Origin of the sequence: Microbacterium sp. ZOR0019 (assembly GCF_000800925.1) — a bacterium.
GTDB lineage: Bacteria > Actinomycetota > Actinomycetes > Actinomycetales > Microbacteriaceae > Microbacterium > Microbacterium aurugineum.
The window spans coordinates 1-115,343 of the sequence record NZ_JRKC01000017.1 but is presented as its reverse complement, the minus strand read 5'-3'; the positions used below and the strand labels follow the sequence as shown (position 1 = coordinate 115,343).

Annotated in this window: 103 protein-coding genes, 6 tRNA genes and 1 pseudogene (1 of these 110 running past the window's edge); 71 read left to right on the top strand and 39 right to left on the bottom strand. The window is 67.8% G+C overall.

The genetic code is table 11. The features are described from left to right. From L978_RS06105 to L978_RS18530, 4 genes are all read right to left on the bottom strand, one after another. Positions 1-829, bottom strand: partial view of a sugar nucleotide-binding protein gene (locus L978_RS06105; RefSeq protein ID WP_047521322.1) — the 5' portion only. It extends 584 nt beyond the left edge of the window; the window shows 829 of its 1,413 coding nt (coding positions 1-829); the start codon lies at positions 827-829; the stop codon falls past the left edge of the window. Continuing rightward, entirely contained in the window at positions 829-1,827 is a 999-nt protein-coding gene (gene rfbB, locus L978_RS06100; RefSeq protein WP_047521321.1) for a dTDP-glucose 4,6-dehydratase, read from the bottom strand. The genes L978_RS06105 and rfbB overlap by 1 nt, the downstream gene beginning before the upstream one ends. Then, a complete protein-coding gene (gene rfbA / locus L978_RS06095) occupies positions 1,824-2,696 on the bottom strand; it encodes a glucose-1-phosphate thymidylyltransferase RfbA (RefSeq protein WP_047521318.1) in 873 nt (290 codons plus the stop codon). The genes rfbB and rfbA overlap by 4 nt, the downstream gene beginning before the upstream one ends. A gap of 93 nt (positions 2,697-2,789) precedes the next feature. Next, positions 2,790-4,757: a glycosyltransferase gene (locus L978_RS18530; protein WP_197055620.1), complete on the bottom strand. Its 1,968-nt coding sequence runs from the start codon at positions 4,755-4,757 to the stop codon at positions 2,790-2,792. A gap of 239 nt (positions 4,758-4,996) precedes the next feature. Here L978_RS18530 and L978_RS06080 point away from each other — a divergent pair, with 239 nt between their 5' ends. The 7 genes from L978_RS06080 to L978_RS06050 all read left to right on the top strand — a co-directional run bounded on the left by L978_RS06080 (position 4,997) and on the right by L978_RS06050 (position 15,671). Next, the gene (locus L978_RS06080; RefSeq protein ID WP_231555002.1) at positions 4,997-5,950 is read left to right on the top strand and encodes a glycosyltransferase family 2 protein; all 954 of its coding nucleotides are present in this window, start codon (positions 4,997-4,999) and stop codon (positions 5,948-5,950) included. Beyond that, positions 5,941-6,660 (top strand): CDP-alcohol phosphatidyltransferase family protein, encoded by a 720-nt coding sequence (locus L978_RS06075; protein ID WP_047521317.1) that lies wholly within the window; start codon positions 5,941-5,943, stop codon positions 6,658-6,660. Before L978_RS06080 ends, L978_RS06075 begins: the two co-directional genes overlap by 10 nt. Further along, the gene (locus L978_RS18300; RefSeq protein WP_052193377.1) at positions 6,657-7,274 is read left to right on the top strand and encodes an arsenate reductase/protein-tyrosine-phosphatase family protein; all 618 of its coding nucleotides are present in this window, start codon (positions 6,657-6,659) and stop codon (positions 7,272-7,274) included. Before L978_RS06075 ends, L978_RS18300 begins: the two co-directional genes overlap by 4 nt. Positions 7,275-7,398: 124 nt before the next feature. Beyond that, on the top strand, positions 7,399-8,007 hold the full coding sequence (locus L978_RS06065) for a DUF4352 domain-containing protein (protein WP_231555001.1): 609 nt from the start codon (positions 7,399-7,401) through the stop codon (positions 8,005-8,007). Between the two features lie 62 nt (positions 8,008-8,069). After that, the gene (locus tag L978_RS06060; RefSeq protein ID WP_052193376.1) at positions 8,070-12,773 is read left to right on the top strand and encodes a PKD domain-containing protein; all 4,704 of its coding nucleotides are present in this window, start codon (positions 8,070-8,072) and stop codon (positions 12,771-12,773) included. A gap of 187 nt (positions 12,774-12,960) precedes the next feature. After that, complete coding sequence (locus L978_RS06055; RefSeq protein WP_156118237.1) at positions 12,961-14,256, top strand: hypothetical protein; 1,296 nt, start codon at positions 12,961-12,963, stop codon at positions 14,254-14,256. A gap of 62 nt (positions 14,257-14,318) precedes the next feature. Further along, a complete protein-coding gene (locus tag L978_RS06050) occupies positions 14,319-15,671 on the top strand; it encodes a polysaccharide biosynthesis tyrosine autokinase (RefSeq protein ID WP_052193374.1) in 1,353 nt (450 codons plus the stop codon). A gap of 44 nt (positions 15,672-15,715) precedes the next feature. Here the strand turns inward: L978_RS06050 and L978_RS06045 are convergent, their stop codons facing one another. The 3 genes from L978_RS06045 to L978_RS06035 are packed head-to-tail and all read right to left on the bottom strand — an operon-like array spanning position 15,716 to position 19,472. Further along, complete coding sequence (locus L978_RS06045) at positions 15,716-17,176, bottom strand: lipopolysaccharide biosynthesis protein (protein ID WP_047521315.1); 1,461 nt, start codon at positions 17,174-17,176, stop codon at positions 15,716-15,718. Next, entirely contained in the window at positions 17,176-18,384 is a 1,209-nt protein-coding gene (locus tag L978_RS06040; protein WP_047521313.1) for a Coenzyme F420 hydrogenase/dehydrogenase, beta subunit C-terminal domain, read from the bottom strand. Before L978_RS06040 ends, L978_RS06045 begins: the two co-directional genes overlap by 1 nt. Beyond that, positions 18,381-19,472 (bottom strand): polysaccharide pyruvyl transferase family protein, encoded by a 1,092-nt coding sequence (locus tag L978_RS06035; RefSeq protein WP_047521310.1) that lies wholly within the window; start codon positions 19,470-19,472, stop codon positions 18,381-18,383. Before L978_RS06035 ends, L978_RS06040 begins: the two co-directional genes overlap by 4 nt. A gap of 300 nt (positions 19,473-19,772) precedes the next feature. Between L978_RS06035 and L978_RS06030 the strand changes: the two genes are divergently transcribed. After that, a complete protein-coding gene (locus tag L978_RS06030; RefSeq protein ID WP_052193373.1) occupies positions 19,773-23,120 on the top strand; it encodes a right-handed parallel beta-helix repeat-containing protein in 3,348 nt (1,115 codons plus the stop codon). Between the two features lie 76 nt (positions 23,121-23,196). Here L978_RS06030 and L978_RS06025 read toward each other — a convergent pair whose 3' ends face one another. From L978_RS06025 to L978_RS06015, 3 genes and pseudogenes are all read right to left on the bottom strand, one after another. After that, on the bottom strand, positions 23,197-24,366 hold the full coding sequence (locus tag L978_RS06025; protein WP_052193372.1) for a glycosyltransferase: 1,170 nt from the start codon (positions 24,364-24,366) through the stop codon (positions 23,197-23,199). Continuing rightward, positions 24,363-25,560: pseudogene (locus tag L978_RS06020) on the bottom strand (glycosyltransferase). Before L978_RS06020 ends, L978_RS06025 begins: the two are co-directional and overlap by 4 nt. 4 nt (positions 25,561-25,564) lie before the next feature. Next, entirely contained in the window at positions 25,565-27,091 is a 1,527-nt protein-coding gene (locus L978_RS06015) for a sugar transferase (RefSeq protein WP_047521308.1), read from the bottom strand. A gap of 350 nt (positions 27,092-27,441) precedes the next feature. On the opposite strand from L978_RS06015, the gene L978_RS06010 reads away from it, so the two are divergent. The 3 genes from L978_RS06010 (at position 27,442) to L978_RS06000 (ending at position 30,348) form a co-directional block, all read left to right on the top strand. Beyond that, positions 27,442-28,584 carry a low temperature requirement protein A gene (locus tag L978_RS06010; RefSeq protein ID WP_047521374.1) on the top strand — a complete coding sequence of 381 codons (1,143 nt, stop codon included), beginning with the start codon at positions 27,442-27,444 and terminating at the stop codon, positions 28,582-28,584. A gap of 213 nt (positions 28,585-28,797) precedes the next feature. Continuing rightward, entirely contained in the window at positions 28,798-29,073 is a 276-nt protein-coding gene (locus L978_RS06005; protein WP_134352921.1) for a hypothetical protein, read from the top strand. A gap of 102 nt (positions 29,074-29,175) precedes the next feature. Further along, positions 29,176-30,348, top strand: coding sequence for a fatty acid desaturase family protein (locus L978_RS06000; RefSeq protein WP_197055618.1), 1,173 nt, complete (start codon positions 29,176-29,178; stop codon positions 30,346-30,348). Between the two features lie 87 nt (positions 30,349-30,435). On the opposite strand, the gene L978_RS05995 is transcribed toward L978_RS06000, so the two are convergent. Next, positions 30,436-31,824, bottom strand: a complete 1,389-nt coding sequence (locus L978_RS05995) for a hypothetical protein (RefSeq protein ID WP_047521305.1) — start codon at positions 31,822-31,824, stop codon at positions 30,436-30,438. Positions 31,825-32,134: 310 nt separating this feature from the next. On the opposite strand from L978_RS05995, the gene L978_RS05990 reads away from it, so the two are divergent. From L978_RS05990 to L978_RS05980, 3 genes are all read left to right on the top strand, one after another. After that, positions 32,135-32,428 (top strand): hypothetical protein, encoded by a 294-nt coding sequence (locus L978_RS05990; RefSeq protein WP_231554993.1) that lies wholly within the window; start codon positions 32,135-32,137, stop codon positions 32,426-32,428. A 131-nt stretch (positions 32,429-32,559) separates the two neighbouring features. Further along, positions 32,560-33,885, top strand: coding sequence for a peptidoglycan DD-metalloendopeptidase family protein (locus tag L978_RS05985; protein ID WP_047521303.1), 1,326 nt, complete (start codon positions 32,560-32,562; stop codon positions 33,883-33,885). A gap of 55 nt (positions 33,886-33,940) precedes the next feature. Then, the gene (locus tag L978_RS05980) at positions 33,941-34,786 is read left to right on the top strand and encodes a hypothetical protein (RefSeq protein WP_047521301.1); all 846 of its coding nucleotides are present in this window, start codon (positions 33,941-33,943) and stop codon (positions 34,784-34,786) included. 33 nt (positions 34,787-34,819) lie between these two features. Here the strand turns inward: L978_RS05980 and L978_RS05975 are convergent, their stop codons facing one another. The 4 genes from L978_RS05975 to L978_RS05960 all read right to left on the bottom strand — a co-directional run bounded on the left by L978_RS05975 (position 34,820) and on the right by L978_RS05960 (position 35,569). Further along, entirely contained in the window at positions 34,820-35,137 is a 318-nt protein-coding gene (locus tag L978_RS05975; RefSeq protein WP_052193371.1) for a hypothetical protein, read from the bottom strand. Positions 35,138-35,251: 114 nt separating this feature from the next. After that, a tRNA-Phe gene (locus L978_RS05970) sits at positions 35,252-35,324 on the bottom strand. Positions 35,325-35,393: 69 nt separating this feature from the next. Continuing rightward, positions 35,394-35,467 (bottom strand) — tRNA-Asp (locus L978_RS05965). A gap of 29 nt (positions 35,468-35,496) precedes the next feature. Further along, positions 35,497-35,569 (bottom strand) — tRNA-Glu (locus tag L978_RS05960). A 211-nt stretch (positions 35,570-35,780) separates the two neighbouring features. Here L978_RS05960 and L978_RS05955 point away from each other — a divergent pair. After that, entirely contained in the window at positions 35,781-37,136 is a 1,356-nt protein-coding gene (locus tag L978_RS05955) for a M23 family metallopeptidase (protein WP_052193370.1), read from the top strand. A gap of 78 nt (positions 37,137-37,214) precedes the next feature. On the opposite strand, the gene L978_RS05950 is transcribed toward L978_RS05955, so the two are convergent. Further along, on the bottom strand, positions 37,215-37,706 hold the full coding sequence (locus L978_RS05950; RefSeq protein WP_021198726.1) for an inorganic diphosphatase: 492 nt from the start codon (positions 37,704-37,706) through the stop codon (positions 37,215-37,217). Between the two features lie 40 nt (positions 37,707-37,746). Then, complete coding sequence (locus tag L978_RS05945) at positions 37,747-38,409, bottom strand: TMEM175 family protein (protein WP_047521298.1); 663 nt, start codon at positions 38,407-38,409, stop codon at positions 37,747-37,749. 64 nt (positions 38,410-38,473) lie between these two features. Here L978_RS05945 and tilS point away from each other — a divergent pair, with 64 nt between their 5' ends. After that, positions 38,474-39,466: a tRNA lysidine(34) synthetase TilS gene (tilS, locus tag L978_RS05940; protein WP_047521296.1), complete on the top strand. Its 993-nt coding sequence runs from the start codon at positions 38,474-38,476 to the stop codon at positions 39,464-39,466. Positions 39,467-39,480: 14 nt separating this feature from the next. Here the strand turns inward: tilS and L978_RS05935 are convergent, their stop codons facing one another. Then, positions 39,481-40,080 (bottom strand): DUF937 domain-containing protein, encoded by a 600-nt coding sequence (locus L978_RS05935; RefSeq protein WP_047521295.1) that lies wholly within the window; start codon positions 40,078-40,080, stop codon positions 39,481-39,483. A 93-nt stretch (positions 40,081-40,173) separates the two neighbouring features. On the opposite strand from L978_RS05935, the gene hpt reads away from it, so the two are divergent. The 10 genes from hpt (at position 40,174) to L978_RS05885 (ending at position 48,688) form a co-directional block, all read left to right on the top strand. Continuing rightward, on the top strand, positions 40,174-40,725 hold the full coding sequence (hpt, locus tag L978_RS05930) for a hypoxanthine phosphoribosyltransferase (protein ID WP_047521293.1): 552 nt from the start codon (positions 40,174-40,176) through the stop codon (positions 40,723-40,725). Between the two features lie 89 nt (positions 40,726-40,814). Further along, on the top strand, positions 40,815-42,815 hold the full coding sequence (gene ftsH, locus L978_RS05925; protein ID WP_047521291.1) for an ATP-dependent zinc metalloprotease FtsH: 2,001 nt from the start codon (positions 40,815-40,817) through the stop codon (positions 42,813-42,815). A gap of 1 nt (position 42,816) precedes the next feature. Next, positions 42,817-43,419 carry a GTP cyclohydrolase I gene (gene folE, locus L978_RS05920; RefSeq protein ID WP_047521289.1) on the top strand — a complete coding sequence of 201 codons (603 nt, stop codon included), beginning with the start codon at positions 42,817-42,819 and terminating at the stop codon, positions 43,417-43,419. Beyond that, the gene (folP, locus tag L978_RS05915) at positions 43,419-44,228 is read left to right on the top strand and encodes a dihydropteroate synthase (protein ID WP_047521287.1); all 810 of its coding nucleotides are present in this window, start codon (positions 43,419-43,421) and stop codon (positions 44,226-44,228) included. Before folE ends, folP begins: the two co-directional genes overlap by 1 nt. 44 nt (positions 44,229-44,272) lie before the next feature. Continuing rightward, positions 44,273-44,668: a dihydroneopterin aldolase gene (gene folB / locus L978_RS05910; RefSeq protein WP_047521285.1), complete on the top strand. Its 396-nt coding sequence runs from the start codon at positions 44,273-44,275 to the stop codon at positions 44,666-44,668. Next, positions 44,665-45,204, top strand: a complete 540-nt coding sequence (folK, locus tag L978_RS05905) for a 2-amino-4-hydroxy-6-hydroxymethyldihydropteridine diphosphokinase (protein ID WP_047521283.1) — start codon at positions 44,665-44,667, stop codon at positions 45,202-45,204. Before folB ends, folK begins: the two co-directional genes overlap by 4 nt. After that, complete coding sequence (locus L978_RS05900) at positions 45,201-45,683, top strand: DUF3180 domain-containing protein (RefSeq protein ID WP_047521281.1); 483 nt, start codon at positions 45,201-45,203, stop codon at positions 45,681-45,683. Before folK ends, L978_RS05900 begins: the two co-directional genes overlap by 4 nt. After that, entirely contained in the window at positions 45,634-46,215 is a 582-nt protein-coding gene (locus tag L978_RS05895; RefSeq protein ID WP_047521280.1) for a PH domain-containing protein, read from the top strand. The genes L978_RS05900 and L978_RS05895 overlap by 50 nt, the downstream gene beginning before the upstream one ends. Beyond that, complete coding sequence (locus tag L978_RS05890) at positions 46,212-47,993, top strand: PH domain-containing protein (protein ID WP_047521277.1); 1,782 nt, start codon at positions 46,212-46,214, stop codon at positions 47,991-47,993. The genes L978_RS05895 and L978_RS05890 overlap by 4 nt, the downstream gene beginning before the upstream one ends. Then, entirely contained in the window at positions 47,990-48,688 is a 699-nt protein-coding gene (locus tag L978_RS05885) for a DUF2520 domain-containing protein (protein ID WP_047521275.1), read from the top strand. Before L978_RS05890 ends, L978_RS05885 begins: the two co-directional genes overlap by 4 nt. 17 nt (positions 48,689-48,705) lie before the next feature. Here the strand turns inward: L978_RS05885 and L978_RS05880 are convergent, their stop codons facing one another. Beyond that, positions 48,706-50,541, bottom strand: coding sequence for a DUF2207 domain-containing protein (locus L978_RS05880; RefSeq protein ID WP_047521273.1), 1,836 nt, complete (start codon positions 50,539-50,541; stop codon positions 48,706-48,708). A gap of 80 nt (positions 50,542-50,621) precedes the next feature. Between L978_RS05880 and lysS the strand changes: the two genes are divergently transcribed. Next, positions 50,622-52,154, top strand: coding sequence for a lysine--tRNA ligase (gene lysS, locus L978_RS05875; protein ID WP_047521272.1), 1,533 nt, complete (start codon positions 50,622-50,624; stop codon positions 52,152-52,154). Positions 52,155-52,171: 17 nt separating this feature from the next. Here the strand turns inward: lysS and L978_RS05870 are convergent, their stop codons facing one another. Beyond that, positions 52,172-53,299: a DUF4192 family protein gene (locus L978_RS05870; RefSeq protein ID WP_047521270.1), complete on the bottom strand. Its 1,128-nt coding sequence runs from the start codon at positions 53,297-53,299 to the stop codon at positions 52,172-52,174. 112 nt (positions 53,300-53,411) lie between these two features. On the opposite strand from L978_RS05870, the gene L978_RS18885 reads away from it, so the two are divergent. The 3 genes from L978_RS18885 (at position 53,412) to L978_RS05855 (ending at position 55,907) form a co-directional block, all read left to right on the top strand. Beyond that, complete coding sequence (locus L978_RS18885; protein ID WP_165875449.1) at positions 53,412-53,585, top strand: hypothetical protein; 174 nt, start codon at positions 53,412-53,414, stop codon at positions 53,583-53,585. A gap of 85 nt (positions 53,586-53,670) precedes the next feature. Then, entirely contained in the window at positions 53,671-55,131 is a 1,461-nt protein-coding gene (cls, locus tag L978_RS05860; protein WP_047521265.1) for a cardiolipin synthase, read from the top strand. Positions 55,132-55,178: 47 nt separating this feature from the next. Next, positions 55,179-55,907 (top strand): hypothetical protein, encoded by a 729-nt coding sequence (locus L978_RS05855; protein WP_047521263.1) that lies wholly within the window; start codon positions 55,179-55,181, stop codon positions 55,905-55,907. 14 nt (positions 55,908-55,921) lie between these two features. On the opposite strand, the gene L978_RS05850 is transcribed toward L978_RS05855, so the two are convergent. Beyond that, positions 55,922-56,920 carry a diacylglycerol/lipid kinase family protein gene (locus L978_RS05850; protein WP_047521261.1) on the bottom strand — a complete coding sequence of 333 codons (999 nt, stop codon included), beginning with the start codon at positions 56,918-56,920 and terminating at the stop codon, positions 55,922-55,924. A 91-nt stretch (positions 56,921-57,011) separates the two neighbouring features. Between L978_RS05850 and serS the strand changes: the two genes are divergently transcribed. From serS to L978_RS05830, 4 genes are all read left to right on the top strand, one after another. Then, positions 57,012-58,316, top strand: coding sequence for a serine--tRNA ligase (gene serS, locus L978_RS05845; RefSeq protein ID WP_047521259.1), 1,305 nt, complete (start codon positions 57,012-57,014; stop codon positions 58,314-58,316). Further along, entirely contained in the window at positions 58,313-59,134 is an 822-nt protein-coding gene (locus tag L978_RS05840) for an HAD family hydrolase (RefSeq protein ID WP_047521257.1), read from the top strand. Before serS ends, L978_RS05840 begins: the two co-directional genes overlap by 4 nt. 43 nt (positions 59,135-59,177) lie before the next feature. Continuing rightward, positions 59,178-59,262: transfer RNA gene (locus L978_RS05835), tRNA-Ser, on the top strand. Between the two features lie 49 nt (positions 59,263-59,311). Beyond that, a complete protein-coding gene (locus L978_RS05830) occupies positions 59,312-60,550 on the top strand; it encodes an LCP family protein (RefSeq protein WP_047521255.1) in 1,239 nt (412 codons plus the stop codon). A gap of 3 nt (positions 60,551-60,553) precedes the next feature. Here L978_RS05830 and L978_RS05825 read toward each other — a convergent pair whose 3' ends face one another. Further along, positions 60,554-61,138, bottom strand: a complete 585-nt coding sequence (locus tag L978_RS05825) for a TetR/AcrR family transcriptional regulator (protein ID WP_047521253.1) — start codon at positions 61,136-61,138, stop codon at positions 60,554-60,556. Between the two features lie 94 nt (positions 61,139-61,232). Here L978_RS05825 and L978_RS05820 point away from each other — a divergent pair, with 94 nt between their 5' ends. Further along, complete coding sequence (locus L978_RS05820; RefSeq protein WP_047521251.1) at positions 61,233-63,500, top strand: glycoside hydrolase family 3 C-terminal domain-containing protein; 2,268 nt, start codon at positions 61,233-61,235, stop codon at positions 63,498-63,500. Positions 63,501-63,532: 32 nt separating this feature from the next. Here L978_RS05820 and L978_RS05815 read toward each other — a convergent pair whose 3' ends face one another. Together L978_RS05815 and L978_RS05810 are read right to left on the bottom strand one after the other, a co-directional pair. Continuing rightward, the gene (locus tag L978_RS05815) at positions 63,533-65,143 is read right to left on the bottom strand and encodes an MFS transporter (RefSeq protein WP_047521249.1); all 1,611 of its coding nucleotides are present in this window, start codon (positions 65,141-65,143) and stop codon (positions 63,533-63,535) included. Then, positions 65,140-65,850 carry an ion channel gene (locus tag L978_RS05810; protein WP_231554991.1) on the bottom strand — a complete coding sequence of 237 codons (711 nt, stop codon included), beginning with the start codon at positions 65,848-65,850 and terminating at the stop codon, positions 65,140-65,142. Before L978_RS05810 ends, L978_RS05815 begins: the two co-directional genes overlap by 4 nt. Before the next feature lie 229 nt (positions 65,851-66,079). On the opposite strand from L978_RS05810, the gene L978_RS05805 reads away from it, so the two are divergent. Both L978_RS05805 and L978_RS05800 read left to right on the top strand, forming a co-directional pair. Then, a tRNA-Ser gene (locus tag L978_RS05805) sits at positions 66,080-66,168 on the top strand. Between the two features lie 79 nt (positions 66,169-66,247). After that, positions 66,248-67,555 carry a DUF2254 domain-containing protein gene (locus L978_RS05800; protein ID WP_052193368.1) on the top strand — a complete coding sequence of 436 codons (1,308 nt, stop codon included), beginning with the start codon at positions 66,248-66,250 and terminating at the stop codon, positions 67,553-67,555. Between the two features lie 21 nt (positions 67,556-67,576). Here the strand turns inward: L978_RS05800 and L978_RS05795 are convergent, their stop codons facing one another. Both L978_RS05795 and L978_RS05790 read right to left on the bottom strand, forming a co-directional pair. Then, a complete protein-coding gene (locus L978_RS05795) occupies positions 67,577-68,674 on the bottom strand; it encodes a YihY/virulence factor BrkB family protein (protein ID WP_052193367.1) in 1,098 nt (365 codons plus the stop codon). A 48-nt stretch (positions 68,675-68,722) separates the two neighbouring features. Beyond that, positions 68,723-69,232, bottom strand: coding sequence for a hypothetical protein (locus L978_RS05790; protein ID WP_047521247.1), 510 nt, complete (start codon positions 69,230-69,232; stop codon positions 68,723-68,725). A gap of 111 nt (positions 69,233-69,343) precedes the next feature. Between L978_RS05790 and L978_RS05785 the strand changes: the two genes are divergently transcribed. The 4 genes from L978_RS05785 (at position 69,344) to L978_RS05775 (ending at position 72,680) form a co-directional block, all read left to right on the top strand. Then, complete coding sequence (locus L978_RS05785; protein WP_047521245.1) at positions 69,344-70,966, top strand: sodium-dependent transporter; 1,623 nt, start codon at positions 69,344-69,346, stop codon at positions 70,964-70,966. Continuing rightward, positions 70,963-71,097, top strand: coding sequence for a methionine/alanine import family NSS transporter small subunit (locus tag L978_RS18525; RefSeq protein WP_081996931.1), 135 nt, complete (start codon positions 70,963-70,965; stop codon positions 71,095-71,097). The genes L978_RS05785 and L978_RS18525 overlap by 4 nt, the downstream gene beginning before the upstream one ends. 89 nt (positions 71,098-71,186) lie before the next feature. Next, a complete protein-coding gene (locus L978_RS05780; RefSeq protein ID WP_047521243.1) occupies positions 71,187-71,822 on the top strand; it encodes a GyrI-like domain-containing protein in 636 nt (211 codons plus the stop codon). 57 nt (positions 71,823-71,879) lie between these two features. Then, complete coding sequence (locus L978_RS05775) at positions 71,880-72,680, top strand: DUF1206 domain-containing protein (protein ID WP_047521241.1); 801 nt, start codon at positions 71,880-71,882, stop codon at positions 72,678-72,680. 24 nt (positions 72,681-72,704) lie between these two features. Here L978_RS05775 and L978_RS05770 read toward each other — a convergent pair whose 3' ends face one another. Beyond that, the gene (locus L978_RS05770) at positions 72,705-73,352 is read right to left on the bottom strand and encodes a LysE family translocator (protein WP_047521240.1); all 648 of its coding nucleotides are present in this window, start codon (positions 73,350-73,352) and stop codon (positions 72,705-72,707) included. 82 nt (positions 73,353-73,434) lie between these two features. Between L978_RS05770 and L978_RS05765 the strand changes: the two genes are divergently transcribed. The 6 genes from L978_RS05765 to L978_RS05740 all read left to right on the top strand — a co-directional run bounded on the left by L978_RS05765 (position 73,435) and on the right by L978_RS05740 (position 77,976). Beyond that, positions 73,435-74,742 carry a SufS family cysteine desulfurase gene (locus tag L978_RS05765; RefSeq protein ID WP_156118236.1) on the top strand — a complete coding sequence of 436 codons (1,308 nt, stop codon included), beginning with the start codon at positions 73,435-73,437 and terminating at the stop codon, positions 74,740-74,742. After that, the gene (gene sufU, locus L978_RS05760) at positions 74,739-75,173 is read left to right on the top strand and encodes a Fe-S cluster assembly sulfur transfer protein SufU (protein WP_047521238.1); all 435 of its coding nucleotides are present in this window, start codon (positions 74,739-74,741) and stop codon (positions 75,171-75,173) included. Before L978_RS05765 ends, sufU begins: the two co-directional genes overlap by 4 nt. A 16-nt stretch (positions 75,174-75,189) precedes the next feature. After that, entirely contained in the window at positions 75,190-76,131 is a 942-nt protein-coding gene (locus L978_RS18295) for a GNAT family N-acetyltransferase (RefSeq protein WP_052193366.1), read from the top strand. 58 nt (positions 76,132-76,189) lie between these two features. Next, entirely contained in the window at positions 76,190-76,831 is a 642-nt protein-coding gene (locus L978_RS05750) for an NADPH-dependent F420 reductase (protein WP_047521236.1), read from the top strand. 124 nt (positions 76,832-76,955) lie between these two features. Continuing rightward, entirely contained in the window at positions 76,956-77,621 is a 666-nt protein-coding gene (locus L978_RS05745; RefSeq protein ID WP_047521234.1) for a GntR family transcriptional regulator, read from the top strand. Between the two features lie 109 nt (positions 77,622-77,730). After that, positions 77,731-77,976, top strand: a complete 246-nt coding sequence (locus tag L978_RS05740; RefSeq protein WP_047521232.1) for a hypothetical protein — start codon at positions 77,731-77,733, stop codon at positions 77,974-77,976. A 766-nt stretch (positions 77,977-78,742) separates the two neighbouring features. On the opposite strand, the gene L978_RS05730 is transcribed toward L978_RS05740, so the two are convergent. Continuing rightward, a complete protein-coding gene (locus L978_RS05730; RefSeq protein ID WP_047521228.1) occupies positions 78,743-79,582 on the bottom strand; it encodes an SDR family NAD(P)-dependent oxidoreductase in 840 nt (279 codons plus the stop codon). 129 nt (positions 79,583-79,711) lie between these two features. Here L978_RS05730 and L978_RS05725 point away from each other — a divergent pair, with 129 nt between their 5' ends. Together L978_RS05725 and L978_RS05720 are read left to right on the top strand one after the other, a co-directional pair. Then, complete coding sequence (locus L978_RS05725) at positions 79,712-80,296, top strand: hypothetical protein (protein ID WP_047521226.1); 585 nt, start codon at positions 79,712-79,714, stop codon at positions 80,294-80,296. A gap of 64 nt (positions 80,297-80,360) precedes the next feature. After that, positions 80,361-80,433 (top strand) — tRNA-Arg (locus tag L978_RS05720). A gap of 77 nt (positions 80,434-80,510) precedes the next feature. Here L978_RS05720 and L978_RS05715 read toward each other — a convergent pair. Further along, positions 80,511-81,446, bottom strand: a complete 936-nt coding sequence (locus L978_RS05715) for a LysR family transcriptional regulator (protein ID WP_052193365.1) — start codon at positions 81,444-81,446, stop codon at positions 80,511-80,513. A gap of 71 nt (positions 81,447-81,517) precedes the next feature. On the opposite strand from L978_RS05715, the gene L978_RS05710 reads away from it, so the two are divergent. Further along, positions 81,518-83,248 carry an L-aspartate oxidase gene (locus L978_RS05710; RefSeq protein ID WP_047521224.1) on the top strand — a complete coding sequence of 577 codons (1,731 nt, stop codon included), beginning with the start codon at positions 81,518-81,520 and terminating at the stop codon, positions 83,246-83,248. A gap of 92 nt (positions 83,249-83,340) precedes the next feature. Here the strand turns inward: L978_RS05710 and L978_RS05705 are convergent, their stop codons facing one another. Then, on the bottom strand, positions 83,341-83,637 hold the full coding sequence (locus L978_RS05705) for a hypothetical protein (protein WP_047521222.1): 297 nt from the start codon (positions 83,635-83,637) through the stop codon (positions 83,341-83,343). Positions 83,638-83,763: 126 nt separating this feature from the next. Between L978_RS05705 and L978_RS05700 the strand changes: the two genes are divergently transcribed. From L978_RS05700 to L978_RS05680, 5 genes are all read left to right on the top strand, one after another. Beyond that, on the top strand, positions 83,764-85,260 hold the full coding sequence (locus L978_RS05700; protein WP_047521220.1) for an L-serine ammonia-lyase, iron-sulfur-dependent, subunit alpha: 1,497 nt from the start codon (positions 83,764-83,766) through the stop codon (positions 85,258-85,260). Between the two features lie 69 nt (positions 85,261-85,329). Continuing rightward, positions 85,330-86,082, top strand: coding sequence for an AAA family ATPase (locus tag L978_RS05695; protein ID WP_047521218.1), 753 nt, complete (start codon positions 85,330-85,332; stop codon positions 86,080-86,082). Between the two features lie 42 nt (positions 86,083-86,124). Then, complete coding sequence (locus L978_RS05690) at positions 86,125-86,721, top strand: TetR/AcrR family transcriptional regulator (protein ID WP_047521216.1); 597 nt, start codon at positions 86,125-86,127, stop codon at positions 86,719-86,721. Positions 86,722-86,787: 66 nt separating this feature from the next. After that, complete coding sequence (locus L978_RS05685; protein ID WP_131494523.1) at positions 86,788-87,573, top strand: ABC transporter ATP-binding protein; 786 nt, start codon at positions 86,788-86,790, stop codon at positions 87,571-87,573. Beyond that, entirely contained in the window at positions 87,570-88,304 is a 735-nt protein-coding gene (locus L978_RS05680; RefSeq protein WP_047521214.1) for an ABC transporter permease, read from the top strand. The genes L978_RS05685 and L978_RS05680 overlap by 4 nt, the downstream gene beginning before the upstream one ends. A 21-nt stretch (positions 88,305-88,325) precedes the next feature. Here L978_RS05680 and hrpB read toward each other — a convergent pair whose 3' ends face one another. The 3 genes from hrpB to L978_RS05665 form a co-directional block, all read right to left on the bottom strand. Then, complete coding sequence (hrpB, locus tag L978_RS05675) at positions 88,326-90,881, bottom strand: ATP-dependent helicase HrpB (RefSeq protein WP_047521212.1); 2,556 nt, start codon at positions 90,879-90,881, stop codon at positions 88,326-88,328. A gap of 201 nt (positions 90,882-91,082) precedes the next feature. Continuing rightward, positions 91,083-92,687, bottom strand: coding sequence for an SPFH domain-containing protein (locus L978_RS05670; RefSeq protein ID WP_047521210.1), 1,605 nt, complete (start codon positions 92,685-92,687; stop codon positions 91,083-91,085). 120 nt (positions 92,688-92,807) lie between these two features. After that, a complete protein-coding gene (locus L978_RS05665) occupies positions 92,808-93,236 on the bottom strand; it encodes a MarR family winged helix-turn-helix transcriptional regulator (RefSeq protein ID WP_047521208.1) in 429 nt (142 codons plus the stop codon). Between the two features lie 334 nt (positions 93,237-93,570). Between L978_RS05665 and L978_RS05660 the strand changes: the two genes are divergently transcribed. The 8 genes from L978_RS05660 (at position 93,571) to L978_RS05625 (ending at position 102,566) form a co-directional block, all read left to right on the top strand. Further along, positions 93,571-95,088, top strand: a complete 1,518-nt coding sequence (locus L978_RS05660) for a CotH kinase family protein (RefSeq protein WP_052193364.1) — start codon at positions 93,571-93,573, stop codon at positions 95,086-95,088. An 88-nt stretch (positions 95,089-95,176) separates the two neighbouring features. Continuing rightward, positions 95,177-95,908, top strand: a complete 732-nt coding sequence (locus L978_RS05655) for a response regulator transcription factor (RefSeq protein ID WP_047521351.1) — start codon at positions 95,177-95,179, stop codon at positions 95,906-95,908. A 369-nt stretch (positions 95,909-96,277) separates the two neighbouring features. After that, complete coding sequence (locus L978_RS05650) at positions 96,278-97,345, top strand: sensor histidine kinase (RefSeq protein WP_231554981.1); 1,068 nt, start codon at positions 96,278-96,280, stop codon at positions 97,343-97,345. 141 nt (positions 97,346-97,486) lie between these two features. Further along, on the top strand, positions 97,487-98,449 hold the full coding sequence (locus L978_RS05645; RefSeq protein ID WP_047521350.1) for a phosphodiester glycosidase family protein: 963 nt from the start codon (positions 97,487-97,489) through the stop codon (positions 98,447-98,449). A gap of 4 nt (positions 98,450-98,453) precedes the next feature. Then, positions 98,454-99,581 (top strand): bifunctional glycosyltransferase family 2/GtrA family protein, encoded by a 1,128-nt coding sequence (locus L978_RS05640; protein WP_047521206.1) that lies wholly within the window; start codon positions 98,454-98,456, stop codon positions 99,579-99,581. Next, entirely contained in the window at positions 99,578-100,180 is a 603-nt protein-coding gene (locus L978_RS05635; RefSeq protein WP_047521204.1) for a DUF4956 domain-containing protein, read from the top strand. Before L978_RS05640 ends, L978_RS05635 begins: the two co-directional genes overlap by 4 nt. Continuing rightward, positions 100,177-101,007, top strand: a complete 831-nt coding sequence (locus L978_RS05630) for a polyphosphate polymerase domain-containing protein (RefSeq protein ID WP_047521202.1) — start codon at positions 100,177-100,179, stop codon at positions 101,005-101,007. Before L978_RS05635 ends, L978_RS05630 begins: the two co-directional genes overlap by 4 nt. Then, the gene (locus L978_RS05625) at positions 100,989-102,566 is read left to right on the top strand and encodes a carbohydrate-binding domain-containing protein (protein ID WP_047521199.1); all 1,578 of its coding nucleotides are present in this window, start codon (positions 100,989-100,991) and stop codon (positions 102,564-102,566) included. The genes L978_RS05630 and L978_RS05625 overlap by 19 nt, the downstream gene beginning before the upstream one ends. 31 nt (positions 102,567-102,597) lie before the next feature. Here the strand turns inward: L978_RS05625 and L978_RS18705 are convergent, their stop codons facing one another. Together L978_RS18705 and L978_RS05620 are read right to left on the bottom strand one after the other, a co-directional pair. Continuing rightward, the gene (locus tag L978_RS18705; protein WP_156118234.1) at positions 102,598-102,753 is read right to left on the bottom strand and encodes a hypothetical protein; all 156 of its coding nucleotides are present in this window, start codon (positions 102,751-102,753) and stop codon (positions 102,598-102,600) included. A gap of 64 nt (positions 102,754-102,817) precedes the next feature. Beyond that, a complete protein-coding gene (locus tag L978_RS05620) occupies positions 102,818-103,918 on the bottom strand; it encodes a fatty acid desaturase family protein (RefSeq protein WP_047521197.1) in 1,101 nt (366 codons plus the stop codon). A gap of 330 nt (positions 103,919-104,248) precedes the next feature. On the opposite strand from L978_RS05620, the gene L978_RS05615 reads away from it, so the two are divergent. The 3 genes from L978_RS05615 (at position 104,249) to L978_RS05605 (ending at position 107,494) form a co-directional block, all read left to right on the top strand. Then, positions 104,249-104,899 carry a GntR family transcriptional regulator gene (locus L978_RS05615; RefSeq protein WP_052193363.1) on the top strand — a complete coding sequence of 217 codons (651 nt, stop codon included), beginning with the start codon at positions 104,249-104,251 and terminating at the stop codon, positions 104,897-104,899. A gap of 200 nt (positions 104,900-105,099) precedes the next feature. After that, a complete protein-coding gene (locus tag L978_RS05610) occupies positions 105,100-106,116 on the top strand; it encodes a TerC family protein (protein ID WP_047521193.1) in 1,017 nt (338 codons plus the stop codon). A 94-nt stretch (positions 106,117-106,210) separates the two neighbouring features. Further along, positions 106,211-107,494 (top strand): hemolysin family protein, encoded by a 1,284-nt coding sequence (locus tag L978_RS05605; protein ID WP_047521191.1) that lies wholly within the window; start codon positions 106,211-106,213, stop codon positions 107,492-107,494. Positions 107,495-107,516: 22 nt separating this feature from the next. Here L978_RS05605 and L978_RS05600 read toward each other — a convergent pair whose 3' ends face one another. The 4 genes from L978_RS05600 to L978_RS05585 all read right to left on the bottom strand — a co-directional run bounded on the left by L978_RS05600 (position 107,517) and on the right by L978_RS05585 (position 110,081). Further along, positions 107,517-108,419: an SDR family NAD(P)-dependent oxidoreductase gene (locus L978_RS05600; protein WP_047521189.1), complete on the bottom strand. Its 903-nt coding sequence runs from the start codon at positions 108,417-108,419 to the stop codon at positions 107,517-107,519. Between the two features lie 32 nt (positions 108,420-108,451). Further along, entirely contained in the window at positions 108,452-109,114 is a 663-nt protein-coding gene (locus tag L978_RS05595) for a cation diffusion facilitator family transporter (RefSeq protein WP_047521187.1), read from the bottom strand. Continuing rightward, a complete protein-coding gene (locus L978_RS05590) occupies positions 109,114-109,461 on the bottom strand; it encodes an ArsR/SmtB family transcription factor (protein ID WP_131494484.1) in 348 nt (115 codons plus the stop codon). The genes L978_RS05595 and L978_RS05590 overlap by 1 nt, the downstream gene beginning before the upstream one ends. 74 nt (positions 109,462-109,535) lie before the next feature. After that, a complete protein-coding gene (locus tag L978_RS05585) occupies positions 109,536-110,081 on the bottom strand; it encodes a hypothetical protein (RefSeq protein WP_047521185.1) in 546 nt (181 codons plus the stop codon). Positions 110,082-110,236: 155 nt separating this feature from the next. Here L978_RS05585 and L978_RS05580 point away from each other — a divergent pair, with 155 nt between their 5' ends. The 5 genes from L978_RS05580 to thrC all read left to right on the top strand — a co-directional run bounded on the left by L978_RS05580 (position 110,237) and on the right by thrC (position 115,074). Continuing rightward, on the top strand, positions 110,237-111,436 hold the full coding sequence (locus L978_RS05580) for a sensor histidine kinase (protein WP_047521183.1): 1,200 nt from the start codon (positions 110,237-110,239) through the stop codon (positions 111,434-111,436). Further along, positions 111,433-112,035 carry a response regulator transcription factor gene (locus L978_RS05575; protein WP_047521181.1) on the top strand — a complete coding sequence of 201 codons (603 nt, stop codon included), beginning with the start codon at positions 111,433-111,435 and terminating at the stop codon, positions 112,033-112,035. The genes L978_RS05580 and L978_RS05575 overlap by 4 nt, the downstream gene beginning before the upstream one ends. A gap of 225 nt (positions 112,036-112,260) precedes the next feature. After that, the gene (erm, locus tag L978_RS05570; RefSeq protein ID WP_047521179.1) at positions 112,261-113,025 is read left to right on the top strand and encodes a 23S ribosomal RNA methyltransferase Erm; all 765 of its coding nucleotides are present in this window, start codon (positions 112,261-112,263) and stop codon (positions 113,023-113,025) included. A gap of 49 nt (positions 113,026-113,074) precedes the next feature. After that, a complete protein-coding gene (locus tag L978_RS05565) occupies positions 113,075-113,581 on the top strand; it encodes a methylated-DNA--[protein]-cysteine S-methyltransferase (protein WP_047521177.1) in 507 nt (168 codons plus the stop codon). A gap of 89 nt (positions 113,582-113,670) precedes the next feature. Then, the gene (gene thrC, locus L978_RS05560) at positions 113,671-115,074 is read left to right on the top strand and encodes a threonine synthase (RefSeq protein ID WP_047521175.1); all 1,404 of its coding nucleotides are present in this window, start codon (positions 113,671-113,673) and stop codon (positions 115,072-115,074) included. The last annotated feature ends 269 nt before the right edge of the window (positions 115,075-115,343 follow it).

The window sequence follows — 115,343 nt, the reverse complement described above, 5'->3', positions numbered from 1 at the left end:
CCGTTGCGACGCGGGCCAGTGCCGATACCCCGGAGACGTTCGCGGCCCAGGCCTCCTCGCGCCCTTCCGGGGTCTCGGCGAGATCCACAGCGGTGTACGCGGCGGCGTTGACGATCACCCCGTAGTCGCGCCATCGGCGCGCCGTGGACAGATCATCCGCCCTGAGGTCGAGCATGCCCCGCGTCGTGTACTCCACGTGGCCGGCCTCGCCCCACACATCTCGCAGCGCGAGTCCGAGTTGGCCCGCACCGCCGAGGACCAGGATCTTCCGGGGGCCGATGGGCGTCACCTCAGCGAGGCGGGGATGTGCGAGGTCCTTCGCCGAGACCTCGGCATCGGTGAGCGGGATGGGCCAGGCGATGGCCGCCGTCTCATCGGCGAGGTTCAGGAACGAATACTCAGCGTCGGGAGACCAGTGGTCGTTGACGAGATAGGTGTAGGCCGTGTCTGCTTCGAGCGTCTGGTAGGCATTGCCGACGCCGCGAGGGACGAAGATCGCCGTCGACGGATCGATCTCGGTCGTGAAGACCATGCCGAACGTGTCGCCGGCGCGAAGGTCGACCCAGGCTCCGAAGATCTTCCCCGTGGCGACGGAAACCCACTTGTCCCAGGGCTCGGCATGGATGCCGCGTGTGGTCCCGACCGCATCGTTGAACGAGACGTTGTTCTGGACCGGCCCGAAGTCCGGCAGACCGACGGCGACCATCTTCTCGCGCTGCCAGTTCTCCTTGAACCATCCTCGTGAATCGCCGTGCACCGGTAGGTCGACCACGAGCAGGCCGGGAATCGAGGTCGTGCTGACCGCCAGAACCTTGCCGAAGTCGGTCATCACTGGCCCTTGGCCGTGTAGAAAGACTCGGTAGCGTCCTTGGTCGGTGCCCACCAGTCCTCGTTGGCGCGATACCAGTCGATGGTGGAGGCGAGGCCCGACTCGAAGTCGGAGAACTGGGGTGCCCAGCCCAGTTCCGTGCGGAGCTTGGTGGAGTCGATCGCGTAGCGCAGGTCGTGGCCCGCGCGGTCTGTCACATGATCGTAGGCGTCCGCTGGCTGCCCCATCTGCGTCAGGATCAGTTCGACGACCGATCTGTTGTCCTTCTCGCCGTCCGCCCCGATCAAATAGGTCTCGCCGATCTCGCCCTTCTCGAGGATAGTGAGCACGGCGGAGGAGTGGTCGTCGGCGTGGATCCAGTCGCGCACGTTCCGGCCCTCCCCGTAGAGCTTCGGTCGTATGCCGCGCAGGACGTTCGTGATCTGACGTGGGATGAACTTCTCCACGTGCTGGTAGGGCCCGTAGTTGTTGGAGCAGTTCGAGATCGTCGCCCGGACTCCGAAAGATCGCACCCAGGCGCGCACGAGCAGGTCACTGCCCGCCTTCGTCGATGAATACGGCGAAGAGGGGTTGTACGGTGTGTGCTCTGTGAAGCGCTCCGGGGCGTCGAGCTCGAGATCTCCGTACACCTCGTCCGTAGAGATGTGATGAAAGCGCCGCTCATGACGTCGGGCGGCCTCGAGCAGCGTGTAGGTCCCGATGATGTTCGTGTCGAGGAACGGCCGGGGGTCGTGCAGCGAATTGTCGTTGTGCGACTCGGCCGCGTAGTGCACGACGGCGTCCGCCTTCGCGAACAGGCTGTCGACGAGGGCGGCGTCAGCGATGTCGCCCTCGACGAACTCGACGCGGTCTTCCGGGAGACCCGCCAGTGAGGCGCGGTTGCCCGCGTAGGTCAGCTTGTCGAGCACGGTCACGAGAGCGTCCGTGTGCGCCACGACGTGGTGCACGAAGTTCGATCCGATGAATCCGGCACCACCGGTCACGAGCAGACGGGTCATCGTTTTCCTCGTTCCAGGAGTTCGAGCAGGTAGGAGCCGTATCCCGATTTCACGGTTGCTTCGGCACGGGCGCGGAGTCCGTCGTCGTCGAGGAAGCCCTGTCGCCAGGCGACCTCCTCCGGCACGCCGATCTTCATGCCGGTGCGGCGTTCCATCGTCCGTACATAGTCGGCGGCATCCGTCATCTGATCGAACGTCCCTGTATCGAGCCAGGCAGTGCCGCGGGGCAGAACCTCGACCTGCAGTTTTCCGCGCTTGAGGTATTCGCGGTTGACGTCGGTGATCTCATATTCACCGCGCGCGCTTGGTGCGAGTCCTCGAGCGATCTCGATCACGTCATTGTCGTAGAAGTACAGCCCCGGCACGGCGTAGTTGCTCTGCGGATTCTTCGGCTTCTCCTCGAGGGAAACAGCGTGTCCGTCGTCGTCGAAAGCGACGACACCGTAGGCCTCAGGCTCCGCAACCCAATACGCGAAGACGGCGCCGCCGTCGATCTCGGAGAAGCGTTTGAGCTGGGTGCCGAGTCCGGGGCCGTAGAGCAGATTGTCGCCGAGCACGAGCGCGACGCTGTCGTCACCGATGAAGCCCGCACCGATCGTGAACGCCTGAGCGAGACCGTCCGGCGACTCCTGCTGGGCGAACGTCAGGGAGACCCCGAACTGCGATCCATCTCCGAGCAGTCGCTCGAAATGCGCGGCGTCATGCGGGGTGGTGATGATGAGGATCTCGCGGATTCCTGCGAGCATCAGCGTCGACAGCGGATAGTAGACCATCGGCTTGTCGTAGACCGGGATCAACTGCTTCGATACGCCCAGAGTGATCGGGTGCAGTCGGGTTCCCGAACCGCCAGCCAGAATGATGCCCTTCATGATCCCCCTCGTAAACATCGGTGTCCGTGGCGGCGTCACAGGAGGGACGGCCATCCCCTGCCGTCCGCGACCCCCACAGTCGTACGCTCGACTTTACCGGTTCGCGGTGTTCGCGCCACCGCCTCGGCGTCGCTTCATTCGTATGGCCAGGAGGAACGCGTCCGCGTGCGCTCGGCCCGCGTCGGTCCAGTCGCGTCGCGAGAGGTCGGGCGAACCGGTCAGCGCCGTCGCCGCTCGCCATGCCTCGACGATGGTCGGTGCGTCGAGGTCACCGTCGTACATGAGAACCCACTCCTGACCGACCTCGCGTCCCAGAGCCTCATTCGCCTCGTTGCGGGGAACGAGCACCGGGCGATCCATGGACAGCGCGGCGAGCACGCTCCCCGAATTGTGCATGAACCGGTACGCCAGCACGATGAGCTCGGATGACGTGGCGAGTTGGACGAGCTCGGCGTCGCTGAGGAAGTCGAGGTGAAGGTCGACGCCGGGGAGATCGGCGGTTCGCGTTCGAAGGTCGTCACCGAGTTCGGGCGTCGAGGGACGTCCACCGATTCGTAGGCTCAACGCCGGCTCGGCGGCGACGGCCTCAGCATAGGCGTCGATGAATCCTTCGAGACCCTTGTACCGGCGGATTCCGCCGAAGGATCCGAGCTGTCCGCGCACGCGCTCGGCGAACGGGAACTCCGCGTACCAGCCGCGATAGTCCCCGTGCAGGATCAGACTGTGCGGGGTGCCGGGGGGGAGTGGGGTCGTCTCGTTGATCACGATCCGGTAGTCGGTGTGGCGGTCGATGAAGCGCAGCAGCCACAATCGCGGTGCGTTGTCGTCGGGCAGTTCGATGTTGTGAACGGTCCGAACCACTGCGATCCTCCGCGAGAGGCGGTGGCGGAGCACGAGCGCCGTCGTGAGGAGGAACTTTCCGGTGGACTTCCACCAGGTGGAGCCGTGCAGCTTCGCCTCTGGCCAGTGCCAGTGGAATGCGTCGTAGCGACCGAACAGCGCTGTCGCCCAAGAGAAGCGCAGATGCGTGAGGCCTTCGGTCGAGCCCAGCGCCTCATCGAGCATCTTGTTGTACGGGTTCGTCGTCGGTCGCGGTGCGCCGAGCGACTGCATCACGCGGATGTCCGATGGGGCTTCGGTCATGGTGGTGTCATCCTTCGATGGGCGACGATACTCGTCGTAGCGACGCCCGAAAACCGCCGCGATCGTGCCGCGGCCTCGATGGACGAGCCGAGTACCTCGGGCGTGGTGGGTGATGTTCGACGTCAGGGTGCCGAAAACGCGTCGCAGACCTCCCACGACGATCCGCGCGACGCCGCCCAGGAACGCCCGAGCACGGAGGACTCCACGGCTGCTTCTCCCCGTCGTCAGCTGCAGCTGGATTCGGGTGCCGGCGTTGGCCGAGCTGAAGGCGCGCTGCGCCGCCCAGGCGCGGCTGAGCCGCGCCGCGACCACGTGGTCCTCTGTCTCGGACTCGTTGCACCACACGATCAGCCCACCGCGCTGTACGAGTTGGCGGGAGAAGAGCGTGTCCTCGCCGCCGCCGAGTCCCAGCGCCGGGTCGAAACGGAGCCCGAGCCGGCGGACGGAGCGCAGGTCGAGCAGCAGGTTCCCCGCCGCAGCGACCGGGAGCACGGTGCCGGTCTGACGGGGCGGGCGACGGAAGGTCCCTGAAGCGAGCAACCACGGGTCGACGGTGTCATCGAACACGGAGATCACGCGCCCCATCACGGCGTCGGCGCCGTACTGCCGCCAGACTGTCAGAAGGGAGGAGAGCCACGATTCCCGAGGGACCTCGTCATCGTCGATGAAGGCGACCATGTCGCGATCGGCGCACTCGTCCAGTATCCGGTTGCGTGCGGCGACGATGCCCGGGGTCGGCTCGATCACGTATCGGACCGGTAGATCGGTGTTGGTCGACACCTCCCGCGCCGTGCCTTCCGGGTCGTTGTCCACGATCAGGACGTCGATCGAGACGTCGAGCTCGGAGCACTCGGCGATGCGCGCGTGCAGGGTGCGCAGGAGTGCGCCGAGGAGCTCGGGCCGACGATATGTGGGCACGCCGATCGTCACGGTCGTCGTACCGCTCGGTTGCGATCCCCTGGCCATTCGTCCAATCCCCATGCCGTCGTGCCCCTCGACTCCGGCGCGCGCTCATCGTATCGTGAACCGATGCCGGGTCTCCGAGGGGCGACTCTCGCGTATAGTCGTTCTTCTGGGAGTCGAGGCCGGTCGCGGCTCCGGGGAATCCGACCGGCGACCTGACGCGATCCGTGCCACGGGTCCGAGGGGAGGATCGCGTGTCAATCGCGCACGGACGGCTCGCCGTGGTGGTGGTGAATTACGCCTCGGCCCAGCTGCTGCGAGACAATCTGGTGATCGTCGAGCGAGAAGCGCGTGCGATCGCCGCAGATGCCCGCACGATCGTCGTCGACAACTGGTCGGGTGCCGACGAACGTCGGGCCGCGCGGGCTGTCGCGGATGAGCACGGATGGATGCTGATCGAACCGGATTCGAACTCCGGCTTCGGCGGCGGAGTCAACCTCGGCGTGACCCGGGCGCTTGCCGAGGGGGCAACGGACGTGCTCGTCATCAACCCCGATGCGCACATTGACCGGGAGTCGCTGGGTCTGCTCGCGGCCACCACGGCCGCCTCTCGCACGACTCTCGCGTCGCCGGTGATCGCCGATTCGGATGGGCGTACCTGGTTCGCCGGAATCGATCTGCTCCTCGACGACGGGACGATGCGCGCGCGACGCAAGCGCATCCCCGGAGACTCCCAGCCCTACGAGGCCTGGCTGAGTGGTGCGTGCCTGTGGATCACACGCGAGGTGTGGGAGCTTTCGGGCGGCTTCGATGACGACTACTTCCTCTATTGGGAGGACGTCGACTTCTCGCGTCGGGTGGTGGCAGCTGGCGGTACGCTCGCGCTCGTGGAAGACGCGCGGGCCGTGCACGATGAGGGTGGGACCCAGAGGGCGGCGCGGGAGATGGCCCGGGCGAAATCCGAAGGCTATTACTACTACAACATCCGCAACCGGATGCTCTTCGCCGTGCGGCATCTCGACGACGCGTCGGTGGAACGGTGGCGGCGGTCGATCCGCCGCACTGCGCGCGAAGTCATCCTCCGTGGCGGTCGTCGGCAGCTGCTGCAGTCGGTCGCGCCACTTCGCGCCTACTTCCGAGGCGTGCGTGAGGCACGTCGGATCGCCCGTAGCGGAGGCACGGACCGGAAGGGCAGGTCATGGTCGTAGACGCCTATCACCGCCTGGCGCGCGCGCAGAAGGGACATGCCCGCGGGGCGCCCGCCTACTCGGTGTACGTGAATCGTCGGATCGGAAGGGTCTTGGCTGCGGTCGCGTATCGCATCGGACTCACCCCGAACCAAGTCTCGATCATCAGCGCCGTGCACTCGTTCGTCGCAATCGGGCTCATCGCTTTCGGCCCGGTGAACGTTCCTATGGGGCTTCTGATCGCTCTGCTGCTGGTACTCGGTTACGCCTGGGACTCTGCCGACGGCCAGGTCGCTCGCCTGCGCGGCGGCGGGAGTCCGCAGGGCGAATGGCTCGACCACTTCATCGACACGCTGAAGATCGCCTCCCTGCATCTGGCAGTACTGATCGGTCTCTATCGGGTGGTGCCTGAGCCGCCGATCCTCCTGCTGATCCCGATCGTGTTCAGCATCGTCGCCTCTACGTCATTCTCAGGGATGCTCCTCAACGATCTACTCAAGGGCAAGCACGCCGTCGCGTCGACCCACGAGCGCGGAGGAGGCACGCTCCTGCGTTCCCTCGTGCTGCTGCCGACAGACTTCGGCGTCGTGTGCCTCGTGTTCGCCCTGTGGGGATGGACGTCGGCGTTCCTCGTCGGATACGGCGCGTTGTGCGCCGCGGCCGTGGCGTTCCTGGCGCTTGCCGCTGTGAAGTGGTTCCGTGAAATCGGAAGGCTCGGAGCGACGACATGAGCGGAGAGAACATCCTGGTCGTATGCGCCGCCAACGTCTGTCGCTCCTCACTGGCAGAACTGACGTTGCGACGAGGACTCGGTGAGGAGTCGGCGATCTCGGTCAGCAGCGCAGGGGTACGGGCGAATCCTGGAGATGCGATCTGTGCACTCGTCGCATCTGCCCATGATGATGAGGAGTGGCAGTCGCAGGCACAAGCACATCGCGCGCGGCAGGTGACGCCTGAACTCATAGAGCAGTCCAGCATCATCCTCGCCGCTTCTCGCGACATCCGCGGTGAATTGGTGCGACTCGCTCCGCGATCGCGCGATTGGATGTTCACGATCAAGGAGGCCGCTCATCTCGGTTCGGGGTTCTCGTCCACTGCGCCGGACAGGGTCGCGGAGTACGTCGCGCACCTGGATCGCGCGAGGTCTCGCGTCGTGCCGATGCCGGGTTCCGGTGGGGTGGGGAGTCGGCTCCGGCGCCTGTGGGGGGTGCGAGCATCGGGCGACCCCGCGAGCATCGCGGATCGCCACGGAAGCCGGGGGCACCGCGAGACGATAAGAGAAGTCGAGGAAGCGGTCGCCTCCGTTCTCGGCCAGCTCGGTGGACATCGTCGACGCGTCTCCTGAGCGGGGTCTTGTGGATTCGCGCTCCGCGATCTATCATTAGCCGATACCGCGCTCAACGCGGTTGAGGGGAAGTGCCGAAGCCGAGGGGGCTTCGGATGGGGAAGCTGGCTTGTGGGGAGCTAACGTGTTCAACGTTTCATCATGCCGCTCTGGGGGTGGCATCTCGCGTACTCGTGCGCCCATATTCATCGCACCGCTGATCGCGTTCGCGTTCCTGGCGGCCGGCTGCACCGCGGCACCCGATGTGGGGGATTCCCCTGCACCGGAAGGCACCAGCACGACCGACTGGACGGCGCCCGCCGACGCGGACGCCGAAGGGCCCACCGAGGCGCCGACGCTCACCGAGCAGAGCGGAGCGATCGAGGAGCCGATCACGCTCTCCACCGAGATGGTCGTCGCGGTCGATGACATCGCCATCACGACTGTCAAGCCCGAAACGCCTGGCGAGTACGCCGGGTCGGCGGTCGTCGTCACCATCTCCGTGACCAACGACTCGAAGCGTGCGCAGAGCATCGACTCGGCCGTGGTCAATCTCGTCACCGATGACGGCGATGTCGGCATCGGCACGACCGCCGGTCCGAACGAGCCTCTGCACGGAGAACTCGCTGCAGGTGCATCAGCCGAGGGCACGTACGTCTTCATGCTCGATCCTGCCAAGGGGCGTTCAGTGAAGATCAGCGTGAACTACGCCGCGGGGGAGCCACTCGCCGTTTTTGCCGGTCAGATCTCCTGACCGCGCCTCTACAGGTTTCGCCTGTTCACAATCGAAGGACTAACTGGGGCTGGGGAGTCACAATGAAGCACACGAATATCTCGAAGCGGGCGCGTTCTGCGCTCGCGTCCTTCGTGGCGGGCGCGTTGCTCGTCGCGGGGATGACGACACTGGGAGCGCAGGCGGCGACAGCCGCGGACGTGCCGCAGCCGCCTCCACTGCTGCAGCGAGATGACAACGTCGTCACCTCCGATCCGATCCCGACAGTGCAGATCGACAACGGCTACGTGTGGGCGCAGACGACCATCGGCTCGACGGTCTACGCGGTGGGCAAGTTCGACAACGCGCGTGCTCCGCTCGCGACCCCTGGGACGAGCCTGACCGCGCGGTCGAACGTGCTCGCCTACGACATCAACTCCGGTCAGCTGCTGCCGTTCGCCCCCCAGGTCAATGGAGTGATCAAGGCAGTCGCGGCATCCCCCGACGGCAGCCGTATCTACATCGGTGGCTCCTTCAATTCGGTCAACGGACAGGCGCGCTGGAACTTCGCTGCCCTCGACGCCACCACCGGCCAGCTCGTCGGAGGCTTCTCCCCCGCGATCGGAGGGACGGGTGTGTACGCGCTCGCGACTTCGGGCACGAGCGTCTTCGTCGGGGGTCTCTTCACGCAAGGCAATGGGACCGCTCGCAAGAATCTCGCGGCTTTCAGCTCCACCAACGGAGCGCTTCTGGCATGGGCTCCCCAGGCCGACCTCCAGGTCGACGCCATGGTGATGGACCCGGCCGGTCAGAACGTGATCGCTGCTGGACGATTCTCGCAGGTCAACGGCAACCTGGCGATGCGCGGTACCGTCGCGCTCGACAAGGACACCGGTGCGGTCGACGACTCGTGGGCCCTTCCACAGACGGTCAAGAATGGTGCGACCTCCGGCAAGGCCGGGATCTTCGGTCTGGCGGCCGACGCCAACGCCGTGTACGGAACCGGTTGGGTATATGCGAACGCGGCCACGGGCAACCTTGAGGGCACTTTCGCCGCGGAGGCTGGTTCCGGCCAGGTCCGCTGGATCTCGGACTGCCTCGGTGACCACTACGGGGTCTACTCGACCGGCAAGGTCGTCTACACGACAAGCCACACGCACGCTTGCAGCACCCAGGGGTTGCACCCTGAACAGAACCCGCGCACGCACCGCTATTCCGAGGCGTACACGGCAGATGCACGCGGCACGCTCGGCAACCAGCCAGCGGCCGGCAGCACCTACAAGAACTGGGTGGGCACGCCGGCGCCGTCGGCTTACGCCTGGACCCCCGACTGGGCGGTCGGAGTCACTACGGGCCTGGGTCAGGCCGGTCTCTCCATCACTGGAGCCGGCAACATGATCTCGATCGGTGGCGAGTTCCGCTCGGTCAACAACGGACGCTTCGAAGGACTGGTGCGCTTCTCGACGACCCCGCCGGGCGGCGCAAAGGACGGCCCGCGTCTCTCCGGGGAGAACTGGGTCCCGACAGCGCAGTCGTTCATCCCCGGTCGGGTTCGTGTCTCGATCCCGTTGAACTGGGACCGCGACGATCTGGCGTTGACCTACGAGCTTCGCCGCGCAGGCACGAGCACGGCGGTCGCGAGCAAGACGGTGGACAGCACCTGGTGGGACCGCTCGTCGGTGACGCTCGACGACACGTCCACGACACCGGGATCGCAGCAGCAGTACACGGTCGTCGCCAAGGACGGTGACGGGAACACGGCCAGCAGTCAGAGCGTCACCGTGGCCGTCGCCGATGGTGTGGTGTCGCCGTACGTCGATGCCGTCACGGCCGACGAGCCGCAACTGTACTACCCGCTCGGTACCGTCGCCCAGGACTGGGCGGGGTCTAACACTCCCGTCTTCGGGTCCGGAGTGAATTCGGTGTCGTCAGGCGTCCAGAACACCACGACAGGCGCTTCGTCGTTCAGCGGCTCGTCATCCGGTCGTGTCGCGACGAGCGCCCGCGTGGCTGCGCCGAAGTCGTTCTCGACCGAGCTCTGGTTCCGGACGAACACGAACTCTGGGGGGAAGCTCCTGGGCTACGGCTCGGCCGCATCGGGAGACTCGAGCAGCTACGATCGTCATCTCTACATGACGAACAGCGGACGTCTCGTGTTCGGCACCTACAACGGCAGTACGCAGACGGCGCAGAACAACACCGCGCTCAACGACAACACCTGGCATCACGCCGTGGCCACTCAGGACTCGAGCGGGATGAGACTGTACGTCGACGGCGAACTTGTCTCCTCCCTCGCGGGTGCGACAGACGCAGAGAACTACACGGGATACTGGCGAGTCGGTGGGGACAACCTCAACGGCTGGCCCTCAAGCCCGAGTTCGAAGTACTTCTCCGGCTCGCTGGATGAGGTGGCGGTGTATCCATACGCGCTGACCCCCGCGCAGATCCGCACGCACTACGGCGTCGGCAAGGGATTCCAGGCTCCGACGGCTTCGTTCACCGCGTCGGCGACGAACCTCGAAGTCGCGTTCGACGCGAGCGCTTCCGCACCTGCCGGGGTAGCCACGATCACTGGCTACCGCTGGGACTTCGGTGACGATTCGGCCTCAGCCACGGGCAAGACCGTGAACCACACCTACGAGGCGGGCGGAACGTACACGACGCGACTCACGGTCACAGACAGCAACGGGCTCACCTCGACGACCGAGCAGCAGGTCACGGTGCAGGGCGCCAACGTCGCGCCGACGGCCTCGTTCGAGCTCTCGGCCTCCGGCCTGGCAGTCTCGGCGGACGCCTCTGCCTCGACGGATCCGGATGGATCGATCACCTCTTACGCCTGGGACTGGGGCGACGGATCCACTTCCACTGGGCAGGTCGCCAGCCACACCTACGCATCGGCGGGTACTCGGACGGTGACGCTCACCGTCACCGACGACCGCAACGGTACCGGATCGACAACGCGTGAGGCCGTTACCACGCACGCGGACCCCGTGGCGATGTTCACATCGACGGCGTCGGGCCTCAAAGTGGATGTGTCTGCTGCGGGTTCGAGCGCATCCGACGGCGCTACCCTCGCCTACTCCTGGAACTGGGGCGATGGCACCCCCGCCGGTTCCGGCGCGACGGCCACGCACACCTATGCAGAAGCCGGTGCCAAGGACATCACCCTCACGGTGAGTGACAGCCTGGGGTCTTCGGCGAGCACGACCCAGTCGGTCACGGTCCAGTCAGAGGTCTTCGCCGCTGCCGACTCCTTCGGCCGATTGGTCTCGAGCGGTTGGGGCGCGGCGGACATCGGCGGCACTTGGGCTCCGATGGCGGGCTCCGCAGCCGTAACGTCCGTCGCAGACGGCGTGGGCACGGTGAACCTCGGACCGGGCGAGACGCGCGAGATGTTGCTGCAGGGGACCTCTCTGCGAGACACCGAGGCGCGGATCTCCTACACGCTCACCTCCGGACCGTCGACGGGAGTGGCGTATGAGGGCCTGGGTGCGCGTCGCTCCGGTTCCAATGGGTACCGCGCTCTCGTCTGGCACCGCGCGGACGGGTCGACGTGGCTCGTGATCCACCGCAACGGAACGGCGATCGCGAGTACCGCAGTCCCCGGTACCACCTGGGCAGCCGGCAGCACCTTCCACCTCGCGATGGAGACAGCAGGCTCTTCTCCGACGACAATCCGCGCCAAGATCTGGGCGGCCGGATCAACCGAGCCGGAGGACTGGCAGCTCACCACGACGGATGCAACACCCGCCCTGCAGGTCGCGGGCGCGACCACGGTGTTCTCTTATCGCGCCGGTTCCGCATCGGGAACGAATCCGATCAACTTCGACGACTTCGCGGTGAAGGACCTCGCAGCTCCGGCACCTGAGCCGGATCCGGAGCCCGACCCTGAGCCCGAGAACGCTGCTCCGACGGCGGCGTTCACGGCGGCGGTTTCCGACCTCACGGCCGACGTCAACGGTGGCGCGTCTGCGGACAGCGACGGCACTATCGCGTCGTACGCCTGGGAATTCGGTGATGGCTCCTCGGGAACCGGCGCGACCGCGTCGCACACGTACACAGCGGCCGGAACCTACACGGTTTCGCTCACGGTGACGGATGACAAGGGTGCGACGAACACCGCGACGCAGCAGGTGACGGTCACTGCGGCGCCGACGGATCCGGATCCGGACCCTGAACCGGAGCAGCCCGGAGCGCTCGCGAGCGACGAGTTCGACCGCACGGCGACTTCCGGATGGGGCACCGCCCCGACCGGCGGGGCGTGGACCATCGCCGGCGGCTCGGCGGCGGCTGCGACGGTCTCCGACGGCAACGGCCGGATGGCATTGGCGGCCGGAGGAACTCGGTATGCGACGCTCGATGGCACACCCCTTGGTGACGTCGTTATCGAGACAGCGTTCACTGTTGATCAGACGCCGACGACGGGCGGCTCCTACATCGGAGTGGTGGCTCGAGGGACGGCGGCAGGCAAGTACCTGGTCCGTGCCTGGTTGCGTCCGGACGGATCGCTGTGGCTTGTCGCCCATCGAGAGGGCACGGTACTTGCCACGCAGGCGGTCACCGGGTTCACCTGGGCAGCGGACACCTCGTATACCCTCAAGGTGTCGGTGACCGGGTCGTCGACCACTGCGCTCGCGGCAAAGATCTGGGCCACCGGATCCAGCGAGCCGGCGAACTGGCAGCTTAACGCGACCGACGCGACCCCGCTCGCGGCGACGGGTTCCGTGGGGCTGGCCGGGAACCGTTCTGGCTCCTCGACAGCCACGCTCGGACTGGCGTTCGACACATTCCGGGTCACCGCCCCATAGTCACACCCGAGAAGGCCGCTGCCGCGCTCCGCAAGCGCGGCAGCGGCCTTCGGCGCGGTGCATGAGAAAAAGGCGCCGAGAAACGAGAAGAGCAGTGCCGGAAGTGTGCAGAACGATGGGAGTGGTCGGGTTCGCCCACGGCTCCGATTCTGGCCCGCGTCAGCGCGCCGGAGTAAGATTCTGACGCATGGCCACTGCTGTTCCGATTGTGCTCCTCGCCGTCGGAGGGATCGCCGCACTGGCCCTCTTCATCCTCGGGCTCCGGATGCTCCCCCGCGCCGCCTTCGTGGTGTGGGCGGGAGTGCTCTTCTTCGTCCCGCTCTGGGTCGGCGTGAACCTCGGTTTCTACTGGGCCGCGATCAGCCTGCTCACGGCATTGCTGATCGTCGTGAACTGGTCGGTGGTCCCACTGCGAGCAGCAGATGCTTGGGTGGCTGTATTCGTCCTGCTGATCGTCGGTCTCTTCGGAGTCGGAGCCGTCGACCTTCCTTCGCTCGTCGCTGCCGTACTCGAGTGGTTGATCCCTTACATCTGGGGACGAGTGGTTCTCGCCCGCGTGCGAACCGATTGGGTGACGAACGTGATCGCGGCGGTTGCCGTGATCGCGGCGGCGTTGGCGATCCTCGAGTTCCTCACCGGAGTCAATCCATTCGTCTTGATCCCCGGCTCGGGGGTCGTGTACGACACGTGGAGCCCACTGCAGGAGCGAGCCGGGGTCTTCCGCGCCGAAGGAGCCTTCGGGCATTCGATCGCTCTCGGGGCCGCGCTGGCGATGTCTTCCGCCTTCGTGGTCGCCGTGCGGTGGGTGCTGGTCGCCAAGATCGCAGGCGTCGTGCTCATCGCCGTCGCCACGGTGCTGACGTTCAGCCGCACGGGCCTCATCACCTTGGTGATCACCCTCGCCCTCTCGACATTCCTCGTCCCGGGCGTCTCCAAGCGGTTCCGAGCGGCCGTCGCCGTGGCGGGAGTCGCTGGCGCCATGATCGTGATCCCGATCATGGACACTGTCTTCGGTGCGGCGGGGGACGAGGCGGGGGGCAGCGCCGACTACCGCACGGATCTGCTCGTGCTGCTCTCTCAGGTGCGGCTGTTCGGCAACCCGGGCGAGTGGCAGACGCTGGTCGCGGGCGACTACTACCTGGGGTACTTCGCTCGTTCGATCGACAACGCTCTCGTACTGACTCTTCTTCGATACGGCTACGTCCCCACCTTCGTGATCATGGCCGCTGTCGTGTGCGCTTCGATCATGGTTGCGCGGCCCTCGACACGCAGCCCCGCAGCGCTCGCCGTGGCGGGGCAACTGCCCAGCCTGGTGGTGGTCGCGCTGATCACGCAGTACAGCATGTTCTTCTGGTTCTGCGTGGGGCTCGCAATTACCTGGGCGCGGGATGCGGCCGGTGGTCCAACCCACGTCGACGATGCGGACAGGCGAGATGCCCTCACCGATCGTGTTCCTGGGCCATCGGTGATCGTGCCGCCGTAGCCGCGACAAGGCACCAGCGAGGGGACACTCTAGAATCGAAATCCGAGGGGGAATGGGGAATCATGGGCGAGAGCCGGATCAGTCTGCGTGTCATCCTGGGATCGGTACGCAAGTTCTGGTGGGTCATCATCGCCGCGGCGGTCCTCGGAGCGGTGGGATCATTCGGTTTCGCGTCGCTGCAGACGCCGCTATACCAGGCCACGACCTCGCTCTATTTCGCCCTCAACCAGGGGACGAGCGCGTCGGACCTCAACCAGGGCTCGGCATACACCCAGAGTCAGATGCTGTCATTCGCGCAGCTCGCCACCAGCTCGCGCGTGCTGGAGCCGGTCATCGACGAACTCGATCTCGACACGACCTCCCGAGAGCTCGCCCGATCGATCGAGGTCTCCATCCCGCAAAGCACCGTCATGCTCCGAGTCACCGGAATATCCGAGGACAGCGAGGGCGCCGCTGAACTTGCCAACGCAGTAGCGGCGCAACTCATCATCGCGGTGAAGGACGTTGCACCGAAGGATCCGGCAGGCGACTCGACCATCACCGCCGAGATCATCGACGACGCGGTGGCCCCCGAGTTCCAGTTCACCCCCAGCAAGATGCGCGATGCAGTACTCGGAGGGTTCCTCGGCGGCGTGTTGGGGTTGGCCGTCGCAGTGCTCATCGGGGTGCTCGACACCCGCGTCCGTAACGAAGAGACGCTGGCGCAGTCGGGGGGAGACCCCGTGCTCGGCGTCGTCTCGAAGGCACCGTTGCTGGCCGATCGTGGAATCGCCGTGGTGCAGGAGCCACTCGGTCACACCGCGGAGGAGTTCCGTCGTCTCCGGTCGGCACTCGCATACGCCAATGTGTCGTCGCGTGTGAAGGTTCTGCTGGTCACGTCGGGGATGCCCGCGGAGGGAAAGTCCACGATCTCCGTGAACCTGGCGATGACTCTCGCCGGACTGCGCAACTCTGTTCTGTTGATCGACGCCGATATGAGGCGCCCTCGCGCGCATGAGCACGCCGGCATCGACGGGTCGATCGGACTCACGAGTGTGCTGCTCGACGAGGTGGACTTCGAGGTTGCCAAGCACAGCGTGGCAGACAGCACCTTGGATATCCTTCCCGCCGGAACGGTGCCGCCGAACCCGGCAGAACTGCTCACCTCCGCGAGAATGGCGCAGCTTCTCGACTTCGCTGCCGCAGAGTACGACTACGTGGTGATCGACTCCCCACCGACGCTGAGTGTCGCGGACGCGAATCTCTTCGCGACGCAGACGGACGGAGTGATCCTCGTGGTCGACGCTACCAAGACGCGGCGTGCAGCGCTGGCGAAGAGCATCAAGTCTCTCGAGTCCGGCGGCGCGCGCATTCTCGGCACGGTCCTCAACAGGGCGCGTCCCGATCGACACCGCAGCGAATACTACAGCGACTGACGCGATGGCCTCGCGTCAGCTGAGGATCGGCCCGGCGTGGGTCTTCACTGAGGCTGCCGCTTCACCATGAGCCGGACGAAGGCGAGCAGGCTGGATGCATCGCGACGATAGACCGGAAGTACCAGGAAGGCCGCGGCGATGACGACGCCGCCGCCCAGACCGAGCAGGAGCTGCACCCCATCGGGGGCGGAGGCGGTCAGGTGGGCGATGCCCAGACTCGCCAGGCCCGACGCGAGCGTGGTCGCGATGATGCGACCTGCGCCCTGGTAGAGCTTGCGGTGGGGAATCGGAGTGACGCGGGACAACCACGCGAGCGAGATCGGCCAAGCGATCGCCGGATGGACGGCGAAGGCGACGGCGACCCCGAAGAGTCCGAAGAACGAGCCCACCACGATGCAGACGATCTTGATCACCGTGGTGACGATCGTATAGCGCAGAAGCTCGGCACCGAGGCCTCGCGCGAGGTAGATCCAGTAGCCGACGAAGGACACCGTCGTCAGGAGACCTGCGATCGCGAACATGCTGATCAGCGGTGCCGTCTCGGCCCACCTCGCACCTAGCATGATGCCGACGACGGGATCGGCAAGTCCCGCGACGATCGCCAACGGAATCCCTATCGTGTACCCCAGTGCCAGCTGAGCCGCGATGACGTAGGTGTCGAAGCGCCGCTGGTCCGCCTGCACTCGGGAGAGAACAGGCAGGGCGACGGACTGGAGGGGGGAGCGTACCTGTCCCAACGGCGTCATGATCAGTTGGAAGCCGCGGTTGTAGAGACCGAGTGGTTGCGTTCCGAAGCGGATGGCGATCGTGACCGTGTCGATCTGCCGCCCCACGTACGCCAGCAGGTTCGCCCCGACCAGATGGCTGCCGAAGGTGAGGAACGCGCGGATGGGGACGGCGCGCGAGTACCAACGCGGGAACCACCGGCCGGCGATGAGAACGCCGACGAGGATGGCCGTCCCTGTCGTCAGCTGCTGGACGACAAGGGCCCAGAATCCGGCCCCGAGAAGCGCAGCGGCGACGGCCGCCGCGAGGGCGATGGCGGATGATGTGACATCGACGATTGCAAGCGCTCGCAGCTTGAGGTCGCGCATGAGATTCGCGCGGTGTTGCGTCGCTACTCCATTGAGGAGAAAGATCAGGGACAGCCACTGGACGATGCCCTGGAGGTCACCCTGTTGGGAGATCGCCGCGACCGGCCAGGCGAGGACGAAGGTGATGGCCGTGAGAACGACGCCGATCGCCGCATTGACCCAGAACAGGTTGTCGCGCTCGCCGGTCGAGAGTTCCGGGGCTTGGATCGACGCAGAGGTGAGACCGAAGTCACGGAAGATCTCGCCCAGGCCGACGACCACGAGCGCGATCGCGAGAAGGCCGTAATCGTGCGGCGAGAGCAGTCGCGACAGTATCACGACGGAGAGCAGCTGTAGCACGATCCGCGCTGCCTGCGCACTCAGGGTGAAGAAGGCGCCTCGAGCCGCCGAATGCGCGAGTGCCGAGGCCATCATCGCCTCCGCTGTGCGCGGACTCGACGATACGTGCCGCGGAATGTGCGGATCGCCTCACGCGGGTACGCGAGCGAGAGGCGCGCGAGACCGAACCCTCGGTAGCGAGGCGGACGGCGTCCGGCGAAGCGGGAACCGAGCAGGCGCGCGAACAGGAAGCGCTTGCGCGTGACCTGTAGCGGTTGGGCGGCGGCGAGTTGCGACATCGGCAGCTCGCCGAGGACGATCACCCCCGCCTCGGCGGCGGCACGGATGGTCTCCAGGCCACGCGGTGTCCGGGCGATGAGCGCGCTCACACCGTCTCCCTCAACGAAGACGGGGTACCCACGCTCGTCGGTCGCCCACGAGTCGGCGCACACGATGTCGGCGGATTCGCCGACGCCGTCGACGCACACCTTGCACCGCCACTGCGTCGTCGGTCCGAGCACACGGCCCCAGGAGTCGTCGTAGTCCGCGCTCACTTCGCGGTCGGGGGTGCGGGCGATGAACCGGCCGGGCCAGCCGTCGCCGCGGTAGCGGAGCGCGGTGACCGGCTCCGCGGGGGTCACGCCGAGGTCCTGCAGCAGGTCGTCAGTCGCGTGCTGGCTGGGCGTGCCCGCGCAGAAGAAGGAGAGCATCAGCGGCGCCTCCCCGTCCACGAGGTCCGGGGCGGCGCGGCGCAGGGCGGCGATCTCGCACGGCTTTCCGGTCACGGCTGCCCCCCGAGCCAAGACGTCCGGGTTCGCCAGCGTCGATATCGGTGCGTATCTGGATCCTGCCGCACCCAGGGCCTGTTCCCTCGTCATGATGGTGACGGGGACAGTCCGTCGGACATCCTCTGCGGATCCGGCGGCGCCGGTGATACGTGTGGCGCGGCCCGTGGACACAAGCCAGGTGTGCAGCGCCGTGAGCGCCCCGCCGCTGCTGCCTGCGCGACGCACCTCAGGGTCGGCGGCCCATGCCTGCCACGCTTCCAGATACGTGCCCAGTTCGGGATGGCGCTTCGCGCCGGGCGGAAGTGCCGGCGCGGCCACGACGACGCCGGGACAGCTGCGGGCGAAGATCTGCTCCGCGCGCGCGATGGGCCGCGATTCGCCAACAAGGCAGGGACGGCTGTACCCATGCTCATCCACGTGCATCTCGAGCCCGGGGTCCAGTCGCACGCACAGTCCGCACCCACTACAGGCGTCGCGTTGCAGGACGCCCTCGACGGCGGCGAGGAGCGTCATGCGAGCTCGGCCAGCCGGATCGTGGCCGGAGCGAGAAGCTCGGTGCCGCGCTGCTTCGCCTTCGCCGCCTCATCCCTGAGGCTCTCTGAGGATGCGTCTTCCAGAACGGCCTGCGCGATCTCCGCGGCGGTTCCGGCCGCGGGCGCGGTGAGGGGGACGATGTGCTCCCAGCCAACCGAATTGAGCAGAGGGGCGAACTTGCGCGAGTAGGACATCGCGACGGCAGGTGTGCCTACCGACAGTGCGTTGAGGCACGCATGCATTCGCGCGCCGATGACCAGCTGTGCGCCGGCGATCGCCGAGCGCGCATCGTGCAGATCGGACGGCGTGAAGACGTCGATCTCACGGTGGAACGTCTCGGCGAGTTCGGCGCATGCCGGAGCATCATTGTCGGCGTTCGGAGACGCCAGGACATGAGGCATGAGAGTGACCTCGCGCCCCTCGGCTCTGAGGCCCGTGATCAGACGGACGATGGCTTCCCGGTAAGTCGACGCATCCACGTGCGGATTCTCCCGCCACAGCAGGCCGGAGACATTGAGGAGGACGTCGCGACTTCGTCCGATGGAGGGCTGATTGATGCCGAACACGAGATCGCTGGTGACGGCGTCGACGGGACGACCGAGCTGAGCCGCTGCTGCGGCGCTGATCGGGTCGCGCGCGAAGGCGAGTGCACTACGTCTCAGCGAGCGGCGCGCCAGCGCCCGTCCGCGTCGCGTCTGGAAGGGGCCGATCGTCTGCGGCGCGAGGACGACGGGGACTCCCGCCTGTGCGGCGAACTCGTGCACCAGGGACATGGTCGTGTGCCGGTGAAGCCCGTAGATGTCGGCGAAGCTGTCTCCCGAACGGGTGTCCCACACGAGGTCGAACTGTCGGAACCAGTCCATCATCCCCAGGCGGCCGGTCGCGCGCTCGCGCAGAAGGGAGCGCGGCTGACCCCACGGTAGTTCTTTAGGTCGCTGCCCGTAGTTGGCGAAGACGACCTCCGCATCGGGCCACACGCGATGGAGAAGGTCGGCAGAGCCCTGCGCGAGTGCGCGGACGCCGAGATTCGAAGTCGTGTCGTTGGCCCACATCACAAGAATGCGCATGCTACCCCTCCCGATCGTCGGACTCCCCAGTGCCGAATACCGATCGCCGTCGACCACCGCAGCACGAGGCGGCGGCGGACAGATGTTCCCCAATCTCCGTGTCGCCGATCAAGAGGATCGCGCGGACACCCTCAGAACATTATCAGTACAACCCTTGCCGCGCAGCGGCCGCGTTGGTGCAGGCTGGATTTCTCAGGCCTCCCTGCTATCATCGCGGGTGGCAGGGGGCCTCGCTGATCGTCGCGCCTCCGGAGCTGCGTCGACGGGCGAGGAAGAAGCCCGACGATAGACAGAATCGACGTGAACTCCGTGCCCCTCTCGAATCGCCCCGCATCGACCTCCCATCCGGCACTACGTCGGCTCACCCGCGTGACCATCGCCGTCGCGGTGGTGTTCGGGACGACGCTGACTGCGCTCACCCCCGCCTTCGCGGATGCACCCGCTCTGTCCACGGAGCAGGTGACGTCGGTGCTGCTGCACGATTCCATGGAGAGGACGACGAGCGCCGGATGGGGCGCAGATCCGTCCGGCACGCCATACGAGGTAACACCTTCCGCGCAAGCCGCGGTCAACGACGGGGAGGGCTCCCTGGTGCCGCCCGCACCGGGTCGCACTGCCGCCGTCAGTTGGAAGAGCGAGGTGCCGGCGGATGTCGATGTGACGACGGCGCTGAAGATCGCTCGGAACGAGTCGGAACGTGGAGGCGCGTACGTCGGAGCCCATGTGCGTCAACAGGGCGACCGATCCTACGCGGTGCGCATCCGTGCGACGGAGACGGGAGCGACGGAGCTGAGCCTCGCCTCTTTCGTGGGGTACGTCGCGACGCCCTTCGCCCAGCGGACGGTGGATGTCGACGGTGCTCTCGCCACCGGCATCAACCTCGAGATCCAGGCGGTCGGAACCGACCCTGTTGTGCTGCGCGCCCGCGTGTGGGCGCAGAACGAGGAGAAGCCGGACTGGCAGCTCGAGTATCGCGATGCCGAGGCGGGTCGACTGACGCAGGGCGGAGGACTGGGGTGGAGCCACTACGCGTCTTCCGGCGGCGTCGTTCTCCCGGTCCAGGTCGGGGAGATCACCGCAACCACGGTCGCGCGGAGCGACGAGGAGCCTGGGACCGATCAGGGCACGCAGCCCGGTGCGGATCCGGAGGATCAGCCGGGAACGGATCCGGAGGATCAGCCGGGAACGGATCCGGGCGCGCAGCCCGGTACGGATCCCGAAACCGAACCGGGAACGGATCCGGAAAAGGGAACAGGCATCGGTCCTTGCTCCGCTGAGGACATTGTCTGCGACACGCTTGAGCGATCTGTCACCGGGGGGTGGGGATCCGCAGACACGGGAGAGGCATGGGTCCCGTCCCGCGGGGCGATCCTCGACGTCGCCGACGGTGTCGGTTCGATCACCAGTCCCTCCAGCGGACGTACGGCCATCCTCGAGCTCCGCGATGTTCGCGCCGCGGACGTTTCGGGCTCCTTCAGCTTCGGGATCCGCGAACTCCCGTCGTCCGGATCCGGCGTCTACGTCTCCGGGGCCGTGCGAGTGACTCCGGATGGTGCCTATGGGATCCGCGTCCGCGTGCAGCCGAACGGTGTCGCTCACCTCAGCATCGTGCGTCTCTCTGATCTGACCACCGCGAAGACCCTGGCCGAGTACCGCTGGGATCAGCGCGTCGCGACCGACACGGACCTTCGCATCGCCTATCAGGTGACGGGCACGGACGAAGTGCACCTCGCCGCGAAGATGTGGGCCGCGAACGGGGTCGAGCCTGGAGCATGGCAGGTGGCAGCCGAGGATTCCTCTCAGGACCGCATCAGTCAGCCGGGCGGTTCGGGGTTGACGGTTTACTCATCGACCGGTGGAAGCGTTCGAACCGTGGACATCGACGACTTCCGGATGCAGAAGGTCGGAGACGGTGCGCCGGGCCCCGGTGCGCCGGACCCCGGTGCGCCGGACCCCGATGATCAAGATCAGGTGCGAGGTGAACCCGGGGCGCGAGAAGTCGCGGACTTCGACGATGTCGCGCCCGCCGATGCGATCTACGTCTCTCCGAACGGAGTCGACAGCGCCTCCGGATCGCGGGGCGCCCCGCGGCGGACGGTCACCGCGGCTCTGCGGATGGTTCCCAACGGCGGAACCATCGTGCTCCGCGCCGGCAGTTACCACGAAGAGGTGCTCGTTCCGCCGCAGAAGCGGGTCACGATTCAGGCCGCGCCTCGGGAAGAGGTGTGGTTCGATGGGGCGGCTCCCGTCTCGGGATGGCGGTCGGAAGGCGCCGTCTGGATCAAGGACGGCTGGGACACGCGTCTCGACTCGAGTCCGACCTACACAAAGGGTGCGCCCGACAACACCACTCCAGGCTGGCAGTTCGTCAACCCGGCCAAGCCGATGGCCGCACATCCGGACCAGGTCTGGATCGAGGGGACGCAGTTGACCGAGGTCGCGCGCCGGGACCAGGTCGGCGCGGGGACGTTCTTCGTCGACGACTCGAGACGTCAGCTCGTGATCGGCTCAGATCCGACCGGGGCGGATGTCGCGGCCAGCACACTCACGCAGGCGTTGTCGGTCCGATCCGTTGGCAGCGAGATCCGAGGTATCGGGGTCCGTCGCTATGCAACGAGCGTCCCGCAGATGGGAACAGTGATCGTCGCCGCGAACGATGTGTCTCTCACGGACGTGGTCATCCGCGACAACTCGACCACCGGCGTGTACTCCTGGGGTCTGCGAACCAGCCTCACGCGGGTTTCGCTCATCAACAATGGGTTGCTCGGAGGAGGCGCGGCGACGGCCGATGGCCTCACCCTGCACCGTGTGCTGTCCCGCGGCAACAACGCCGAGGGATTCAACCGCGCTCCCGTCTCGGGGGCGTTCAAGGTGACCCGCTCGCGCGGTGTCACGGTCACGGACAGCGCCTTCATCGAAAACACCGGTCAGGGGCCGTGGTTCGATGAGTCGGTCTACGACATCACCTTCACCGGCAACGACGTGATTGGCAACACCGGGAACGGGCTGGTCCTCGAGCTGTCCGAGCGCGCGGTCGTCGCCGACAACATCGTGGCGGACAACGATCTCTCTGGAATCTACGTGATCAACACAGGGAACGTCGCCATCTGGAACAACACGGTGGTGGGCAACCAGCGCAACGTCAACATCACTCAGGACTCACGCCGTGCGTCCGACACGAAAGCGGCTGGCCATGACCCTCGGCAACCGCTGCCGGATCCCACTGTCAGCTGGATCATCGCGAAGACGGTCGTTTCCAACAACATCATTGGTGATGCCTCGGGCAACTGCCTCGTCTGTGTGGAAGACCGTTCCAAGGAGTTCACGGCAGCGCAGATGGTCTCGTCGATGAACGGCAACCTCTATTCGCGTCCGTCCAATTCTCAGCCGGCGTGGTTCGGGGTGTGGTCTCGTGGGGCGGCGGGCAATCCTTCCGTCTCGTCGACTCTTGCAGAGTTCACGGCGGCGACAGGCCAGGAGCGCCGCTCGGTTCTGATCGAGGGAGCATCCGTCGTGACCGATCTCCGCACCCTGCGGCCGACCTACCTGGTTCGGCAGGGCGAGATTGCTGTCCCGGTACCGGGTGCCGTGAGTAACGTCTCGCACCTGCCATCTGGGGCCTCCGTGCTCGGAGCCCAGGACAGGTGAGAGCGAACGAACTGAAGCTGACCGAGCCGGGTATCGAGAGCCTGAGGCCTCGATACCCGGCCGATCGGGGGTGGCTCTATCGGTCGTCTTCGTCGACCGTCGTGCGACGCCGATCCAGGACATGCGTCGCAATGCTCGACCGGTACACCGACGGTGCGTGCCGGCGGAGCGCCTCGGCTCGGCTGTCGGCGACGGTCGACACCATCTCATCCCAGTTTGCATCGATGTCCGCCAGCGCGTTCGCGATCGCATCCGGACTTCCGGCACTCACGAGCTGGGCGGTCGCATAGCCGCCGGCGGCTTCACGCAATCCGCTGCTGTCGCTCGCGATCACGGGGCGCAGGGCAAGGATGCCTTCGACCGCTGTGTTTCCGAACGGCTCGTCGGCGCGCGAGGGGACGACCAGTACGTCTGCCTCGGCGAGAAATGGCCAGATGTCCGAATGGAACCCGGCGAACTCGACGGCCACATCGGCAGCGGCAGCCTTCTGGCGCAGGTCGCGCTCGAACCACTCGTATCCTTCGAAGACAGCTCCCACAAGGGTCACGTCGACGAGGCGGCCCTCCGCCTGTAGGCGGTGCGCGGCATCGATCACGAGATCCGGTCCCTTCCGCGGCGACAGCCGGCCGACGTAGAGCACACGGAGCGCGTGCTCGGTGCGTGGCCGGGGAGCAACCGGGTGGGGTGGTGAGGCGACGCCGTTGTAGACGACATGCGAGCGGTGGGCGAGAGCCGGTAGCGCGGTATCGATGGTGTCGCGGCTGAACCGACTATTCACGAGAGTGCGCTGCGAGACGAGATGAGGGGAGTACAGGATGCGGTTCACGATCCTGCTGCCCGACGCTTCCGCCTCGTGAACGTGACTGATGGAGCGTGTGCGCCGTAGCCGGGCGACGAGCGGCCATTGCGGAATGATGATCGTCGAGACGTACACGACGTCAGGGCGGACGCGACTCATGAGCCGCCAGGCGGCTCCGAATCCGCGGAACGTATCGCGGAACAGTCGGGGGAGACCGCGCGGGGTCAGGAGGACCTTGCGCAGGACCAGCATCGGGAGGATCACGACCTCGGCGCCAACAGCCCGGAGCTCGTGCACCAGAAGTCCGGTGCTGGGCAGAGCCACGACGACGCGGGCGCCAGCTTCCACGAGGCCGGCTGCGCTCTCGAGTAGCATCCGGTCGGAGCCGAACATCTCGGCGCCCGGATGCGCCAAGAGAACGGTGGGGCGCATCGGGTTCTCGGTCATGACGCCGCCGATCCAACCGCGGCCGGCGACCAGTCTGTCGATCGCCGACGTGCGCGACGAGCGGAGGGATGGATCGTCGCGCGCTCGGCGAGGCGCTGGGCGAGCGTTTCGTACTCGTCCGCGACATCGTCCCAGCGGAACCGGTTGCGCGCGGTCTCTTGTGCGGCCTTCGCCCGCGACGCGGTCAGCATCGGCTCGCCCTCTGCCGCCATGATCTGCGAGGAGACCTCGCACGCGTCTGAGAAGAACCAGCCGTTGCCGTCCAGCACTTCGCGATTGAAGGGCACGTCATAGCCGATCACGGCCGTACCAGCACCCATCGCGCGAAGAAGTGAGGGGTTTGTGCCCCCCCACGGAGTGGCCGTGCAGATAGGTGACTGCGTTTGCGTAGAGCGCATCGAGCAGGTCTTGGTCGTAGATACCACCGACCAGTCGAATCCGGTCGTCGCCGTCGGCCACGCGCTCGATCTCCTGTGTGTAGTCAGCGCTGTAGGGTGCTGAGCCGACGACGACGAGAGGGAGTTCCGCCTTGCTGTCGTGGTAACCCTGAACGATCTCGAGCACGTGGTTCTCAGGTTCGAACCTTGCCACGACGAGGTGGTACCCGCCGGGCGTCAAATCCATCTCCTCGACCCCGCGGGCTGGTAACTCGTCAAGAATCGGTGCGCCGTAGCGGATGAGTTCCGTCGGCACGTCGAACTGGTGGCGATAGTAGTCGGCGATCCCGGGGGCGTCCGCGATGAGGGCGTCCGCTGTGCGAACCCCGAATTGCTCGGCCCATCGGTAATACGCCTTGCCGCGTGGGCCCCACTTCGAGCGCCGCCACTCCAAACCGTCCATGTGCAGAGCCACCGGCGCGCGTCTGAGGCGCAGCAGAGGCAGGAAGGGGGAGTTGGCGGCGTTGAAGACGAAGGTCGCGTCGGGGCGACGTCGGAATATGAGGTGCAATGCGGAGAGCCCGGTGTGGCTGAGCGTCTCGACTTGTTTCACCGGAACAGCGGGGAGGTGCACGACACGCATGCCGAGGTATTCCTTCTCGCGACGTTCGGAACCGCGCGTGTAGACGACCACGTCGTGCCCTCGATCCGCGAGGCGACGCCCGACCTCCTCGATCGCGGTCTCGAAACCTCCATAGGCCGCGGGCACTCCTCGGGTCCCCACCATCGCGATGGTGAGGCGGTTCGAATAGCTCATCCGTTCAGTATGCCCCGCTCGGCTGGACCATGACCTTCGCCGTGCGCCACATGATCTGTAAGTCGTTCATGACCGACCAGTTCTCGACGTAGCGCAAGTCGAGGCGGACACTCTCGTCCCACGAGAGGTCGCTGCGTCCGGACACCTGCCACAGACCGGTGATACCCGGCTTGATGTACAGGCGACGGAACACCGTGCCGTCATACGCGGTGACCTCCCTGGGCAGCGGCGGACGAGGGCCAACGACGCTCATGTCTCCGGTGAGGACATTCCAGAACTGAGGGAGCTCGTCGAGTGACAGCTTGCGCAGGATCTTTCCGATGCGTGTGACGCGCGGGTCATCCTTCATCTTGAAGAGAAGGCCGGCGCCTTCGTTCTGTGCCTTGAGCGCTGCGAGCTGCTGCTCCGCGTCGGTCTTCATCGAACGGAACTTGACCATCTTGAAGGTGCGCCCGTCTCGTCCGACGCGCTCCTGGAAGAAGAACACCGGTCCTGGCGAGTCGAGCTTGATGAGCGTCGCCAGCACCGGGGTGACCAGGCCGATGGGGATGAGAGCGAGCGTCGCCACCGCGATGTCGAGCGCACGCTTGAGCATGTGCACGCCACCCTCGTAGGTTGGGATCTTCACCTGGATCAGGGGGAGACCGTCGACCTGGCGGAGGGAGATGCGGGGTCCTGCGACATCGGTCAGCCGACTCGACAACACGAGCTCGGCGGCAGTTCCTTCCAACTGCCAGCTGAGCTGCTTGATGAAGTCGGGGTCTCCCTCGGGGCGGCTCGCCACGATGATGGTGTCCGCCCCGAGCTGCGCCGCGGCTGCGGCGACAGAGTGAAGATTGCCCACGACCGGGTAAACACTCTCCCCGATCGTGAGCGTGCCGGCATTGCGATCCAGCAGCGTCGTCCCCACGACGTGGTAGCCGTTCTCCGCACCCTTCTGCAGAGAATCGATCACATACTCGACGTCCCCGGTATCGCCGACGACCAGGGTCCTCGACGCGTACTGGCCCCTGAGGCGCTGCCGCTGCAGCCAGCGGCGCCAGGTCCAGCGTGCGAAGAGCAGCCCGAGCATCCCGACCGGGAGCGCGGCGAAGAACAGCGGCTGCAGTCCTTCCCACTCCAGGAGGACGCCCGCGATCGCGGCGATGCCGAAGGCGAGACCGCCGGCGTGTGCCACGCGGCGGTACTCGGTGGCTCCGGATCCGAAGATGGCGGCCGCCCGGGTGTTGAGGGCCGACAGCATCAGATACCAGGCCAGGCCGAGAAGCGCCGCGTTGCGCAGCGCTTCGGCGGCCCACACGTCGGTGATCAGCTGGATCGCCGCCGTCAGACCGACCGCGAACAGGATGACAGCCGCATCCGTGATCCGCAGACGCATCCGATAGCCGCGCTCCCACTGCCGACGTCGTTCCAACGTCGCCGATGCGCGCGGTGTGACCACCGTGCGCGTCACCGACTTGGTGGCTCGCGGAGCCGCCACCGGCGCGAAGCCCGTACGAGCGATGCTCAGAGCATCCTCGACGGAAGTCATGCCGAGGCCCCTTGAGCCGTGAATGTACGCAAAATTCCCCAGTGCGTCATTTGATTCCCCAGATTCCCCAGACCATGAACCCCACGTTCACGGCATCGTCTGCGTCCCGACCCCTCGGGTCCTGCTGAAACTCTCTGTGATTCCCACATCACGGAGTGCGTTTTCGCCGTCCCACACGGCGTTCGCTGACAGCAGGCACTGCAGACCTTCAACACTGTAGCGGAACATGCGGGCGACCGAAAGGTAATTCTCCCGAATGGACGAACCTGTGTCGCCGCGGGGATGAGACCTGGCGCTATCCTGTCGCCGTGACCGCGAACCCGACCACTGCGCGCTTCCACCTCCGCCCGATGCTGCCGCGCGATCCTGCCCAGCCGCACCGCACCGCCAGCACGCTCGAGCTGTTCTTCGACCTCGTGTTCGTCGTCGCGGTGAGTATCGCATCCGCGCAGCTGCACCACGCGCTGAGCCATGGCGACTTCCTGCACGGCATCACTTCGTACGCGATGTTGTTCTTCGCGATCTGGTGGGCCTGGATGAACTTCACGTGGTTCGCGACGTCCTTCGACACCGACGACTGGCTCTATCGCGTGACGACGTTCGTTCAGATGGGTGGTGTCCTCGTGGTGGCGGCGGGTATCCCACGGGCGTTCACCGACGGTGACTTCACGATCACGGTCCTCGGATACGTCGTCATGCGCATCGCGATGGTGGCGCAGTGGCTGCGGGCATCACGCTCGGCCGGTCCCTTGCGTTCGGCGACACGGCGATACGCGTTCGGCATCGCCGCGGTCCAGGTGCTGTGGATCCTCTTCCTCGTGATTCCGAGCGGGCCCTGGCAGATCGCCGCGTTCGTCGTCTTCGCCCTCATCGAGATCGGCATCCCGGTGTTCGCCGAGTACCGGAAGCAGACGCCCTGGCATCCTCACCACATCACGGAGCGCTACGGCCTCTTCACCCTGATCGTGTTGGGGGAGAGCCTGCTCGCGTCCGCGAACGCCATCATCGAAGCGATCGAGGAGGTCGAGAGCCTCGGTCCGCTGATCGCGATCTCGGTGCTCACGCTCGTCGTCACGGCGTCACTGTGGTGGATCTACTTCTGGCCACCGCACCACCGGGCCATCACCAGCTTCCAGCGCTCACTGCGATACGGCTACACGCACTACTTCGTGTTCGCAGCGGCCGCCGCCTTCTCGGCCGGGATCGAGGTCGAACTCGACGTGTTGACGGGGGAGAGCCATCTGTCCAACGTCGCGGCCTCCTTCACCGTCACCATCCCGATCGCGATCTTCCTGCTCGGCATCTGGTGGATTGCGATCCGGGAGAACGCCGACCGCGTGGTGAACACCGTCGTCCCGATCGCTGCTCTTCTCGTGCTGCTGGACCCGGTGCTTCCGATCCCCGTGACCTTGACGGCTCTGATCCTCGTCGGCGTCGTCGTGGTGCTGGTCCTTCGGCCGCCGGTGGCATCGGCAGACGGCAACGAGGTCTAGCGCGAGCCGCGGCGCTGATCCAGCGCGCCACAGCGCGATGCAACGGTCTGCTATGCTGATCATGCAACGTGTGTGCATCGCCCCTCTCGGCCGCCACGTCGCCACTGATCAGGGCCATCACGGACCGCGCACATCGATGCGTGCGGAATCCGCCCTCGATCTCACATCTTGCGGAGCGCCACGCGTGTCCGCCACACAGCAATGAGCATGACCATGAGCACGACCACTTTTCCTCCATCCGATCCGTTGACCTGGAAGCAGGCTGACGATGACGTCCACGTCGCGACCCGTGCCGGCGAATTCGCCGGTTTCGTCGAGTTCGATGGCAGCGCCCATCTCGTGCGCGACAACCACGGCGCCGAGCTCGGCGCATTCGGCTCGCTCGACGAGGCCTTCCGTGCGCTCGAAGACGCACACGAGCCGACCCCACAGGGTCCTGCCTTCCTCCCGCGAGCCTGGCGGCGCCGCGCTCGCCGCGCCCGCGCCTGACCGAGCGGCGGAGCGCCGGACCCGAGCGTCCCTGGGCGCTCGTCGTGAGGTTCCGATGTATTCCCTGACGCGTATGCGGTGGGGGCTACTGTGAGGTAAGCGTTGGGCGGCTGCCTTGGGCTTTCACAGCTCAAGGGCTCCGAACGTCAGGAGAAGATCATCTCCATCACACAGATCGAACCGACCGCGGCAACGCTGGGCCCGATTCGTCAGACGTACTCCGGCAATGCGGATTTCCCGCCGATGGCCAAGGCGTACAAGCAGGTGTCGCAGGTGGTCAAGGAGACCGGGCTGCTCGGCCGGACGCAGTGGTTCTACGTCTTGGTGTCCGTCGGCATCGCCGTCGCTCTCGGCGGCCTCATCACCGGCTTCATCCTGCTCGGCGACAGCTGGTTCCAACTGCTCATCGCGGCGGGCCTCGGCATCGTCCTCACCCAGATCGCGTTCCTCGGACACGAGGCCGCGCACCGCCAGATCCTCACAACGGGTCCCGCGAACTTCAAGCTCGCACGCATCGTGATCGCCAGCATCGGCATGAGCTACTCGTGGTGGGACTCGAAGCACACCAAACACCACGGCAACCCGAACCAGGTCGGCAAGGACCCCGACATCGAGGTCGACACCATCTCGTTCCTCGAGGAGGACGCGGCGAGGGCGAAGGGCTTGATCAAGCTGATCACCCGCAAGCAGGGGTGGCTCTTCTTCCCTCTTCTCACGCTCGAGGGACTGAACCTCCACTTCCTCGGACTGAAGTACCTCCTGACGACCAAGAACGTCAAGGGACGCTGGACCGAGCTGAGCATCATCGCACTGCGGTTCGCCCTGATCCTCGTGCCCGTGTTCATGATGCTCCCGCTCGGGATGGCGTTCGCGTTCATGGGCGTGCAGTTCGCGGTGTTCGGTGTCTACATGGGGGCCGCCTTCGCGCCGAACCACAAGGGCATGCCGATCGTCGATCCCGCCGCCCGTCTCGACTTCTTCACCAAGCAGGTCCGCACCTCCCGCAACATCAGCGGGGGCTGGTGGACGACCTGGCTCATGGGCGGACTCAACTACCAGGTGGAGCACCACCTCTTCCCGAGCATGCCGCGACCGCATCTGGCGAAGGCGCGGGAGATCGTGCGCGACTACTGTGCCGCGAACAACGTGCCGTACACGGAGACCAGCCTCGGACGCTCGTACCTGATCGTGATCGAGTACCTCAACCGGGTCGGCCTCGCGGCCGGTGCCGACCCGTTCGACTGCCCTGCGGTGGCGCAGTTCGGTCGGGCCTAGCCCGCACACACATCCGGGCGCTGATCAGTCCGGGAACGAGAGAGGCGCGAGCAGGGATCCCTGCTCGCGCCTCTCTCGTCTGCGTGACTACTTGGAGGACTTCTTCTTCGTCTCCACCACGTCGATCGTGATCTTCTCGAGCGGGCTGTCGTCGTCGAGCTCGTCCTCGAGGACCTCATCGCCGAGGAAGGTCTCTTCCGGGGCCTCGTCCGCGACGGCCTCTGCGGGGGCTGCGCCGGGAGCGTCCGCTCCGGTGATCTCCGTCGGCAGCGCGTCGTCGGAGAAGATGCCGTCAGGACGGATCAGCTCGCGCACCTCGGCCATGAAGCTCGAAAGCTGCTGCTGCTGCCAGCGCAACTGACGCGTGCGGTCCTCCGCATCGTGCAGCACTGCCGTCGTGTGACCGGTGACCGAGTCGACGATCTTCTGCGCCTTCGCGCGAGCGCGTTCGAGCGTCTCGCGAGCACGGACCTGTGCGTCGGCTTCGATGGCCTGCGCCTGTGAACGGGTCAGGCGCTCGTAGTCCTCCGCCCGCGCCGAGATGCGCTGAGCGTGTTCGAGCGACGCCGAGACCTGCTCGTTGGCGTCGTTGGTGATGCGCTCGGCGTGCGCCACGGCCTGGTTGTGCAGAACGAGGAACTCCTGCTGCGCGTCGTCCTGCCGACGGGTGAGGGTCTCCTCGAACTCCAGCACTCGGGCGTTCATGTCGCGGACGTCGCGCTCGGCGTCGGCACGCAGCTGGGTCGTCTCGCGCGTGACGAGGGAACGCAACGCGGCGGCGCCCTTCTCCGCCTCGGTGCGGATCGCCGTCGCCTCCTGTGCGGCCTGGTTCACCTTCTCCGCAGCATGTGCGGCTTCGCGTTCGATGCGGGCCTCGTGCGCCGTGTACTCGGTGTCCATCTTCAAGCGCACCTGGTCTGCGTCGCGCTGCGCCTGGTCCTTGATGCGCTCAGCGTCGGCTTCGGCCTCGGCGCGCTGCGCGGTCACTTCCTCACGGGCAGAGGTCATCAGGCGGTCGGCCTGCACAGCCGCGTTCTGGATGAGGACGTTCGCCTGCTCCTCGGCGACGCGGAGGATCGCCTCGAACTGCTGACGCGACGGGGCCTCTTCGCCGTCGGGCTGCGGGGTGTCGACGAGCTCGGAGGTGAGCGTGGCGACCTGCTGCTCGGCGTCGGAGGCCTTGGCGTTCGCGGCCGCCAACTCGCTCTCGAGGGCTTCGCGGGCCTTGCGCTCCTCTTCCCGGACCGTCTCGACGGCCTCTTCCTCGCGGGCCTGTGCCTCGGCGACATCGGCGGCAGCCTGCTTGAGCTGATTGCGGAGGGCCGCGAGCGCAGAGTCGACCTCGGCCTTGTCGTAGCCGCGGAAGCCGACCGTGAAGGCGCCCTGCTGGTCGCGCGGCGTGGTCTCGATCAGCTGGTCGAAGAAGTCCGGCGAGCGCTCGTCGTCGCGGCCGGCGTTTCCGGGAGAATCGCTCATGAGGTTCGTGCCTTTCTGGCGTGGACACACGGCGGGCTGCGGCTCCATCCCGGAGTGCGGGACCGTGCGACCGGAGGAGGAGGTCGTCTGGGCTCACGCCGCCATGACCGGGAAGGTCCGGACGGCGAGGCGCTCCTCCCAGCCTAGTTGCGACGGCGCGAAGTTGTGAGCCTGTTTTGCCGGTCTCGGAGGGAGGGCACAGCTCCGGCCGACGGCACATCCGTGACCCCCTGCCTCCTCCCGGCCCGCGGCGCAACCCCGTTTCGACGAAGAGCCGAGTCGCATAGCGTCAGCAGCGAACCGGAAGAAGATGACGACGACCGGAGGCGAGATGTACACGATCATGCGCACGCGGATCGCGCTCAACGAGGCGGAGTACTTCCTGGCGGAGGGCCAGGATGTCGCAGACCTCAGACGGAGGATCGAAGAGGCCATGCGCTCGGGCGGCGGATTCGTCGAGTTCGACGTCGCGGGGGAGCGGTCGGTGAGCGTCCTGATCAGCTCCACCACACAGGTCGTGATCTCGACCTCGACGGCCGATGAGGGTGGGCACGACGACGGCGACGGCGGGACACCCTACGGCGGGGAGTACGACCTGGTCTGATCAGGACGGCGCCGGTGGCAGTGGATCCATCGGTTCCTCGGTGGCGCTCGCGGGAGACCTCCGCCGCACTGGTACGGTGACGGCGGAGGGCATCACGTCCCTGGGGCCGCCGAACAAGAGAGAACGTCGAGATGAAGCGAGCATCCCGCGTGCGTCTCGGTCGCATCGGGATCGCGACCGTGCTCGCACTCGTGATCGGCGCATCTGCGCCATCGCTGTCTTCGAGCACGTCGGCTACCGCGGCGAGTGTTCCCCAGATGGTCTATCCGGCATCGGGCAACATCCAGTCGAAGGTCGGCGACGGCTGTCGGGGCAACTACCGCGCCCACGACGGCATCGACATCTCCGGGGCCGGCGGCACGCCCATCGTCGCGTCCTACGACGGTGTCATCAAGTCGCGCACCGCGAACAGCGGCTACGGCAACTACACCGACGTCGAGCATCCAGGCGGCTACGTCACGAGGTATGCGCACATGGCCTCGCCGGGGATGTACGCCCCGGGCACCCGGGTGGTCCGCGGCCAGAAGATCGGCATCGTCGGCAACACGGGTAACTCCCCGGCCTACCACCTGCACTTCGAGGTGCGGCTCAGAGGTGCGGTGTACACCGCGGTCAACAACGGGTTCGTCTGCCTCTCGAACGTCGTGCGCGGCGCCTCGCTTCCCCTGTACTTCCCGGGCCTCGGAGACGGACAGGCGCCAGGTGTCGCGTCGGCTGACTACACGGGCGACAGGAACGCCGACCTGCTGGAGATCGCCGGAAACGGTGCCCTCCGTCTCCGGCCGGGCACGGGCGCGGGGCGCTTCTCGTCGGGGACGACCCTGTTCGCGGGGTGGGGCGATACCCGCAGGCATCTCACCCATACTGACTTCAATAGTGATGGCAAGGCCGACATCCTCGTGGCGCGGTCCGATGCCGCCCTCGAGTTCTATGCGGGCAACGGCACCGGCGGATTCGCTTCAGCCGTCTCCGTGGGCAACGGCTGGTACAGCATGCTGCATGTGGTCTCCGGAGCCGACTACACGGGTGACGGGAAGCAGGATGTCCTCGGTGTCTCCGCGTCCGGCATCCTGACCATCTACCGTGGCAACGGATTCGGAAGGTTCGGTTCCCCGCACATCACGGTCGGTGGCGGATGGCAGTCCTACCACTTCCTCGTCGGCGGCGACTTCGACAACGACGGGAGTGGCGATCTGATGGCGGTCGACGGTCTGGGAACGCTCTACTTCTATCCTGGGTCGCCGGGGAGGTTCGGTACGCCGCGTGCGGTGGGCTCGGGGTGGGTGGAGTTCACCGCCCTGACCGGAGGCGTCGACTACAACGGCGATGGGCTCGCAGATCTGGTCGCTCGCACCCCCGCCGGTCAGCTCTACTTCTACCCGGGACTCGGCAACGGCAATGTCGGCACCAGATCGTTGATCAGTGCGGACTGGGCCGACCAACTGGCAATCGAGTAGTCCAGGTCGAGCCGCGAACCGACGCTGGAGAAGGTGTGCGGCGTATCGTGGGTGCATGGTCGACCCCACCTTCGAGGAGATCGCGGCCGCTCTGTACGCGGGCTCCCCGGAAGCCTTCGTCGCGTCGCGGAAGGACCGGGCCTCCGAGGTCGATGACGCGGAACTCGCGTCCCGCATCCTCGCACTCCGCAAGCCCTCGATCGCGGCCTGGGTCGTGAATGTGTTCGCGCGGGAGCGGGCCGGCCAGCTGGGGGAGGCGCTGCGGCTGGCGGCCGAGCTTCGTGAGGCGCAAGACGAACTGGATGCGCCTGCGCTGGCGAAGCTCGGCAGAGAACGTCGCGCCCTCACGCGCCGGCTCGCGGAGACGGCGGCCGAGATCGCGGGTTCTCGCGGCGAACGCATCACACCCGCGACGCAGGAAGCCGTCGAGCGCAGCATCTCGGCGGCGTTCTTCGATCCCCTGGCTGCGAGCGCGGTCGCCTCCGGGCGGCTGTTGCGGGCGCTCGAACCCACGGCGTCGGCCACCGACATCCGGGACGCTGTGGCCGGCGACATCGATTCGCGGGAAGCCGCCCCGCAGCGGCCGACCGACGAGTTGCAGGAGCGGCGCGCGCGGAGAGAAGCCGAACGTCGCCTCGCCGCGGCCGAGAAGGACCAGACGGCCGCGGAACGGGAGCTCGCGAAGCAGGAGAGGGAGCTGCAGGGACTCCGAGACCGGGCGGCCGAGCTGGCCGAGAAAGCGGAAGAGCTCGAGGCGGAACTCACCCGGACCCGCGTGGCGGCGAGCCACGTCGAACGGGACATCCCGGAGGTGCAGGAGCGCCGGGCGACTGCCGCAGAGCGGGTGGATGACGCCGCGGAGGCAGCAGAGCTCGCGCGGAAGGCCCTGGACGCCCTCTAGCGTGCAGTTTCCGCAGAGCTGATTCGAGTCGAGTCACGCGGGACGGAGACGACCGCGGAGGAAGGGAAGCGCCGGGGCTCGGTATTCCCAGTTCGCGTCATCCTCGGGAGTGAGGGAGGCTTCCGCGCGACCGAAGCGCCAGAGGCGGTTGAAGAGGAACACTTCGATGACGACGGGACCATCGGTGGGGATCTGCCAGGTGCCGGGACCCCACTGCGTCGGCTGACCGCGTTCGCCGATGACGAGCGTGGGCCTGACTCCTGCGTAGAGCGCGAAACGGGGGCGCCGCATCGTGAGTTCGATCCGGCGGACGCCCGCTCCGGGACCCCGCGCCGACCTCTCGTCATCCATGATGACCGAAGCCTACTGGGCCGCGGGAACCCGCTTCTCGCCAGGGCAAAGCAAAACCCCCGCCATGTAGAAGCTAGGCGAGGGTTTCTGGAGTGATTGTAACGATCACTCGTGTGGCTCCGACCGGCATCGATCCGGTGACCTTTCGATTTTCAGTCGAACGCTCTACCAACTGAGCTACAGAGCCGCGCGACCGGCGAACCTGTCGCGTCCTAGACGAAGAGCCCTCTCCGAAGAAAGAGCTCATCGCACGGAGCGACCCTGACGGGACTTGAACCCGCGACCTCCGCCGTGACAGGGCGGCACGCTAACCAACTGCGCTACAGGGCCATACTTGTTTTCAATTGTATCGGAAGGTGTGACCCCAACGGGATTCGAACCCGTGCTACCGCCGTGAAAGGGCGGCGTCCTAGGCCGCTAAACGATGGGGCCGAGTCAGTCCCGGAGGACTTCCTTGCCGACGCTCAAGCATAAGGGATGATCCGGGCAAATCGCGAATCGAGGGCGAGGCGGCTACCCCCGGGCGTGTTTCAGGAGGACGATGGGAGGGTCAGGCGTGCGATGACCGTCGTCGGATCGGCCCTGGTGCGGATGTGAAAGTTGTTGTTAGTGTGGCATTTGTGAAACCGGCGGAAGGGGCCGCGTGAACGACGACCAGACAACTCTGGATGCTGCGGTTGCCGCGGCTTCAGATGATTGCGGCTGCGCGCCCAGTCCTGCCGAGCGCCGAGCGTTCGGCAAAGACGGCCTCAGCCGCCGAGGCGCTCTCGGCCTCGGCGTGCTCAGCGTCGTCGCGCTCAGCGCCTTCGGCATCTCCCAGGGTGTGACCGCCGCCTACGCCGCGACGTACCCGAGTTGGGACGATGTGCAGCGGGCGAAGCAGAGCGAGGCCGCCAAGGCCGCCGAGGTCACCCGCATCGAGGGCCTCATCCAGTCCCTGACCCAGAAGGTCGCCGAGACCCAGGCGGCCGCGAAGGTCGCCGCGGACGAGTTCTACGAGGCGCAGCAGAAGTTCTTCGCCGCGTCCACCGAGGCCGACTCTCTGCAGGCCAAGGCCGACGAGCAGTCCGCGAAGGCCGACGCGTCCGCGAAGAAGGCGGGCCAGGTCGCCGCGCAGCTGTATCGCAACGGTGGCGATGACACCTCTCTCGAGCTGCTCTTCACCGGATCCGCCGACAATGCCGACGAGCTGCTCGCGCGCCTCGGCACGATGGACAAGCTGTTCGAGTACAACCAGTCGGTGTACGACGATGCGGTCGCCGCCCGGAACTCCGCGCAGTCCATGAGCGACCAGGCGGTGGTCGCTCGTGATGAGCGCGACCGCCTGCAGAAGATCGCCGAAGAGAAGATGGTCGTCGCTCAGCAGGCAGCCGACGCCGCTCAGGCTGCGCTCGACGAGCAGTCCGCGAACCTCGCCACCATGCAGGCGCAGCTCGCCGCTCTCAAGGACGCGACGACCAAGACGGTCGCGGGCTACAAGGCCGGTGTCGCGGCCGAGGAGAAGAAGCGCAGAGAGCGCGAAGCTGCGGAAGCTGCGGCCAACGCCGGCGGCAACAGCGGCGGCGGCGGCTCTCAGGGCAGCGGTGGCTGGTGCCGTCCTCACGGCGGCGGCAAGAGCTCCGGCTACGGACCCCGTTCGCAGCAGTGCGGCCCGCAGGGCTGCTCCTCGAGTTTCCACTACGGCACGGACTTCGCGAACGGCTGCGGCGCTGCGATCTATGCCGCCCAGTCCGGCACTGTCGACTACGCGGGCTACAACGGCGGCTACGGAAACTACATCCGCATCCAGCACGGCGGGGGAATCGGCACCGGCTACGCGCACATCCGCGACGGAGGCATCGTCGTGCGGTCGGGCCAGTGGGTCAGGTCCGGTCAGGTCATCGCCTACGCGGGCAACACCGGGCGCTCGTTCGGCTGCCACCTGCACTTCGAGGTCTACCGGTATGGCAGCGCCATCAACCCGGTGCAGTTCCTCGCCCAACACGGCGTCTCCGCCTGATCAGCACCTCATCTTCGACGAGAAGACCCCCGACCGCAGTTGCGGAACCGGGGGTCTTCTCGTCGAAGGCGCGGGCGATCAGTGGCCCTGCTCGCCGAAACGCACGATCGCTTCGTCGAGGATGCGCTGCGCCTCGGCCGCGTTCCCCCACTCGTCGACCTTGACCCACTTGTTGGGCTCGAGGTCCTTGTAGTGCTCGAAGAAGTGCGAGATCTCCTTCTTCGTGTACTCGGCGATGTCGTCGATGTCCTGGATGTGCGCCCAGCGAGGATCCTTCGAGAGCACGGCGACCAGCTTGTCATCTCCGCCGGCCTCGTCGCTCATCTTCAGCACGGCCACGGGACGGACCTCGACGACGACGCCCGGGTAGATCGCGTGGTCGAGCAGCACGAGCACGTCGAGCGGGTCCCCGTCCTCACCCAGCGTGTTGTCGAAGTAGCCGTAGTCGGCCGGGTAGCCGAAAGTCGTGTAGAGAACGCGGTCGAGGTGCACTCGTCCGGTTTCGTGGTCGACCTCGTACTTCACGCGGCTGCCGCGCGGGATCTCGATGACGGCGTCGTGTGCGCCCATGCGTGTACTCCTCAGGAAAAGTTCGGTTGGATACCGCGGACTAGCCTACCCGCGGCTCCTCGGCGTCCGACCCCCGCCCGCGACGGTGTGCGATGCGGTTGAGCAGGCGCGAGAGCGGACCGTTCAGCAGGAGGAGGAGCAGGGCGAAATAGCCGTTGGGCACGGTGAGCACGGCGATCACCAAGGAGACGGCGAACAGGATGATCGCGGCGAGGTCGCCGACGATCCCCGCCCTCAGCACCTCCGTCGGTGCCGTCGTGAGGTCGGGGTGGCGACGCAGATACATCCACCCCGCCAAGGTCGTGACCTGCGTCATGATCAACGTCCCGATGTAGACCACGGCCTGGAGGGCGTCGGAGTCCAGCTGCCCGAGCATCGCGGTCGGCACGGGCAACCAGACGATCGTCGCCATCCAGGCGACGTTGATCCACAGGAGCGGCGTGGTGATCAGCTCCACATCGCGGTATTGACTGTGGTGTCCCATCCAGAACGTCGCGATGAGGACGAAGCTCAGCGCGAAGCTCACCAGCTGAGGCGAGTGCTCGGAGAAGAACTCCGCGGTCGTCAGTCTCTCCGACGCCGCATCGGAGATGGACTCCAACAACGGCAGGATGAGCAGCGTCATCGCGATCGCCACGACAGCATCGACGAACGCCTTGAAACGTTCGGTGCGGAACTGTTGTGTGCGGGGGTGAGCTGTCACGGCGTCAGGATAGCCCCGAGGGTGCGCCGGCGCACGGACCGGGGCCGTGCCCTACCGTGGAACCGTGCCTTCCCTGTCTCCCGCCATCGCCGAGATCCGTCTGGCCGTGCGCACCGCGCTCGCCGACATGCCCGAGGGGTCCACGGTGATCGTCGCCCTCTCCGGAGGAGCGGATTCCCTCGCGCTCGCTGCCGCCACAGCCTTCGAAGCTCCCAAGCTCGGGCTCCGCGCGGCGTCGCTCACCGTCGACCACGGTCTGCAGGGAGGATCGGACGCGGTGGCTTCGCAGGCGGCGCGGGCGGCGGCGGCGCTCGGTCTCGACCCGCTGATCGTGCGTGTCGACGTCTCCGGGGACGGAGGGCCGGAGGCCGCGGCGCGTGAGGCGCGCTACGGGGTGCTGCGGGATGCGGCGGCAGACGTCCGCGCCGCCGCGGTCCTGCTCGGGCACACCCTCGATGACCAGGCGGAGACCGTGCTGCTCGGTCTCGCCCGCGGATCCGGGGCCACAAGCCTGCAGGGCATGGCGCCGGTCCGCGAAGACGCAGACGGTGTGCGGTGGGTGCGCCCGTTGCTCGGCGTCCGGCGGGAGACGACCCGGGCCTTCTGCGTCGCCTCCGCGCTCACGCCGTGGGACGACCCGCACAACCGTGACGAGCGCTACGCCAGGGTTCGGGTGCGTGAGCGCGTGCTCCCGGTGCTCGAATCGGAACTCGGCCCGGGCATCGCCGATGCGCTCGTGCGCACCGCAGAACAGCTGCGGGAAGACGCGGAAGCCTTCGACGAGATGATCCACGAGACGATCGAAGACATCGTCGAGCACGCCGAAGCCGGCATCTCCGTCAGCGTCGCGGCGCTCGCCGCGAACCCGGCGGCGCTGCGCAACCGGATCATCCGCCTGGTCGTCGACAGCGAGTTCGGTGTCAGCCTCACGAGGACGCAGACCATCGAGGTGGCGCGGCTCGTGACCGACTGGAACGGTCAGGGGCCGATCGACCTGCCCGAGTGCTCGGCCGTGCGCCGCGGTGGGCGCATCGTCTTCACCGCGTCCGGTCGCTGAGCGAGGGGGAAGCCCTACTTCTTCCCGCCGAAGAGACCGCCCAGGATTCCGCCGAGGTCGATGCCGCCGCCCGATCCGCTGCCGTTCCCGCCGCCGAGCAGTCCGCCGATCACGTCGCCGAGCCCGCCTCCGCCGGAACCACTGCTGCCGCCTCCGCCGAGAAGGCCGCCGATGAGGTCGCCGATCCCGCCAGAGCTCTCGGCTCCGGTGTCCGTCTTGGCGGTCTTGTCCTTGTTCGCGTTGGCGATGAGGCCCATCACGATCGGCGCCAGGATGGGGAGGAGCTTGCCGAAGTCGATGCCGGGAGTCGCCTTCGACTCCGTGAGCTCCTTCGTGACCTCCTTCTCCTTCGAGCCGAGGATGTGCGCGACGATCTTGCCGCCGTCGGCCTGATCGATGTCATCGACCTTCGAGGCGCCGGCGGTGCCCTCGTGCTTCTTGAGCGCGTTCTGGATCGCTGCCGAGCCCTCGTCGGTCTCCGCGTTCTTCGCGAGGCCGCCCAGGAGCACGGCGCCACCCTGTTCGACGGCGACCTTGGCCTCGTCTCGCGAGACCCCCAGCTTCTCCGCGATGTCGTCGATCGGTACCTGCGCGAGGATGTCGTCAAGAGCCATGGTGAATCCTTCCCTCAGGGGCGTCCGCCCGCGTCACCGCTCACAGTAGTGGGGGATACCGGAGCATGGGGTGGCGTCGCCTAAAATCGATCCATGCGCGCCGCGGAGATCCAGGACGACCTTGCACAGATCCTCGTCACAGAGGAGGAGATCCTCGCCAAACTCGAGGAGTTGGCGGCGCAGGTCGCCCGAGACTACGAGGGCAAAGACCTCGTCCTCGTCGGCGTCCTCAAAGGCGCCGTCATGGTGATGGCCGATTTCGCGCGGGCACTGCCGTTCCACGCCCCGATGGATTGGATGGCGGTCTCGAGCTACGGCGCGAGCACCAAGTCGAGCGGTGTCGTGCAGATCCGCAAAGACCTCGACACCGACCTGAACGGCAAGCACGTCCTGATCGTCGAGGACATCATCGATTCCGGCCTCACGCTCAGCTGGCTGCTCGAGAACTTCGGCTCCCGCGGGGCGGAGTCGATCGAGGTGCTGGCCCTCCTGCGCAAGCCTGAGGCTGCGAAAGTCGTCATCGACTGCAAGTACGTCGGCTTCGACATCCCCACCGACTTCGTCGTCGGGTACGGCCTCGATTACGACGAGCGGTACCGCAACCTGCGCGACGTCGCCGTGCTCGCGCCGCACGTGTACTCCTGACACGCGCGCCGACGGGCCGTGCTGCCGGGGTACGCCGTGGGTGAACGCACAGCGACCCCCTAGGGCGCGCGCGATACGCTGATCCGATCATGGATGTGAAGAAGCTCACCCGGAATCCGCTGATCTACGTCGCGCTGATCGGCGTGCTGCTCTTCGGCGGATTCCTGCTGATCTCGAATCTGGGTGCGCCCAAGCAGATCACGACGCAGGAGGGGCTCAAGCTCCTCTCCGGCACCACCGTCACCGAGGTGGTGACCACCGACGGCGATCAGCGTGTGGACATGACACTCTCCAAGCCGTTCGAAGGCTCCGAGAACGTGCAGTTCTACTACGTCGACGCTCGCGCCGACGAGGTGGTCTCGGCGATCAATGAGGCCGCTCCCAAGGACGGCTTCAACGACGCGGTGCCGCGGGCGACCTGGTTCGACGGCTTCCTCTCCCTCCTCCTCCCGCTCGTTCTGCTGGGCCTCCTGTTCTGGTGGCTCCTGTCGTCGATGCAGGGCGGCGGCGGCAAGGTCATGCAGTTCGGCAAGTCCAAGGCCAAGTTGGTGAGCAAGGAGACCCCGACCGTCACCTTCGCCGATGTCGCGGGTGCCGATGAGGCCATCGAGGAACTCCACGAGATCAAGGAGTTCCTGCAGGACCCCGCCAAGTTCCAGGCGATCGGTGCCCGCATCCCGAAGGGCGTCCTGCTGTACGGCCCCCCAGGAACGGGCAAGACGCTGCTCGCCCGTGCGGTGGCCGGGGAAGCAGGAGCCCCCTTCTACTCGATCTCCGGATCGGACTTCGTCGAGATGTTCGTCGGTGTCGGAGCCTCGCGTGTGCGCGACCTCTTCGGCCAGGCCAAGGAGAACGCTCCGGCGATCATCTTCATCGACGAGATCGATGCCGTCGGCCGTCACCGCGGCGCCGGTATGGGCGGCGGAAACGATGAGCGCGAGCAGACCCTCAACCAGATGCTGGTCGAGATGGACGGCTTCGATCCGAACGCGAACGTCATCGTGATCGCGGCGACCAACCGTCCGGACATCCTCGACCCCGCGCTGCTGCGCCCCGGTCGCTTCGACCGCCAGATCGGCGTGGACGCCCCCGACCTCAAGGGACGTCAGAAGATCCTCGAGGTGCACAGCAAGGGCAAGCCGCTCTCCAAGAACGTCGACCTCGAGGTCGTCGCACGCAAGACCCCCGGTTTCACGGGTGCCGACCTCGCCAACGTGCTCAATGAGGCGGCGCTGCTGACCGCGCGCTCGAACGCGCAGCTGGTCGACAACCGCGCCCTCGACGAGGCCATCGATCGTGTGATCGCCGGTCCGCAGCGCCGCACCCGGGTGATGCGCGACAAGGAGAAGCTCATCACCGCGTATCACGAGGGCGGACACGCACTCGCCGCCGCCGCGATGAACTACACCGACCCGGTGACCAAGATCACGATCCTGCCCCGCGGCAAGGCTCTCGGCTACACGATGGTGCTGCCGCTCGACGACAAGTACTCCGTCACCCGTAACGAGCTCCAGGACCAGCTGACCTACGCCATGGGCGGCCGCGTCGCCGAGGAACTCGTCTTCCACGATCCGACCACCGGTGCCTCGAACGACATCGAGAAGGCGACCTCGATCGCTCGCAAGATGGTCATCGAATACGGCATGACGACCGAACTCGGTCCGGTCAAGCTGGGCACCGAGGGCGGCGAGCCGTTCGCCGGGCGCGACATGGGTCGAGGACGTGAGTACTCCGAGACGATCGCCGAGCGGGTCGACACCCAGGTCCGCGCGCTCATCGAACAGGCGCACAACGAGGCCTACGAGGTTCTCAGCGCGAACCGCGACATCCTCGACAAGCTCGCTCTGGCCCTGCTCGAGGAGGAGACCCTCGACCACAACCAGATCGCCGAGATCTTCACCGAGATCAAGAAGCTTCCGGAGCGCCCGTTGTGGCTCTCGAGCGAAGGCCGTCCGGTGTCTGAGCGTCCTCCGATCGAAGTACCGAAGAAGGACGTCTCGCTCGCGGCATCCGTCGAAGCCCCGGCCGGTGCCCCGCGCACGCAGCAGGGTTCGGCGGGAGCCGGGCACCCGCGGCCCGCGACGGCGTGACGTGACCGTCGACAGACAGCGTGTCGAGCGGCTCACCCGCGAGCTTCTCGAGGCGATCGGTGAGGATCCGGATCGACCGGGATTGAAGCAGACCCCGTCGCGGATGGGGGAGTTGTACTCCGAGTTCTTCTCCGGGGTGGGGGAGGATCCGGCGGAGCCGCTCGCCCGCACGATCAGCGTCTCCCGCGGCCCGGCGCCCGACACCCTGCCCTCCGGCGCTGTGCTGCTGCGCGACATCCGCTTCCGCTCGGTCTGCGAGCATCACCTGCTGCCGTTCGCCGGGCACGCCCACATCGCGTATCTTCCGGGGGAGCAGGTCGTGGGGCTCGGGGCGCTCGTTCGCGTGGTCGAGATCCTCGCCGCGCGCCCTCAAGTGCAGGAGCGACTCGGAGAGCAGATCGCGGACACGATCGCCGAACACCTCGACACCCGCGGCGTGCTGGTGGTGCTCGACGCCGCCCACGGCTGTGTGACGATGCGGGGCGGTCGGCAGACCGAGACCTCCACGCTCACGATCGCCGCCCGGGGCGAGTACACGGACGCCGTCGCCCGGACCGAGCTCATCACGTTGATCGGGGCGGCAGGGTCCGGAGCAGCACGCTGATGACGGGCATCTGGGGCATCCTCAACGTCACGCCCGACTCCTTCAGCGACGGCGGGCGCTACCTCGATGTCGATCATGCGGTCGCGCACGGTTTGCGACTGCGTGCCGAGGGAGCGACCGTGCTGGACGTCGGCGGTGAATCCACCCGGCCGGGTGCGGAGCGGGTCGGTGAGCACGTCGAGCAGCAGCGCGTCATCCCCGTGATCGAGCGACTCGCCGCTGCCGGTGTGCCCGTGAGCATCGATACGCTCAGTGCGGCCACCGCTGCCGCGGCCGTGCGTGCGGGCGCCCGCATCGTGAACGACGTCTCCGGCGGGCTCGCCGACCCGGAGATGCGTGCGGCCGTCGCCGAGTCGGGCGCGGACTTCGTCATCGGCCACTGGCGCGGCTTCTCCGCGGACATGTACGCGAACGCCGAGTACCGCCGTGTCGCCCGTGAAGTCGCCGGTGAACTCCACGAGCGCATGGGCGAGGCGGCCGTGGCCGGGATCGCCCCGTCGCGGGTGATCGTCGACCCGGGTATCGGCTTCGCGAAGACCGGGGCGCAGAACTGGGACGTGCTGCGCGGACTCGAGGAGATCGTCGCGCTCGGGCCCCGGGTCCTGATCGGCACGTCGCGCAAGCGTTTCCTGGCGGAGACACTGCGCCAGGAGACCGGCACCGACGACGAGGTATCGGAGTCGCGCCGTGATCTCGCAACGGCTGTCACGAGCGCGCTCGCCGCGCAGGCCGGAGCGTGGGCCGTGCGGGTCCACGATGTGGCCGCCACCCGCGATGCGCTCGCGATAACGCATGCTTGGACGGGCTGAACGTCCGCTCAGCCGCCGGAGGGCGTCCCCCGTACGCTAGAGGCATGGATTTCCTCGATGAGATCGTCCTCACCGGCCTGACCGTCTTCGGCCGCCACGGCGTCTATGCGCACGAGCGGGAGGACGGGCAGGAGTTCTCGATCGATCTGCGTCTGCGGATGTCGCTGGACCAGGCGGCGGCGTCGGATGACGTGGCCGACACCGTGCACTACGGAGAACTGGCCGAGAAGGTGGCAGCGGTGGTGGGGGGCGAGCCGGTGAACCTGATCGAGACGCTCGCCGAACGGATCGCCGCCGTGGCGCTGGGAGACGTGCGCGTGCAGAACGTCACCGTCACCGTGCACAAGCCGCACGCCCCGATTCCGCTCAGCTTCGCGGATGTGGCCGTCACGGTGCACCGCAGCCGTGCGCCCGAGGCGATGGAAGACATCACGATATGAGCCGCAACCTCGCGAACCCGCTCGATCTGCCGGACCGCCGCGCCGGCCGTCCCGAAACCGTGGCGGTCGTCGCGCTCGGCGCGAACCTCGGGGACCGTCAGGGGACCATCCGTGCGGCGGCCGAGCGGATCGCCCGGCTGCCGTTGGTGAGCGACGTCCGGCTCTCGCGCTTGTTCGAGACCGTCGCGCTCCGCCTGGACGGTCCGGATCCCGACGCGCCCGGCTACGTCAACGCGGTCGCTTTGGTCACCACGCGGCTCGCGCCCGAGATCCTTCTCGGGATGCTCCACGCCATCGAGGACGAGAACGGCAGGGAGCGCCGGGAACGGTGGGGCGACCGCACCCTCGATCTCGACCTGATCGCGTACGGCGACCTCGTGTCGGACGACCCCCGCCTGCAGCTGCCGCATCCCCGGGCGGGTGAGCGGCTGTTCGTCCTCGATCCGTGGCTCGATGTCGACCCCGAGGCCGAACTGCTCGGCAAGGGAAAGGTGTCGGACCTCGTCGCCGGGCTTCGAGCACGGGGCGAGGGATGAGGCGCACGTCCCTCGGCGTCCTCGTCGTCCTCGCGCTGCTCGCCGGCGGCGGTGGATTCCTGCTCGATCACATCCTCACGGTGTCGGGCCGCATCACGTTCACGCCGTCGCTGCTGCTGCCCGTGCTGCTCCTCCTGATCGCCGCCGCCTCGGTGGGGGTCGCCTGGCCGGTCCGGCGCAGCGTGCGGTCGGGGATCCGCATCGATCCGTTCCGCGCCCTCCGTGCGGCGACGCTCGCCCGTGCCTCGAGCCTGCTCGGGGCGATCATGGCCGGCTTCGGGGCCGGCCTGCTGGCGTTCCTCCTGTCCCGTCCCGTCGTTCCGCAGGTAGGGTCGACTGTGGCCATGCTGGCCCTGATCGGAAGTGCGATCATCCTCGTGATCGCCGCTCTCGTCGCCGAACAGTTCTGCACCCTGCCGAAGGATCCTGATGACTCAGAACCCAGAGACCACGCCCCTCAACCCGGCGGAGGGCACTGATCTCGCCGCCCTCGACCAGGGCACCTACTCGAAGCTGCGCACCGCGCGCAACGAGGCCCGGCTGGAACTCGACGGCACCTGGCACCAGATCTCGCCCCGCTACGTCGTGTCCCAGATCGTGCAGAATGTGATCTTCATCGTCCTTGTGGCCGTCGCGGCCGTCGTGCTGAACCTGGTGCTGCACCAGCAGTGGGTGTGGATCCCCGCCGGCGTGATCCTGTTGATCACCGTCTTCGCTCTCATCATCCTGCCGCGCCAGGCCAGGGCGATCGGATACATGCTGCGTGCCGATGACATCGTCTTCCGCAAGGGAATCCTCTGGCAGCGCATGATCGCGGTTCCCTATGGGCGCATGCAGCTGGTGGACATCACGCAGGGACCTCTCGATCGCGCTTTCGGTATCGCCCAGTTGAAGATGGTCACCGCGGCGGCGACGACCGGCGTGCAGATCCCCGGGCTCACCCAGGAGGCCGCGGAGGCACTTCGCGACACGCTCATCCACGTTGCCGAGACCCGCCGGACCGGCCTGTGAGCGAGCCGCAGCTCCCGCCGTCCCCGAGTGCGCAGGCGACGGCCTCGGAGCCGTCCACGAGCCTCGCCAACGGCGAGTGGCACCGCATGCATCCGCTCACCCCGCTCTTCAAGGGCGGGCTGGTGCTCATCATCGTCGCCGGCATCACGATCGCGAACATGCGCGATCGCCTCATCGCATGGGCTGTGGCCCTGTTCGCGCCGGAGGAGGCGCGTTACGGTGACTATGCCGGGGCCGACCCCGTCGAGTGGGTGCTGGCAAACAACCTGATCCTGGTCGTGCTGCTCAGCGTGCTCGGTCTCGCGATCGTGCTGATACTGATCTTCTGGTTCGTCTGGCGCTTCCAGCAGTTCCGCATCACCGGTGACCACGTCGAAGTGCGCAAGGGCATCATCTTCCGCTCGCACCGTCGGGCACCGCTCGATCGGGTGCAGGGCGTCAACCTCACCCGCCCCTTCCCCGCTCGCATCATCGGCCTCGCCAAGCTCGAGGTCGTCGGCGCGGGCAACGACGCGAACGTGGAGCTGGAGTATCTCGCAACGGCTCGCGCGGAGTCCGTCCGGTCGGACATCCTCCGCCTGGCTTCCGGAGCGAGGGCGGCACGCGCTGCGGCCCAGAACCCTGATCCCACTGCCGCGGCGGACGCGCCCACCTCTGCTCGCGCGCAGCTGGTCGGCTCGATGAACGAGGGCGTCAACGGACTCCTCGCGGGGGTGGACCTCGCCGATGTCGTCCCCGAGAGCGTCGTCAAGATCCCGACGGGCCGTCTGGTCGGCTCCCAACTGATCTCGGGTCTGCTCTGGTTCGTGTTCTTCGGCGCGATCTTCGCGATCGCTTTCGGCAGCGCGCTGATCGGCATGTTCGTCGACGGCGACACGGGCGGCGGGATCGTGCTGCTCGGCCTGGGCCTCGGCATGGGTGTGCCGATGGTCATCGCTGTCGTCGGTATCACTTGGGCACAGATCTCGAAGTCGCTGCGCTATTCGATCGCGCCGACGCCCGACGGCGTGCGCATCACCTACGGTCTGCTCACCACGGTGACCGAGACGCTTCCGCCCGGACGCATCTTCGCGGTCGAGGTGTCGCAGTCCCTGCTGTGGCGTCCGTTCGGCTGGTGGACGATCCGGATCAACCGGATGAGCGGCAAGAGCGCCGCGCAGCAGTCCTCCGGAAGCGGGCAGCAGTTCAACGTGGTGCTCCCGGTCGGCAAGCGGGCCGACGTCGAGCGTGTCCTCGGGCTGGTTCTGCCGGACGTTCCGGCGGCGAACATCCCGGAACTCTGGGAGCACGGCATCGTGGGTCCGGGGGAGGGCGATGCCTACCGGACGATGCCTCGTCGAGCGCGGTGGCGGCGTCCGTTCTCGTGGAAGCGGCACGGCTATCTCGTGACCGATTTCGGGCTGCTGCTTCGTCGCGGGATCGTGTGGCGCAAGCTCGCCGTGTTCCCGCTCGCGCGCCTGCAGGGCGTGTCCCTCAGCCAGGGGCCGATCGATCGAGCACAGCGGGTGTCGGGGGCACAGGTTCACACCGTTCCCGGTCCGATCACGGGTTACCTCTCCGGACTCGAGCGGGCCGATGCCCTGGCGCTGCTCGACGGTGTCGTGGTCGCCGCCGCGGAGGCCGCGTCGCGCGACACGAGCCATCGATGGAGCGAGAATTCGGCCGCCGCGCCCGCTGCTGCTCCGGTGCCTCCACCCCCGTACGCCGGGCCGTCCCCGGTGACGCCTCCGCCTCCGTACACGGGGCCGCCCGCCGCACCGCCGCGGCCGGAGCAGTGACGGTACCGCGGGACGGGCGACTCGGCGTCGGGATCATCGGCGCCGGGCGCGTCGGCCCCGTCATCGGAGCCGCGCTCGGCGGGGCAGGACATGCCGTGGTCGGGATCACGAGCGGCTCAGACGACGAGCGTGCCTCTGCGGTCCTTCCCGATGTGCCGGTGCTCGATGCGCTCGACGTCGTGCGTCGAGCCGAACTCGTGATCATCGCAGTCCCCTCGGACCAGCTGCCCTCGCTGGTCGCCGGCATCGCCGAGGTAGGCGGTTGGCAGGTGGGACAGCTCGTGTTGCACACCGACCCCGCACACGGCATCGAGGTCCTGAGCCCTGCCGCCGAACGCGGTGCGATCCCGCTGGCCGTGCACCCGGCGATCACATTCACCGGGACGTCGATCGACCTCCGACAGCTGCAGGCCGGCTTCGCCGCGGTGACCGCGGCCGCAGCTGTGCTGCCCATCGCGCAGGCGCTCGCCGTGGAGATGGGATGCGAACCGATCGTCATCGCCGAAGCCGACCGCCCCGCATATGCGGATGCGATCGCGACCGCCACCGAGTTCTCCCGGTCGATCATCGGGCAGTCGACCGCACGGCTGCGAGAGATCGGTGTGGAGAACCCCGGCGGATACCTGTCGGCGCTGGTGCAGTCCACCGTCGAGCGCGCCCTTCGTGAGGCTTCCGGTCCTTCTCCGCTGATCTGACTCTCGCGCGACCGACGTCAACGCCCGCCCGAGAACCCGCCGCCGCCTCCGCCCCCGGAGAACCCTCCGCCGAACGATCCGCCGGCGCTCGACGAGGTGCTCGTCGAGGGGGCCGTATAGCTCGCGGCGGAGCGGGACGATGCCACGAACGCGCCGAGCTGCATCCGGACGGCGAAGGATGTGGGGTCGCCCATCCAGGTCGCCCCGCGATGCTCACTTGCATAGGCGTGCTCGAGGACGTCACCCCATTCGTTTTCCATGCCGAAGAGGATCGCGTAGGGGAGGAGTCGTTCGTACAGGTGGATGACGTCGGCGGTGCCGTCCGGTCGGCGTTCCGCGCCGCTGTAGGACTGGAGCATGCGCAGGCGATCCGCCTCGGCGACCCGGATGAACTCCTGCACGCCTTGCAGGTACTCGTAGGTGCGTGCGCCCTCGGCGGTGAGCACGGTGTGCTTCGAGAACGCGTACAGGCTCGACATCAGGACGAGGAACGCGACGAAGGAGATCACGACCACACCAGGGATGGCGGAGAGGCGGCCGGTCGTGGCAGCCCAGATGCCGAGGGTCAGGCCGATCGTCGCGATGCCGATCGCGCACCACTGCAGGGTGACTGCGGTGCGACTGCGGACCTTCTCGGTCAGGCCACGCGATGCCGCGGCAGTCTTCCCGCTCTGTTCCAGTGCGGTCATCCGAGCGGCGAACGCCTCGTCTGCGGCAGGAAGGTCGACGACACCATCGGGGTCGGCGTCTGCGAAGAGCGCCTCGAACGCGGCCGCGTCCAGCTCGTCGGACCTGGGCGTCGCCAGCAGACGCCGCAACCGAGGCTCCTCCGCCTTCGTCCCCTCTTCGATGCGCAGGCTGCCGCGAACGGCGAGGTGGACGATCTCGGCGGGGATCACGTCTTTCGCGCCGGGGATGATGGCGCCGGCGAGCAAGGGAGGAAGCGAATCCGGCACGTCGTACTGGGCGATGACGATCCCGGTCGCTCTCCGGCGTCGGCGCGTGAATCCTGCGACGGCCACCCAGCTGCCGACGGAGACGCCGACCGCACCGACGGCGGCGATCAGCGGGGCGATGTCGCCCACCGGATCCGGCGTCCGCGCGAGGGGCTGTGCGACGGTGTCCGCATCGAAGCCGAGTGCCACGGTCACCCCGTGACCGGCGGGGAGCTGGGCGGACTCGACCCGGAACGTCGCGGCCCCACCATCGGTGGTCGGGCCCTGGAGGTCGCACTCGTCCCTCGAGCCCGAAGCGCCGGTGTAGCAGCGGGCGGAGCCGGTGAGCTCCGCCGACATCTCGCTGTCGAATGTGATGTCGGCGCGGAAACGTTCGATGGGCTGCGTGCTGTCGAGGGGGAGCAGGTCCCAGTAGAACTCGTCCGCCGAGGGCGTCGACGACCCGTCGGTCGGATGCGTCGCCAGCACCACGTCGCGCATCTCGTACTCGATCACGTACGTGGTGAGGCCCTGCACGTAGTCGTCGGTGCCGATGCTCACGAAGGTGAGTCCGTCTTCCTCGTCGGTCTCGTAGGGGACGGCAGTACCGTCTTCATCCGTGACCGCGATGATCTGCGTCTCGGTGCTGGCGCCCTGGTACGAGGTCGGCAGTCCCCGGACGATTCCGCGATTCTGATCGGTCTCCGGGAAGCGGGCGACCAGCGTCTCGGTCACCCGCATCAGCGCTCGGCCCTCCCCATCCAGGCCGACCTCGTAGTCGGCATCCCAGGAGGCATACGAGAAGTCGTCCACGTCCGCCGCGGAGACAGGTGCCGCTTCCGCGGTGACCGGCGTGGCGATCCCGGCAAGAGCGAGGGAGAGGGCAGCGAACGCGCGGAGGATCCGTGTGTGGGCCATTCTTCGAGGCTACCCAGCCCGTGCCGAGGGAGGGCGCGCCGCCTCGGTAAACTGGGAAGGACTTTCAAGGAGCCCCGCACATGACTGACGCGTCCGCCGCGCCCGAACCGGCCTCGACCGACCTCCCCGCCGAGGAAGACGTCCACGAACAGAAGGCCGTGCGACTCGCCAAGCGCGAGCGTCTCATCGAGAAGCGGGCGGATGCGGGTGGTGGGGCCTTCCCGGTGGGCGTTCCGATCACGCACACCATCCCTGCCCTGCGTGCCGAGTACGGCGACCTCGAGGCCGGTGACGAGACCGGCGTCGTGGTCGGCGTCGCAGGTCGCGTCGTGTTCAGCCGGAACACCGGCAAGCTCTGCTTCGCAACGCTCCAGGCTGGTGACGGCGCACGCATCCAAGCGATGATCTCGCTCGCGAACGTCGGCGAGGAGTCGCTGGCGGACTGGAAGGAGTACGTCGACCTCGGCGATCACGTCTTCGTGCACGGAGAAGTGATCTCCAGCCGTCGCGGAGAGCTGTCGATCATGGCCGATGGGTGGGAGATCGCGTCGAAGGCGGTCCTGCCTCTCCCCAACGCCTACTCCGAGCTCAGCGAGGAAGGGCGCGTGCGCAGCCGCTACCTCGATCTCATCGTCCGTGAGCAGGCACGCACCACGGTCCGTGCGCGTGCGGCCGTGAACGCGAGCCTGCGTGCCACCTTCACCAGCCACGACTACCTCGAGGTCGAGACCCCGATGCTGCAGGTGCAGCACGGAGGGGCATCCGCACGCCCGTTCATCACCCACTCGAACGCCTTCGACACGGAGCTGTACCTGCGCATCGCGCCGGAGCTGTATCTGAAGCGCGCGGTCGTCGGGGGCATCGAGCGTGTCTACGAGATCAACCGCAACTTCCGGAATGAGGGTGCCGATTCCACGCACAGCCCCGAGTTCGCGATGCTCGAGGCCTATCAGGCCTATGGCGACTACAACCAGATGGCCGCGTTGACGCAGGAACTCGTGCAGAAGGCGGCGATCGCGGTCGCGGGGTCGACGACCGTGACCTGGGCCGATGGCACCGAGTACGACCTCGGCGGCGAGTGGGACCGCATCTCGATGTACGAGTCGCTCTCCGAGGCGTCGGGCCGCACGGTCACCCCGCAGGATTCCGTCGAAGACCTCATCGCCTTCGCCGAGCAGAGTGGCGTCGACCTTCCGCCTCAGGCCACCCACGGCAAGCTCGTCGAAGAGCTGTGGGAGCACTTCGTGAAGGGCGACCTGGTGCGCCCCACGTTCGTGATGGACTTCCCCGTCGACACGTCGCCTCTCGTGCGTGAACACCGCTCGATCGCCGGCGTCGTGGAGAAGTGGGACCTGTACATCCGCGGGTTCGAGCTGGCGACCGGATACTCCGAGCTCGTCGACCCCGTGATCCAGCGCGAGCGCTTCGTCGAGCAGGCGAAGCTCGCCGCACGGGGTGACGTCGAGGCGATGCCGGTCGACGAGGAGTTCCTGCGAGCACTCGAGCACGGCATGCCGCCATCCGGGGGGATGGGCATGGGGATCGACCGTCTGCTGATGGCGATCACCGGCCTGGGGATCCGCGAGACCATCCTCTTCCCGCTGGTGAAGTAGTCCGCGGGGCCCGGCGTTCATTTTGCCGGGCCCCGACGGAACGCCCATTCCGGCAACAGGGCGCTGCCGATCATGGTCTCCAGCAACGCTGCGAGAGAGTAGCCGGGATCGATCTCGCGCACCAGGTCGAGGTAGTGACCCGCATGCGTGGCGCGGCCGAGGGCCCAGGACAACCACGCCGCCGCCGTCAGCGGTGCGGGTCGTGAAGCCCGCGGTGCCCGTGCGGCCGCCGCGCGGACGGCCGAGAGGGCGACGCGGAGCCGTTCCGGGTCCGGGCCGGGCCCCTGCCCCAGGAACAACCGCCCCAGTTCGTCCGGGACCATCTCGCCGCTGGTCGCGAAGGCCATCTGTGCGCTGTAGGCGCGCTTGCCGCCGAGGAGATCGGTGGCCCACTGGGCGATCGCGACATCTCGTAGGAGCGGGCGCTCGAGACACCACAACAGCGTCGCCGTCGCGAACGGCGGGAGCGTGTCGGGAGTCGCGAGCACGGACTCGAAGAGCGCCGGGATGTCTTCCAACAGCACGAGCGCGGCGATCAGCTGGGGGTTCTCGCGTCCGGTCACGCGCGCGCTGCGTCCCGTCTCCTCCTGATCGAGCAGTGCCGTCAGCTCCTGCATCGCTCGCCCGACCCTTTCCTTCTCTGCGAGGTCGACCTCGGGGAGCTCCGCTCCGGCCCACTGATCTCCCGAGACATCGCCCACCGATGGCACCTCTGCGGGAGGGGGCACCTCCGCGTGGGGGTGGAGACGCGGCGCCGGGTCGAGATAGCTCGACCATCCCGACGGCGTCACACAGAGCGCGTCGACCACGCGGAGACCAGCATCCTCCGCGGACCCCAGCACCTCGTCGACGGCCACGGCGTACGGCAGCACGAGGCCGTCGCGGGTGGGCTGGCACTCCTCGTCGGTGTAGACCACGAGTGCCACGGCATCGGTGCCGGTGACGCGCGACGCCAGGCCGACCGCCGCGTGGGCATAGCGCTCGAGATCGGTCTCGTCGTCGGGGAGGTCCAGCCGCATGGCTCCTTCCGTGCGGGCGCCGCAGAACGGGAGCAGGACGATGCTCCGACGAGGTGTGAACCCGGCGAGAGGGGGGACCAGGGCGAGGAACGCGGCGGAATCGGTGGCACGAAGAACTGTTGTCATGCCGAGAGTGTCGCGGAACGCGTGGCCACGCAGGGCGGAAGAGGCGGGCTGTGGACGCGGATCCTGAAAGAGCGGGAATGTGCACGAAGAGTGGCTCGCGTACCATGGGGTGATGGACAACTTCTGGCTCGCCGCGGCATGGTCTCTCCTGCCGACCGTCGGAGTGAGCATCGTGTTCGTCTTCGTGCTCCGCGGCATCCTCCGCTTCGATCGCAAAGAGCGCAAGGTCCACGCGCAGATCGAGGCCGAAGAGCGCGCGGCGCGCGGCCTCCCGCCGCGCGTCTGAGTCCGACCCATCCGCTACTGTGAAGCCAGCACACCGGCTCCGGTGTGAGTCCGAGGTGATCGTCACCACGGTGTGAGGGGACACGATGACCGCGGAGACCTGGGGCTGGTGGATAGCCGCCTTCCTCGTGGCCCTCGACATCGTCATCCGCGTGACGGCGATCATCGTCATCCCGCGCAATCGCCGGCCGACGGCCGCGATGGCCTGGCTCCTCGCGGTCTTCTTCATCCCGTTCGTCGGCGTGTTCCTCTTCCTGCTGATCGGAAACCCTCGGCTCCCGCGTGCCCGGCGGCGCAAGCAGGACCAGATCAACGAGTACATCGCCCAGACGAGTGAGCACCTGCACTTCGGGACTCTGCGTCCGAACGCCCCCGAGTGGTTGGGGCCCATCGTCCAGATGAATCAGAAGCTCGGCGCGCTGCCGCTCTCGGGTGACAACGGCGCCCACCTGATCTCGGACTATCAGGAGTCCCTCGACGAGATGGCCGAGGCCATCCGCACCGCTCAGGAGTACGTGCACGTCGAGTTCTACATCCTGCAAGCGGATGCGTCGACGGACAACTTCTTCCGAGCGCTCGAAGAGGTCTCGGCGCGTGGCGTCGAGGTGAGGGTCCTCCTCGATCACTGGGCCAACCGCGGCAAGCCCCGGTACAAGCAGACCATCGCCCGTCTCGATGCCATGGGCGCCGACTGGCATCTGATGCTCCCCGTGCAGCCGTTCAAGGGCAAGATGCAGCGTCCTGACCTGCGCAATCACCGCAAGCTCCTGGTCGTCGACGGCAACGTCGCGTTCCTGGGCTCGCAGAACATCACGGATTCGACCTACAACCTGCCGAAGAACATCAAGCGCGGTCTGCACTGGGTCGATCTCATGGTCCGTCTGGACGGTCCCGTGGTGCTGAGTGTCAACGCGATCTTCGTGGCCGACTGGTACAGCGAGACCGATACGGTCCTCGAGGGGATCGACATCGCCCATGCGAACATCGGCTCGGGCGACCTCGACTGCCAGGTCGTGCCGTCGGGACCGGGGTTCGAGGTCGAGAACAACCTCCGGCTCTTCCTCGGGCTGCTGTACGCGGCCAAGAAGAAGATCATGATCGTCAGCCCCTACTTCGTCCCCGACGAAGCGCTTCTGCTGGCGGTGACCGCAGCCGTTGACCGAGGCGTCCACGTGGAGCTCTTCGTGTCGGAGGAGGGCGATCAGGCGATGGTCTACCACGCCCAGCGCAGCTACTACGAGGTGCTGCTCAAGGCCGGCGTGCGGATCTGGATGTATCGCAAGCCGTACATCCTGCACACCAAGACGCTCACGATCGACGACGGGGTCGCGGTCATCGGGTCCAGCAACATGGACATGCGCTCCTTCGGTCTGAACCTCGAGGTCTCGATGCTGGTGCGGGGCGAGGAGTTCGTCGCCGAGATGCGCGAAGTCGAGGACAAGTACCGCTCGCTCAGTCGCGAGCTGACCCTCGAGGAGTGGATGCAGCAGCCGCTGCGCTCCACCGTGCTCGACAACCTGGCGCGTCTCACCTCCGCCCTGCAGTAGCTCGCGAGTGCCTTCCAGGCGGTCACGGCGCGGGATACCCTGTGTGCATGACCTCCGCGCTGCGTCCCCTCGCCTCCGTCGTCGGCCTCGTCGCCGCCGCGTTCCTCGTCGCAGGGTGCACCGCCGGGCCGGGTGCGGACACCCCGACGAGCTCACCGGCTCCGAGCGCCGGAAGCGTCGACGATCAGAACGACATGGAGGGCGCCCTGCTCGATGACGGCCGCATGTTCGCGGTAGTCACCTGGGGATCCTCGACATGCGTGCCGCAGGTGGACCAGGTCACCGGCGACGGCCAGACCGTGACCGTGACCCTCGCGGATCCGGCCGGGGAGGCGGAGAAGCCGTGCACGGCCGATCTCGCTCCGCGGGCGAGCCTCGGCGCCCTGCCCGAAGGCGTGGATCCGACGAAGGACATCACCCTGAACGTCACCTACGGCGATCTCACCGACGACATCGACCTCGACGGCGACCCCGCTGCCGCAGGAACGCCCGGAAGCTCGACCGAGTACCTGCCGACCGCCGGGTGGTTCGACGACGGTGCGCTCGTGCTGCTCACCTGGGGATCCTCGAGCTGCATCCCGGTCGTGGAGTCCCTCGAGGGCTCCGGTACCTCCGGCACCGCCACCTTCGTCACCGATGACGACCAGGTCTGCACGATGGACATGGGGCCGCGGGCGACCTTGCTCGCGTTCGGCGACGACACCGTCGAGGACGACGGCACCTTCACGCTGACGCTGGTCGGCGGCGGTCTCGACGGAACGGTCGAGGTCCGGTAGCGTCGCCGTCGCTCTCAGAGCATGTGCACCGGGTGGCCGGGGGGAAGCGCCAGCAGGAGCGCCCCCGGGTCGGCCCAGCAGGTGATCCGCACGGCTTCACCGAATTCATCCCCGTCGAGTTCGATCGGGATCGGCCCGGGCACAGCTGCTTCGGCGGCTGCCCCGTGGAAGTAGTGCACCGAGGCGTTCTTGCCGCGACGTTCGAGCACGCGACGCCCGGCACGGAAGCGCCGCAGCACCGAGTTGTCCCACCAGATCTTGCGCCAGACGGCGAACCATCCGAGGACCCCGGTGGGTTTGATGACGGCGATGTCGAGGGATGCGTCGGTGATCGACCCGTCGGGGATCAGAGCGATGCCGGCGGGAAGGGTCCCGCAGTTCGCGAAGAGCAGGCTGTACGCGCGATGCGAATGCAGGCGGCCGTCATCGACCTGGTAGACCGCACGGAAGGGCTTCGCGCGGGGCAGTGACCGCGCGGCGCCGTCGACGTACGCGATCCATCCGACCGACCTCTTCAGGTTCGAGCGGGTGTTCGCGATCATGTCCGCATCCAGACCCATGCCGGCGAGCACCACGAAGGCGTGTTCCTGCTCCTCACCGTCGGCTCTGGTCAGGCGCGCCCAGCCGATGTCGATCGCGTGCCGGAAGTCGCCGAGAGCGGCTCGGATCATCTCCGTCGGGTCGGCGAGCGGAAGTCCGAGGTTGCGGGCGAGGAGGTTCCCGGTGCCGCTGGGCAGGATCGCCAACGGGACTCCGGTGTTCGCGATCGCTTCGGACACGGCGCGGACCGTGCCGTCGCCGCCCGCCACCAGGACGACGTCGACGCCACGTTCGAGGGCCTGTGCAGTGGCTTGCTGTCCGGCATCCTCCACCGTCGTCGGGTAGAAGGCCGGGTGTTCCCACCCCGCTTCGCGGGACAGGTCCCTCACGGCTTCACGGAGGTGCTTCCCGTCGACCTTGATCGGGTTGTAGACGAGTGCCGCCTGTCGTCGGACGAGGGCGGGCGTGGTCATGGCGCTACTCTAATCCGCGATGCCGCGTCTCGCGGACTGCGCGCATCCGTCCGGCCGAAGGGCGGTGTCTGCCGCACCGTAGACTTGGAAGATGATCGACCTCGCACTCCTCCGCGAAGAACCGGAGACCGTCCGCCGTTCGCAGGCTGCTCGTGGAAACGACCAGAGCACGGTCGACGTCGCACTCGAGGCCGATCGATCGCGGAGGGCTGCACTGTCCGCCTTCGAGGAGTTGCGCGCGGAGCAGAACGCTTTCGGCAAGCAGGTCGCGAAAGCCCCGAAGGAAGAGAAGGCGGCGCTCGTCGCGCAGGCCAAGGACTTGGCGGAACGCGTCAAGCAGGCCCAGCACGCGGCGAACGACGCGGCCGAGGCGGCATCCGCTGCGCTGGCCCGCATCGAGAACGTCGTGATCGACGGGGTGCCGGCCGGCGGCGAGGCTGACTTCGTCGAGCTGCGTCGGGTCGGAGACGTCCCCGCCTTCGACTTCGAGCCGCGCGACCACCTGGAACTCGGCGAGCTTCTCGGCGCGATCGACATGGAGCGCGGCGCGAAGGTCTCGGGCGCGCGGTTCTACTTCCTGCGTGGCATCGGCGCACGCCTCGAGATCGCGCTCATGAACCTCGCGCTCGACAAGGCACTGCAGAACGGCTTCGTGCCGTTGATCACGCCGACCCTCGTCCGCCCCGAGATCATGCAGGGGACCGGCTTCCTCGGTGAGCACGCCGACGAGGTCTATCACCTCGACAAGGATGACGATCTCTACCTGGTCGGCACCAGTGAGGTCGCGCTCGCCGGGTACCACAAGGATGAGATCGTCGATCTCGGCGATGGCGCCCTCCGCTACGCGGGGTGGTCGACGTGCTACCGGCGCGAGGCCGGCTCCCACGGCAAGGACACCCGTGGCATCATCCGCGTGCACCAGTTCAACAAGCTCGAGATGTTCGTCTACACGACCGCGGAGGATGCCGAGGCCGAGCACCTTCGCCTCGTCGCGCTGCAGGAGGAGATGCTGACCTCGCTCGGTCTCGCCTATCGCGTGATCGACGTCGCCGCGGGAGACCTCGGGTCGAGCGCCGCGCGCAAGTACGACATCGAAGCGTGGGTGCCCACTCAAGGCGCGTTCCGTGAACTCACGTCGACCTCGAACTGCACCACGTTCCAGGCCCGCCGCCTTGACGTGCGCTACCGGCCGGCGGTCGACGCGTCGGAAGGCGCGGCGAAGACGCAGCACGTCGCCACGCTCAACGGAACGCTCGCCACCACCCGCTGGATCGTCGCGCTGCTCGAGACGCATCAGCAGGCCGACGGCTCGGTGCGGGTGCCCGAGGTTCTGCGCCCGTACCTCGGCGGCCTCGACGTGATCCGGCCGCTCGACGAGGGGCGGGCAGCTCGGTGACGGCATCCTGGCTCGTCGGTCTTGACGTCGACGGAACGATCCTGCTGCAGGACGAGACCATGAGTCCCGGAGTTCCCGAAGCGATCGCGCGGGTTCGCGATGCCGGCCATGTGGTCACGATCGCGACCGGGCGCAGCTGGATGGCGACGCGGCGCTATGTCGAAGAACTCGGCCTCACCGCGGATTATGTCGTGTGCTCCAACGGCGCGGTCACGATGCGTCGCGACGGAGACGACTGGGAGCGCTGGAGCGTTGAGACGTTCGACCCCACCCCCGTTCTCGGACTGCTGCGCGACCGCCTCCCCGAGGCCCGGTACATGGTCGAGCTCGCTTCCGGGCAGCGGCTGTACACCGAGCAGCTCGACGACTGGACGCTCGACGGCGGTCGCCAGGTCGACTTCGAGGAGCTCGGCCGACTCCCGGTGTCGCGCATCGTGGTCGTCTCGCCCGGGCACGACGAGGACGACTTCCACCGGCTCGTCGCGGATGCCGGTCTCAACGAGGTCTCGTACGCGATCGGTTGGACGGCCTGGTTGGACATCGCCCCCCAGGGCGTCGACAAGGGGACCGCGCTGGAGCAGGTGCGCACCGAACTGGGACTCGACGGAGGGCGCATCCTCGTCGCCGGCGACGGTCGCAACGACATCGGTATGTTCGGCTGGGCGCGTGCTCTCGACGGACGGGCCGTGGCGATGGGTCAGGCCCCCGCGGAAGTGAAGGATGCCGCGAGCGAGGTGACGGCAGACGTGCAGGACGGCGGCCTGGCCCAGGCCCTCGACACGCTTCCAGCACCCGCCCAGGTCAGCGCGGGAGAATAGAACTCGGCTAGACTCACGCCTTGTCGACAGATGCGTCTGTCGAGGAGGGTTGTCCGAGCGGCCGATGGAGCTGGTCTTGAAAACCAGTGGGCAGAGATGTCTCGTGGGTTCGAATCCCACACCCTCCGCAGCTGAGCACGGTGGTCCCTCACCGGCGCTGAATCCGAAAGGCCCCGAGTGAGCGAGAACCCCCGCCGCCGCCGCACGGTCGCGCGACACGGTCAGCTGGCGACCCCCGGTCCCGTCAACCAGCTGTTGAAGCTCATCGCGATCGGTCTGGCGGTGGTGCTCGTCAGTGGGTTCGGTGTCGCGGCCTACATCGCGTACGACTTCTCCAGCACGGTCGCCGCGAACGCCGTCGACCTCGAGGGTCAGGAGGCGGTCCCGCCGGACATCGGTGAGTATGAAGAAGGTTTCAACCTCGTCCTCACCGGCGTCGACACCTGCGAAGAGAAGTACGCGGGTCTGTTCGGCGAACGGTGCACCGGTAGCGATGCCGGCGGCACCCTCAACGACGTGAATCTGCTGGTGCACGTCTCTCAGGAGCCGCGTCGCATCACCGTCGTGAGCTTCCCCCGCGACCTGATGATCCCGATCCCGGAGTGCGTCGACGACGAGGGCAACGTCCGCTCGGCGATGAGCAAGCAGCCGCTCAACACGGCATACACCGACGGTGGTCTCAACTGCGTCGTCAAGACGATCTCGGAGCTGACGGATCAGGAGATCCAGTTCGCGGCCTCCGTCACCTTCGGCGGCGTGATCGAGATCACCAACGCGATCGGCGGCGTCGACGTGTGCCTCGCCAACCCGATCAAGGACCGCTACACCGGCCTCGACATGGCCGCGGGCACGCACACCGTCGAAGGCCTGCAGGCCCTCCAGTTCCTGCGCACGCGCCACGGTGTCGGTGACGGTAGCGACCTCGGCCGCATCGGCAACCAGCAGCAGTACATGTCGAGCCTCGCCCGCAAGATGATCAGTGGTGAGGTGCTCGGTAATGTCCCGGTCATGCTCAAGCTCGCCAACACCGCGCTCAGCAATCTGGAAGCCAGCACCTCGTTGGCGAACAACCCGATGACGCTCGTGCAGATCGCGCTCGCGGTGAAGTCGGTGCCGTTCGAGGACATCGTCTTCGTGCAGTACCCGACCGGGGCGGACTACGCCGATTCGAACAAGGTCGTCCCGAACCAGGAGGCTGCCGCAGCCCTCTGGGATGCGATCGAGGCGAACGCGCAGCTGCAGATCACGCACCAGAACACCAGCAACGACGGCGTGATCGTGCAGGAGCCGACCGAGCCCGTCACCGAGGCCACGCCGGATCCCACGGCGACCCCGGACACCGTGGTGGCGTTGCCGGACTCGATCAAGGGCAACTCGGCCGCGCAGACGACCTGCTCCAACGGCAACGTCCGCTGACCTCTAGTCCGTGGCTGATGACGTCGGCGGGTGCAAGGCGTCGAGCACGGCGGACATGATGCCGGGCATGTCGACGTCGGGGTCGACCATCCACTGCAGCTGAAGCCCGTCGGAGACCGCCTGGATCACTCGAGCGAGCGTATCGGGGTCGAGCGCGGAGTGCTCATCCGAGCCGCCGAGGTTCTCCGAGAGTGAAGCGCGCAGACGTTCGCTGCGATCGAGGAAGTAGCGGTGGGCGGGGTGCTCGGGATCGGCCGCGTCCACGGCCAGCCGGGAGAACAGGGCCACGAGCCCTGGAACCTCGGTGTTGTGGCGGATCACGTCGATGAAGGCCGTCTTTGCCTCGGTGCTGCTGAGGCCGGCGGGGTCGAGGCCATCGTGCTCATCGCGCTTGCGGAGGACCTCGGTGAAGAGCTCCTCCTTCGAGCCGAAGTAGTGCAGCAGCGCGGCCGGGGTCACCCCGACCACTTCGGCGATCTGCTTGAGGGAGGCGTTCTGATACCCCTTGCGCCCGATCACGTCGAGGGCGCTCTCGAGGATCTCCTCGCGTCGCGCGACGCCCTTCGCGTATGAACCTCGTCGAACCATGATCACGAGGGTAATACTGAATGTTGTTTGAAAACTAATACGTGAATCACGTAAGGTTTTCGCAAGACATCGCCGTCCCCGCGAAAGGAAGACCATGACCGAGCTCTCGGCATCCGACCTCACCCTCGAGGAGAAAGCATCGCTCACCAGCGGCGCGGACTTCTGGACCACGAAAGCCGTCGATCGAGTCGGCCTCCCCTCGGTGATGATGACCGACGGTCCTCACGGTCTCCGCAAGCAGGCGGGCAGCACCGACCACCTCGGCCTCGCCGGCAGCGTTCCCGCCACATGCTTCCCGCCCGCCGTCGGCATCGGCTCCTCCTTCGACCCCGAACTCATCGAGCGGGTCGGTGCGGCGATCGGTGTGGAGGCCGCGATCGAGGACGTCGCCGTCGTGCTCGGACCGGGCATCAACATCAAGCGCTCGCCGCTGTGCGGACGAAACTTCGAGTACTTCTCCGAGGACCCGATCGTCTCCGGAGTGCTCGGGGCCGCCTCGGTCCGAGGCATCCAGTCGCAAGGGGTCGGCACCTCGCTCAAGCACTTCGCGGCGAACAACCAGGAGTTCGACCGGATGCGGGCGAGCTCCGACGTCGACCCCCGTCCGCTTCGCGAGATCTACCTGCGCGGATTCGAGCGTGTCGTGAAGGACGCGTCGCCCTGGACCGTCATGTGCTCGTACAACAAGCTCAACGGGGTCTGGACCTCGGAGGACCCCTGGCTGCTCACCAGCGTGCTCCGCGATGACTGGGGCTTCGACGGCCTCGTCGTCTCGGACTGGGGCGCCGTGAACGATCGTGTCGTCGGCGTCGCGGCCGGCCTCGACCTGGAGATGCCTGCCTCCGGCGGACGCACGGACGCACAGCTCGTCGCCGCGGTGCGCGCCGGAACCCTCGACGAGAGTGTCCTCGACACCGCAGCCGACCGCGCGATCGACCTCGTTCGCAAGGCGGGCGCGCGCCCGGTCGCCGAAGGCCCCCTCGATGTCGACGCGCACCATGCACTCGCCCGGGAGGCAGCCGGACGGTCGATCGTGCTGCTGAAGAACGATGAGGCGCTGCTGCCTCTGCGGAAGGACCAGAAGGTCGCCGTGATCGGTGCCTTCGCGAGCGAACCGCGCTTCCAGGGGGCGGGATCGTCGCTGATCAACCCCACCCGGGTCGACAAGGCGCTGGACGAGGTGCGGGCCCTCGGCGGAGAGCACGTCGCCTACGCGCCCGGGTTCGCGGTCGAGGGCGGTGCCATCGCAGCGGAGGGACGGTCGGCTGACGAGCTCCGCGCTGAGGCGGTCGACGCGGCGCGTTCCGCCGACGTCGCCGTGCTCTTCCTCGGACTGCCTGCCGCGGAGGAGTCGGAGGGCTTCGACCGCGACCACATCGACCTGCCCGCGGCGCAACTCGCGGTGCTCGATGCCGTGCTCGAGGTGAACCCCCGTGTGGTGGTGGTCCTGTCCAACGGCGGAGTGGTGGCTCTTCCCTTCGCGGACCGTGTGCCCGCCATCGTCGAGAGCTGGCTGCTGGGGCAGGCCGGTGGCGGCGCTGTGGCCGACGTGCTCTACGGCGTCGTCAATCCCTCCGGCAAGCTCACCGAGACCGTGCCCCTGCGGCTGGAGGACAATCCCTCCTATGGCAACTTCCCGGGTGAGTTCGGCCACGTGCGTTACGGCGAGGGGCTACTCGTCGGCTACCGCTGGTATGACGCGAAACGTCTGGACGTCTCCTTCCCGTTCGGTCACGGCCTCTCCTACACGACGTTCGCGTACGGCCCCGCGACGGCCGAGGTCGGCACGGACGGCGACATCACCGTGAGGGTCGAGATCACCAACTCCGGCGACCGCGACGGTCGTGAGGTCGTGCAGGTCTACGTCGCCCCCGCGCAGTCGATGGTCCAGCGGGCGCCTCGTGAGCTCAAGGCGTTCGCGTCCGTCGCCCTTGGCGCAGGGGAGACGCGTGTCGTCGAGCTCATCGTCCGGCGTGAGGACCTGGCCTACTGGGACGTGCGCGTCGATGGCTGGATCGTCGAGAGCGGCACCTACACGGTCGAGGTCGCTGCGTCGAGCCGCGATCTCCGCTCGACCGTCTCGGTCGAGATCGCGGGCGACCCGGTGCATCAGGAGCTGACCATGAACTCCTCGGTCGGCGATCTGATGTCCCACCCGGTCGCCGGGCCGATCGTGCAGCAGGCCCTCGGCGGCCTGATGGCCGGGGGCGATGCGGCTGCCGCCTCGATGATGCCGAACGACGACGCGATGCAGAAGATGATGGCGTCGTTCCCGATCGGCCGCCTCGCCGGATTCCCCGGACTGCCCGTCACGTTCGAGCAGATCGAGCAGCTGGTGGCAGCGGCGAACGCCGGGGACTGATCCTGCGGGCGCGATCGGCGACGTGACCGCTTTCAGGCACTCGAACCTTTCCGTCGTCGTACCGCCACCTCGGTGGGGATACCACGCGAGAAGAAGAGCGACCCCAAGCTGATCAGGATCAGCCCGAAGAAGGCAATGCGAAGTGACGACAGCTGCGAGTCGCGGTAGACCGTCGCGAGGGTGTCGGCGTCGGCATCGTTGAGGCCGGCCTGCTCGGCGATGCCGGCCACATCGGCGGCCGGCACGATCGTGACCCCGTGCTCGGTCGCCGTCGCCACGGTCGACTTCGTGGTGTCGGGCAGGTCGCTCGCTGTGACGCCGGAAGCGAAGGAGGTCGACAGAGCGCCGATCAGGATCGAGCCGATGAGCGCCGTTCCGAGCGACGAGCCGAGGTTCTGGAACACGCCCTGGAGACCGCCGACCTCGCTCGTCTCCTTCTCGGTGACGCTCGACATGTTCACGTTCCCGAGTTGCGAGGCGAGCAGCCCGAGTGCCGTGCCGGACAGGAACATCCCGGTGGCGAAGAGCCCGCTGCGCAGATCGCTGGTGGCCGAGCCGAGCAGGAGCACTGCACTGACGACGAGGATGAGCTGTCCGATCCGCACGATCGTCCGTGGCGAGAGCACACGTGAGATCCGGGTTCCCACGATCGAGAACGCGACGAGTGCGATCGAGAGCGGGAAGATGCGGACGCCGGTCTCCAGTGCGTCGAGACCGAGCGTCATCTGCAGGTAGACGGGGACCATGAAGAACAGGCCGGCCGTCACCGTGTACTGCGCGCCGAGCACCGCCAACCCACTGCGGAGCGAGGTGATCGAGAACATTCCCACGTGCACGAGCGGTCCCCGGTCGGTGCGTTCGAGGACGCGCTGCCGGGCGAGGAACAGTGCGAGGACGGCAACGCCGATCACGATGAACCACGCAGCGGGGGAGATGCCGAGAGGGGCGACGGTCACCCCGCCGATCGAGGGAGGGTTCAGCGGGAGGATCCAGCCCCAGGTCTTGCTCTGCAGCATCCCGAACACCACGGCCACGAGCCCCACCGAGGAGAGCACGATGCTGAGGGCGTCGATGCGGACACTCCGCTTCGGGGTCGGATCCGTGACGATCCGGGCGCAGAGCACCACGCCGATCATGATGAGCACTTCGGCGGCGAACACGTATCGCCAGTCGAAGTAGGTCGTCACGAATCCGCCGATCAGAGGTCCGGCGGCGACAGCGGCACCGGACACGGCCCCGATGATGGCGAAGGCGGCGATCCGGTCGTTCCCCTGATAGTTGTCCGCGACGAGTGCTGCGATGGCCGGTATGACCAGCACGGCGCCGAGTCCCTCGATGACCGACCATCCGAGGAACAGGAGGCCCACGTTCGGACTGAGTGCCGTGATCAGCGAGCCTGCCGCGTAGACGCACGACCCGATCACGAACGCCCTCCGGCGTCCCCACACATCGCCCAGCTTCGCGCCGAGCAGCATGAACGCCGCCATCGTGAGCGTGTAGAAGGTGATGGCGCTCTGCATCGCGGCGACTGTGGTGTCGAGGTCGGCGACCACGGTGGAGATCGACACGTTCATCACGGTGCCGTCGAGCACCATCACGAACTGCGCGGAGCCGAGGACAGCGATGACGCGCGCTCGCTTCATGGCGACTCCTTCGATGGGGCGGCGGGAGCTGCCGCGCGAGTACCTGCGCCGCGCATGATGCGCGCGACGGCCGTGATGAGAAACAGCTGCCCCGTGATCGCCTCTGCGACGGCGACCGCCTGCGACGTGGCGGTGGAGGGGACGAGGTTGCCGTAGCCGGTGGTCGTGAGCGTCGTGAACGAGAAGAAGAGCTGGTTGGCGAGCGAGTCGTCGTCCGTGCCGTCGAAGATCGAGGCGGGGGAGACGAGGGAGAGCAGGTTGAAGGCGAACGTGAAGAAGAGGCCGACGAAGACGTAGGCCGTGATGGCCGCCAGGAGCGCTTCGAGATTGAGCCCACGCCGCTTCACCTGGTGGCCGATGATCGCGACCGGAGCCACGAGGAGGGCGACCATGGTCGCGGTCGAGAACACGACGTCGAGCACATGTCCGCCCGCGCTGCTCAGCGCCGTGATGATCGTCGCGAGCCCGGCCGCCGACAGGATCACCCAGGCCACGTGCTGGATCATCGGCGGTGTCCCGGTCACGCGGAACACCACGGCGACCGTCACGAGGATGACCAGGAACGCCCAAGGGCTCGGATCCGTGGCGCGTTGTGCCGCGCACAGGGCGTAGGAGACGACGAGCAGCGCGAAGATGATCACGTATCCCGACACCCCGTCGAAGACGGTGCCGGACGTCGGCGTCGCACCCGTCTGAAACTCTCGCATCCCCGTCATGTCGCACCTCGCCCCCGTCCGTCGACGGCGCGGGAGCCGGAGGGCCGGAGGAGAGTCTCCGGGGCGGGTACGGGCGTCGTCGCACGCTCATCGTGGCATCCGTGCGGACGCAGCGCTCGGCGAGTGTCACCCTTTCCGGGCGATGCGGGCGCCGGTTCGTGACAGCTCCGCATTCCGGTTATGATGGTGAGGTGCATCCGTGCTTTCGGGTCGGATGCCTGGAGACGTCGCATAGTCCGGCCGAGTGCACCACCCTGCTAAGGTGGAGTCCCCTCACGGGGACCAGGGGTTCAAATCCCCTCGTCTCCGCACTTTTTCCAGGAGGGCATCCGCCCCCGCCACGCGTCCGGTCGTGTGCTGTGGGGCGATCCACGACTAACCTTCGGGAATGCGTACCTGGTTCCTTCGCGCTCGCGAGTCCTTCTGGTTCCTGCCGACGGTGTTCGGGGTGGCGGCGATCGCCCTCGCGATCGGACTGACCGAGCTCGACCGCCTGCTGCTCGCGAACGGCGACACCTCGGGTGCCCTCCTGGCGGATCTGTCCGCGACGGGCGGGCGCGCGATCCTCACCGTCATCGGCGGGACCATGCTCGGGGTGGCGGCGACATCCTTCTCGATCACGATCTCGGTGCTGGCCACGACGTCATCGGCCTATGGTCCCCGCCTGGTGCGGAACTTCATGGCGGACCGCGGGAACCAGTTCGTCCTTGCGGTCCTCACCTCGACGTTCCTCTACACGCTGGTGGTGCTGCGCGCGGTGCGGACCGAGCAGGACTCGATCTCTGCGTTCGTCCCCGTCACGGCAGTGACGTTCGCCGTCTTCCTGGCGATCGCCGACGTCGCGGTGCTCGTGTACTTCATCCACCACATCGCCAGGTCGGTCCAGGTGACCACCCTGCAGGGGCGGGTGCTGAGGGAGCTCGTCGAGGTCATCGACCTCCTCTACCCCGACGCGTCGGACCGCGACACGGTGGCGACGGAACCGGATGACCTCATCGTCCATGAGGAGTTCTTCGCCACCGCCTCGGGCTATGTGCAATACGTCGACTTCGAGGACCTCGTCGCTTTCGCACGCGCGCATCAGGTCGTCGTCCGCATAGCCACGCCGCCGGGAACCCACGTGCTGGAGGGCCAGGTGATCGCTCAGTCTCTGGTTTCCCGGAATCAGGGGCGGGACGAGAGCACGGAGGAGGGGACGTCGAAGGCGATCACCTCCGCGATCGCCGTCGGAGCGGCACGCACTCCCCACCAGGACCTCGGCTTCGCCGTTCAGGGACTGACCGAGATCGGCGTCCGCGGGCTCGCAGCGGGAACCAACGACCCCTACACCGCAGTCGCCGCGATCGACGCGTTGAGCTCTGCCCTCGTGACCCTCTGCAGCCGCCCGGCGGCAGACGGAAGGTATCCCGGGGACGATGGCGAACTGCGGGTCGTCTGCCGCTGGCCGTCTCCCATCGAGCTGATCGCCGATGCGCTTCTGGCCCTTCGCACGTACGGGATGAGGCACCCGCTCGTCGTGCGTGCAGGCGTCGGGCTCCTCGAACGGCTCGAGGCCGCGATGACCGGGGGAGATCGTCTGCGGTTGCGGGATGAGATCGCCGCGTTCCGCTCGGCCTACGTCGCCACGGATCCGCCGCCCACCGATGCCGCCCCCGTGCTCGAGCGGCTGGACGACACCCTCCGCCGCCTGCCCTGACGACCTGGCGGCGGCGGGGGGTCAGGAGCGTCGATCGTTTCGATGCCAGAGGCGATCCAGGAACCTCTTGGCCCTCCGGAACACCGTGTCTTCGCGCGGTGAGAGCGTCTCCCCTCGGCGGAGACGGGTGCCGCGTTCGATCGTGATCTCTCGCGAGCGCTCGGTCCGGTCGACCACGGTGGACTCGCGGAGGGGGAGCTGCAACTCTGCCTCCGCCTTCTGTCCGGCTTGGAGCTGCCTGCCGCGTTCGAGTTCCGCGTTGAACTCGGCGCCGATCAGCAGAGCCACGTTGATGACGAACAACCACAGGAGGAAGACGACGACCCCGGCGAGCGAGCCGAACGTCCGGTTGTAGTCGGCGAAGTTCGACACGTAGATGAAGAGACCGGCGGACGCGAGGGAGAGCACCCCGACGGCGAACGCGGCGCCCAACCCCAACCACCGAAGCGGGGGCTGCTTGAGGTTGGAGGTGCCCTTGTAGAGCAGGGTGACCATCATGACGACGGCTGCGGCCAAGACGGGCCACTTCACGACGTCCCAGACGGCCAGTGCCGTGTCGCCGATGCCCAGAGCGTGTCCGGCCGCACGCGCGACCGGCCCGGACAGGATGACCACCGCGACGACCACCAGCGTGAGGCCGAGCAGGACGACGGTGACGCCGAGCTGCCAGGGCTTGCGCTTCCAGTACGGCCGCCCTTCAGGGACACCGTAGATCCGGTTCAGTATCCGACCGAATCCGCTCACATAGATCGATGCCGACCACACGGCGGTGACGATGGCCACGATCAAGGTGATGCCCGCAGCGGACGTGCCCGCCGCATCGGTCAACGGCGCACGAAGTGTTTCGGTCACCGCCGGGGGTGCGACCTCGGCGAGGAGCGTGAGCAGCCGATCGAGGACCTCGTCCGTATCCGCGAGCACTCCCACCAGCGCCATCACCGCCAGCCCCGCGGGGAAGACCGAGAGGACGGCGAAGAAGGTCAGGGCGGCCGCCGCGTCCACGCATCCGTCGCGGACGAACTCCTGGAACGCGCGACGCCCGATGTACGTCCAGGTCTGCCGTCGAATCTGCAGAGGAGTCGAAGGCTTCGCTCGATCTGCTGCTTCCGTGTTCGGCATGTCTCTCACGCTACGCCGCCGGGAGGTGTCGAGCGGAAACCTCTTGCGCTACAGCAGCGGCAAGGATCGCGCGACACCGATCGGCTCGACCGGGGTGTTCTCGTCCGCGACGCCGAACCTGACGAGGGAGTGAGGGGCGGAGCGGTAGTCCGGGGGCGCGGTGTCGAGTCCGGCTGCGTCGAGGAGGACGAATTCCGCCTCCGAGCCCACGATGCGCAGGGTGCCCACGGGGAGGCAATCGATGATCAGCTGGAACTCCCGCTCGTGGGGGTACACCCTCGAACCGGTGATCGACCAGGCCGTGAACTCGTTGGCGGTCCGTGTGCACAGCCAGTTCTGCTGCGCGACATCCTTCACCCGGAGCAGGGCGGTGTTGCCGCGGAGGCGCGAGGATTGACGCAGTTCGAGGAGCACGCCGACCGATCCGCCCAGCACATCGACGATGACCCGGGTGATCTGGGCATCGATGAGAGCGTCGGGCGTCAGGAAGGGGTTCTCCGCGTCCGGGAGCGCCGGAAGTCCGGATGGTATGCCGATCAGCAGATCATTCGCGTTCATGCCCCGTCGCTCTCCCCAGAGGTCCCCAATATGCCGAGAGTACGCGATCGTGGTTCACGAACTCTGTGCGCGGAGTGTGAACCGGTCGCCCCCTCGGGTAGTCTCGCCCGCATGGCCACCGCAGCGACGCAGACCCATAAACGCGAAGCCTTCAGCTCGCGCAACGTGTTCATCCTCTCGGCGATCGGTTCGGCGGTCGGCCTCGGCAACATCTGGCGTTTCCCCTACGTCGCCTACGAAGGCGGTGGCGGTGCGTTCCTCATCCCGTATCTGTGCGCATTGCTGACGGCCGGCATCCCCCTGCTGTTCTTCGACTACGCGATCGGCCATCGCTTCCGTGGGTCGGCACCGCTGGCCTTCCGGCGACTGCATCGTGCGGCCGAGCCTCTCGGATGGTGGCAGGTCCTCATCTGCGTCGTGATCGCGGTGTACTACGCGGTGATCGTCGCCTGGGCGGCCATGTACACGTGGTTCTCCGCCCAGCTCACCTGGGGCGCGGGCAACGAGAATGATTTCTTCTTCATCGACTTCCTCCGCTCGGCCGATGTCGCCGAGGTGGGCGTATCGACCGACTTCGTGCCGCAGGTGGGCATCCCCCTGGTCGCGGCTTGGCTGATCGTCATCGTGATCATGGCGTTCGGAGTGAAACGCGGCATCGGCCGGGCGAACATGATCCTGATGCCTCTGCTCACCCTCATGTTCGCGATTCTCGTGGTGCAGTCCCTCTTCCTTCCGGGTGCGATGGACGGTCTGAACGCGTTCTTCACCCCGAACTGGGAGGCCCTGGCCGATCCCGGCGTCTGGGCCTCGGCGTACGGCCACATCTTCTTCTCGCTGTCCGTCGCTTTCGGCATCATGGTGACGTACTCCTCCTACCTGAAGCGCAAGACCGATCTCACCGGCTCGGGACTCGTCGTCGCTTTCGCGAACTCCGGCTTCGAGATCCTCGCCGGTATCGGTGTCTTCGCGGCTCTCGGCTTCATGGCGCAGGCGCAGAGCACGGAGGTAGCCGGTGTCGCCTCCTCCGGCATCGGACTCGCCTTCGTCGCCTTCCCGACGATCGTGTCGCAGGCGACGGGCGGGTCGATCATCGGCGTCCTGTTCTTCGGCGCCCTCGTCTTCGCCGGTATCACCTCGCTGATCTCGATCCTCGAAGTGATCGTGGCCGCGCTGCAGGACAAGCTCGGCTGGGCTCGGGTGCGTACCACGCTCACGGTCACGATCCCGCTGGCGATCATCTCGATGGCGCTCTTCTCGACGACCACGGCCTTGTCGGTCCTCGACACGGCGGATGCCTTCGTCAACTCCTTCGGCATCATGGCGGTCGCGCTGGTGGCCGTGATCGTCGTGGCCTGGCTGCTGCACAAGCTGCCGGTGCTGGCGGAGCACCTGAACCGGCGTTCGAGCTTCCGGGTAGGGACGATCTGGAAGGTGCTCGTGGGCATCCTGGCGCCGGTGGTGCTCGGGTACCTCTTCATCAGCGAGCTCATCGCCAAGACGTCTGAGCCCTACAGTGGCTACCCTGCCTGGTTCCTCGCGATCTTCGGCTGGGGGATGGTCATCGCCCTGGTCGTGCTGGCGCTGATCCTCTCGGCTCTGCCGTGGAGCGGGCGTTCGCATGCGAAGGACGATCCCGAGTACGACGAATTCCTTTCGAAGGAAGAATACGAACCCGATGCGGAGACTTCGGCGATCCCGCTGATCGACACGACCACGAAGGGAACCGGCGCATGACCACGACGGCGATCGTCATGATGATCATCGCGATGGTCACGGTCTGGGGCGGCTTGGTCGCCGGGATCGTGAACCTCGCTCGTCACCCGGAAGAAGCCGAGACGGAGCCCGCTCCGCCCGTCGAGCTCTGAGCGGGAGATGACCGCATCCGACCGGAGAAGTCGGGCACGGGTGTCGGACCCCGGTGCAAGACTGGGCACACGATCCAGGGAGGCACGTCATGGCGGCGATCGACCCGAAGAAGACGCTCGATGCGTACCAGGCGAAACGGGGTGAGTTCCGTGTCGTCGAGGTTCCCCCTCTGCAGTATCTGGCGATCGATGGAGCGGGGGATCCGAACACGGCTCCTGCGTACGCCGAAGCCGTCTCCGCACTGTTCCCGGTGGCGTACACGCTCAAGTTCGCCAGCCGGAAGGAATTCGGCATCGACACCGTGGTGATGCCACTCGAAGGACTCTGGCATGCGCCCGACATGGAGTCGTTCACCTCTCGTCGCGACAAGTCGGCGTGGCTGTGGACGATGATGATCATGGTCGGCGACCACATCACCGCGGAGATGTTCACCGACGCCGTGGAGGCCGTGGCGCAGAAGGCGGCGAAGAAGAAGGAGCCGTTGCCCGCACTCGGAGGCGTGCGACTGGAGACCCTCGACGAAGGAACCTGTGTGCAGACCCTGCACCTCGGCCCCTTCGATGACGAGGGTCCCGTGCTCGACGATCTCCATCACCGCTTCATCCCCGAGAACGGGCTGCGGATGCGAGGGCGGCACCATGAGATCTATCTGAGCGATCCGCGTCGCAGCGATCCGGCGAAGCTGCGCACGATCCTCCGGCAGCCGGTGGCACCGACCACCTGACGGCGTCGTGAAATCAAGCCTCTTCTGGCGGTGCGCCGTGACGGATACTCTTCATCGATGAGCACGGTCAAGCACGCCGCACGGGTCGCCAAGGATTCCTCCGCCTTCCGAAGGATCGCGCGCGCAGGCTTCGTGGTGCTCGGGCTGATCCACGTCGTCCTCGGCTCCATCGCAATCTCCATCGCCGCGGGCGCATCCGGTGACGCGGATCAGGACGGAGCGATGGAGCAGATCCGTCAGAATCCCGTGGGTGGGTTGCTGCTGGTGCTCATCGCCGTGGGGCTGTTCGCCCTGGCGGCCTGGCAGGTCGCGAGTGTCTTCCTCGCGAGCGATCCCGCCGAGACGAAGAAGTGGGGTCAGCGGATCAAGCTCGTCGGCATCTCCCTCGCCTACCTCGTCGTCGGAGGCATGGCGTTCATCTACGCGGTGGGTGGCCGCGCCGACTCGGAGAAGGCGTCGAAGACCCTCAGCGCGGTCGTGCTGGCGGCCCCCGGAGGAGTGGCACTGCTCGTCGTCATCGGCCTGTCCGTCGCGGGAGTCGGGGTCGGCTTCATCGTCGGCGGGTTCACCCGTGGGTTCGAGAAGCTGCTCGACCTCCCCTCCGGAGTCGCCCGCGGCGGTATCGTCACGCTCGGCGTCATCGGGTACTTCGGCAAGGGCATCGCCGTCGGGGTGACCGGGGTGCTCTTCGTGGTGGCGGCCGTGACGCAGGACCCGGAGAAGGGGGCAGGGTTGGACGCGGCTCTGCACAGCCTGCTGGTGCTGCCGTTCGGGCCCGTCCTCCTCGGTGCCGTCGGGGTGGGACTGGCGGTCTACGGGGTGTTCTGCATCGCCCGTGCGCGGTTCGCCCGCATGTGAGTCCGCGTGCTTCGCGCCGGCCGCTCAGGCGCTCGCAGGTTTCTCGCTCCACACGAGCAGGAACGCGCCGAGAGCGATCATGAGCCCGCCTCCGGTCGCGCCCATCGCTTCGACTCGACGCGGAGAGCGGCCGAACCACCCGCGCGCCGCACTGGCGAGAAGCACCCACACCGCGTCGCAGGTCACACCGATCGCCACGACGATCACACCGAGCACGAAGAGCTGGGCGGGCACCGACCCGGTTTGCAGGTCGACGAACTGCGGCAGGATCGCGAGGAAGAACGCGATCGACTTCGGGTTGGTGACGCCGACCACGAATCCTTCGAGGAGCAGACGCCATCCGGAGCGTCTTGCCTGCTCCGCGACGAGAGCGCGCGCCGCGTCCTTCCGGTGGCGGATCGCCTGGACGCCGAGGTAGACGAGGTACCCGGCGCCGAGCACCTTGATGATCGTGAAGAGCAGGACCGATTGCGCGATGACGGTGCCGACACCGAGTGCGACGCCGACGACGAGCACGATCGAGCCGGCGGCTGTCCCGAGGATGCTGAGGAACCCGCCCATCCGCCCGAGCGACATCGCCCGTCCGATCGTGAACAGCACGGTGGGGCCCGGGATCACCACCATCACGAACGCCGCCGCGATGAGGGCGAGCAGTGTGTCGGGGGCGATCATGGGTCGAGCCTAGAGGGGCGGACGTCCGCGGTCGAGCGATCGTGCGGGCCCACGCCTGTCGTGCAGGTGGGAAACTGGAACGATGAGCGTTTCTTCCGGCGTCGACGTGATCGCCCCCCTGAGTGAGGACGAGGTGCGGCGAATCCGTGAGGACTTCCCGATCCTGCACACTCAGGTGCAGGGGCATCCCCTGGTGTACCTCGATTCGGGGGCGACCGCGCAGCGCCCGTTCGCGGTGCTCGACGCCGAGCGCGAGTTCTCGACCACTCTGAACTCCGCCGTGCACCGCGGCGCGCACACCCTGGCAGCAGAGGCGACGGAGCTGTTCGAAGAGGCCCGCGGCACGATCGCACGGCTCGTGGGGGCGGACGAGGACGAGATCGTCTGGACATCGAATGCGACGGAGGCGATCAACCTCATCGCGTACTCGCTCTCGAACGCGTCACTCGGGCGTGGGGGAGCGGAGGCCGAACGATTCCGCCTCCGCGAGGGCGACGAGATCGTCACCACCGAGATGGAGCACCACGCGAACCTCATCCCGTGGCAGGAACTCGCCGCGCGGACCGGGGCGACGCTGAAGGTCATCCCGCTCGACGACGATGGCGCGCTGCGGCTCGACGTCGCCGCCGACCTGATCACCGCACGCACGAAGCTCGTGGCGTTCACGCACGTCTCGAACGTGCTCGGCGTGATCAATCCGGTCGAGACCCTCGTCACCGCAGCCCGCCAGGTCGGCGCGCTGACCGTGCTCGATGCGTGCCAGTCGGCGCCGCATCTCCCGCTCGACGTGCGGGCGCTCGACGTCGACTTCGCCGTGCTGTCCGGGCACAAGATGCTCGGCCCCACCGGGATCGGCGCGCTCTACGGTCGGCGCGAGGTGCTGGCCGCGATGCCGCCGTTCCTCACCGGCGGGTCCATGATCACCACGGTGACGACGACGGAGGCCGAGTACCTTCCGCCGCCGCAGCGGTTCGAGGCGGGCACGCAACGGGTGTCGCAGGCCATCGCGCTCGCCGCGGCCGTGGACTATCTGACCGAGGTGGGCATGTCGCGCATCGCCGCGCACGAGGCCGCGTTCGGTCGGCGCCTCGTCGACGGTCTGGGTGCGATCAACGGGGTCCGCGTGCTCGGCGCCGACATCGATCTCCCGCGCGTGGGCCTGGCGAGCTTCGACGTCGCCGGCATCCACTCCCATGATGTGGGGCAGTTCCTCGACGACCTCGGTATCGCCGTGCGGGTCGGGCACCACTGTGCGCAGCCGCTGCATCGGCGCCTCGGAGTGACCTCGTCCACGCGGGCGAGTACCTACCTGTACACGACCGATGCCGAGGTGGACGCCGTGATCGAGGGCGTCGCCGGAGCGATCGACTTCTTCCGGAGGGGCGTATGAGCGACCTGCAGAACCTGTACCAGGAGCTGATCCTGGACCACTCACGCACTCCGCACGGATACGGTCTGCGTGACGAGATTGCGGCGCAGTCGCACCAGCTGAACCCCACGTGCGGTGACGAGATCACGCTGCAAGTGCATCGTGGTCCCGACGGCGGCGTCGAGGCGATCGCGTGGGAAGGGCACGGATGCGCCATCTCCCAGGCGTCGGCGTCCCTGCTCGCCGAGCTCGCCGAGGGGCTGACCGTCGCGGAGCTCGAAGTGCGGATCACCGCGTTCCGCGAGGCGATGAGGTCGCGGGGGAAGATCGAACCGGACGAGGAGCTGCTCGGAGATGCGGCCGCTCTCGGAGGGGTGTCGAAGTACGTGGCCCGCGTGAAGTGCGCCATGCTCGCCTGGGTCGCCGCGGAGGACGCGCTCACACGCGGGTGAGGTGCAGGATGGACGTATGCCTCTGCAGCTGAGTCCTCTGCCCGCCGAACGCTTCGAGGAGTGGCGCAGCGCGGCCAGGCAACGGGTCATCGACGGCAACCGGGCGTCCGGGCACCGGATCGGCGCGGACGCGGTCGACTTCGCGGACGCGTTCTTCGCGGAGCTGCTGCCGGACGGCCTCGCGACACCGACCGTGCGGATCCTGCGCATCGTGGACGAGCACGAACGCGAGCTCGGCACCCTCTGGCTCGCGGTCGGCGAACACAAGCTCTTCCTTCTCGAGCTCGCCGTCGAGGAGCCGCTCTCCGATGCCCGGAACGATGATGTGCTCGCGCAGATCCTGGCGATCGCGAGGGACCGGGGCGTGGCGCGGATCAGCGCACCGCTGTTCCCGCACGACGCGGCGGGTCACGCTCTCCTGGAGGGGCGCGGGTTCGAGGTGGCGTCGATCCAGATGGTCCTCGAGCCGTTGCCGGTGCGGGAGGTTCCCGTGCACGTGGACGTCGTGCCCATGACGGCCGAGCGGTTCCCCCGGTTCGTCGCCGCCTCGGAGAAGGGCTTCGCCGACGATCTCGTCGCCTCCGGCCGATACTCGCCCGAGGAAGCGGCGGCCGAATCGCATCGCCAGCTGGTCGCGGAGCTTCCGGAGGGAGTGGAGACGAAGGGGCAGGCACTGTTCACCGCCTCGGTCGACGGTGCGGAGGTCGGGATCCTCTGGCTCGGCATGCGCGTCCGTGACGGTCGCCCTCATGCTTTCGTGCTCGACATCGAGGTCGACACCGCTGAGCGTCGCAAGGGATACGGGCGTGCGCTGATGCACGCCGCCGAACGCGAGGCCCGCCGGCTCGGTGCGGACTCCATCGGGCTGCACGTCTTCGGCTTCAACACCGGCGCGATCGACCTGTACGAACAGCTCGGCTATCGCCGCACGGAGGAGAGCCTGCTTCGGGAGCTCTGAGGCGCGTCAGCGGAGGACCCGACGGGAATAGTCACGCGCGAGCTGCGTTGGGCCGAACATGACAACTCTCGGAATCATCGGTGCAGGACACATCGGCAGCCAGGTCGCCCGGGTGGCGGTGGCGAACGGCTATGACGTCGTGATCGCGAACTCGCGCGGGCCGGAGACCCTCGCCGACCTCGTCGCCGAGCTCGGACCGCGGGCGAAGGCGGCCACCGCGGAGGATGCCGCCGCCGCAGCGGACATCGCGGTCGTGACCGTGCCGCTCCATGCGATCGACAAGCTCCCGGCCGAGCAGCTGGCGGGCAAGATCGTGCTCGACACCAACAACTACTACTTCGAGCGCGACGGGCGCATCGAGGCTCTCGACAAGGGGGAGACCACGACCTCGGAGCTCGTGCAGCGCGCGCTCCCGACGTCGAAGATCGCGAAGGCGTTCAACCACATCTACGCGTCCGAGATCACCGCGGACGGCACGCCGGCCGGGACCGCTGATCGACGCGCGCTGGCCACGGCCGGTGACGACGCGGAGGCCGTCGCGTTCGTGACGCGCTTCTACGACGAGGCCGGCTTCGACACGGTCAACGTCGGGCCGCTCAGTGAGTCGTGGCGGGTCGAGCGCGATCGTCCCGCGTATGTCGTGCGGCAGAACGCCACGGAGCTGACCGCGAACATCGCCGCCGCCAACCGGCTGCCCTGATCGGATCCCGGGCGGGCGTGGGGGTGCGTCGCACACTCGTCGTGCCCGCTCGGGGGCGCGTACGCCCGGGCGTGTTGGGATACCAAAAGTTGTTGATCCGACTCCGGAGTGCGAGAATGCCCAGATGGCGGGGGCTATGGGGGGAATCGGCGAACTCGAGTCGGTGAGGGTCACGAGGATTCTTCGAGACGACATCGTGCTCGGGCGGCGCGCCCCCGGCTCCCGGCTCGTGGAGCGCGACATCGCGGCCGAGCTGAACGTGTCCCGCCTTCCCGTCCGCGAGGCCATCCGCACGCTGGTCGCCGAAGGGGTCGTCGTCGCCCGCCCCCGCACCTGGGCCGTCGTGCGCGAGTTCACCCGACGTGACATCCAGGACTTCGCCGAGGTGCGCGAGGCCATCGAGACGCTGATCTTCGTCTTCGCGGCGGAACGGCACGACGAGGCCGGCATCGTCCGGATGCGCGGCGCCTATGAGCGCGAGCTCGCTGCCGCCGAAGCTGACGACGCCGAGGCCGCGAGGATCGCCGCAGCGGAGTTCCATGAGATCGCGGTCGAGCTGGCCGGGAACGAGATGTTCGGGGAACTCATCGCGGTGTTCCTCACGCGTCTGAGGTGGCTCTTCGGTCAGCACGACGACCTCCTCGCGATGGCCGACGAGCACCGCATCATCCTGGAAGCCATGACGGCTCGTGACACGGAAGCGCTCCGTCGCATCATCCCGGCCCACCTCGCCAGCGGCCAGGCCGCCGCGGAACGCCGCCTCGCGCGCAGCAGCGACCTGATGGTCTGATCGCGACGACGGTCGGCCGCGCGAAGTCAGGGGCAACGGCGACGGCATCGGTTGTATATTGGTGCGATCGGAGTCGGTCCGGAAATGTTGCGCTGTTCTGGGGAGCGAGATGCGGAATCTTGCTGTCGCGGTCGGATGCCTGTTGCTGCTTGGCGGAGTGGTCGTCGTGGCGCTCGCCGACCAGGAGCGTGCAGCCGCCGTCGATGCCGTCAAGGCGGAGATCGTGAGAGTCGAGCGTGCTCTGGACGAGTCCCAGGGCGAGAATCTGGAGCTCGCTGAGAAGCTCACCGCCCTCCGCTCGCAGATCGCCGAGCAGGATGGCGAGATCGCGGACACCACGGGGTTCTTGCCGTGATCCGCCGGATGCTGGCGGTCGTGGTCGCGATGACGGTGATGCTCTCCGCCGGGGTGCTCGCGCGGGCGAACGCGCTGGACCAGGAACGTGCGGTGGCGGTGGCCGAGCTGAGCTCCCTCACCCGGGAATACCACGAGACGACCCAGCGCACCGACTACCTCGACGGGGCGGTCGATCGTGCCGAGCGGGACACCGCGGAACGCGCGGCGGTGCTCGCCGTCCGTCCGGCCTTCGTGACCGAGCTCACCGCCTTCGCCGCCGCTCTGGACGGGGCACGCGGGGTGGTCGACACGGCCGCGCACCGGGCCGCGGCCCTCTCCGCCCAGCAGACGGTGCTGGCCGAGAAGGTGAACCCGGACACGGTGACGGCGGCGACCGCGACGGTGCATGCATTGACGGAGAAGGTCGGCACCGAGGTCCGAGCGGCACGGGCCGCACAGGCCGCGCTCGCCGCGCAGAGCGCCGGACCGGGAGGGCCGGCCTGGACCTCGAGCGGTCCCGGCGGTTACGCCCGGGTGCGGGCGGCACTGGACCTCGTCGGGGGTGGCGGGGTCGGGTTGTACGAGTCCTCGTCGTGCGCCGGCGGGAGTGCACCGGGGTGCGCTGACGTCGTCGGGTGCCTACGCTTCCTTGTTCGGCGGCGACCCGGAGTTCCTGGCCAACTGCATGGCTGCCGTCCGGGGTTATCCGGGCTCGGTCGGCTGCAACGGCGAGCAGCAGGCCTGGGCCTCGGGGATCTGGGTCGGAGCGGTCCGCTGAGGCGTCCTCACGCCACCGGGGTGGTCGTGTCGACCGCGTCCCGCAGGGGGCGCCGCATCACTCGCCAGTACGACGACGGCAGGATCCGTACGAGGACGTCGATCAGGCGCGCCTCGCGTCCGACCATCGTCCTCGCCGCCCGCCGCTCGGTGGCCCGGACGATGCGGGCGGCGGCCTCCGCGGGTTCCGTGTGGTACATCGCGGCCTGCGCGGCGGCGGCACGGGCGGCGACGGCGGGGTCGATGGCCGCGGCGTAACGTCCGTGCAGGATGATCCCGGTGCGTACGCCCGAGGGGTAGACCGCGCCGACGCTCACCGACGTGCCTTCGAGTTCGTGCCGCAGAGCCTCGGAGAAGGCCCGCACGGCGAACTTGCTCATGGCGTAGGGGATGCGTCCGGCCGGGGAGGCCAGAGCGTAGACGCTGGCGAGATGGGTGATGTGCGCCGCGGGTGCCGCGCGGAGCGCCGGCAGCAGCGCCTTGGTGATGGAGACCGTGCCCCAGAGGTTCACATCGGTGAGCCAGCGCATCTCCTCCATCGTGAGCTGGTCGAGGTTGCCGAGCATCGACGACCCGGCGCAGGTGATCAGTGCATTGATCCGCGGGTGTGCGTCGCCGATCTCGGTGGCGGCGGCGAACACGGCCTGATCGTCGCGGAGGTCGACGACGTGGGTCGTCACCCGGTTGTCGTGAAGCTCTCCGGCGATCGCCCCGAGCGCTGCGGCATCGTGGTCGATCAGGGCCAGGTGCGCTCCCCGTGCGGCGAGCAGCCGGGCGATGTCGGCGCCCATCCCGTTCGCGGCTCCGGTGATCACCGTGGTGCTGCCGACGAGATCGAGGTGTCTCATGTGTCTCCTGCGGGCGCGACCCGGGTGCGAACCCGCGGATGTCGGATGGGTGGGGCAAGCTGATTCCGAACCATTCTGGCCGACACCGGGCCGTAGTGATACCGGTACGCTCAAGGAGAGGAGGTACCGGTGGGACGGACAGCGGATGCCATCGCCGAAGGCGTCGCGATCGCGACCGCTGCCGCGCGCCTCGCCGTGAAGAACCACATCCTCATCGGCACCATCGCGGAAGACGGCGTCTTCGACATGGACAAGTACATCGACGATGCGCGCGAAGCGCTGCGGGCGATGGCCGAGGAGTCCGAGGAGGCCGCCGCCACCGTCACCGCCTTGCGAAAGCGGGCGAGGGGGAGGCACTCCGATCCGGTGGGCACGCACGACTATCGTGACCGCGACGTCCGCAACCTCCGGCGCCGCGCGAAGCAGTCCACCGGGGTGGCCGAGCGCCTGCGCGAGATGATGCAGGATCGCGACAGCCTCGCACAGATCGTGGAAGAGGCCAGGGATGCCGCCTGGGCCGATGTGCGGCACAACCTCGACCGCCGGTTGCGGGTCGAGGGCATGCGCCCCGACCATGATCCCGACTACGGGCGAATGCGTGAAGCCCGCATGCAAGCGCTGCGACTCGTCGACCTGCAGGCACTCTCCTCGGAGCAGAGAGCGAAGGCGAAACGTCGGAAAAAACAGCAGAAAGCTGCGGCGGCCGGGGACTGAGGTCCCGTTTCGCTTTCGCGTCTGGACTGTTGTAGGCTGTTCCACGGCCCGCTGAGCGGGCTGGGCGCCCGTAGCTCAATGGATAGAGCATCTGACTACGGATCAGAAGGTTAGGGGTTCGAGTCCCTTCGGGCGCACACTGTGTTGAGACAGTACAGAAGGTCCCCGTCGCGAAAGCGGCGGGGACCTTCTGCTGACCGGGTCGTCGACCCGGTCAGAGCAGGCTCGTGATCGCGGGATCGCGGCGCGCGACCTCCGCAGACGTCGACACGATCGCCTTCCGCATCGCTGCCACGGCGATCGCCGGAGTGACATCCGAACGGTGGGCCAGGCTGACCGTCCGCGTCATCATGGGGTGCGAGAGTCGCACCGACCGTAGGCCCGGCCGATCGAAGAGGACCATCGCCGGCACCACGGCGACGCCGAGGCCGCGCTCGACGAAGCGGAGGGCCGTGTCCATCTCGGCCCCTTCCAGTACGGGGTGAGGGGTCAGGCCGGCCTCACGGAAGGCGGCATCCGTCGTCGCGCGCAGTTCGTAGCTCTCGCCGAAGGTGATGAGGGGGAGAGCGGCCAGCCGTTCCAGGTCGATGGCAGGTCCATCCGTCAGCGGCGGCTCCGCAGCCGAGGACACCACGACGAGCTCCTCGGCGAGCAGCGGCATCCTGGTGAGGCTCACGCCGGCCGGGGGAAGACCGTCGGACGCGGTGATGAGCGCGATGTCGACGGCGCCGACGGCGAGCTGTTCGACCAGGAGCCGTGAGCCGCTCTCGGTCAGGTGCAGGTCGACATCGGGGTAGGCGGCGTGGAACGAGCTGACGGCCTCGGCGACGAGGCTGATGCACAGGGTGGGCGGAGCCCCGAGCCGCACGCGTCCGCGGCGGAGGCCCGCCAGCTCTCCCATCTCATCGCGGATGGCATCGGCATCGGCGAGCATGCGCTGCGCGCGGGGGAGGAGCGTCTCTCCGGCGGCGGTGAGCGAGATGTGGCCCCGTGCCCGGTGGAACAACTCGGCGCCGAGCTCACGTTCGAGAGTGGAGATCTGACGACTCAACGACGGCTGTGCCAGGTGCAGGTGCTCGGAGGCGCGGGTGAAGTGTCCGAGACGCGCGACCTCGACGAACCCGCGGAGTTGCTCGAGGTTCATGACCATAGTCTACGCGTATCGTTTCCAGTGAGACTATGCATTGGAGTTATTAGGATCCCCTAATTAGCGTGGATCCCATGGCTACGCGCGAACGTCAGATATCCACCACCGTCCTCGTCATCGGTACCGGCGGATCGGGGCTGCGAGCGGCGATCGAGATCGCCGAGCACGGCGTCGATGTGCTCGCCGTCGGCAAACGGCCGCGGCAGGATGCGCACACGTCCCTCGCCGCCGGCGGCATCAACGCGGCGCTCGGGACCATGGATGCGGACGACAGCTGGCAGCAGCACGCGGCCGACACCATCAAGGAGAGCTACCTGCTCGCGAATCCGCACACCGTCGAGATCGTGACGCAGGGCGCGGAGCGCGGCATCCGCGACCTGGAGCGCTGGGGCATGGACTTCGCCCGCGAAGACGATGGGCGCATCTCGCAGCGGTTCTTCGGTGCGCACACCTTCCGTCGCACGGCCTTCGCCGGCGACTACACGGGCCTCGAGATCCAGCGCACGCTCGTGCGCAAGGCCGAGCAGCTCGACGTGCCCATCCTCGACCACGTCTACATCACCCGCTTGCTCGTGCGCGACAACGTGGTGTTCGGCGCCTACGGATTCGATCAGGCCGATGGCACCCGCTACCTGATCCACGCGGACGCCGTGATCCTGGCGGCCGGTGGACACAACCGCATCTGGCGGCGCACCTCATCCCGCCGCGATGAGAACACCGGCGACTCGTTCCGTCTCGCGGTGGATGCGGGTGCCCGACTGCGCGACCCCGAACTCGTGCAGTTCCACCCGTCCGGCATCATCGAGCCGGAGAGCGCTGCGGGAACCCTGATCTCGGAAGCCGCCCGCGGAGAGGGCGGGATCCTGCGCAACGCCCTCGGCGAGCGGTTCATGGCGAAGTACGACCCCGAGCGGATGGAGCTGTCGACCCGTGACCGCGTCGCGCTCGCGGCCTACACCGAGATCAAGGAAGGCCGAGGCACGGAGAACGGTGGTGTGTGGCTCGACGTGTCGCACCTGCCCCGCGAGACGATCATGACGCGGCTCCCCCGCGTCTATCAGACGATGATGGAGCTGCAGATGCTCGACATCACGACCGATCCGATCGAGATCGCGCCTACGGCGCACTACTCGATGGGTGGCGTCTGGGTGCGACCGGAAGACCACCGGACCGATGTCGACGGACTCTACGCGATCGGCGAGGCATCCAGCGGACTGCACGGCGCGAACCGTCTCGGCGGCAATTCGCTCATCGAACTGCTCGTGTACGGTCGCATCGTCGGTCAGGCGGCCATGGAGCATGCGGCTGGCCTCGATGCCCAGCGCCGCTCGGCGACGGCGGTGGCCGAGGCGCGTGCCGAGATCGACGATCTGCTCGCCGCGGAGGGACGCGAGAACGTCCGGGCGCTGCAACGCGCGATCCGCAACCTCATGACGGAGTACGCGGGAGTCGTGCGTTCGGAAGAGGGGCTGCTGGCCGGACTCGCCGACCTCGACATGATCGAAGGGCGGATGGAGGACATCGGGATCCACCCGGACATCGCGGGGTTCCAGGACCTCGCCCACGCCTTCGACCTCAAGGCGTCGGCGCTCGCCGCCCGGGCCACCCTCGAAGCGGCGCTGGAGCGTCGGGAGACACGCGGATGCCACAACCGCAGCGACTTCCCCGACACCGACCCCACGCTGCAGGTGAATCTGGTGTGGTCGCCGACCGCCGGCGTCACCCGCGAGGAGATCCCGGAGGTCGCACCCGAGATCGCCGAGCTCATGCGCGAGGTCGACACCGAGGGCAAGCTCGTCGAGTAGTTCGCCCAGACCCCGTGCTCTCGCCCAGACCCCGCTCTATCGTCGGCTGCAGGGCGGGGTCTCGGCGGCGACCGGGGGTCTCGGCGAACGGATCAGCCGGCCTGCGGCTCCTCGGTGTCGATCACGCCGATGCCGACGGCCTCGTGGTCGGGCTCGGGCTCATCCCGCTTCGGCGCGGTGGGTTCCTCGCCGGGGTCCTTCTCGGTGCTCGGCTCTTCGAGTTCCTCGGTGCTCGGGACCTCGCTCGGGTCGGCGTCTTCCGGTGACTCGGCCTCGGTGGGAGTCGTCGCCTCCGCCTGGCTCGTGTCCGAAGAAGGGCTGGGCGTCGGAGTCTGCGCTTCAGGAGAGAGCTCGTCGGTGGGTTCCGGCTCAGGAGTGGTGTCGGTCATGGTGACCCCTTTCGGCGATGTCCTCGGACCACGATGCCCCGACCGCGCGCTCGCCGGAAGGGGGTTGACTCCCCGTCGAGTTAACCGAGGTGAACCGAACCGGTGAATCCGGCGTAGCCTGGAAGGGTGACAGCGTACGTCTCGGCCTTCGACCTCTTCTCGATCGGAGTGGGTCCCTCGAGCTCCCACACGGTCGGACCGATGCGGGCGGCTCTCGATTTCGCGCGACGCCTCACGGCGAGCGGTGCACTGGCGCGAGTCGGCCGTGTCGAGGTCGCGCTCTACGGCTCGCTCGGTGCAACGGGGATCGGCCACGGCACTCCAGACGCCGTCGTCGCCGGGCTCCGTGGACTCACGCCGGAGACGTGCGACCCGGCTGAGGTCCGTGCCGCCTGGGCCGACCTCCCCGCGGGTGCCGTGATCCGCATCGACGGCACCCACGAGGTGCCGTTCGTGAAGGACGACATCGTCTTCGCGCCGCGCACCCGGCTTCCCGGGCACCCGAACGCCATGACGATCACCGCGCGGGATGCAGCGGGAGATGTCGTCGCCGAGGAGACCTATTACTCGGTGGGCGGAGGATTCATCCGCAGGGACGGTGAGGAGGCGAAGCTCGCGACCGCAGGGTTCCCGTACTCGTATGCGGATGCGGCCTCGTTGCTCGCCCTCTGCGACGAGAACGGGCTGTCGATCGCCGAGGTCGCGCGACTCAACGAGGCATCCGTGCGCAGCGAGGAAGAGGTCGCTGCCGGACTCGACGCGATCTGGGATGCGATGGCGGGTTGCGTCGACGCCGGTCTGCACGCGGAAGGAACCCTCCCGGGCATCCTCAAGGTCAAGCGACGGGCCGGAGTGATCCGCGGTCAGCTCGAGGCGGTCGAGGCCGACGGGCATCGTGAGCTCCCGGGCGAGTGGCTCGGCGCCTTCGCGCTCGCGGTGAACGAGGAGAACGCGGCAGGCGGACGGGTCGTGACGGCCCCGACGAACGGAGCCGCCGGTATCCTTCCGGCGGTCGCGATGTACTGGTGGCGGTTCCTCGCCGATTCGGGGCTGGGAGCGGGCAACGCGGTGACCCCCTACGGTGAACTCGTCGGCAGCGCGCTGTTGGGATTCGAGTCGGAGGTGCGGACGCTGGAGAGTGCCAGCGGCCTCGACGAGGAGCAGACGGCCGAGGCGAACCGTCGCCGTGGCATCCGTCGCTTCCTGCTCACTGCGACGGCTCTGGGATCGCTCTTCAAGGCGAACGCGTCGATCTCCGGAGCCGAGGGTGGATGCCAGGCCGAGGTCGGATCCGCATGCGCCATGGCCGCCGGCGGGCTCACGGCGGTGATGGGCGGCACGAATCGTCAGATCGAGAACGCGGCGGAGATCGCGATGGAGCACCACCTCGGTCTCACGTGCGACCCGATCGGCGGACTCGTGCAGATCCCGTGCATCGAACGCAACGCGATCGCCGCGTCGACGGCGGTCACGGCGGCCCGACTCGCCCTGCGCGGCGACGGAAGCCACTACGTGTCCCTGGACGCCGTGGTCGAGACGATGCGCCAGACCGGTGCCGACATGTCGACGAAGTACAAGGAGACCAGCGAGGGCGGTCTCGCGGTCAACGTCATCGAGTGCTGACCGCCCGAGCGTGATCGTGTCCGCGGGTGGCGATAGCCTCCACGAGACGTCACGCGCGGAGGGGGCACGATGGATGCGTTCTGGGAGCCGAGCTCTCGCCGTCGACGGCAGCAGCCGGTGGTCGCCGTCCGGCCGAACGATGATGCCCCGACGCCCGACGGGGAGTGGCCGACGAACATCCCCGCCGTGGCCCAGGTGCTCCGCGAAGGGATCGACCTCGACCCCGGAGTGACCTTTCTGGTGGGCGAGAACGGCAGCGGCAAGTCCACTCTGGTCGAAGGCATCGCGCTGGCGTACGGGCTGTCGCCCGAGGGCGGGTCACAGCAGGCACGGCACCGCACGCGCGCCACGGAGTCGCCGTTGTCGGACTGGCTTCGATTGCAGCGCGGGGTGGGGGCGAATCGCTGGGGCTTCTTCCTCCGCGCCGAGACGATGCACTCGTTCTACACGTATCTGGAAGAGAACCCCTCGGCCAGCGGCGACGTTCCGTTCCACGAGATGAGCCACGGGGAGTCATTCCTCGCGCTGCTGGACAGCCGGTTCGACGAGCCGGGCTTCTACTGCCTCGACGAGCCCGAGGCGGCCCTGTCCTTCACCTCGACGCTCGCCCTCATCGCGGTGCTCCGCCGCATCGCCGACGAGGGGGGCCAGGTGCTCTGCGCGACGCATTCGCCGGTCCTCGCGGCCCTCCCCGGCGCGAAGATCCTCGAGGTCGGGGAGTGGGGCGTTCGTCCGGCGGACTGGGATGACCTCGAGATCGTGGACCATTGGCGCTCGTTCCTCGACCACCCCACGCGTTACCTCCGTCATCTGCTCGACTGAGCCCGGGTCGATCACGGGGAGCGAAGTCGTAGGCTGGCGGGCATGACCGAGCAGAAGTCACCGCGCCGGCGAGGACGCCCGAGAGGTGCCTCGGACTCGCGGGCGCGCATTCTGGCGGCCGCGGTCGACGACTTCGCCGAGAAGGGCTACGACGGGGCGACGGTCCGCTCGATCGCGGCCCGCGCCGGTGTCGACTCCGCGCTCGTGCATCACTACTTCGGGACCAAAGCCGACCTCTTCGCCGAGGCCGTGGGCATCCCTCTGCGTCCCGACATCGACGTGCCGCGGATCCTGGCCGGATCTCGCGACGGCGTCGGTGAGCGACTCGTCCGGTACGTGCTCGAGGCGTTCGAGCAGCCGGAGGTGCGCCGGCGAGGGGTCATGCTGATCCGCACCGCCGTGGGGAGTCGGCTGACGACCCCGTTGCTGGCCGGTTTCCTCTCGCGCGAGCTGCTCTCCCGCGTCTCTCGGAGTCTGGACACCGACGATGCCGATCTGCGCGCCGCTCTCGTCGCCTCGCAGATCGCCGGCATGCTGATCGCCCGCTACGTGCTGCGGCTCCCCGCGCTCGCCGGTGCATCGGTCGATGAACTCGTCGGACGAGTCGGTCCGACCGTACAGCGCTACCTCTTCGACTGAGGCCACGCAGGCGCAGGCGCACAGATCCCGTTGACGCCACCAGTACTCGGGCGCATAATTCATCACATGATGAATAACTCGGCTGTCGAGATCTCGCAGCTGCGTGTGCACCGCGGCGCCGTCCAGGTCTTCGACGGGATCGACCTCACGATTCCGCGCGGGCAGATCACCGGCCTGCTGGGGCCGTCGGGGTGCGGCAAGACGACTCTCATGCGCTCGATCGTCGGCGTGCAGAGGATCGCCTCCGGAGACGTCAGGGTTCTCGGAGAGCCGGGCGGCTCGCGAGGGCTCCGGCACCGGGTCGCCTACGGCACGCAGGGCGCATCGGTATACGGCGACCTCAGCGTGCGTCAGAATCTCGCCTCGTTCGCCTCGCTGCTGAAAGCCCCGAAGGGCGACGTCGATCGGGTCATCGAGGAGGTCGGTCTCGGGCCGCAGGCGGGGCAGCTCGTCGACGCCCTGAGCGGAGGACAGGCGACGCGGGTGTCGCTCGCGGTGGCGCTGATCGGTGCGCCCGAGCTCGTCGTGCTCGACGAGCCGACGGTGGGACTCGATCCGGTGCTGCGCGCTGAGCTGTGGACCCTCTTCCGTCGTCTCGCGGATCGCGGGGTGACACTCATCGTGTCGAGCCATGTGATGGATGAGGCCGTGCGCTGCGACCGGCTGCTGCTGATGCGGGAGGGGCGGATCATCGCCGACACGACTCCGACGTCGCTCCTCGCCGACACCGGGACGACCGACGCCGAGGCCGCCTTCCTGGCGCTGATCGAGCGTGACCGCGCGGCCGGCCTCGGAGACACCAGGAGGTCGCGCCGAGATACGCGCGGGACGCACGGGGAGGTCGGGGAATGAACGGCCGCCGGATCTTCGCCACGGCAGGGCGCGTCCTCACGCAGTTGCGGCATGATCCGAGGTCGATCGCCCTGATGCTCATCGCGCCGAGCCTCCTCGTGGGGCTCTTCGCCTGGCTGTTCAGCGACCAGGAAGGTGTCTTCGACCAGGTCGGCGGTGCCATCCTGGCGCTGTTCCCGTTCATCGTGATGTTCCTCATCACCTCGATCACGACCTTGAGGGAGCGCCGTTCGGGCACGCTCGAGCGGTTGATGACGACGCCTCTCGAGAAGGCCGACTTCATCCTCGGCTACGCGCTGGCGTTCGGAGCGATGGCGGTGGTCCAGGCGGTGATCACGGTGTCGTTCGCGGTCGGGGTGTGCGGGCTCGACGTCGACGGGCCGCTGTGGCAGCTGGGTCTGGTCGCGGTGGTCGACGCACTGCTCGGCACCGCGCTCGGCCTGCTTGCGAGTGCGTTCGCGCAGACGGAGTTCCAGGCGGTGCAGTTCATGCCGTTGCTGGTGTTCCCGCAGATCATCCTCGGCGGGCTCTTCATGCCCCGCGACCAGATGCCCGACGTGCTGTACGCGATCTCGGACTGGCTGCCGCTGAGCTACGCGATCGACACGATCAATGCCGTGGCCGCGGGGGACGAGGGCTGGGACGTGTTCGGTCCCTTGCTGATCGTCGTCGCCTTCGCCGTCGGTGCCCTGGTGCTCGCGTCGCTGACGTTGCGGCGGCGTACACGCTGAGGTCTCGGTCCGTTCCGCTGCTCAACGCGCGGTGCGGTTCTTGGTGTGCTTGGTCGGTGTGGCCGCCCACGGGTCCTCGGGCCAGGGGTGTCGCGGGTAGCGCCCTCGCATCTCGGCGCGGACCTGTGCGTACGGACCGGACCAGAACGAGGCCAGGTCGTCGGTCACCGCGAGCGGGCGCCCCGCGGGGGACAGCAGGTGGAACAGCACCGGCACGCGCCCATCGACCAGCCGAGGAGTCTCCGCCCACCCGAAGCACTCCTGAAGCTTGACTGCGACGACGGGCCGTGCCGACGTGTCGCCGTCGGGTTCCGGGTAGGTGATGCGGACGCGGGACCCACTGGGCACCTCGAGGCGTTCCGGGGCGAGTTCGTCCAGACGCATCGCCTCCGGCCACGGCAGCAGGCGGCGAAGGGCGGAAAGCAGGTCGAGCCGTCCCACCGGGGTGCCGGAAGCCAGCGCATCGAGTTCGGGTGCCAGCCAGTCGTCGAGGGTGTCGACCAGGCCCGCGTCCGAGACATCCGGCCAGGGGGCGCCGAGCTCGCGCCGCAGCAGCGCCAGTCGACGGCGCAGTGCCTCCGCGCCGTCGGACCACGCGAACATGCCCAGTCCGTCGCGGCGCAGGGTGCGGCGGACAGCATCCCGCCCCTCCTGCGCGGAGGCCCGGACCGGGACCGAGGTGCGCAGGATCGCCCCGAGCCTGCGTTCGCGTCGGGCCTGGACACGGCCTCCGCTGAGCTCGGCCTCGACGCGGTCCGTCATGAGGTGGTCGGCGGCCTGCTCCATCTGCGCTTCGGTGAGCGCCGCTGCCGCACGGATGACCGCTCCGGACCCGGCTGCCGCGCGCCCGGAGGCGCGGGCGACGTCGGCGACGGCGAGCCATTCGACCGCCGCGAGCGAGCCCGTCACTCCTGCTCGCGTCCCGGATGCGAGCAGGAACGTCGCTCCGGTCGCGGTGCGCTCGACGCGGCGGGCGATCCGCTCGGGAAAGGCCAGGGCGATCACGAGCCCGACGCCGTCGAGATCCGCAGAGGCGTGTGGTGCCGGTGGGGCCAGGCGTTCGAGGCGATCGACGTCATCGCGCCATCGGCGGGTATCCGGCGTGCGTCCGCCTCGCAAGGAGATGAGGGCCTGTGCGACGTCGGCATCGGCGACTCGCAGATCGCCGCCCAACAGCGCGACGACCTCCGCGGCGAGGCGTCTGCCGACTGCCGGACTGCCGTCGCGGAGCGCGCGGGCGAGTCGGGGATCGGTCGGAACGCGGGCGAGGGCGCGACCTTCCGCGGTGGCACGACCCTCGTCATCGATCGCGCCGAGACCGCGGAGGACCGTGAGGGCATCGGCGAGGTTCTCTGCGGGCAGCGGGTCGATCATCCGCAGCCCGGTGCCGCCGGGGGATCCCCAGCATGCGAGCAGCAGGGCCGCATCCGCGAGGTCGATGACCGCGATCTCGGGTACCGGGCGCGCGGGAGCCGCCGCGTAGGTCCGCTCGTCGACGCAGCGGAGCACGGCACCGGGAGCCTGGCGGGTGGCGCGTCCCGCTCGTTGCACGCACGACGACCGGGATGCGGCGGTCGTGACCAGACCCGTCATTCCTCGGGAGGCGTCGCGCAGTGGATGCCGCGACAAGCAGGTGTCCACGACCAGGCGTACACCCGGGACCGTGAGCGAGGACTCCGCGAGCGAGGTCGTGACGATGATGCGCGGACGGTCTTCCGACGTACGACCTCGGATCACCGCATCCTGTTCGGCCGGCGGGATGCGTCCGTGCAACTCCCGCACATCGAACGTCTCGCTCGACTCCCGGATGCGACGGGCGATCTCCGACACCTCCCGGGCCCCCGGTGCGAAGACCAGCACGTCGGCCTCCGGATCCTCCGCGATCTGCGTCAGGGCCGCAGACGTCGTGACGCGCGCGACGTGGTCCAGGAAACCCGAGGTGACCCCACGCTCGTCGAGACGCGGTACGGGGCTCGGGGCCCAGCGCTCCGTGAGGGGGAAGGCGGGCACATCATGGTCCACGATCGGGGCCGCGGCCGACTCGCTGCCGAGGACCGATGCGATCCGCTCGGCGTCGAGGGTGGCGGACATGGCGACGAGCACGAGGTCCTCCCTCAGCTCACGCACCTCGGAGAGCAGGCCGATCAGGAGATCGGTCTCGAGCGCGCGCTCGTGCACCTCGTCGAGGATCACGGCGTCCACGCCGTCGAGGCCGGGATCATCGAGCATCCGCCGCAGGAGCACGCCGGCGGTGACGAACTCGATCTGCGTCGTGGGAACCGCGGAGCGCTCGCCGCGGACCGTGAACCCCACACGTGAGCCGAGCGGCGAGCCGTCGAGGTGGGCGAGTCGTCGGGCAGCGGCACGGGCGGCGACGCGGCGAGGCTGGGTGACGATCACGCGACCGGTGCACCGCGAGGCGACGAGAGGCGGCACGAGCGTGGTCTTGCCTGTGCCCGGCGGTGCGGTCACGACCACCGAGCCACCGGCGTCGAGGGCCGCGGAGAGCTCGTCGAGGGCGCCCGCGAACGACAGCCCCGCGCCGATGGCGTCGAGATCGAAGGCGGCGGGCATCATCCGTCCAGTCTGCCGCGTCGAGTCAGCGGCCGGCGCCGTTCACAACTCAGGAGAAACGCGCCCTGCCGGCCCCGAGCGGCCCTCACTGGCCCCGACCACCTCGTTCTTCCTGAATTGTGAACGGGCGAACGGGATGCCGGAAGCGAAAAACGGATGCCGCGACCCGATCGGCCGCGGCATCCGCTTCGTGTTGCGCGGGTGCTACTCCGCGGCGGGAGCAGGCTCCGTGGCGGGGGACGCCGTGGAGGGCGTCGACGCACGCGCGGGGGACTGCGTCGGAGGCGTGGCCTCGGCGACACCGGCGCCGAAACCACGGCCGACGGCCTGACCCTGGATGATGCCCGCGAGGTCGAGGCCGGTGGCCGAGTGGACGCTGTCGAACACCGAGCGGAGGGCCTTGGCGTTGTCGGCGCCGACCACGTTCGATGCGCCGTCCTCGCCGGAGCTGCCGATGATCGACACGTTGCCGATCGCCGCGTAGCCCTTCGAGAACTCGGCCATGATCGAGGGCAGAACGTCGAGCACACGCTGCGAGAGGAAGGCGTCCTGGTTCGAGGCGATGGCCTTGGCCTCGGCCTCGAGGGCGCCGGCACGCGCGTCACCCTCGGCGCGGATGGCATCGGCTTCGGCGCTGGCGCGCAGGCGGCGGGCTTCCGCTTCGGCTTCGGCCTGGGCGCGGAGGGCGTTCGCCTCACCGCTCGCCTTCGCGATGGCGGCGGCTGCTTCACCCTCGGCACGAGCCTTGTCGGCCTGCGCCTGCTGCTCGGCGATACGGGTGCGGGCTTCGGCCTGCTTGACCTGCTCGATCGCGGCGGCCTCAGCCGCGCGTTCGCGGGTGTAGAGCTCGGCTTGAGCGCGGGTCTCCGCCTCGTACCGCTGGGCGTCGGCAACGCGCTTGACGTCGGCGTCGAGCTGAGCCTGCTTGTTCTCGGCCTGCTGCTGTAGAACGGCCTGCTCCGCCTGAGCGCGTGCGAGAGCCTCTGCCTGCTCTGCTTCGGCACGTGCACGTCCGATGCCGGAGTCGGCGTTGGCGGTGTTGGTGTCGAGCGCGGTCTGCTCGATCAGGTTGGCTTCCTGGTTCGCGATGTTCTTCTGGTTGATCGCGCGGTCGGCGTTCGTCTGCGAGATCTCGGCGGCCTGACGCTTCGCCTGGATCTCGGGGGCACCCAGTGACTGGATGTAGCCGACCTTGTCGGTGATGCCCTTGATCTGGAACGAGTCCAGGATCAGTCCCTGCTCGGCGAGTTCCTGCGAGACATCGGCGGCGATCTGATCGGAGAACTTCTTGCGCTCGCGCATGAGCTCGACGACCGACAGGGTCGCGACGATGCCACGGAGCGCACCTTCGAGCTGTTCGGTGGTGAACTGCTCGATGGCCTTGTCCTGCGATGCGAAACGCTCGGCAGCGCGTCGCACGTAGAGCGGGTCGGAGCCGATCTTCACGATCGCGACGCCGTCGACGTTCAGCGTCACGCTGTCGAGCGACTGCGCCTCGGCGTTGAGGGAGACCTGACGGGAGCGCAGAGAGATGATCTCGTGGCGCTGCGTGATCGGGTTGACGAGCGACTTGCCGTTCACGATCACGGTGACGGGCGACTCCGCCAGTTCCGAACTGGTCGTGCCGTCTGCGGCGATGACTGCGCGTTGGATCTTCTGCTTGCGCCCCGAGATGACGAGGGCTTCGTCGGCTCGGGCGACCTTGATCCAGCTGCGTGCGAACAGCAACAGGATCAGCAGCAGGACGACGGCGATGACGACGCCGATGCCGACGATGACGAGGATGCCAACGATTCCGGCGATCTCCATGAATGACCTCCCTGGTTCCCCCCGAGGGGGCGGTCTGACGTGCCCGCCGAATGGCGCAGGCGTATGCAACCCACCCTGCCAGAAAAGGCGGAGGTCGTTCTCGGCGCCCACAGGCGCAGGTCAGCGGGAGCGGAGCTTCTCGGCGAGGTCGCGCAGAGTGCGCAGCTCATCGTCGTCGAGGCACGACATGCGCTCGGCGATCGAGCGTCCGTGCACGGTCGCGAGCGCACGGAAGGCCCTCGCCCCTTCATCCGTGGCGCGGATCAGGGCACCGCGGCCGTCGTCGGGGTCGGAGCACTTCGCCACGAGCCCACGGGTGACCATGCGGTCGACCAGGCGGGAGACGCTCGGCTGACTGATCAGCATGTTCGAGGTGATGTCGCGCAGCCGTGCAGTCATGTCGGGGGAACGGGTGACGGTCAGCAGCACGTCGTACTCGGCTTGCGCGAGATGGCTGTGCTCGAAGTCGGCCAGCATCCCCGTGAAGAGTTCGTGCTGCGCGCGGAACAGGCTCTCCCAGGCCTCCAGGGCGAGCTTGCGATCGGTCATCCTCACAGAATAGTGGGAACAGTAAAGGGCCGGTCGGAGAGGCTCCCGACCGGCCCTTGTCCCTTGCACCAAGAGTGTCCTGCAATCACATGCGGTGAGTGCCACAGCAAACATTCACCGTGTGATCACTGTATAACGGCGAGATAACGAATGCAACGGTTTGGTCACGGAATCTTCGGCTTGAGGGCTCGAGTCGGCCACAGCGACCCGTCGTTCGAGATCTCATGGGCTCTGCTTCGGCTCTTCTTAGGAACCGTGAAGGAGTCCGAGCCTGAATGGAGGCTGTCGGTCCTCGCTCGAGGATCGAGCACGGCATCCGGAAGGACGATCGACTGTGACCCTGAAGCTGAATCCGACGACAGCACACCCCACCCGTACGAGGGCGGCGCGAGCCGGATGGGTAGCCGCCGGCGTCCTCGCCGTGGGCATCCTCGTCGCGGGTTGTTCGGTGGCGGAAGCGGAAGGGACGACGTCGAGCAGCTCCTCCTCGTTCTTCGACACAGAGGAGTTGCACACGATCTCGATCGAGTACGACGAGGCCGACTACGAAGCGATGATCGACGCCTACGCGCAGACGGACGAGAAGGAGTGGATCACTGCGACCGTCACGATCGACGGGGAAACCTTCGAAGACGTCGGGCTGCGACTCAAGGGCAATTCGAGTCTGCGCAGCCTCCTCGGCGATCGCGGAGGGGCCGCCACGAACGCGGATACCGAGGCGCCTGAAGACGACCCGCTCGGCGAGGGCGAGGGCACGGTCTCCGCGGATGATCCCGCGGGCCTTCCCTGGCTGATCAGGCTCGACAAGTACGTCGACGGTCAGGAATTCTCCGGACGCAGCGACTTCGTCGTCCGCGGGAACAACTCCGAGACCTCCTTGAACGAGGCGGTTGCTCTCTACGCGATCGATCAGGCCGGCGTCGCCGGCGAGGATGCGGCGTTCACACGGTTGAGCGTGAACGGCAGCGACGAGCAGTTGCGGCTCGTGATCGACGTGCCCGACGACGAGGCGTGGAACGAGGATGCCTTCGGCGGCACCGGGATCACCTACAAGGCGGATTCCAGCGGTGACTACTCCTATCGCGGCGACAGCAGCGACGACTATCTCGACGTCTTCGACGTGAAGTTCGACGCGGACGACCTCTCACAGGACGAGGCCTACGCGCCACTGATCGCCTTCCTTGACTTCGTCAACAACTCCACCGACGAGGAGTTCGAAGCCCAGCTCTCGGACTACCTCGACGTGCAGGCCTTCGCCGACTATCTCGCCGTGCAGGACCTCGTCTCGAACTCCGACGACATCGACGGGCCGGGCAACAATTCATACCTGCACTACGCCCCGGAGACCGGTCTCATGACGATCGTGGCGTGGGATCAGAATCTCTCTTACGGGGGCTTGGGAGGGATGGGCGCAGGCGCGCCGGGAGCCCAACCCGGTGGCGCAGACGGCGAACGGATGATGCCTCCCGGCGGCACGGATGGCCCCGGAGCGGTGGATTCGGGGGAGATGCCGGACGGTATGCCGACGGATGCTCCCTTGGGCGCTCCCGGTGGGGGCGCAGGGGGTCCGCGCACCGGGATGATGGGCGGAGACAACGTGCTCGTATCCCGCTTCCTCGAGAACGACACGTTCCAGGCGCTCTACGAAGACGCTCTTGACGATCAGATCGAGGCGATCTACGACAGCGGCGACGCGGGGGCTTACCTGGATGACCTCGTCACGCTCCTCACCGACGCGGCCGGCGATCTCGTCGACGCCGACACGATCCAGGCAGAGGCCGACGCGATCTCGAGCATGCTCACCGGGGACTCCGTGAGTCAGCGGGGTACGAGCGCCGGAGGAACCCCGTGACCAAGCTCGCTCACTCGGCACGATGCTCGGTGCAGATCTCGGTACCCCGCCACTGGCGCTCCTCGTGATGACCCGGGATGCTGGAGGGATGACAGGGCCCCGCGACCGCACCGTGATGACTCGACCGGACGGGTCACCGATCCGGGTGCTCGTGGTGGATGACGAGGCCAACCTCAGCGACCTCCTGCGGATGGCCATGGAGAGCGAGGGATGGGACGCACGCACGGCCGCGAACGGGCAGGAGGCACTGAATCGCATCCGCGAGTTCGCCCCCGATCTGGTCGTGCTCGACATCATGATGCCGGGTCTCGACGGGATGGAAGTGCTCAAGCGTCTCCGTTCGGCGGGCAACGAGGTGCCCGTGCTGTTCCTCAGCGCCAAGGACGCCGTGGAGGACCGGATCGCCGGCATCAGCGCGGGCGGCGACGACTATCTCACCAAACCCTTCAATCTCGAGGAAGTGGTCGTGCGGCTCCGAGGCATGGCGCGCCGGCACGTGGCTGCAGCGGTCGAGAACGACGCCCGCCTGCAGGTCGACGATCTGGTCCTCGACGAGGAGACCTACGAGGTGGAGAGAGCGGGGCAGCCGATCAAGCTGACGGCGAAGGAGTTCGAGCTCCTGCGCTATCTCATGCAGAACCCGAGGCGCGTGCTCAGCCGGGCTCAGATCCTCGACCAGGTCTGGAGCTACGATTTCGGCGGCACGTCGAGCGTCGTGGAGATCTACATCTCCTATCTGCGCAAGAAGATCGACACGATCGGTGAGCCGCTCATCCACACGGTCCGCGGCGTCGGATACACGATCAAGCCCGCCCGATGATCGGACACCGGTGGACTCTGCGGCGCAAGCTCGTCGTCGCCGTCGCTGCACTGGTCGCCGCCGGTCTCGTCGTCGCGGGCATCGCGACGGTGCTGTCCCTCCGATCGTTCGTCTACGAGCGTCTGGACCGTCAGGTCCTCGAAGGACTCCAGTTCGCCGCGGGCAGCGGGGCCCCGGGCGGAGATCCCGTGAGACCGGATGGTGGCACAGACGGAGCAGGGCCTGCTCCCCGCGTCGGAACCATCCAGATCGAGCTGGATGGGAACGGTGCCGTCACGAGCGGGTTCATCGTCGCGGCGGACGGCACTCAGATCGCGCTGACGGACAGTCAAGAGGAAACGATCGAGGCACACGAGTTCCCCCCCGCGGGTGCCCACGACCATCGACCTCGGCGGAGAACTCGGCGCGTTCCGGGTGGCCGCGCAGCAGAACGGCGACACGACCCTGATCGCGGGCATCTCCCTGTCCGACGTCACGGCCACGACGGGCGCCCTTACGGCCATCCTCGTGACCGTCGGCAGTGTGACGCTCCTTCTCGTGCTGCTCGCGCTGGCATTGATCGTGCGACGCACGCTGCGTCCGCTGGACAGGGTGGCAGAGGTCGCACAGCGCGTCGCGGGGCGTCCGCTCGCGGAGGGCGCCGTCCACATTCCGGAACGCGTGACCGAGCCCGACACCGACGTCCGCACGGAGGTCGGGCGCGTCGGAGACTCGCTGAACACCCTCCTCGGCCACATCGAGGCGGCGCTCGCCTCACGCCAGCTCAGCGAGGAGCGCTTGAAGCGCTTCATCGCGGATGCGAGCCATGAGCTGCGCACTCCGCTCGCGTCGATCCGAGGGTACGCCCAGCTGTCGCTCGGTGAGGGGGTACCGATGACCGAGATGCAGCAGCGCTCGCTGAGTCGGATCGCCGCCGAATCTGCGCGCATGGCGGAACTGGTCGACGACCTCCTTCTCCTCGCCCGCCTCGATGCGGGGCAGCCGGTGCGTCGTGAGCCGGTCGACCTCACCCTCCTCGCGATCGACGCGGTCAGCGATGCGCATGCCGCGGACGGCAGCCGCAGCTGGCTTCTCGACGTTCCGGAAGCTCCGATCTCCGTCCTCGGAGATGAGAACCGTCTCCGGCAGGTCCTTGCGAACCTCTTGCGCAACGCGCGCGTCCACACAGCTCCGGGCACCGTGGTGACCACGTCACTTCGAGCGCGCGACGGTGACGCTCTCATCGAGGTCGTCGACGACGGGCCAGGGATCGACCCCGCGATGAAGGACCGGTTGTTCGACCGATTCGCGCGGGGAGATCAGGCGCGCAGTCGTGAAGCGGGCAGTACTGGACTCGGACTGTCGATCGTGCACGCGATCGTCGCTGCGCATCAGGGCGATATCACCGTGCGGAGCAGGCCGGGGGAGACGGTGTTCACCATCCGCCTGCCGCTGTGACCCACGGAGCGGTTGATCGTCGCTCTTTGTCTTCTCTTAGGTGTGCGTAAAGAGCGATCAAGAGCGCGCGCGTATCCATGAGGGATGGACACGACGCACAGCTCCGACCCCGTCCCCTCTCCTGCAGGCGAGACTCCCGCGATGCCCGGACGGGGGAGAAGACGCCGGCGCGTGCGCACCGCGATCATCGCCGGCGGCCTCGCCATGCTCCTCGCCACCGGCGGGACAGCGGCATGGGCGGTCGATCGCTTCCTGATCGAGCATGTCGAGATCTCCGACGTCTCGGCGTACGAGGCAGAGAACTCGACGACTTCGTCGGCTGCGTCGGACTCGACGAGTGACGACACCGCGGCCGTGACCACCGCGACCTCGTACACGGACGGCGATTCCACGATCTCGCTCACGAAGGTGACCTCCGGGAGCGGTTCGGACACGGTGACCTCCTACGTCGCCGACGTCGTGGTCGACGACGCGACCCAGATCCGCTCGGCATTCGCGAAGGACCAGTTCGGCGAGAACATCACGGAGACGACGAGCGAGATCGCGGCGGACAACGAGGCGATCTTCGCGATCAACGGCGACTACTGCGGCTTCCGCACGACGGGCATCGAGATCCGCAACGGCGTCGTCTACCGCGATGACGGAGCGAGAGAGGGACTCGCGTTCTACACGGACGGGCACGTCGAGGTGTACGACGAGACGGCGACGACCGCGGATGATCTCGTCGCCGCCGGCGTCTGGAACACCCTGTCGTTCGGACCCGCCATCGTCGAGGACGGCAGCGTGGTCGACGGCATCGAGGATGTCGAGGTCGACACCAACGTCGGCAATCACTCCATCCAGGGAGATCAGCCGCGCACGGCGGTCGGGATCATCGACGACAACCACTACGTCTTCGTCGTCGTCGACGGACGGGACGAGGGATACAGCAGGGGCGTCACGCTCAGCGAGCTCGCCGACATCATGACGGGTCTCGGCGCGACGACCGCCTACAACCTCGACGGCGGAGGGTCGTCGACGATGTACTTCAACGGCGAGGTGGTGAACCAGCCCTCGAACGGCGGGGAGCGCGGCACCAGCGACATCCTCTACGTGGCGGGATGAGATCATGATCATCCTGATCCCTTCGTACGAACCGGGTGCGCACCTGCTGCCTCTCGTTCGCAGGCTGCGCGAACTTCGACCCGGAATCGAGGTGGTCGTGGTCGACGACGGCAGCGGCCCCGAGTACGCCCGAGTCTTCGACGCCGTGAACGATGCGGGGGCGACAGTCCTCCATCACGCCCACAATCGCGGCAAGGGTGCGGCGCTGAAGACGGGGTTCGCCTACCTCGCCGCCGCTCATCCCGACGAGGACATCGTCACCGCTGATGCAGACGGACAGCACACACCCGGCGACATCCTCCGGATCTGCGACGAGCTGGGCGCGGATGCGGAGGACGGAGCGCCGGTCCTCATCCTCGGTGCCCGCGATCTGCGCGGAGACGTGCCGGTCCGCAGCCGAGTCGGCAATGCGGTCGCGCGAGGGCTGTTCCGTGTGGCCGCCGGCTGGCATGCCTCCGATACGCAGACAGGCTTGAGGGGCATCCCCTCCTCGATGAGGGACTGGGCCGGAACCGTCCCCGGTGAACGCTTCGACTACGAGATCGAGATGCTGCTGCGAGTGCGCCGTTCAGGTCACTCCGCGCGCGAGGTCCCGATCGAGACGGTGTATCTCGAGCACAATGCCTCGAGTCACTTCCGGCCGCTCGTGGATTCCGTGCGGGTCACTCTCCCCCTGCTGGCCTTCGCCGGATCCTCGCTGCTGGCGTTCCTCGTCGACTCGGTCGCGTTGCTGGTGCTCGTTGCGCTGCTCCCGGCCGGTTCGGGCTGGCTGGTCGTCTCGATCGTCGCAGCGCGACTTCTGAGCGCCACGGTGAACTTCGCAGTGAACAGGCGTTTCGTGTTCTCCGCATCCTCCGGACGCGGACGCGCGCAGGCGTTGCGTTACGGCCTCTTCGCGGTCTTGCTGCTCCTGTCGAACATCATGTGGATGCAAGCCCTGACCAGCTTCGGCATGTCCATGCCAGTCGCCAAAGTCGTGACCGAGGCTGCGCTCTTCCTGCTGAGCTACCAGGTCCAGCGCCACGTCATCTTCGAAGACTTCTCCGCGCCAAAGGAGCGTCTTAGGAAGCGTGAAGGTGCGGGCGGTCGTATGGAGGCACACGTACCGCATCTCGAAAGGGCTTCCCGATGAACGCCTCCCTGCTCCTGATCGCCGCCGACCTGGTCGCCGCGGTGATCCTCAGCCTGGCCGTCTACTACCGCCGCCACCGCCGCCGCGACCTCGTGGTCGCGTTTCTCGGCGTCAACATCGGTGTCCTCGCCGTCACCACGGTCCTGGGATCGGCGGAGATCGCCGCAGGTCTCGGGCTCGGCCTCTTCGGAGTACTGTCGATCATCCGACTCCGCTCGTCGGAGATCTCGCAGCGCGAGGTCGCCTACTACTTCGCGGCCCTGGCCATCGGGCTCGTCGCCGGCCTGCCCTCGGCGGAACCGTGGATCCCGATCGCGCTGATGGCGCTGGTGCTCGTCGTGCTCTGGGTGGCGGACCACCCGGCGCTGCTCGCTCGATCGCGTCATCAGATCATCCACGTCGACCGTGCGATCGCCGATGAGGCGGAGCTGCGCGTCGAATTGGAGCGCCGGCTCAACGCCACCGTGACCTCGCTGACCGTGCAGTCGCTCGACCTCGTCGATGACACCACTCTCGTAGACGTCCGATTCAGCCTGCCCCGCGTCACGCGCACAGCCGCCGCCGCACCGGAGACGCCCGTCGCAGGTGGTGTCCGATGACCGGCCTCGCCCTCGACCGATTCGACGCGGTCGACCTCGAACAGCTCATCGCCGAAGCGGCGCTGCAGACTCGTGTCGACCGCAAGTACGTGGTCCCGCGCGATGATGCCCAGCGGGTGATCAACACGTTCGACCCTCGGACCCGAGTCCTCGACACCCAAGGGGTCCGGGATTTCGGGTACGAGACGGTCTACTTCGACACGCCGGATCTGCTCAGCTTCCGTCTCGCCGCGCAGCCCCGGCGGCGGCGGTTCAAGATCCGCAGCCGGACCTACGTCGAATCGGGGTCGGCCTACCTCGAGCTGAAGACGCGCGGTGCGCGCAGCGCCACGGTGAAGGACCGCATCGAGTACCGGGTGGCCGACCGCCGCATCCTCACCGATGATGCCCGCTCCTACGCCGCCGACGGCCTCGATGCGATCGGGATCGACAGCGCCCGCGCGGACGACCTGCACATGCGACTCACGACCCGCTATCGTCGCGCCACCCTGGTCGCGTCGGACGGCTCGGCGCGCTCGACCATCGACACCGGTCTCGAGTGGCGGGACGTGTCGGGAAGGACGCTCGCTGTGCCGGGGCTCACGATCATCGAGACGAAGTCCGGCTCCGCCGCGTCCGATTTCGACCGTGCTCTCTGGCGCGCGGGACACCGCCCGGTCCGCATCAGCAAGTACGCCACCGGCCTCGCCGCCCTGCATCCCGATCTCCCCCGTAACAAGTGGTCGAGGCTGCTCCGCGGGCCCCTCGCAGACGCCGCACCCCGCCCTCACACCGATCCCGCCGACATCGCCGATACAGAGGAGACCCCATGCGTACACGCCGCCTGATCCTGCCCGCCATCCCCCTCGGGCTCGCGGCGATCGTCCTCGCCGGCTGCGCCGTCACCGCGACGCCCGCCTCGACATCCACCGATGCCGGGACGACCGGGACGACGGTGTCTGCGACGACCGCCGACGGTGCCGAAGCCGTGCTCGCCGCCAACGAGAATGCGACGGTCGTCCGCGATGACGAGTGGTCGGAAGCCGATGCCGTCAACGTCGCCTTGGCCGGTGACGGCGCGACCTCGTCGAGTTCCGCGGTCACCGTCGAGGGCGGGACGGTCACCATCACCGACGCCGGGGTGTATCGGCTTTCCGGTTCGCTGAACGGTTCGGTCGTGGTGTCGGCACCGGATGATGCCCAGGTCGTGCTGATCCTCGACGGCGTCGACATCGCGAACGCAGACGGTGCGGCGATCGACGTGCGCACCGCCGACGATGTCGCCGTCTTCCTCGCCGAGGGCACGACCAACACCCTGTCGGATGCGTCGTCGTACTCGGAGGACGCCGACGCCAATGCGGCGCTCTACAGCTCGGCCGATCTCACGATCACCGGCACCGGGACGCTCACCGTCACCGGGAACGGCAACGACGGCATCACCAGCACGGACGACCTCGCGATCCTGTCGGGCACGATCACCGTGGACGCCGTCGATGACGCTCTGCGCGGGAAGGACTCGCTGTCGATCGAGGGCGGCACGCTCACTCTCACCGCCGGGGGAGACACCCTCACGAGCGACAACGACGAAGAGGAGACCCGCGGGTACATCGTCGTCGCGGGCGGCACCGTCGATGCGACCGCAGGAGATGACGGACTGGATGCGGTATCCGACGTGGTCATCACCGGCGGCGACCTCACTGTCACCGCGCAGGGAGACGGCCTGCACGCCGATGCCGCTCTGGCGATTGCCGGAGGAACGGTCACGGTCACCGAGTCGAACGAAGCCGTCGAAGGAGTCGACATCGTCATCGAGGGCGGCGACATCGATCTGACGGCGTCCGATGACGGCATCAACGCCGCGGGCGCCGCGGACAGCGCCGCGGGCGGCGGGATGGCCGACTCCGGCGAGACTCTCACCATCAGCGGCGGCACGCTCGTGGTCGATGCGGACGGCGACGGCCTCGACTCCAACGGCTCGATAACCATCACCGGCGGCTCGACCACCGTGTTCGGTCCGACTTCGGACGGCAACGGCGCGCTCGACTCGAACGGTGCTCTCACGGTCAGCGGCGGCAGCCTCGTCGCCATCGGCAGCTCCGGCATGGCGGAGTCGCCGGACGCGGACTCGCCGCAGTCGTGGATCGCCGCGCTCGCAAGCGGTGGCCAAGGGGACGTGGTGGAGGTGCTCGATTCGACCGGCACGGCTCTCGTCTCCTTCACTGCGGAGAAGGACTTCGCGACCGTGGTGCTCTCGTCCGCGGATCTCGTCGACGGCGGCACGTACACCGTGACCGTGAACGGAGACGCCGAGGTGACGGTCACCGAGGGTGAGGCCCTCGCGGGGAACGCGGGTGGCGGGCCGGGCGGCGGATCGAGCGGAGGCCCCGGCGGAGGCCAGAGGCCCTGATCTTCGCCGTATTCGCCTCCGCCGCGAACGATCAGTTCGCCAAGAACCGTTCGATCGCTGCGATCGTCGTGGCGTTGTCGCGGTGGAGAACCGCGCGGATCCCGCAACTCTCTGCTCCCCGCGCCGGGGCGTCGTTGTCATCGATGAGTTCGAGGACGCCGCCGACGTCGTAGAGGATCCACTTCATCCCGGCACCCTATCCCGGGCGCTTTCCTCGTTCACCGAGAGAGCTCCGCGGGTGTCACGGTCACTCACGCGACCGCGGCACCGATGTTCCGCTGTTCGACGAGTGGGCAGGTGAACACGTCGCGTTCGCCGAGCCCGACGCGGTTGATGTAGCGCACCACGATCGCATAGGAGGTGAACAGGCCGACCTGCGTGTAGGGAACGCCATGAGCTCGGCAGTACTCGGCGATGACGGGTGCGGCGCGGCGCAGGTGTGGGCGCGGCATCGACGGGAACAGGTGGTGCTCGACCTGGAAATTCAGTCCGCCCATCGCGATGTCGAGGAAGCGACTGCCCCGGACGTTCCTGCTCATCACCACCTGGCGTCGGAGGAAGTCCAGGGTCATGTCCCGCGGGACCACCGGCATCCCCTTGTGGTTCGGGGCGAACGCGATGCCCATGTAGAACCCGAACAGTCCCAACTGGACCGCGAGGAACACGAAGGCGACCCCCGGGGAGAGCACGATGAACACGAGCACCAGGTAGCCGATCATGCGGACGCTGAGGAAAGCGATCTCGGCCCACCGGCGTTCGAGCCGCCCAGGCACGACCACGCGGCGAAGACTCGACGCGTGCAGCGAGAGACCCTCGAAGAGCAGGATCGGGAAGAACAGCACTCCCTGGTGTCCACGAAGCCAGGTGAGGACGACCCCGTGGTGTCGCCTCGCCGCCTCGGGTGAGACCGCGATCACCGGTAGTTCGATGTCGGGGTCGGATCCGATCCTGTTCGGGTTGGCGTGGTGACGCGTGTGCTTGTGCTGCCACCACCCATAGCTCATGCCGACGAGGAGGTCGCCGAGGATCAGGCTGACCCAGTCGTTCCACCGGCCGGACACGAAGATCTGTCGATGCGCGGCATCGTGCCCGAGAAAGGCGATCTGTGTGAAGACGACCGCCAGGACTGCTGCCGTGAACAGCTGCCACCAGGTGTCGCCGATCCACGCGAACGCGAACAGGCACCCTGCCACGATGAGGGGGGCGGCGATGAGCTTGGTCCAGTAGTAGCCGTACCGGCGATGCAGCAAGCCGAGCCCGCGCACCTGCTGTGACAGTTCGGTGAAGGTGCTCGATGGGCGCGACGCATTGTCCGGGGGGCGCCTGCGGGTGGTCGGACGGATGCCGTCCATGATGACTTCTTCTCCGACGCTGACCTCTGCGGCGGCGCCGTGTTCTGCGACCCCGTCGTCGATAGCCGGACGTCGTCGGAGACGGCCTTCGCCAGCGGGGGTTCGTCTGTGACGCTACGCTCCCAACCTGCACGTGCTCACAGCCTCACGCGCTTCCGATAGCCGCGACTCCGATGGCGTTCGGCTTCGCCGCGGGATATCGAATCTCCGCCTGACCGGCACAAAGCAATGCGATATATTGCACAGCGGGTAGAACGTCAGGTTCTACGTTCTTTCTCTCTCGCTGGAGGACATGTGGCACTGTCGGGTGGACCGCTCGAGCGCAGGTCCATGAGCGACGAGGCCTATGCCCGCTTGCAGGACGCGATCATCTCGGGTGAACTGCCCCCGGGCGAACGTCTGCGCGACTATGACCTCGCCGAGCGCCTGGGCACGTCGAAGACTCCGATCCGCCACGCGCTCGACCGTCTGGCCGATCACGGCCTCGTCGAGATGCAGCGCAACCGCTACACGCGGGTGGCCCCGATCGATCTCGAACGAGTCCGCAACGCCGTCGACCTCTTCGGCGACATCTGGATCGGTTCCCTCCGTCATGCGAAGGCGGTGATCGAGGCCGATGACCTCGCGCACCTGACCGCGCTCGCGGACGAGGTGGTCGCGGCCGCCCACGTGCGTGACGTGGCCGGCTTCGGTATCGCGCTCCGATCCCTCGCGACCGGGTTCGCCCGCATCGAAGGCAACGCTGCGCGCGCAGCTGCCATCGAGCGTCTCGACCCCCAGATCCGCCGATTCGCTCAGCACGCTCGTGATGCCTTCGACGCGGAGGCCGTCTCCGCGTGCGTCGAAGCACTTCGCATGGCGCTGATCGAACGTGACGTGGTGGAGACCAGAAGCGTGCTCGTGGCTCTCTTCGACGATGTGCTCAGCGGCATGATCGACCGCGCGGAAGAACGGGGTCTCGTCCGCTCCGACCCGGAGTAGCCGCCCCTCCGCCGCATTCCCGGCCAATCCACAGGAACCCCAAAGGGTGTCCTCGTACTCTGGGATCTCCCAAGGGGAGTACTCCGACACGGTGGGATCGTCATTACGGATGCACGTCGCATCCCGGGCCACCGGTTCCTGTTTCACGGAATGGAGAAGACTTTGGCGGTACGGTCGTACCCCGAGTCTGGAGCCCTCATTTGGATATCACCCCGCTGATCTGGATCATCACGATCGCGATCACGATCGCTTTCTTCGTGTACGAGTTCTTCTCCCACGTTCGCACCCCGCACGAGCCGACGATCGCGGAGTCGGCGCGCTGGTCGATCTTCTACATCAGCCTCGCGCTGCTGTTCGGCGTCGGGATCAGCGTCTTCTCCGGCTGGACGTTCGGCGGCGAGTACTTCGCCGGCTACCTCACCGAGAAGGCGCTGTCGATCGACAACCTCTTCGTCTTCCTGATCGTGATGACCGGCTTCGCCGTGCCGAAGAAGTACCAGCAGAAGGTGCTGATGATCGGCATCGTGATCGCGCTGATCCTGCGAGGGATCTTCATCGCCATCGGCGCGACGCTCATCGAGAACTTCTCGTGGATCTTCTACCTGTTCGGCGCCCTGCTCCTCGTGCTCGCGTATCGCCAGGCGTTCAGCAACCATGAGAGCAACCCCGCGAACGGACGGTTCATGACGTTCGTCCGCCGTCATCTGCCCGTCAGCGACGAGTACAACGGCGACCGGCTCACAGTGGTGAAGAACGGCAAGCGCTTCGTCACGCCGATGCTGCTCACGATCATCGCCATCGGGTTCATCGACCTCGTGTTCGCCGTCGACTCGATCCCCGCGATCTACGGTCTCACCGACCAGGCCTACATCGTCTTCACGGCGAACGCCTTCGCGCTCATGGGTCTGCGCCAGCTGTACTTCCTCATCGGAGGACTGCTGGAGCGTCTGGTGTACCTGGCTCAGGGCCTCGCCGTCATCCTCGGATTCATCGGAGTCAAGCTCGTCCTGCACGCGCTGCACGTCAACGAGCTGCCATTCATCAACGGCGGCCAGGGCGTCGAGTGGGCGCCGGAGATCCCGATCTGGTTCTCCCTGCTGTTCATCGGCGCGACCATCGCGGTGGCCACCGCCGCGAGCCTCCTCAAGACCCGTCGCACCCCCGGCGAGGTCACCTCTTCCACCGGCACCACCCCTACCCACAAGGAGCACTCTTGAGCGCGCAGCGCTGTTCTGACTCTTCGGACTCTGACAGTACGAGCGCCCGGTTCATCCCGGGCGCTCATCCCACCACAGACGAGGCGGCCCGCTGATGGGCGACCTGCTCTGGAACATCGCCCTCGTCTTCGCGTTCGTGCTGATCGGCGGTGTCTTCGCTGCGACGGAGATGGCCCTGGTCACGCTCCGCGAGAGCCAGATCAACGCGATCGGGCAACGGGGCCGCCGTGGGGCGAAGGTCGCGGCACTCGCCCGCAACCCCAACACCTTCCTCTCGGCTGTGCAGATCGGCGTGACGGTCGCGGGCTTCGCCTCGGCCGCGTACGGCGCCACATCGATCGCACCGTCCTTGGCGCCGTTGCTGGAGTCGTGGGGCCTCGCCCCCGCACTCGCCCTCACGATCGCAACTGTCATCCTCACCCTCGTGATCGCCTACCTGTCGCTCGTGCTCGGAGAACTCGTGCCCAAGCGGCTCGCGATCCAGCGCAACGCCCAGTTCGCATACGCCGTGGCTCCCGCTCTCAACGGGTTCGCGGTGATCATGCGTCCCGTGATCTGGCTGCTCTCCGTGTCGACCGACGCGCTGGTGCGACTGCTCGGCGGTGATCCCAGGAAGATGGGCGACGAGATGACCGACGAGGAGGTGCGCGACATCGTCGCGAGCCACCAGGGTCTGCCCGAAGATGAACGCCGCATCCTCGACGATGTGCTGTCCTTGCGGGGACGCCAGGTCAGCGAGGTCATGCGACCGCGGCCGGAGGTCGTGGCCCTCGACGAAGATGCCAACGTCGGTGATGTGCTGGCCCAGGTGCGGGACCTCCCGTATTCGCGCTACCCCGTCTCGAACACGTCCATCGACGACATCGCGGGGTTCGTCCACGTGCGGGACCTGTTCGAGGCGTCATCCGACGACCCAGCGCGTCCGCTCCGTGCGCTCGTCCGCGACATCCCGTACATCCCCTCCAGCGCGCGCGTTCTGCCCACGCTGACGCGGATGCGGGCCGAAGGGCACCACATCGCGGTCGTCGTCGACGAGTACGGCGGCACGGACGGTCTCGTCACGCTGGAGGACCTCGTCGAGGAGGTCGTCGGTGAGATCTTCGACGAATACGACGCCGAGGAGTACTTCTCCGCGGAAGAGGGACTCGACGGGCGGCTCAACCTGCAGGACTTCGAGGAGGCGACCGGGCTGGCGATGCCGCGGGGCTCGTCCGACACGATCGCAGGTTTCGTGACCGAGCAGTTGGGTCGCCTCGCGGTCGTCGGCGACACCGTCGAGGTACCCGGTGCCTCGATTCAGGTCATGGCCCTGGATCGTCGTCGCATCTCCCGTGTGCGGGTCACACCGCAGGAGAGCCCGGAGCCCCTCGAGGACTGATGCCGACGGGTGAGCCTTCTCGTCAGGGGCGCACCCCGGTGAGACGCTCGGCGGCCGCCCACACCGCGGCTCCGGTCGTGGGGGAGCGGACCTCGTCCGAAGCTGTCACTCGTCGTGGTGACCCACGGAACTCGAGCAGTCCACCCGGTCCCCAGTAGTCGCCGTTCACGACCTCCGCGGAGGTCGCTGCGTGCACGATGGGCAGCGCTCCGCCGTCCTTGCCCTGCACGAGCATCCGAGTGGGCGCCGTCAGGGCGCGGAGGAAACCGGAGACGTGGGCGAGGCCGGGGCGCGGGGGAGTGAGCGGGTCGACGGCATAGCCCGGGTGCGCGACGACCGCCGACCGCGAAGAGTCCGACCAACGCCGTGCGAGCTCAAAAGCGAAGGCCATCAACAGGGCCTTCGAGCGTCCGTACTGGCGGAGCGAGGAACCGCTCCACGGGGCGTCGAGGGGCGCGGGGTCGAGCCGCGCGAAACGGTGTGCGATCGAGCCCACCGCGACCACGCGGGCATCCGGTGTGAAGAGCGGTTCGAGCTGCGCCACGAGGGCGAAGTGGCCGAGGAAGTTGGTGCCCACCATGAGGTCGAAGCGGTCGCTCGTACGCGCCGCAGGGTCGGCCGCCTTCACCCCCGCGTTGCAGATCACCACATCGATCCGCTCGCCCACCTCCGCAGCGGCGTGAGTGATGCTGTCGAGCGAGCCGAGGTCGAGCGCCAGCACGTGCAGCTCGGCATCCGGCACGCGGCTCCGGATCGCCGAGGCCGCCGTCTGCGCGCGCTCCGATGAGCGGCAGCCCAACAACACGCGGGCTCCGCGAGCGGCCAGCTGCTCGGCGCACCAGTAGCCGATGCCCGCGTTCGCCCCGGTGACCAGCACCGTGCGTCCGCGCAGGTCTCCGGCAGGCGTGAGAGGAGCGGCATCCATCTCCCCAACCTAGGCGCTGTGGGCGCCAGCAGTCAGTGGCCGTGGCCGTGGTCGTCGTCGTTCTCGAGGAGCATTCCGATCGAGGTGGCGCAGGCGTCGCCCTTCCAGGCCTCGATGCCCTCGCGCACGGCGAAGGCGGCGATCACGAGTCCGGCGACGGCATCGGCCCACCACCACCCCAGCAGCGAGTTGGCGACCAAGCCGATCAGCACGGCGGCGGAGAGGTACGTGCAGATGAGAGTCTGCTTCGAGTCCGCGACCGCCGTCGCCGATCCGAGCTCCCGGCCCGCGCGACGTTCGGCGAACGACAGGAACGGCATGACCGCGACGCTGACCGCCGTGAGGATGATGCCGATCGTGCTGTGCTCCGGGCGCTCGGCCGTGACCAGCGCGGTCACGGAGGTCGCGGTGACGTAGGCGGCGAGGGCGAAGAACGCCACGGCGATCACGCGCAAGGTGGGTTTCTCCCAGCGCTCCGGATCGCGGCGGGTGAACTGCCAGGCGACGGCGGCCGCGGACAGCACCTCGATCGTCGAGTCCAGCCCGAAGCCGATGAGAGCCGCGGACGATGCGACCGTCCCCGCCGTGATCGCGATGATCGCCTCGACCACGTTGTAGCCGATCGTGACACCGACGAGGAGGCGGATGCGACGATGCAGGGTCTCCCGACGCGCGTCGGTGAGCGTCGAGGACATCAGCAGGTGCATCCTTCACCCGAACAGCAGTCCGGTTCGACGATGAGGGTGACCCGCAGGAGCATGTCGAGGGCCGGTGCGAGGTGACGGTCGGCGAGACGATAGCTGCTGCGACGCCCATCAGGCACGCTCTCGACGAGCCCACAGCCGCGGAGACAGGCGAGGTGGTTCGACAGGGCCTGGCGGGAGACGCCGAGGGCTTCGGCCAGATCAGCGGGGTAGCCGGGGGCTTCGCGCAGAGCGAGGAGCACGCCGGCGCGGGTCGGGTCGGAGAGTGCGTGTCCCAGGCGAGCGACGGCGGACGTGTGGGTCAGCGATGCGAGAGCGGTCGTCACGCACTCGATCATACAGAAAACCCTGAATTCATGTACTCATGTATTAAACGAGAGGGGGCGCGACGACGTCTCGCGCCCCCGGACGATCAGCGGATCGCGTACACCGCGCTGCCGATGATCACGGCGACGACGGTCGTCCAGCCGATGATGGCGATGGCCTGCCAGAAGAGGATGCGCGCCTTCCCGATGCCGGAGGCGGCGAGCATCGTCGCGGTGAACTGTGTCGGCAGCAGGAGCGGGCCGAGCAGGCTGACGCCGGGTACGCCGTAGCGTTCGAAGGCGCGCTGGAACTTCTCCTTCCGGGCGGAACCGCGCTCGGAGTCGACGGCTTCCGCTGCCGGTGCCGTTTCCGTCGTGCCGCCGCCGGCGAGGACAGCGTTCCTGGCACGCGAGCGGTTCAGGACCGCCTGACGCGCACCGGAGCTCGCCAGCACCAGCACCGCGACGCACAGGAAGTTGCCGACCATCGCGGCGATCGCCGCGACCACCGGGGGGATGCCGCCGAGGATCCCGATGCTCACCGCGCCCTCGCCCTCGATGAAGGGGATCGCGCCGGCGAGGGCGACGATGAGCGGCTGCACGAGCTCGGGGACCTGGGCGACCAGGTTCTGGAAGGTCTCGATGAGGTTCATGGGGTGCTCCCTGCTGTCGGTGCGAGCGGCGTCTCCGCTGCGATGACTCCAGTCCAGCCGAGGAGCAGCCGTGGCGGCAGTGTCGGCCCGTCACCTGTTCCCCTGCGGTTCGCACGGTGATCCCGTGACATGTGTCACGCCTCTATCGTGGGAGCGTGAGTTCCGTCCCGCCCCTCCCCGTCGCCGATCCGACGCCCGGCTCCCGCCAGCTCGCCCGGGGCATCACCGCCACCTGGTGGTACACCGCGAGCGCCGTGGTGTTCTTCGAGCTGATGCTGGTCGTCGCGTGGACCGGCATCACCGCCGCCGTCGATATGCGCGGTGGCGCGATCCTCGTCGTCGCGCTCGGTGGCGTGCTCTGGTGTGCCTCGACCATGCTGTTGCTCGCCGACTACCGCAGCCGTATCGACGCGGGTCCCGGCATCGCCTGGGGGCGCCTGGCCGTGCCCTTCCTGGTTGCTGTCGCATACGGAGTGGTGGCGGGGGCGGCGGTCGGGAGCTGGGCGCTCGCGGCCATGCCGGTCGCGCAGTTCTTCGTGCTCCTGCGATGGCCGCGCGGAATCCGGATGCGTGTGGCCGCGACGGCGACCCTGCTGCTCGTGGCCCTGACGGTGGTGGACTCCACCGCGAGAGGCCTCGACACGGGCCTCCCGTTCTGGCTGCCCGCCGTGTATGCCGTCCTGCTGCCGGCGATGACCGTGAGCTCGCTCTGGTGGTGGGATGTCCTGGTCACGCTCGACCGGGCCCGCGCTTCCGAGGCCAAGCTCGCCGCGACGCAGGAGCGCCTGCGGGTGGCGACCGACGTGCACGACCTGCAGGGGCATCATCTCCAGGTCATCGCGTTGCAGCTGGAACTCGCGGAGCGGCTCCTGCCGACCGATGCGGAGGCCGGGATGGAACAGCTCCGGGCCGCGCGACTCAGTGTCGACGAGGCGCGGCAGGGGACCAGAGACCTCGCGACCCGCTTCCGGTCCGTTCCGCTCGGCGATGAGCTCGCCAACGCGCGGGATCTCCTGACCGCAGCGGGTCTCACCGTCGAGGCCGTGATCGATCCGGATGCCGATGCCGCACCGGGGACTGCGCTGGGGCCGGTGATCCGGGAGACCACGACGAATGTGCTGCGCCACGGGGGTGGCCGTCGCGCGCGGCTGGTGCTGGCACGGATCGGTGATTCCTGGCGATACGAGATCGCGAACGACAGGATGCCCGACGCGCCGCTCGATCACGACGGATCCGGCCTCGAGGGGGTTCGGCGACGGATCGAGGAGGCGCACGGTTCTCTGGCGGTGCGGCGCGATGCCGATGAGTTCGCGGTCGTCGTGACCGTTCCGTCGCAGCCGGAGGAGGGGCGTTGATCCGCGTGCTGCTCGCCGACGACGAGGCGATGATCCGCTCTGCGCTCGCCGCACTGCTGCGACTCGAAGCCGACATCGACGTCGTCGCGGAGTGCGCCGACGGCGAGCAGGCCGTCGCTGAGGCGCTGCGCCTGCAACCCGACGTGTGTCTGCTGGACCTGGAGATGCCCGGACTGGACGGGGTGCAGGTCGCCGAGAAACTGCACCGGGCGATCGCGACGCGCTGCGTGGTGGTCACCCGTCATGCGCGTCCGGGGGTGCTGCGGCGAGCCCTGGCATCCGGCGTCTCCGGTTTCCTGCCCAAGTCCCGGGGTGCGGACGAGGTCGCCGCCGTCATCCGCCGTGTCGCGGCAGGAGCCCGCTATGTCGATCCGGAGATCGCGGCGGATGCTCTGAGCGATGAGCGCTCGCCCCTCACCGATCGCGAGCTCGATGTGCTGCGCGCGGGGCGGCGCGGGGAGACGACCGGTCAGATCGCGCGGGCTCTCGCTCTCGCGCCCGGCACCGTGCGCAACCACATCTCCGTCATCCTCGGCAAACTCGCCGTCGACACCCGCCAGCAGGCTGTGCTCACCGCCGAGGAACGCGGCTGGATCTGAGCGCCGATATGCTGGCACGCATGGGAACAATATGCGCCGCGCCCGTGATGGGGCGCACCCTCGTGTTCCGCGACCGCCGCGCCTGACGGCGCGCTCGCTCACCGCACGCATCTGCGCGCCGTCCACCGAGATGTCATCGCACCTCGGGACGGGCAGAACTCGCTGACGCCTCTTCGCGTCCTCCCTCCTTCCGAGGTGCTCCGATTCTTCTTCTGGAGCGCACTCATGCCTCGTTCACCCCATGGCGGCCGTCACGAACTCGGCCAGAACTTCCTCACCCACCGTCCGACCCTCGCCCGGATCACGGCTCTCGTCGATCGCACGACCGGACCGATCCTCGAACTGGGGTGCGGCGATGGCGCCCTCACGCGCCGGCTCGCGGGGCTCGGCCGACCGCTCACGGCTATCGACATCGACGAGCACCGGGTGCGGCGGTTGCGCGCGGCCCTGCCCGGGGTCCGCATCGAGTTCGGGGATGCGACCCGTCATCCCCTCGCCGCCGCCGTGGTCGTCGGCAACATCCCGTTCCACGTGACCACCCCCATCCTCCGGCGCCTGCTGTCGCGGAGGGAGTGGAGGGAGGCCGTGCTGCTGACCCAGTGGGAGGTGGCGCGCAAGCGTGCGGGCGTCGGTGGCGGCACCATGATGACCGCGCAGTCGGCTCCGTGGTTCGCCTTCTCCCTCGAGGGGAGGGTCCCGGCCTGGGGCTTCTCCCCGCAACCGAGCGTCGACGGGGGCGTGCTCACGATCACGCGACGGGCCTCACCGCTCGTTCCGGTGTGCGACCGGCGGGGGTACGAGGCGTTCGTCCGTGCGATGTTCACGGGGAGAGGGGCCACACTTTCCGCGGTGCTGGCGGCGGCGACTCGCGCTCCGATGTCGCGCGCGCGGCGCGCCGTGATGGCAGCCGACGCGACCAGCTGTCGATTGCCGCGGGATCTGCGTCCGGAGCACTGGGCGGCGCTCTGGCGTGAGGTCTCCCGCGGATGAGGCGCGGGATCGTGACTCCGCTGTCGGACGGCGGAGGTACTCTCGACGCATGTCCGCCTTCGGCACGCTCGCGACCCCGGTCGGCGTCATCGGGATCGTGAGCGACGGTGCGGCCGTCACCCGGGTCACGTGGCGTACCACCCCGCCCGGCGGCGGTGTCGTCGTGCCCGACACCGGGTCCGATCCCCTGCTGGTCGAGGCGCTCGCACAGGTGGCGGCCTACTTCGACGGCACACTGCGTCGCTTCGATCTGCCGGTCGATCTCGGCCCGCAGACCGAGGCCACGCGTGCTGTCCTCACCGCACTCCATGAGACCGTGGCGCACGGAGAGACGATCACGTACGGCGGTCTCGCCGCGCGCAGTGGCACCGGCGTGCCGGCCCGGGGGATCGGCTCGATCATGGGCGCGAACCCGGTTCCCCTGATCGTGCCGTGTCACCGCGTCGTCGCCGGCGATGGGCTGGGCGGCTATTCCGGCGGAGAAGAGGGGCACGGCCTCGAGACGAAGCGGTGGCTGCTGGAGCATGAGGGGGCGCTCCCGACCTCCCTGTTCTGACGGTGAGCGGTGGCGTCCGTCATCCCGTCACTCGGACCGGGAACACCCTGCGAGAATGGACGTGCCGAGTCCCGAGCCGAGGAGCCAACGTGCAGTTCATCTCCACCCGCGGCGGCATGCAGCCGCAGTCGTTCAGCGAGACGCTGTTGGAGGGCCTCGCGCCCGATGGCGGGCTGGCGGTGCCGGAGACCATGCCGGTCGTCGACGGTGAGACGCTCGAGCGCTGGCGGGCCCTGACCTATCCGCAGCTCGCGACAGAGGTGCTCGGACTGTTCGCGACCGACATCCCTCGCGCAGACCTGGCCCGGATGACCGCCGCCGCGTACGCCGACTTCCCTGACGGCGTCGTGCCGCTGCGGGCGATCGATGACGAACTCACCCTCGTCGGGCTCTCCGAGGGGCCGACGCTCGCGTTCAAGGACATGGCCATGCAGTTCCTCGGCCAGGTGATCGAGTACACGTTGGAGCGCAAGGGATCGGTGCTCAACATTCTCGGCGCGACCTCGGGAGACACCGGGTCGGCGGCCGAGCACGCGCTGCGGGGCAAGGAGCGCGTCGCGGTGTTCATGCTGTCACCGCAAGGGCGCATGAGCGCGTTCCAGCGCGCGCAGATGTTCTCCCTCGACGACGCGAACGTGCACAACATCGCCGTCGAGGGTGTCTTCGACGACTGTCAGAACCTCGTCAAGAAGCTCGCCGGCGACCTCGACTTCAAGCGTGCCCACCACCTCGGTGCCGTGAACTCCATCAACCTGGCACGCATCACCGCGCAGACGGTCTACTACTTCTGGGCGTGGCTGCGGGCGACCGATGCAGGCGGCTGGACCGAGCTGTCGTTCACCGTTCCGTCGGGCAACTTCGGCAACATCCTCTCCGGGTTCTTCGCGAAGCAGATGGGCTTGCCGATCCGTCGCCTGGTGCTCGCCGCGAACGAGAACAACGTGCTGGACGAGTTCTTCCGCACGGGTGTCTACCGCCCGCGCAGCGCCGCCCAGACGCTCGCGACCTCCAGTCCGTCGATGGACATCTCGAAGGCGTCGAACCTGGAGCGTTTCATCTTCGAGCTGGTCGGCCGTGACGCGGAGCGCGTCGTCGGTGCCTGGCGTGAGCTCGACGAGAGCGGCTTCTTCGACTTCTCCGCGGAGCAGGAGCGCTTCGTCGAGGAGTTCGGGATCGTCAGCGGCACCTCGACGCACGAGGACCGGTTGGCGACGATCCGCTCGGTGTACGAGACGACGGGAGAGGTCATCGACCCGCACACGGCCGACGGGGTCAAGGTCGCGCGAGAGTACGTCGAGCCCGGTGTGCCCATGCTCGTGCTCGAGACGGCGAAGCCCGAGAAGTTCGCCGAGACGATTCACGAGGCGCTCGGAGTGGAGCTCGGCTATGCACCCGAGCTGCAGGAGATGCTGGACGCCCCGCAGCACGTGACCGAGATGCCCGACGACGAGCACGCACTCCGTGAGTTCATCGCCGCGAACGCTGTGAGCTGAGCGCACTCGCGCCTCCCGCGTCCCCGCATCCACACCCCCTCCGCCCGTCCGCACCCCCTCCCGCCGACGTCCCCATCACCAGTCGGTGCCCCCTCTGTCCGTCGGCACCCCCTCCGCCCGTCGATACCCCCTCTGCGTGCCGCAACCCGGAGGGGGCGTCGACGTGGGGAGGGGGTGCCGACGTGGGGAGGGGATGTGGACGTGGGGCCGGGGGCGTCCACGTGGGGCGAGGGTCTGGACGCGGGGAGGGGGCGGACGTGGGGGCGTCG

Coding starts and splice junctions, on each gene's coding strand:
- rfbB (WP_047521321.1), bottom strand. CDS start 1,827: ATGACCCGTCTGCTCGTGACCGGTGGTGCCGGATTCATCGGATCGAAC.
- rfbA (WP_047521318.1), bottom strand. CDS start 2,696: ATGAAGGGCATCATTCTGGCTGGCGGTTCGGGAACCCGACTGCACCCG.
- L978_RS06075 (WP_047521317.1), top strand. CDS start 5,941: ATGGTCGTAGACGCCTATCACCGCCTGGCGCGCGCGCAGAAGGGACAT.
- L978_RS18300 (WP_052193377.1), top strand. CDS start 6,657: ATGAGCGGAGAGAACATCCTGGTCGTATGCGCCGCCAACGTCTGTCGC.
- L978_RS06060 (WP_052193376.1), top strand. CDS start 8,070: ATGAAGCACACGAATATCTCGAAGCGGGCGCGTTCTGCGCTCGCGTCC.
- L978_RS06055 (WP_156118237.1), top strand. CDS start 12,961: ATGGCCACTGCTGTTCCGATTGTGCTCCTCGCCGTCGGAGGGATCGCC.
- L978_RS06050 (WP_052193374.1), top strand. CDS start 14,319: ATGGGCGAGAGCCGGATCAGTCTGCGTGTCATCCTGGGATCGGTACGC.
- L978_RS06045 (WP_047521315.1), bottom strand. CDS start 17,176: ATGGCCTCGGCACTCGCGCATTCGGCGGCTCGAGGCGCCTTCTTCACC.
- L978_RS06040 (WP_047521313.1), bottom strand. CDS start 18,384: ATGACGCTCCTCGCCGCCGTCGAGGGCGTCCTGCAACGCGACGCCTGT.
- L978_RS06035 (WP_047521310.1), bottom strand. CDS start 19,472: ATGCGCATTCTTGTGATGTGGGCCAACGACACGACTTCGAATCTCGGC.
- L978_RS06025 (WP_052193372.1), bottom strand. CDS start 24,366: ATGACCGAGAACCCGATGCGCCCCACCGTTCTCTTGGCGCATCCGGGC.
- L978_RS06015 (WP_047521308.1), bottom strand. CDS start 27,091: ATGACTTCCGTCGAGGATGCTCTGAGCATCGCTCGTACGGGCTTCGCG.
- L978_RS06010 (WP_047521374.1), top strand. CDS start 27,442: ATGCTGCCGCGCGATCCTGCCCAGCCGCACCGCACCGCCAGCACGCTC.
- L978_RS06005 (WP_134352921.1), top strand. CDS start 28,798: ATGAGCACGACCACTTTTCCTCCATCCGATCCGTTGACCTGGAAGCAG.
- L978_RS05995 (WP_047521305.1), bottom strand. CDS start 31,824: ATGAGCGATTCTCCCGGAAACGCCGGCCGCGACGACGAGCGCTCGCCG.
- L978_RS05990 (WP_231554993.1), top strand. CDS start 32,135: ATGACGACGACCGGAGGCGAGATGTACACGATCATGCGCACGCGGATC.
- L978_RS05985 (WP_047521303.1), top strand. CDS start 32,560: ATGAAGCGAGCATCCCGCGTGCGTCTCGGTCGCATCGGGATCGCGACC.
- L978_RS05980 (WP_047521301.1), top strand. CDS start 33,941: ATGGTCGACCCCACCTTCGAGGAGATCGCGGCCGCTCTGTACGCGGGC.
- L978_RS05975 (WP_052193371.1), bottom strand. CDS start 35,137: ATGGATGACGAGAGGTCGGCGCGGGGTCCCGGAGCGGGCGTCCGCCGG.
- L978_RS05950 (WP_021198726.1), bottom strand. CDS start 37,706: ATGGGCGCACACGACGCCGTCATCGAGATCCCGCGCGGCAGCCGCGTG.
- L978_RS05935 (WP_047521295.1), bottom strand. CDS start 40,080: ATGGCTCTTGACGACATCCTCGCGCAGGTACCGATCGACGACATCGCG.
- hpt (WP_047521293.1), top strand. CDS start 40,174: ATGCGCGCCGCGGAGATCCAGGACGACCTTGCACAGATCCTCGTCACA.
- ftsH (WP_047521291.1), top strand. CDS start 40,815: ATGGATGTGAAGAAGCTCACCCGGAATCCGCTGATCTACGTCGCGCTG.
- folP (WP_047521287.1), top strand. CDS start 43,419: ATGACGGGCATCTGGGGCATCCTCAACGTCACGCCCGACTCCTTCAGC.
- folB (WP_047521285.1), top strand. CDS start 44,273: ATGGATTTCCTCGATGAGATCGTCCTCACCGGCCTGACCGTCTTCGGC.
- folK (WP_047521283.1), top strand. CDS start 44,665: ATGAGCCGCAACCTCGCGAACCCGCTCGATCTGCCGGACCGCCGCGCC.
- L978_RS05900 (WP_047521281.1), top strand. CDS start 45,201: ATGAGGCGCACGTCCCTCGGCGTCCTCGTCGTCCTCGCGCTGCTCGCC.
- L978_RS05895 (WP_047521280.1), top strand. CDS start 45,634: ATGACTCAGAACCCAGAGACCACGCCCCTCAACCCGGCGGAGGGCACT.
- L978_RS05880 (WP_047521273.1), bottom strand. CDS start 50,541: ATGGCCCACACACGGATCCTCCGCGCGTTCGCTGCCCTCTCCCTCGCT.
- lysS (WP_047521272.1), top strand. CDS start 50,622: ATGACTGACGCGTCCGCCGCGCCCGAACCGGCCTCGACCGACCTCCCC.
- L978_RS05870 (WP_047521270.1), bottom strand. CDS start 53,299: ATGACAACAGTTCTTCGTGCCACCGATTCCGCCGCGTTCCTCGCCCTG.
- L978_RS18885 (WP_165875449.1), top strand. CDS start 53,412: ATGGACAACTTCTGGCTCGCCGCGGCATGGTCTCTCCTGCCGACCGTC.
- cls (WP_047521265.1), top strand. CDS start 53,671: ATGACCGCGGAGACCTGGGGCTGGTGGATAGCCGCCTTCCTCGTGGCC.
- L978_RS05855 (WP_047521263.1), top strand. CDS start 55,179: ATGACCTCCGCGCTGCGTCCCCTCGCCTCCGTCGTCGGCCTCGTCGCC.
- L978_RS05850 (WP_047521261.1), bottom strand. CDS start 56,920: ATGACCACGCCCGCCCTCGTCCGACGACAGGCGGCACTCGTCTACAAC.
- serS (WP_047521259.1), top strand. CDS start 57,012: ATGATCGACCTCGCACTCCTCCGCGAAGAACCGGAGACCGTCCGCCGT.
- L978_RS05825 (WP_047521253.1), bottom strand. CDS start 61,138: ATGGTTCGACGAGGTTCATACGCGAAGGGCGTCGCGCGACGCGAGGAG.
- L978_RS05820 (WP_047521251.1), top strand. CDS start 61,233: ATGACCGAGCTCTCGGCATCCGACCTCACCCTCGAGGAGAAAGCATCG.
- L978_RS05815 (WP_047521249.1), bottom strand. CDS start 65,143: ATGAAGCGAGCGCGCGTCATCGCTGTCCTCGGCTCCGCGCAGTTCGTG.
- L978_RS05810 (WP_231554991.1), bottom strand. CDS start 65,850: ATGCGAGAGTTTCAGACGGGTGCGACGCCGACGTCCGGCACCGTCTTC.
- L978_RS05800 (WP_052193368.1), top strand. CDS start 66,248: ATGCGTACCTGGTTCCTTCGCGCTCGCGAGTCCTTCTGGTTCCTGCCG.
- L978_RS05795 (WP_052193367.1), bottom strand. CDS start 68,674: ATGCCGAACACGGAAGCAGCAGATCGAGCGAAGCCTTCGACTCCTCTG.
- L978_RS05790 (WP_047521247.1), bottom strand. CDS start 69,232: ATGAACGCGAATGATCTGCTGATCGGCATACCATCCGGACTTCCGGCG.
- L978_RS05785 (WP_047521245.1), top strand. CDS start 69,344: ATGGCCACCGCAGCGACGCAGACCCATAAACGCGAAGCCTTCAGCTCG.
- L978_RS18525 (WP_081996931.1), top strand. CDS start 70,963: ATGACCACGACGGCGATCGTCATGATGATCATCGCGATGGTCACGGTC.
- L978_RS05780 (WP_047521243.1), top strand. CDS start 71,187: ATGGCGGCGATCGACCCGAAGAAGACGCTCGATGCGTACCAGGCGAAA.
- L978_RS05775 (WP_047521241.1), top strand. CDS start 71,880: ATGAGCACGGTCAAGCACGCCGCACGGGTCGCCAAGGATTCCTCCGCC.
- L978_RS05770 (WP_047521240.1), bottom strand. CDS start 73,352: ATGATCGCCCCCGACACACTGCTCGCCCTCATCGCGGCGGCGTTCGTG.
- L978_RS05765 (WP_156118236.1), top strand. CDS start 73,435: ATGAGCGTTTCTTCCGGCGTCGACGTGATCGCCCCCCTGAGTGAGGAC.
- sufU (WP_047521238.1), top strand. CDS start 74,739: ATGAGCGACCTGCAGAACCTGTACCAGGAGCTGATCCTGGACCACTCA.
- L978_RS18295 (WP_052193366.1), top strand. CDS start 75,190: ATGCCTCTGCAGCTGAGTCCTCTGCCCGCCGAACGCTTCGAGGAGTGG.
- L978_RS05750 (WP_047521236.1), top strand. CDS start 76,190: ATGACAACTCTCGGAATCATCGGTGCAGGACACATCGGCAGCCAGGTC.
- L978_RS05745 (WP_047521234.1), top strand. CDS start 76,956: ATGGCGGGGGCTATGGGGGGAATCGGCGAACTCGAGTCGGTGAGGGTC.
- L978_RS05740 (WP_047521232.1), top strand. CDS start 77,731: ATGCGGAATCTTGCTGTCGCGGTCGGATGCCTGTTGCTGCTTGGCGGA.
- L978_RS05730 (WP_047521228.1), bottom strand. CDS start 79,582: ATGAGACACCTCGATCTCGTCGGCAGCACCACGGTGATCACCGGAGCC.
- L978_RS05715 (WP_052193365.1), bottom strand. CDS start 81,446: ATGGTCATGAACCTCGAGCAACTCCGCGGGTTCGTCGAGGTCGCGCGT.
- L978_RS05710 (WP_047521224.1), top strand. CDS start 81,518: ATGGCTACGCGCGAACGTCAGATATCCACCACCGTCCTCGTCATCGGT.
- L978_RS05705 (WP_047521222.1), bottom strand. CDS start 83,637: ATGACCGACACCACTCCTGAGCCGGAACCCACCGACGAGCTCTCTCCT.
- L978_RS05695 (WP_047521218.1), top strand. CDS start 85,330: ATGGATGCGTTCTGGGAGCCGAGCTCTCGCCGTCGACGGCAGCAGCCG.
- L978_RS05690 (WP_047521216.1), top strand. CDS start 86,125: ATGACCGAGCAGAAGTCACCGCGCCGGCGAGGACGCCCGAGAGGTGCC.
- L978_RS05685 (WP_131494523.1), top strand. CDS start 86,788: ATGATGAATAACTCGGCTGTCGAGATCTCGCAGCTGCGTGTGCACCGC.
- L978_RS05680 (WP_047521214.1), top strand. CDS start 87,570: ATGAACGGCCGCCGGATCTTCGCCACGGCAGGGCGCGTCCTCACGCAG.
- hrpB (WP_047521212.1), bottom strand. CDS start 90,881: ATGATGCCCGCCGCCTTCGATCTCGACGCCATCGGCGCGGGGCTGTCG.
- L978_RS05670 (WP_047521210.1), bottom strand. CDS start 92,687: ATGGAGATCGCCGGAATCGTTGGCATCCTCGTCATCGTCGGCATCGGC.
- L978_RS05665 (WP_047521208.1), bottom strand. CDS start 93,236: ATGACCGATCGCAAGCTCGCCCTGGAGGCCTGGGAGAGCCTGTTCCGC.
- L978_RS05655 (WP_047521351.1), top strand. CDS start 95,177: ATGACAGGGCCCCGCGACCGCACCGTGATGACTCGACCGGACGGGTCA.
- L978_RS05645 (WP_047521350.1), top strand. CDS start 97,487: ATGCCCGGACGGGGGAGAAGACGCCGGCGCGTGCGCACCGCGATCATC.
- L978_RS05640 (WP_047521206.1), top strand. CDS start 98,454: ATGATCATCCTGATCCCTTCGTACGAACCGGGTGCGCACCTGCTGCCT.
- L978_RS05635 (WP_047521204.1), top strand. CDS start 99,578: ATGAACGCCTCCCTGCTCCTGATCGCCGCCGACCTGGTCGCCGCGGTG.
- L978_RS05630 (WP_047521202.1), top strand. CDS start 100,177: ATGACCGGCCTCGCCCTCGACCGATTCGACGCGGTCGACCTCGAACAG.
- L978_RS05625 (WP_047521199.1), top strand. CDS start 100,989: ATGCGTACACGCCGCCTGATCCTGCCCGCCATCCCCCTCGGGCTCGCG.
- L978_RS18705 (WP_156118234.1), bottom strand. CDS start 102,753: ATGAAGTGGATCCTCTACGACGTCGGCGGCGTCCTCGAACTCATCGAT.
- L978_RS05620 (WP_047521197.1), bottom strand. CDS start 103,918: ATGGACGGCATCCGTCCGACCACCCGCAGGCGCCCCCCGGACAATGCG.
- L978_RS05615 (WP_052193363.1), top strand. CDS start 104,249: ATGAGCGACGAGGCCTATGCCCGCTTGCAGGACGCGATCATCTCGGGT.
- L978_RS05605 (WP_047521191.1), top strand. CDS start 106,211: ATGGGCGACCTGCTCTGGAACATCGCCCTCGTCTTCGCGTTCGTGCTG.
- L978_RS05600 (WP_047521189.1), bottom strand. CDS start 108,419: ATGGATGCCGCTCCTCTCACGCCTGCCGGAGACCTGCGCGGACGCACG.
- L978_RS05595 (WP_047521187.1), bottom strand. CDS start 109,114: ATGTCCTCGACGCTCACCGACGCGCGTCGGGAGACCCTGCATCGTCGC.
- L978_RS05590 (WP_131494484.1), bottom strand. CDS start 109,461: ATGATCGAGTGCGTGACGACCGCTCTCGCATCGCTGACCCACACGTCC.
- L978_RS05585 (WP_047521185.1), bottom strand. CDS start 110,081: ATGAACCTCATCGAGACCTTCCAGAACCTGGTCGCCCAGGTCCCCGAG.
- erm (WP_047521179.1), top strand. CDS start 112,261: ATGCCTCGTTCACCCCATGGCGGCCGTCACGAACTCGGCCAGAACTTC.
- L978_RS05565 (WP_047521177.1), top strand. CDS start 113,075: ATGTCCGCCTTCGGCACGCTCGCGACCCCGGTCGGCGTCATCGGGATC.